124 protein-coding genes, 3 tRNA genes and 1 riboswitch (1 of these 128 cut by a window edge) are annotated in these 107,296 nt (G+C 48.2%); of the genes, 79 read left to right on the top strand and 48 right to left on the bottom strand.

The features are described 5' to 3' along the window. The first annotated feature begins 569 nt into the window (after nt 1-569). Complete coding sequence (locus NWE93_10300; protein MCW4000619.1) at nt 570-917, top strand: hypothetical protein; 348 nt, start codon at nt 570-572, stop codon at nt 915-917. A gap of 67 nt (nt 918-984) precedes the next feature. On the opposite strand, the gene NWE93_10295 is transcribed toward NWE93_10300, so the two are convergent. From NWE93_10295 to NWE93_10285, 3 genes are all read right to left on the bottom strand, one after another. Then, nucleotides 985-1,920, bottom strand: coding sequence for a PTO1314 family radical SAM protein (locus tag NWE93_10295; protein ID MCW4000618.1), 936 nt, complete (start codon nt 1,918-1,920; stop codon nt 985-987). Between the two features lie 308 nt (nt 1,921-2,228). Then, complete coding sequence (locus NWE93_10290; protein MCW4000617.1) at nt 2,229-2,600, bottom strand: GNAT family N-acetyltransferase; 372 nt, start codon at nt 2,598-2,600, stop codon at nt 2,229-2,231. Nucleotides 2,601-2,605: 5 nt separating this feature from the next. Then, complete coding sequence (locus NWE93_10285; protein ID MCW4000616.1) at nt 2,606-3,163, bottom strand: hypothetical protein; 558 nt, start codon at nt 3,161-3,163, stop codon at nt 2,606-2,608. Nucleotides 3,164-4,577: 1,414 nt separating this feature from the next. Between NWE93_10285 and NWE93_10280 the strand changes: the two genes are divergently transcribed. Continuing rightward, nucleotides 4,578-5,105 carry a hypothetical protein gene (locus NWE93_10280; GenBank protein MCW4000615.1) on the top strand — a complete coding sequence of 176 codons (528 nt, stop codon included), beginning with the start codon at nt 4,578-4,580 and terminating at the stop codon, nt 5,103-5,105. 27 nt (nt 5,106-5,132) lie between these two features. Here the strand turns inward: NWE93_10280 and NWE93_10275 are convergent, their stop codons facing one another. From NWE93_10275 to NWE93_10255, 5 genes are all read right to left on the bottom strand, one after another. After that, on the bottom strand, nt 5,133-5,372 hold the full coding sequence (locus NWE93_10275) for a DUF4177 domain-containing protein (GenBank protein ID MCW4000614.1): 240 nt from the start codon (nt 5,370-5,372) through the stop codon (nt 5,133-5,135). A gap of 110 nt (nt 5,373-5,482) precedes the next feature. After that, the gene (locus tag NWE93_10270; protein ID MCW4000613.1) at nt 5,483-5,725 is read right to left on the bottom strand and encodes a hypothetical protein; all 243 of its coding nucleotides are present in this window, start codon (nt 5,723-5,725) and stop codon (nt 5,483-5,485) included. A 45-nt stretch (nt 5,726-5,770) separates the two neighbouring features. Continuing rightward, the gene (locus tag NWE93_10265; GenBank protein ID MCW4000612.1) at nt 5,771-6,220 is read right to left on the bottom strand and encodes a 50S ribosomal protein L35ae; all 450 of its coding nucleotides are present in this window, start codon (nt 6,218-6,220) and stop codon (nt 5,771-5,773) included. Between the two features lie 239 nt (nt 6,221-6,459). Further along, nucleotides 6,460-8,880: a DEAD/DEAH box helicase gene (locus NWE93_10260; GenBank protein MCW4000611.1), complete on the bottom strand. Its 2,421-nt coding sequence runs from the start codon at nt 8,878-8,880 to the stop codon at nt 6,460-6,462. Between the two features lie 91 nt (nt 8,881-8,971). Next, the gene (locus NWE93_10255; GenBank protein ID MCW4000610.1) at nt 8,972-9,613 is read right to left on the bottom strand and encodes a hypothetical protein; all 642 of its coding nucleotides are present in this window, start codon (nt 9,611-9,613) and stop codon (nt 8,972-8,974) included. 393 nt (nt 9,614-10,006) lie between these two features. Between NWE93_10255 and NWE93_10250 the strand changes: the two genes are divergently transcribed. From NWE93_10250 to NWE93_10135, 24 genes are all read left to right on the top strand, one after another. Continuing rightward, entirely contained in the window at nt 10,007-10,957 is a 951-nt protein-coding gene (locus NWE93_10250; GenBank protein MCW4000609.1) for a hypothetical protein, read from the top strand. Nucleotides 10,958-11,106: 149 nt separating this feature from the next. Continuing rightward, nucleotides 11,107-11,664 (top strand): hypothetical protein, encoded by a 558-nt coding sequence (locus NWE93_10245; GenBank protein ID MCW4000608.1) that lies wholly within the window; start codon nt 11,107-11,109, stop codon nt 11,662-11,664. 2 nt (nt 11,665-11,666) lie between these two features. Next, a complete protein-coding gene (locus tag NWE93_10240; GenBank protein ID MCW4000607.1) occupies nt 11,667-11,870 on the top strand; it encodes a LuxR C-terminal-related transcriptional regulator in 204 nt (67 codons plus the stop codon). Nucleotides 11,871-11,919: 49 nt separating this feature from the next. Further along, nucleotides 11,920-13,029 (top strand): CHAT domain-containing protein, encoded by a 1,110-nt coding sequence (locus NWE93_10235; GenBank protein MCW4000606.1) that lies wholly within the window; start codon nt 11,920-11,922, stop codon nt 13,027-13,029. 258 nt (nt 13,030-13,287) lie between these two features. Then, nucleotides 13,288-13,881, top strand: coding sequence for a hypothetical protein (locus NWE93_10230; protein ID MCW4000605.1), 594 nt, complete (start codon nt 13,288-13,290; stop codon nt 13,879-13,881). 82 nt (nt 13,882-13,963) lie between these two features. Next, nucleotides 13,964-14,392 carry a DUF2190 family protein gene (locus NWE93_10225; GenBank protein MCW4000604.1) on the top strand — a complete coding sequence of 143 codons (429 nt, stop codon included), beginning with the start codon at nt 13,964-13,966 and terminating at the stop codon, nt 14,390-14,392. A 5-nt stretch (nt 14,393-14,397) separates the two neighbouring features. Next, on the top strand, nt 14,398-15,351 hold the full coding sequence (locus NWE93_10220; GenBank protein ID MCW4000603.1) for a hypothetical protein: 954 nt from the start codon (nt 14,398-14,400) through the stop codon (nt 15,349-15,351). A gap of 65 nt (nt 15,352-15,416) precedes the next feature. Continuing rightward, on the top strand, nt 15,417-16,646 hold the full coding sequence (locus NWE93_10215) for a hypothetical protein (protein ID MCW4000602.1): 1,230 nt from the start codon (nt 15,417-15,419) through the stop codon (nt 16,644-16,646). A gap of 63 nt (nt 16,647-16,709) precedes the next feature. Continuing rightward, nucleotides 16,710-17,288, top strand: coding sequence for a hypothetical protein (locus tag NWE93_10210; GenBank protein MCW4000601.1), 579 nt, complete (start codon nt 16,710-16,712; stop codon nt 17,286-17,288). Continuing rightward, nucleotides 17,254-18,819 carry a hypothetical protein gene (locus NWE93_10205; protein MCW4000600.1) on the top strand — a complete coding sequence of 522 codons (1,566 nt, stop codon included), beginning with the start codon at nt 17,254-17,256 and terminating at the stop codon, nt 18,817-18,819. Before NWE93_10210 ends, NWE93_10205 begins: the two co-directional genes overlap by 35 nt. Nucleotides 18,820-19,110: 291 nt before the next feature. Further along, nucleotides 19,111-19,380, top strand: a complete 270-nt coding sequence (locus NWE93_10200; protein MCW4000599.1) for a hypothetical protein — start codon at nt 19,111-19,113, stop codon at nt 19,378-19,380. 2 nt (nt 19,381-19,382) lie between these two features. Then, on the top strand, nt 19,383-20,774 hold the full coding sequence (locus NWE93_10195; GenBank protein ID MCW4000598.1) for a hypothetical protein: 1,392 nt from the start codon (nt 19,383-19,385) through the stop codon (nt 20,772-20,774). Next, nucleotides 20,771-21,784 (top strand): hypothetical protein, encoded by a 1,014-nt coding sequence (locus NWE93_10190; protein ID MCW4000597.1) that lies wholly within the window; start codon nt 20,771-20,773, stop codon nt 21,782-21,784. The genes NWE93_10195 and NWE93_10190 overlap by 4 nt, the downstream gene beginning before the upstream one ends. Before the next feature lie 15 nt (nt 21,785-21,799). Next, nucleotides 21,800-22,663: a phage tail tube protein gene (locus NWE93_10185; protein ID MCW4000596.1), complete on the top strand. Its 864-nt coding sequence runs from the start codon at nt 21,800-21,802 to the stop codon at nt 22,661-22,663. Between the two features lie 11 nt (nt 22,664-22,674). Then, nucleotides 22,675-22,839 carry a hypothetical protein gene (locus NWE93_10180; protein MCW4000595.1) on the top strand — a complete coding sequence of 55 codons (165 nt, stop codon included), beginning with the start codon at nt 22,675-22,677 and terminating at the stop codon, nt 22,837-22,839. Further along, the gene (locus NWE93_10175) at nt 22,836-23,300 is read left to right on the top strand and encodes a hypothetical protein (GenBank protein MCW4000594.1); all 465 of its coding nucleotides are present in this window, start codon (nt 22,836-22,838) and stop codon (nt 23,298-23,300) included. The genes NWE93_10180 and NWE93_10175 overlap by 4 nt, the downstream gene beginning before the upstream one ends. A gap of 79 nt (nt 23,301-23,379) precedes the next feature. Continuing rightward, entirely contained in the window at nt 23,380-23,724 is a 345-nt protein-coding gene (locus tag NWE93_10170; GenBank protein ID MCW4000593.1) for an HK97 gp10 family phage protein, read from the top strand. Continuing rightward, complete coding sequence (locus tag NWE93_10165; GenBank protein MCW4000592.1) at nt 23,721-24,269, top strand: hypothetical protein; 549 nt, start codon at nt 23,721-23,723, stop codon at nt 24,267-24,269. The genes NWE93_10170 and NWE93_10165 overlap by 4 nt, the downstream gene beginning before the upstream one ends. Continuing rightward, a complete protein-coding gene (locus NWE93_10160) occupies nt 24,266-25,876 on the top strand; it encodes a hypothetical protein (GenBank protein ID MCW4000591.1) in 1,611 nt (536 codons plus the stop codon). Before NWE93_10165 ends, NWE93_10160 begins: the two co-directional genes overlap by 4 nt. Nucleotides 25,877-25,884: 8 nt before the next feature. Then, nucleotides 25,885-26,298 carry a hypothetical protein gene (locus NWE93_10155; GenBank protein ID MCW4000590.1) on the top strand — a complete coding sequence of 138 codons (414 nt, stop codon included), beginning with the start codon at nt 25,885-25,887 and terminating at the stop codon, nt 26,296-26,298. Continuing rightward, nucleotides 26,282-26,524, top strand: coding sequence for a hypothetical protein (locus tag NWE93_10150; GenBank protein ID MCW4000589.1), 243 nt, complete (start codon nt 26,282-26,284; stop codon nt 26,522-26,524). The genes NWE93_10155 and NWE93_10150 overlap by 17 nt, the downstream gene beginning before the upstream one ends. Then, nucleotides 26,521-26,973, top strand: a complete 453-nt coding sequence (locus NWE93_10145; protein MCW4000588.1) for a hypothetical protein — start codon at nt 26,521-26,523, stop codon at nt 26,971-26,973. The genes NWE93_10150 and NWE93_10145 overlap by 4 nt, the downstream gene beginning before the upstream one ends. Next, on the top strand, nt 26,966-28,384 hold the full coding sequence (locus NWE93_10140; protein ID MCW4000587.1) for a terminase family protein: 1,419 nt from the start codon (nt 26,966-26,968) through the stop codon (nt 28,382-28,384). The genes NWE93_10145 and NWE93_10140 overlap by 8 nt, the downstream gene beginning before the upstream one ends. 7 nt (nt 28,385-28,391) lie before the next feature. Then, nucleotides 28,392-29,831, top strand: a complete 1,440-nt coding sequence (locus NWE93_10135; protein ID MCW4000586.1) for a hypothetical protein — start codon at nt 28,392-28,394, stop codon at nt 29,829-29,831. Here NWE93_10135 and NWE93_10130 read toward each other — a convergent pair. The 5 genes from NWE93_10130 to NWE93_10110 form a co-directional block, all read right to left on the bottom strand. Next, nucleotides 29,828-30,592: a hypothetical protein gene (locus NWE93_10130; GenBank protein ID MCW4000585.1), complete on the bottom strand. Its 765-nt coding sequence runs from the start codon at nt 30,590-30,592 to the stop codon at nt 29,828-29,830. The two genes, NWE93_10135 and NWE93_10130, sit on opposite strands and share 4 nt — an antisense overlap. A 177-nt stretch (nt 30,593-30,769) precedes the next feature. Next, a complete protein-coding gene (locus NWE93_10125; protein ID MCW4000584.1) occupies nt 30,770-31,159 on the bottom strand; it encodes a hypothetical protein in 390 nt (129 codons plus the stop codon). A 137-nt stretch (nt 31,160-31,296) separates the two neighbouring features. Then, complete coding sequence (locus NWE93_10120; GenBank protein MCW4000583.1) at nt 31,297-34,281, bottom strand: DEAD/DEAH box helicase family protein; 2,985 nt, start codon at nt 34,279-34,281, stop codon at nt 31,297-31,299. Further along, nucleotides 34,278-35,600 carry a restriction endonuclease subunit S gene (locus tag NWE93_10115; protein MCW4000582.1) on the bottom strand — a complete coding sequence of 441 codons (1,323 nt, stop codon included), beginning with the start codon at nt 35,598-35,600 and terminating at the stop codon, nt 34,278-34,280. The genes NWE93_10120 and NWE93_10115 overlap by 4 nt, the downstream gene beginning before the upstream one ends. Before the next feature lie 14 nt (nt 35,601-35,614). Continuing rightward, entirely contained in the window at nt 35,615-37,615 is a 2,001-nt protein-coding gene (locus tag NWE93_10110; protein MCW4000581.1) for a type I restriction-modification system subunit M, read from the bottom strand. Between the two features lie 185 nt (nt 37,616-37,800). On the opposite strand from NWE93_10110, the gene NWE93_10105 reads away from it, so the two are divergent. Together NWE93_10105 and NWE93_10100 are read left to right on the top strand one after the other, a co-directional pair. Continuing rightward, nucleotides 37,801-38,784 carry a hypothetical protein gene (locus tag NWE93_10105; protein ID MCW4000580.1) on the top strand — a complete coding sequence of 328 codons (984 nt, stop codon included), beginning with the start codon at nt 37,801-37,803 and terminating at the stop codon, nt 38,782-38,784. Between the two features lie 4 nt (nt 38,785-38,788). Further along, nucleotides 38,789-39,415, top strand: coding sequence for a hypothetical protein (locus tag NWE93_10100; protein MCW4000579.1), 627 nt, complete (start codon nt 38,789-38,791; stop codon nt 39,413-39,415). Between the two features lie 46 nt (nt 39,416-39,461). On the opposite strand, the gene NWE93_10095 is transcribed toward NWE93_10100, so the two are convergent. Further along, on the bottom strand, nt 39,462-39,779 hold the full coding sequence (locus tag NWE93_10095; GenBank protein MCW4000578.1) for a hypothetical protein: 318 nt from the start codon (nt 39,777-39,779) through the stop codon (nt 39,462-39,464). A gap of 20 nt (nt 39,780-39,799) precedes the next feature. Next, nucleotides 39,800-41,119 (bottom strand): DUF2130 domain-containing protein, encoded by a 1,320-nt coding sequence (locus tag NWE93_10090; protein MCW4000577.1) that lies wholly within the window; start codon nt 41,117-41,119, stop codon nt 39,800-39,802. 198 nt (nt 41,120-41,317) lie between these two features. Here NWE93_10090 and NWE93_10085 point away from each other — a divergent pair, with 198 nt between their 5' ends. The 3 genes from NWE93_10085 to NWE93_10075 all read left to right on the top strand — a co-directional run bounded on the left by NWE93_10085 (nt 41,318) and on the right by NWE93_10075 (nt 42,528). Beyond that, complete coding sequence (locus NWE93_10085; protein ID MCW4000576.1) at nt 41,318-41,641, top strand: ribbon-helix-helix domain-containing protein; 324 nt, start codon at nt 41,318-41,320, stop codon at nt 41,639-41,641. After that, complete coding sequence (locus NWE93_10080) at nt 41,634-41,828, top strand: hypothetical protein (protein ID MCW4000575.1); 195 nt, start codon at nt 41,634-41,636, stop codon at nt 41,826-41,828. The genes NWE93_10085 and NWE93_10080 overlap by 8 nt, the downstream gene beginning before the upstream one ends. 322 nt (nt 41,829-42,150) lie before the next feature. Beyond that, complete coding sequence (locus tag NWE93_10075) at nt 42,151-42,528, top strand: hypothetical protein (GenBank protein MCW4000574.1); 378 nt, start codon at nt 42,151-42,153, stop codon at nt 42,526-42,528. Between the two features lie 2 nt (nt 42,529-42,530). On the opposite strand, the gene NWE93_10070 is transcribed toward NWE93_10075, so the two are convergent. After that, nucleotides 42,531-42,656, bottom strand: coding sequence for a hypothetical protein (locus NWE93_10070; protein ID MCW4000573.1), 126 nt, complete (start codon nt 42,654-42,656; stop codon nt 42,531-42,533). Nucleotides 42,657-43,131: 475 nt separating this feature from the next. On the opposite strand from NWE93_10070, the gene NWE93_10065 reads away from it, so the two are divergent. The 3 genes from NWE93_10065 to NWE93_10055 all read left to right on the top strand — a co-directional run bounded on the left by NWE93_10065 (nt 43,132) and on the right by NWE93_10055 (nt 44,977). Beyond that, nucleotides 43,132-43,374 carry a hypothetical protein gene (locus NWE93_10065; protein ID MCW4000572.1) on the top strand — a complete coding sequence of 81 codons (243 nt, stop codon included), beginning with the start codon at nt 43,132-43,134 and terminating at the stop codon, nt 43,372-43,374. 12 nt (nt 43,375-43,386) lie between these two features. After that, the gene (locus tag NWE93_10060) at nt 43,387-43,662 is read left to right on the top strand and encodes a hypothetical protein (protein ID MCW4000571.1); all 276 of its coding nucleotides are present in this window, start codon (nt 43,387-43,389) and stop codon (nt 43,660-43,662) included. Between the two features lie 373 nt (nt 43,663-44,035). After that, the gene (locus tag NWE93_10055; protein ID MCW4000570.1) at nt 44,036-44,977 is read left to right on the top strand and encodes a site-specific integrase; all 942 of its coding nucleotides are present in this window, start codon (nt 44,036-44,038) and stop codon (nt 44,975-44,977) included. Between the two features lie 219 nt (nt 44,978-45,196). Here the strand turns inward: NWE93_10055 and NWE93_10050 are convergent. Then, a tRNA-Leu gene (locus NWE93_10050) sits at nt 45,197-45,284 on the bottom strand. 166 nt (nt 45,285-45,450) lie between these two features. Here NWE93_10050 and NWE93_10045 point away from each other — a divergent pair. Further along, nucleotides 45,451-45,527: transfer RNA gene (locus tag NWE93_10045), tRNA-Thr, on the top strand. 151 nt (nt 45,528-45,678) lie between these two features. Here the strand turns inward: NWE93_10045 and NWE93_10040 are convergent. The 4 genes from NWE93_10040 to NWE93_10025 form a co-directional block, all read right to left on the bottom strand. Continuing rightward, nucleotides 45,679-45,909: a hypothetical protein gene (locus tag NWE93_10040; protein MCW4000569.1), complete on the bottom strand. Its 231-nt coding sequence runs from the start codon at nt 45,907-45,909 to the stop codon at nt 45,679-45,681. 16 nt (nt 45,910-45,925) lie between these two features. Beyond that, nucleotides 45,926-48,130, bottom strand: coding sequence for a CDC48 family AAA ATPase (locus NWE93_10035; GenBank protein MCW4000568.1), 2,205 nt, complete (start codon nt 48,128-48,130; stop codon nt 45,926-45,928). A gap of 144 nt (nt 48,131-48,274) precedes the next feature. Next, a complete protein-coding gene (locus tag NWE93_10030; GenBank protein ID MCW4000567.1) occupies nt 48,275-48,553 on the bottom strand; it encodes an elongation factor 1-beta in 279 nt (92 codons plus the stop codon). A gap of 12 nt (nt 48,554-48,565) precedes the next feature. Further along, nucleotides 48,566-48,745 carry a zinc finger domain-containing protein gene (locus NWE93_10025; GenBank protein ID MCW4000566.1) on the bottom strand — a complete coding sequence of 60 codons (180 nt, stop codon included), beginning with the start codon at nt 48,743-48,745 and terminating at the stop codon, nt 48,566-48,568. Between the two features lie 242 nt (nt 48,746-48,987). On the opposite strand from NWE93_10025, the gene NWE93_10020 reads away from it, so the two are divergent. Beyond that, entirely contained in the window at nt 48,988-49,581 is a 594-nt protein-coding gene (locus NWE93_10020) for a hypothetical protein (GenBank protein ID MCW4000565.1), read from the top strand. A gap of 273 nt (nt 49,582-49,854) precedes the next feature. Further along, entirely contained in the window at nt 49,855-50,646 is a 792-nt protein-coding gene (locus NWE93_10015) for a molybdopterin-guanine dinucleotide biosynthesis protein MobB (GenBank protein MCW4000564.1), read from the top strand. A 25-nt stretch (nt 50,647-50,671) separates the two neighbouring features. On the opposite strand, the gene NWE93_10010 is transcribed toward NWE93_10015, so the two are convergent. Together NWE93_10010 and NWE93_10005 are read right to left on the bottom strand one after the other, a co-directional pair. Then, nucleotides 50,672-51,163: an arsenate reductase ArsC gene (locus NWE93_10010; protein ID MCW4000563.1), complete on the bottom strand. Its 492-nt coding sequence runs from the start codon at nt 51,161-51,163 to the stop codon at nt 50,672-50,674. After that, complete coding sequence (locus tag NWE93_10005; GenBank protein ID MCW4000562.1) at nt 51,160-51,447, bottom strand: ferredoxin family protein; 288 nt, start codon at nt 51,445-51,447, stop codon at nt 51,160-51,162. Before NWE93_10005 ends, NWE93_10010 begins: the two co-directional genes overlap by 4 nt. A 76-nt stretch (nt 51,448-51,523) precedes the next feature. Here NWE93_10005 and NWE93_10000 point away from each other — a divergent pair, with 76 nt between their 5' ends. From NWE93_10000 to NWE93_09970, 7 genes are all read left to right on the top strand, one after another. After that, nucleotides 51,524-51,847 (top strand): metalloregulator ArsR/SmtB family transcription factor, encoded by a 324-nt coding sequence (locus tag NWE93_10000; protein MCW4000561.1) that lies wholly within the window; start codon nt 51,524-51,526, stop codon nt 51,845-51,847. A gap of 13 nt (nt 51,848-51,860) precedes the next feature. Further along, nucleotides 51,861-52,919, top strand: coding sequence for a bile acid:sodium symporter (locus NWE93_09995; protein ID MCW4000560.1), 1,059 nt, complete (start codon nt 51,861-51,863; stop codon nt 52,917-52,919). After that, nucleotides 52,916-53,680 carry an arsenite methyltransferase gene (arsM, locus tag NWE93_09990; protein ID MCW4000559.1) on the top strand — a complete coding sequence of 255 codons (765 nt, stop codon included), beginning with the start codon at nt 52,916-52,918 and terminating at the stop codon, nt 53,678-53,680. The genes NWE93_09995 and arsM overlap by 4 nt, the downstream gene beginning before the upstream one ends. A 315-nt stretch (nt 53,681-53,995) precedes the next feature. Further along, a complete protein-coding gene (locus tag NWE93_09985) occupies nt 53,996-54,715 on the top strand; it encodes a zinc ribbon domain-containing protein (GenBank protein ID MCW4000558.1) in 720 nt (239 codons plus the stop codon). 124 nt (nt 54,716-54,839) lie between these two features. Beyond that, entirely contained in the window at nt 54,840-56,282 is a 1,443-nt protein-coding gene (gene proS / locus NWE93_09980) for a proline--tRNA ligase (GenBank protein ID MCW4000557.1), read from the top strand. Nucleotides 56,283-56,435: 153 nt separating this feature from the next. After that, nucleotides 56,436-57,665 (top strand): hypothetical protein, encoded by a 1,230-nt coding sequence (locus NWE93_09975; protein ID MCW4000556.1) that lies wholly within the window; start codon nt 56,436-56,438, stop codon nt 57,663-57,665. Continuing rightward, nucleotides 57,662-58,132 (top strand): hypothetical protein, encoded by a 471-nt coding sequence (locus tag NWE93_09970; protein MCW4000555.1) that lies wholly within the window; start codon nt 57,662-57,664, stop codon nt 58,130-58,132. Before NWE93_09975 ends, NWE93_09970 begins: the two co-directional genes overlap by 4 nt. A 101-nt stretch (nt 58,133-58,233) precedes the next feature. Here the strand turns inward: NWE93_09970 and NWE93_09965 are convergent, their stop codons facing one another. Continuing rightward, nucleotides 58,234-60,870 (bottom strand): PQQ-binding-like beta-propeller repeat protein, encoded by a 2,637-nt coding sequence (locus tag NWE93_09965; protein ID MCW4000554.1) that lies wholly within the window; start codon nt 60,868-60,870, stop codon nt 58,234-58,236. Between the two features lie 277 nt (nt 60,871-61,147). Between NWE93_09965 and NWE93_09960 the strand changes: the two genes are divergently transcribed. Then, nucleotides 61,148-62,350 (top strand): aminotransferase class I/II-fold pyridoxal phosphate-dependent enzyme, encoded by a 1,203-nt coding sequence (locus NWE93_09960; GenBank protein ID MCW4000553.1) that lies wholly within the window; start codon nt 61,148-61,150, stop codon nt 62,348-62,350. A gap of 31 nt (nt 62,351-62,381) precedes the next feature. Here NWE93_09960 and ilvE read toward each other — a convergent pair whose 3' ends face one another. The 4 genes from ilvE to NWE93_09940 all read right to left on the bottom strand — a co-directional run bounded on the left by ilvE (nt 62,382) and on the right by NWE93_09940 (nt 66,452). After that, nucleotides 62,382-63,269: a branched-chain-amino-acid transaminase gene (ilvE, locus tag NWE93_09955; protein MCW4000552.1), complete on the bottom strand. Its 888-nt coding sequence runs from the start codon at nt 63,267-63,269 to the stop codon at nt 62,382-62,384. A 94-nt stretch (nt 63,270-63,363) separates the two neighbouring features. Then, complete coding sequence (locus NWE93_09950) at nt 63,364-65,265, bottom strand: threonine--tRNA ligase (protein ID MCW4000551.1); 1,902 nt, start codon at nt 65,263-65,265, stop codon at nt 63,364-63,366. A 15-nt stretch (nt 65,266-65,280) separates the two neighbouring features. Further along, nucleotides 65,281-65,478 (bottom strand): hypothetical protein, encoded by a 198-nt coding sequence (locus NWE93_09945; protein MCW4000550.1) that lies wholly within the window; start codon nt 65,476-65,478, stop codon nt 65,281-65,283. Between the two features lie 47 nt (nt 65,479-65,525). Next, nucleotides 65,526-66,452 carry a carbohydrate kinase family protein gene (locus NWE93_09940; GenBank protein ID MCW4000549.1) on the bottom strand — a complete coding sequence of 309 codons (927 nt, stop codon included), beginning with the start codon at nt 66,450-66,452 and terminating at the stop codon, nt 65,526-65,528. A 133-nt stretch (nt 66,453-66,585) separates the two neighbouring features. Beyond that, a riboswitch (Fluoride riboswitch) is annotated at nt 66,586-66,663 on the top strand. A gap of 15 nt (nt 66,664-66,678) precedes the next feature. On the opposite strand from NWE93_09940, the gene crcB reads away from it, so the two are divergent. Further along, nucleotides 66,679-67,068, top strand: a complete 390-nt coding sequence (gene crcB / locus NWE93_09935) for a fluoride efflux transporter CrcB (GenBank protein ID MCW4000548.1) — start codon at nt 66,679-66,681, stop codon at nt 67,066-67,068. Beyond that, complete coding sequence (locus NWE93_09930) at nt 67,065-67,376, top strand: DUF190 domain-containing protein (protein ID MCW4000547.1); 312 nt, start codon at nt 67,065-67,067, stop codon at nt 67,374-67,376. The genes crcB and NWE93_09930 overlap by 4 nt, the downstream gene beginning before the upstream one ends. 152 nt (nt 67,377-67,528) lie before the next feature. Here NWE93_09930 and NWE93_09925 read toward each other — a convergent pair whose 3' ends face one another. From NWE93_09925 to NWE93_09910, 4 genes are all read right to left on the bottom strand, one after another. Then, complete coding sequence (locus tag NWE93_09925) at nt 67,529-68,341, bottom strand: hypothetical protein (GenBank protein MCW4000546.1); 813 nt, start codon at nt 68,339-68,341, stop codon at nt 67,529-67,531. A gap of 262 nt (nt 68,342-68,603) precedes the next feature. Beyond that, entirely contained in the window at nt 68,604-70,592 is a 1,989-nt protein-coding gene (locus tag NWE93_09920) for a right-handed parallel beta-helix repeat-containing protein (protein MCW4000545.1), read from the bottom strand. Nucleotides 70,593-70,684: 92 nt separating this feature from the next. Next, nucleotides 70,685-71,047 (bottom strand): nascent polypeptide-associated complex protein, encoded by a 363-nt coding sequence (locus tag NWE93_09915; protein ID MCW4000544.1) that lies wholly within the window; start codon nt 71,045-71,047, stop codon nt 70,685-70,687. A 45-nt stretch (nt 71,048-71,092) separates the two neighbouring features. After that, complete coding sequence (locus tag NWE93_09910) at nt 71,093-71,560, bottom strand: pseudouridine synthase (protein MCW4000543.1); 468 nt, start codon at nt 71,558-71,560, stop codon at nt 71,093-71,095. Nucleotides 71,561-71,645: 85 nt separating this feature from the next. Between NWE93_09910 and NWE93_09905 the strand changes: the two genes are divergently transcribed. From NWE93_09905 to NWE93_09875, 7 genes are all read left to right on the top strand, one after another. Then, complete coding sequence (locus NWE93_09905; GenBank protein ID MCW4000542.1) at nt 71,646-72,179, top strand: multiprotein bridging factor aMBF1; 534 nt, start codon at nt 71,646-71,648, stop codon at nt 72,177-72,179. 11 nt (nt 72,180-72,190) lie between these two features. Beyond that, nucleotides 72,191-73,435 carry a GTPase HflX gene (gene hflX, locus NWE93_09900; protein MCW4000541.1) on the top strand — a complete coding sequence of 415 codons (1,245 nt, stop codon included), beginning with the start codon at nt 72,191-72,193 and terminating at the stop codon, nt 73,433-73,435. Beyond that, nucleotides 73,401-73,979, top strand: coding sequence for a tRNA (cytidine(56)-2'-O)-methyltransferase (locus NWE93_09895; GenBank protein MCW4000540.1), 579 nt, complete (start codon nt 73,401-73,403; stop codon nt 73,977-73,979). The genes hflX and NWE93_09895 overlap by 35 nt, the downstream gene beginning before the upstream one ends. A gap of 80 nt (nt 73,980-74,059) precedes the next feature. Next, on the top strand, nt 74,060-74,572 hold the full coding sequence (locus NWE93_09890) for a transcription factor (GenBank protein MCW4000539.1): 513 nt from the start codon (nt 74,060-74,062) through the stop codon (nt 74,570-74,572). Then, nucleotides 74,565-75,095: an HDIG domain-containing protein gene (locus tag NWE93_09885; protein MCW4000538.1), complete on the top strand. Its 531-nt coding sequence runs from the start codon at nt 74,565-74,567 to the stop codon at nt 75,093-75,095. Before NWE93_09890 ends, NWE93_09885 begins: the two co-directional genes overlap by 8 nt. Next, complete coding sequence (locus tag NWE93_09880; protein ID MCW4000537.1) at nt 75,092-75,859, top strand: DUF2110 family protein; 768 nt, start codon at nt 75,092-75,094, stop codon at nt 75,857-75,859. Before NWE93_09885 ends, NWE93_09880 begins: the two co-directional genes overlap by 4 nt. A gap of 67 nt (nt 75,860-75,926) precedes the next feature. Next, nucleotides 75,927-76,085: a hypothetical protein gene (locus NWE93_09875; protein ID MCW4000536.1), complete on the top strand. Its 159-nt coding sequence runs from the start codon at nt 75,927-75,929 to the stop codon at nt 76,083-76,085. Nucleotides 76,086-76,147: 62 nt separating this feature from the next. On the opposite strand, the gene NWE93_09870 is transcribed toward NWE93_09875, so the two are convergent. From NWE93_09870 to rpl7ae, 6 genes are all read right to left on the bottom strand, one after another. Then, nucleotides 76,148-76,303, bottom strand: a complete 156-nt coding sequence (locus NWE93_09870; protein ID MCW4000535.1) for a hypothetical protein — start codon at nt 76,301-76,303, stop codon at nt 76,148-76,150. Nucleotides 76,304-76,455: 152 nt separating this feature from the next. After that, nucleotides 76,456-76,872 carry a hypothetical protein gene (locus NWE93_09865; GenBank protein ID MCW4000534.1) on the bottom strand — a complete coding sequence of 139 codons (417 nt, stop codon included), beginning with the start codon at nt 76,870-76,872 and terminating at the stop codon, nt 76,456-76,458. Between the two features lie 140 nt (nt 76,873-77,012). Beyond that, the gene (locus NWE93_09860; protein MCW4000533.1) at nt 77,013-77,984 is read right to left on the bottom strand and encodes a CAP domain-containing protein; all 972 of its coding nucleotides are present in this window, start codon (nt 77,982-77,984) and stop codon (nt 77,013-77,015) included. 292 nt (nt 77,985-78,276) lie between these two features. Beyond that, nucleotides 78,277-78,474: a 50S ribosomal protein L24e gene (locus tag NWE93_09855; GenBank protein ID MCW4000532.1), complete on the bottom strand. Its 198-nt coding sequence runs from the start codon at nt 78,472-78,474 to the stop codon at nt 78,277-78,279. A gap of 21 nt (nt 78,475-78,495) precedes the next feature. Continuing rightward, nucleotides 78,496-78,717, bottom strand: coding sequence for a 30S ribosomal protein S28e (locus tag NWE93_09850; GenBank protein MCW4000531.1), 222 nt, complete (start codon nt 78,715-78,717; stop codon nt 78,496-78,498). A 1-nt stretch (nt 78,718) separates the two neighbouring features. Continuing rightward, the gene (gene rpl7ae / locus NWE93_09845; protein MCW4000530.1) at nt 78,719-79,099 is read right to left on the bottom strand and encodes a 50S ribosomal protein L7Ae; all 381 of its coding nucleotides are present in this window, start codon (nt 79,097-79,099) and stop codon (nt 78,719-78,721) included. Between the two features lie 160 nt (nt 79,100-79,259). Here rpl7ae and NWE93_09840 point away from each other — a divergent pair, with 160 nt between their 5' ends. The 5 genes from NWE93_09840 (at nt 79,260) to NWE93_09820 (ending at nt 81,823) form a co-directional block, all read left to right on the top strand. Beyond that, nucleotides 79,260-79,538: a Gar1/Naf1 family protein gene (locus NWE93_09840; protein ID MCW4000529.1), complete on the top strand. Its 279-nt coding sequence runs from the start codon at nt 79,260-79,262 to the stop codon at nt 79,536-79,538. Continuing rightward, complete coding sequence (locus NWE93_09835; GenBank protein ID MCW4000528.1) at nt 79,510-80,484, top strand: transcription initiation factor IIB; 975 nt, start codon at nt 79,510-79,512, stop codon at nt 80,482-80,484. Before NWE93_09840 ends, NWE93_09835 begins: the two co-directional genes overlap by 29 nt. 37 nt (nt 80,485-80,521) lie before the next feature. After that, nucleotides 80,522-80,824, top strand: a complete 303-nt coding sequence (locus NWE93_09830; GenBank protein ID MCW4000527.1) for a hypothetical protein — start codon at nt 80,522-80,524, stop codon at nt 80,822-80,824. 36 nt (nt 80,825-80,860) lie between these two features. After that, the gene (locus NWE93_09825) at nt 80,861-81,475 is read left to right on the top strand and encodes a DUF116 domain-containing protein (GenBank protein MCW4000526.1); all 615 of its coding nucleotides are present in this window, start codon (nt 80,861-80,863) and stop codon (nt 81,473-81,475) included. A gap of 72 nt (nt 81,476-81,547) precedes the next feature. After that, nucleotides 81,548-81,823: a YjzC family protein gene (locus NWE93_09820; GenBank protein ID MCW4000525.1), complete on the top strand. Its 276-nt coding sequence runs from the start codon at nt 81,548-81,550 to the stop codon at nt 81,821-81,823. 89 nt (nt 81,824-81,912) lie between these two features. Here NWE93_09820 and NWE93_09815 read toward each other — a convergent pair whose 3' ends face one another. Next, nucleotides 81,913-82,158 (bottom strand): hypothetical protein, encoded by a 246-nt coding sequence (locus NWE93_09815; protein ID MCW4000524.1) that lies wholly within the window; start codon nt 82,156-82,158, stop codon nt 81,913-81,915. 98 nt (nt 82,159-82,256) lie between these two features. On the opposite strand from NWE93_09815, the gene NWE93_09810 reads away from it, so the two are divergent. The 3 genes from NWE93_09810 (at nt 82,257) to NWE93_09800 (ending at nt 85,370) form a co-directional block, all read left to right on the top strand. Further along, complete coding sequence (locus tag NWE93_09810; GenBank protein ID MCW4000523.1) at nt 82,257-82,532, top strand: peptidylprolyl isomerase; 276 nt, start codon at nt 82,257-82,259, stop codon at nt 82,530-82,532. 141 nt (nt 82,533-82,673) lie between these two features. Continuing rightward, a complete protein-coding gene (locus NWE93_09805; GenBank protein MCW4000522.1) occupies nt 82,674-85,094 on the top strand; it encodes a heavy metal translocating P-type ATPase in 2,421 nt (806 codons plus the stop codon). 36 nt (nt 85,095-85,130) lie between these two features. After that, a complete protein-coding gene (locus NWE93_09800; protein MCW4000521.1) occupies nt 85,131-85,370 on the top strand; it encodes a YHS domain-containing protein in 240 nt (79 codons plus the stop codon). Nucleotides 85,371-85,421: 51 nt separating this feature from the next. Here NWE93_09800 and NWE93_09795 read toward each other — a convergent pair whose 3' ends face one another. Beyond that, nucleotides 85,422-86,069, bottom strand: a complete 648-nt coding sequence (locus NWE93_09795) for a thioredoxin family protein (protein MCW4000520.1) — start codon at nt 86,067-86,069, stop codon at nt 85,422-85,424. 155 nt (nt 86,070-86,224) lie between these two features. Here NWE93_09795 and NWE93_09790 point away from each other — a divergent pair, with 155 nt between their 5' ends. Then, nucleotides 86,225-87,412, top strand: a complete 1,188-nt coding sequence (locus NWE93_09790; GenBank protein MCW4000519.1) for a flavodoxin domain-containing protein — start codon at nt 86,225-86,227, stop codon at nt 87,410-87,412. A gap of 67 nt (nt 87,413-87,479) precedes the next feature. Here the strand turns inward: NWE93_09790 and NWE93_09785 are convergent, their stop codons facing one another. Next, nucleotides 87,480-87,983, bottom strand: a complete 504-nt coding sequence (locus tag NWE93_09785) for a rubrerythrin family protein (GenBank protein ID MCW4000518.1) — start codon at nt 87,981-87,983, stop codon at nt 87,480-87,482. A gap of 300 nt (nt 87,984-88,283) precedes the next feature. Between NWE93_09785 and NWE93_09780 the strand changes: the two genes are divergently transcribed. Together NWE93_09780 and NWE93_09775 are read left to right on the top strand one after the other, a co-directional pair. Next, complete coding sequence (locus NWE93_09780) at nt 88,284-88,919, top strand: superoxide dismutase (protein MCW4000517.1); 636 nt, start codon at nt 88,284-88,286, stop codon at nt 88,917-88,919. 137 nt (nt 88,920-89,056) lie between these two features. Further along, entirely contained in the window at nt 89,057-89,329 is a 273-nt protein-coding gene (locus tag NWE93_09775) for a hypothetical protein (protein ID MCW4000516.1), read from the top strand. Between the two features lie 60 nt (nt 89,330-89,389). Here the strand turns inward: NWE93_09775 and NWE93_09770 are convergent, their stop codons facing one another. Beyond that, on the bottom strand, nt 89,390-90,058 hold the full coding sequence (locus tag NWE93_09770; protein ID MCW4000515.1) for a hypothetical protein: 669 nt from the start codon (nt 90,056-90,058) through the stop codon (nt 89,390-89,392). A 55-nt stretch (nt 90,059-90,113) separates the two neighbouring features. After that, nucleotides 90,114-90,431 carry a ferredoxin family protein gene (locus tag NWE93_09765; GenBank protein MCW4000514.1) on the bottom strand — a complete coding sequence of 106 codons (318 nt, stop codon included), beginning with the start codon at nt 90,429-90,431 and terminating at the stop codon, nt 90,114-90,116. A 92-nt stretch (nt 90,432-90,523) separates the two neighbouring features. Here NWE93_09765 and NWE93_09760 point away from each other — a divergent pair, with 92 nt between their 5' ends. Both NWE93_09760 and NWE93_09755 read left to right on the top strand, forming a co-directional pair. Then, nucleotides 90,524-91,297 carry a DNA primase gene (locus tag NWE93_09760; GenBank protein ID MCW4000513.1) on the top strand — a complete coding sequence of 258 codons (774 nt, stop codon included), beginning with the start codon at nt 90,524-90,526 and terminating at the stop codon, nt 91,295-91,297. Nucleotides 91,298-91,502: 205 nt separating this feature from the next. Beyond that, a complete protein-coding gene (locus NWE93_09755) occupies nt 91,503-92,897 on the top strand; it encodes a dihydrolipoyl dehydrogenase (protein ID MCW4000512.1) in 1,395 nt (464 codons plus the stop codon). A 128-nt stretch (nt 92,898-93,025) separates the two neighbouring features. Here NWE93_09755 and prf1 read toward each other — a convergent pair whose 3' ends face one another. The 3 genes from prf1 to NWE93_09740 form a co-directional block, all read right to left on the bottom strand. Further along, nucleotides 93,026-94,294, bottom strand: coding sequence for a peptide chain release factor aRF-1 (gene prf1 / locus NWE93_09750; GenBank protein MCW4000511.1), 1,269 nt, complete (start codon nt 94,292-94,294; stop codon nt 93,026-93,028). Between the two features lie 75 nt (nt 94,295-94,369). Next, a complete protein-coding gene (gene fhcD, locus NWE93_09745) occupies nt 94,370-95,326 on the bottom strand; it encodes a formylmethanofuran--tetrahydromethanopterin N-formyltransferase (protein MCW4000510.1) in 957 nt (318 codons plus the stop codon). Between the two features lie 189 nt (nt 95,327-95,515). After that, on the bottom strand, nt 95,516-95,890 hold the full coding sequence (locus tag NWE93_09740; protein MCW4000509.1) for an NADH-quinone oxidoreductase subunit I: 375 nt from the start codon (nt 95,888-95,890) through the stop codon (nt 95,516-95,518). A gap of 138 nt (nt 95,891-96,028) precedes the next feature. On the opposite strand from NWE93_09740, the gene NWE93_09735 reads away from it, so the two are divergent. The 3 genes from NWE93_09735 to NWE93_09725 all read left to right on the top strand — a co-directional run bounded on the left by NWE93_09735 (nt 96,029) and on the right by NWE93_09725 (nt 97,732). Beyond that, nucleotides 96,029-96,583: a flavodoxin domain-containing protein gene (locus NWE93_09735; protein ID MCW4000508.1), complete on the top strand. Its 555-nt coding sequence runs from the start codon at nt 96,029-96,031 to the stop codon at nt 96,581-96,583. Between the two features lie 81 nt (nt 96,584-96,664). Further along, nucleotides 96,665-97,228, top strand: a complete 564-nt coding sequence (locus NWE93_09730) for a hypothetical protein (GenBank protein MCW4000507.1) — start codon at nt 96,665-96,667, stop codon at nt 97,226-97,228. Between the two features lie 75 nt (nt 97,229-97,303). Beyond that, nucleotides 97,304-97,732 carry a VOC family protein gene (locus tag NWE93_09725; protein ID MCW4000506.1) on the top strand — a complete coding sequence of 143 codons (429 nt, stop codon included), beginning with the start codon at nt 97,304-97,306 and terminating at the stop codon, nt 97,730-97,732. On the opposite strand, the gene NWE93_09720 is transcribed toward NWE93_09725, so the two are convergent. After that, nucleotides 97,729-98,439: a hypothetical protein gene (locus NWE93_09720; protein MCW4000505.1), complete on the bottom strand. Its 711-nt coding sequence runs from the start codon at nt 98,437-98,439 to the stop codon at nt 97,729-97,731. The genes NWE93_09725 and NWE93_09720 overlap by 4 nt on opposite strands. Nucleotides 98,440-98,560: 121 nt before the next feature. Between NWE93_09720 and NWE93_09715 the strand changes: the two genes are divergently transcribed. Continuing rightward, the gene (locus NWE93_09715) at nt 98,561-99,835 is read left to right on the top strand and encodes an MFS transporter (GenBank protein MCW4000504.1); all 1,275 of its coding nucleotides are present in this window, start codon (nt 98,561-98,563) and stop codon (nt 99,833-99,835) included. Here NWE93_09715 and NWE93_09710 read toward each other — a convergent pair. Beyond that, the gene (locus tag NWE93_09710; protein MCW4000503.1) at nt 99,761-101,086 is read right to left on the bottom strand and encodes a glycosyltransferase family 39 protein; all 1,326 of its coding nucleotides are present in this window, start codon (nt 101,084-101,086) and stop codon (nt 99,761-99,763) included. The two genes, NWE93_09715 and NWE93_09710, sit on opposite strands and share 75 nt — an antisense overlap. 127 nt (nt 101,087-101,213) lie before the next feature. On the opposite strand from NWE93_09710, the gene NWE93_09705 reads away from it, so the two are divergent. The 8 genes from NWE93_09705 to dapF all read left to right on the top strand — a co-directional run. Further along, nucleotides 101,214-101,543 (top strand): hypothetical protein, encoded by a 330-nt coding sequence (locus NWE93_09705; GenBank protein ID MCW4000502.1) that lies wholly within the window; start codon nt 101,214-101,216, stop codon nt 101,541-101,543. Nucleotides 101,544-101,623: 80 nt separating this feature from the next. Next, a tRNA-Val gene (locus tag NWE93_09700) sits at nt 101,624-101,701 on the top strand. 232 nt (nt 101,702-101,933) lie between these two features. Further along, on the top strand, nt 101,934-102,233 hold the full coding sequence (locus NWE93_09695; protein MCW4000501.1) for a hypothetical protein: 300 nt from the start codon (nt 101,934-101,936) through the stop codon (nt 102,231-102,233). 149 nt (nt 102,234-102,382) lie between these two features. Next, on the top strand, nt 102,383-103,420 hold the full coding sequence (dapA, locus tag NWE93_09690) for a 4-hydroxy-tetrahydrodipicolinate synthase (GenBank protein ID MCW4000500.1): 1,038 nt from the start codon (nt 102,383-102,385) through the stop codon (nt 103,418-103,420). After that, nucleotides 103,413-104,201: a 4-hydroxy-tetrahydrodipicolinate reductase gene (gene dapB / locus NWE93_09685; protein ID MCW4000499.1), complete on the top strand. Its 789-nt coding sequence runs from the start codon at nt 103,413-103,415 to the stop codon at nt 104,199-104,201. Before dapA ends, dapB begins: the two co-directional genes overlap by 8 nt. A gap of 68 nt (nt 104,202-104,269) precedes the next feature. After that, the gene (gene asd, locus NWE93_09680) at nt 104,270-105,328 is read left to right on the top strand and encodes an aspartate-semialdehyde dehydrogenase (GenBank protein ID MCW4000498.1); all 1,059 of its coding nucleotides are present in this window, start codon (nt 104,270-104,272) and stop codon (nt 105,326-105,328) included. Between the two features lie 29 nt (nt 105,329-105,357). After that, entirely contained in the window at nt 105,358-106,647 is a 1,290-nt protein-coding gene (gene lysA / locus NWE93_09675) for a diaminopimelate decarboxylase (GenBank protein ID MCW4000497.1), read from the top strand. After that, nucleotides 106,647-107,296 carry the 5' portion of a diaminopimelate epimerase gene (gene dapF, locus NWE93_09670; GenBank protein MCW4000496.1) on the top strand. It continues 187 nt past the right edge of the window, so only the first 650 of its 837 coding nucleotides appear in the window; the start codon lies at nt 106,647-106,649; the stop codon falls past the right edge of the window. Before lysA ends, dapF begins: the two co-directional genes overlap by 1 nt.

The following is a 107,296-nucleotide window of genomic DNA, read 5'->3' as shown; positions in this document are numbered from 1 at the left end:
CCCAGAGTGGTTTTAAGCACTTCACCGATGACTTGGGCGGCCATAATGTTGTTTCTTTGGGCTTCTTTGCCTCTGCTTCGGGTGGTTCCTTCCTTCAAGATGAGTACAGGTTGACCACTTTGGGTTTGCGTTAAATATGCCATATTATTCCTCAATGTTAGGTTTAGTATTCTTTAGCAGAGTCAGCGTTTTAGTAATTTACGGGGCTCCACTCACAGCTATGAGTCATGCCGAATAAGGCAGATTTGACCAGTAAGAGACTGAAGACTTGACAATTTCAACTGTTAAAGAACCGCTGACTTTGCAACCTATATATTGCCCTACAGGGATTTAAACACGTTTAGGGAACAAGTGAGTTCTAAGCATTCACTGTTGGCGCTCACTGTTAATTTCGCAGGTATAATTATTACTCGAAAAGACCTTGCAGAAAGACGGAAGTGCTTCAGTAACATTAAGTAATAGTGTGTGCTGTTTATCGTAAGCATAGGCACTTGGGAAATAAGGGAAGCCGCCATAGAAGGTTTAATGTTAATGGCAGAACCAATTTTTCAGAGTTGAAGTGGATTAACTTGACAAAAACAGACGATAATTTATTGGAGCTGAATAGAACAGCCGCAAAGTACATTAGCAAAGTTTGCCCGTTCCAATATAAGAACAAAACTTATCGCTTAATCGACAATTACTTTGCAGTACCTTACAGGCAATGTGATGTGTGTGGGAATTATCCGATATACGAGGTTTCTGTTATTGAAAGCCAAGATGGCAAGACACTCCGCATAGGAAACGATTGTATTGACCGTTTGACAGGACAAAGCGTATCAGAATGGTTTAGAAGTTTCAGAAAAAAACGCGAAAGCGCTATGGCAAACAGGGAAAACATTGACCAACATTCACCAATACTTAACGCTCCTGAATAGAGCGACCCTTATTCACGTATCAGGCAAGCTGTGTCTGTTCCGTTTCGATATATTTGTTTTCAAGACCTCAGATACTTACATGAAAAGCCCAATGCATGTAAGCGCTAATGTCTCTTGAAAGCACCAGTGAAGGCTCGACGTAACAGTGAAGGCTGCATTTTCGGCAGTTTTCTATTTTTTTCCAGTCATACCCTGAAACAGCGGCTTTAATGCCCCCCTCAAAGATAGAAGTGCTGCTTGCGTAGTTGTTGTGGACATAGCAAGGCAAAACAACCTTCCCGTTTGGGTCAATGTTTATCATAGTCCAAGGTTTGCATTGCCAGTTTTTCTCATTAGCGATCACTTTGAGGTAACCGATTGAATTAACAATTGGGTAACCTTCCCGTTTCATTTCGATGAGTCTATGTGCTATTTTCGGTACTCTACCGTTGGCGGGTGAAGATGCGTTGGTGTTGCAGTATTCGTGTGCCACGGCTATGGATATTTTTGTTCCCAACTTCTTGGCCAATTCTACCAAGCTTTCGATTTCGTCAACGTTCTCCGCCATTACTGTCATGTTGATGGTTACAGGAACTTTTTCCTTAGCTGCATTTATGCCTCCTAAGGCTTTTCTGAAGCTTCCATCGATGCCTCTTATGGCATCATGCGTTTTCTCTAATCCATCCAACGAAACATAGACGACACCGTTAATGTAGGGGGCTATCTCGTCTATTCTGGATTTAAGCAGAGTACCGTTTGTTATTAGACTGGTATGCAAAGGCAGAGACCGGGAAAAAGCAAGAATATCCACCAAATCACGCCTAAGCAACGGTTCCCCACCTTCAAATGCTACCCCAACGGCGCCTGAATTGTATATCTGTTTCAGAACGGCTTTCGTTTGCGGTAAGCTTGGATCGGGGCTGGGTCTTTTCCAGAAAGGGCACATTTTGCAGCGAAGGTTGCAATTGTAAGTCAACTTGTGCCCACAAAAGAGTGGAACCTTTGCACCAAGCATGTTTGAGATTAAGCCTCGGTAAACTCGAATTCCTAGCCAGATGGGTTCTAAATATTGGCGAATGGTTTTTTCTTCTACAAAATAATTAGAAACCTGCCTACAACTCCCCGTGTTCTTCGTATTAACCCTTCAAAAATTCTTCCCATTTCTCAGGTAAGTTAATGAGAAATAGGCATAAAAATCAAATCTATGTCCTTATTAGTGCTAACCTATATTTTAAGTTTCAAAGGGGTACTTGAATCCTTCAATTGCCACTTATGGTAAGCGAATAAAGTCACCATAGAATAGTGCCGAGTATGGAGCCGTTTTAGCGCCCTTCATTCATCACTAATCCATCGCTTACTGAAGAATTTGGTTGCTTTTACAGAAGTGCTCAACCCAGAGATGGATGGATTAATCGCATAGCCTCCATTCGTAAAGAATTTTGTCGCTTCATCGTTGCAAGCGTCGAAATTGCTGGTTCTCATCGAAGTTGCACAATGGTCCCGGGCAGTCTTTTCGATAAAAGCAAGCAGCAGTCGACCATAGCCTTTACGTTTTTCCAGGCAAGCAGTATGTATATCTTCTAAATTACTGTACAGCGTGGTCTTAGCCCAAGATGCAATTTGTCCGTCAATAAAAAGTGTGAATAGTGTTTCATCGTCTAATTCGCTTTCCTGTTGAGTTTCGAGAATTTCTATTTTGGTCAATTCTATCAATCCTTGAGGAACGGTCTATCTCTGATTCGCAAATCTTTCTTTCTTTCGAGTAGATCAGTTACTTCATTGAATTCACAGCTGTATTCTTTGTGTTCTTTAACCAATCTTTTGAGTCTACATTGGCTAAAGTAACCTTCGTATAATCCGAATAATAGTAACCCAAGGAAAGCTATGATAAGGTAGTTTGAGAACGCTGCCAATCCGCTTTCATTAACTCCAAGTATTATGGGCAGTAGAATTCCAATCGAGCTAATGTAGGATGAAATCGCGCCTATGAGGGCGCCCATAACATCTATTTTGTTATCGTTGATGCTCTTAGCAAGACTGGCTTTTCTTTCCCAAAGTGTTGAGGTGTCATTTGATTCCACTGCACTGAAAAGGTTGTCAAAGGCTTCGACGGACATATTGCCTGTTCTACTGAGAAACGCGAGGTTCATTTTCTGGTGATAGGACTCTCGATTTTTGATGTATTTCTCTTTAAGGGCGGTGTTATCGATGTAGGGCGTTTTTCGAACGACTGCTAATGCATACTTCGTGTTTTCAAGAAAACTCATTCCCAATACTTGGTCATTGAGCTTCAGGTTGAAGCTTGTTTGTTTTTGGCTATTGATTATTTGCTTAAAGTCTTCGATTCTTTTTAACATAAATAATTAATCTACCTTTGTTTCTTCTGCAGTCGGAGCCTTGTTTGAAATTCTTTCAAGTCCTCGGCTAACTCTGCCGTCAACCTCATCCATGGGAGAGAGTTTGCCGTCTTGATATATTGTACAAGCGCTAATTTTTTGTTAGCCTTGTCTTTCAACTTTTAGCGATTGCACGCTGCACATTTTCTAAACCGGGGGGACCACGACTACTTGGTTCCTTACGCAATCTTAAACCACACGTTGAGGCTAGTCGGCTTCCCCTAATACCTTTCTTCGTTAGAAAGGGCACTAAAACGCAGTTAGTGTAAGCTTTTGGCGCTTATTCTTTTTTGATGACCCATGTTTTTATTGCGTCTTCTACGGCGCGGGATAGGTCGCCTTTTTTTCCACCAAACTTCTGAACTGTCTTAATTCTGAGTTGCTTTTCTAGCTCATCCGGTAAATCTACACTTATTCGACCCATGATTACGTATCACTATTTTGTTTAGTCACTTATGTACATATCATATTATGTGCACAATAACTTATAAACATATGCTATTATGAAAACCCTTTTGTGAGCGAGCAGGTTGGTGAATGCCCCTGCGAATTTTCATTAATACAAAAATATTTGAAATGGAGAGGTGGCGGATCGCTTTATGAGGGCGCTGTTTTTTCGTAATCATAAGGTGCCTGTGCGCTTCCTCAGTTCAGACGAGGTACTTATCCTGTTTTGGAGGTACTTTTTTGTGTGTGAAGAAAACTACTAAGCCCGAAAGCGGGCTATTGCCGATGAAATCGCCCTCTTTGTGAGTAAAAACTCACTAAAGCGTACCACCACTCAAACGATATCAACAACATCAAGCGTTTCCGAAAACATCTTCAAGATTCAGTTGTTTATAAGCTTGGTAGTGCATATTATACACTGAAAAGTCTTCCTGCTTAGAATTTAGCTAAACACTTTACTTTTCTTAATTTCGCTAGAAGAGAGAGAAATGAAACAAAATATTGACATATTAAATATCATAGTTGCCGCATTTAGGTCGTCTGTAGAAATCACTTTTGGTTTCAGCGCAGAAGCAATCTGCAAAGATGACAATAGCAACAAAAAAGGTGATTCAAAATGCTGCAAATAGGGGATTTTGCGCAATGCCCCGAATGCACTAGACCGGGACGAATTGTTTGGATCTCACAAAATAAACAGGTTGTAGGAATCCAATGTTCTGCAAGTCATAGCCCAGAAAGTAGACCTAACGCATATGGATTCTCGCGTAAGGCGGCTAAGGCAAGCAAAAACAGCGTTTTTCTCGTTAAAACCAATCAATTATAAACTAACAGATGTAAAATGTTAAAACAAAGTAATGTACTCGCCAGCAAAATATCAATAGCTAATACCGAAGATAACGACTGCTATTTGTCTGTTAATAGTGGTTTCTATCTTAAATATTCCCGCTTTACCCTCAAAGCGCTAAACAAAAATATCTTTCAAGAATTTCTATCCGATATGTTGAATATCGAAAGGATTCCTCAAAAAAATATTGATAGCATTAGTATCGAAATTTTGCCTGCGCCAAGAAAAAATGGGTTAACTATTGCTGGAAAATGTAACACCATTAACGGAAAAATTCGTATTTACCCAAAACCGTTGAAGTTTTGCGATGCATTCAGGAAGGAATATGGACAATATCTACTGGTTGAGTATGCGGGAAATAGAGCTAGAGCTGCGCTGATTCATGAGTTGCTTCACTTAAAATATGGAAGCGACGAAGTCAGGGTACGGAAATTAACTAAGCAATATTATTCTCAATTGATTAAAGAATATGTGAAGAGCTCAAAGGCGTTACATATGTATAAGCTAATTTTCGCTCATTAATGACTGAAAAGGCCAAGGGGCTATGACCTATTTTTTAGAGCGTTCTCTAAAGGGGGCGGGAATTTTTTCTCTCTCAAGCATGGCGTAGACGCTAATTCTTCTTTTTTCAGCATTCGTAGGGGGTAATGCGGCTAGGTTAGAGAATTTTACAACCCAGCCCTCTTGTGACAATTCATTTATTTCCTGTTGGAACTTCGATTTTACGGATGTTCCAATAAAAAAGTCCCCTGTTTCATCCTCCCAATAAACCACTTTGTATTCGTACATAGTAAAATCCACAGTTCTCTTCACGTTCCAGGGCATTTAATACTTTGCTTTTAGTGTTTGCTGCAATTAAGCAATAGGCTGCTTTCTGTCCCCAATAAAATAAGAAACCGTTACGCTATACCGTTTGGATGTTTCTCCATCAAATTAAAGGCGTAGGCTTGGGCTTTGGAGGTTGTTGCGAACTCGGGTGAGATGCGTTTGCTATCAGCTTCATCGGTTTTTTTCCCGACAAAAAGTGACACATGGTAGGTTTGGCCGAATTGCTTTTTGCTAATAGTCAAAGTCTGCCCTGTGTTTTCGTTAAGGTAGCCGCCTTCTTTGCTGATCGTTCTCCAACCTTTAATTGTCTTCATCTTACGCTTACCAAATTGCTAATTAATTTAATCCCCAGTGTTTAACTAACTTATAATTTCAACAGCTGTTCCTATTGCTTGACCGGGAACGCCATGTTTGAATGTTACTTTAACCACTCCGTTTCTGCCATGCAGACCCGTAACTCTCCCTAAAAGCGATGTTGATTCGTTTCTCCACTTAACCTTTTGCCCTATCAGTTTACCAGCTGACCCGGCAGAGTCAACGCCTTCGAATTCGATTAGGCATACTTTTGAAGCCTGCGATTTAGGTCCGATCCGATAATTTGTTATTGTTCCATAAACTTTCTGAGACAAAATATACACCAGTATAAACGGCATCTTAAGGAACCTTCTATCTCTTAAAGGTACTTCTTGCTTATTCTTCGATAGAAAAAACCTGTAGTTAGTTAGGGGCATGAACTTTTGGTTGAAAATCTTTCTTCTAAGACTTGTGTTTCTTGAGGCTGTACTCCAGTAGTTCACTGAGATTTGCACACTCAGCCCTGCAAATTGGGCAAATGTACCCTTCGTAAGTCATACGGTTATCTTTCCGCGGGAATAGTCATCGTTATAGCTGTTGGCTTTTTATTCTGAAGTCGCTGCTTTGGGTTGGTAGATACCTACCGCGTCTTTGAGCAATTAAGCCTTCACTCCATAATCACAGGCTTTCTCGGCAAAGTTAATCTCCTAAGTTACAAAATGATTTCCTTAGCTTTTGAAAGACGTCTCGGGATTCATTTTATTAAACGTTGCAGGATAATGTGTGCTGCCTTCTTATCTAATGGTTCATTCCCGTTTCCACATTTAGGCGAATAAATGCATGATGGGCACCCTTCCTTGCATTCACAGGTCCCAATCAACTCTAACGTTTTCTCCAGAAGCGGCTTAATGTTTGAGTAAAGGTTTTCCGAAATCCCGATTCCCCCCTCAAAGCCATCGTAAACAAAGACCGTTGGTTCGGCCGTGTCCGCATGGTCGGCTGTTGACAACCCGCCTATATCCCAGCGGTCGCACATAGCAAACATCGGCGCCATCGCAATAATCGCGTGTTCAAGAGCATGCAAGCCGCCATCAAAATCCAAGCCCGCCGCCTCGATTTCTTCTCTTATCTGTTGGGGAACAGTAAACCACAATCCTACCGTTTGGAAAGACGAAGAAGGCAAATCAAGCGTATGTTTCTTGATGACTACATCGTTGGATTTCACTACGTACGACGGGTAACTCTCAGTGATTGTCAATTCGCCTAACGCAGTTTTGAGGCCTTGATGTTTTTGCGCCAGTGTGTTCTTGATTGCTACTTCAACGGTTTTCTGGGTTTCAGTATAATAGTTGGTGTTTTCCTTGCGAACCGTCGCAGTGCAATTGGTGAGGTTTAGTTCTTCTGAGCGGTAGGTTTCTCCTTGATGCAGCAGAATTGCGCCCGGATGGGTTTCTTCATAAGCCTTGTTTAAGGGCAACGTTTCAAGAATGCGCCCGCTGCAGAGTACTGTTACGGTTTTTCCGCTGATGCTGTCAAGGTTAACAAGTCTGGTTGCCCGCTCTTGTCCACTGTAAGTCCAGCCTTGCGGGGTTTTTTTGAGGAGGTTTTTTTCTGCAAGGATTTGGATGCTTTCTTTGTAGACTTCTGGGAAAAATTTTTGGTCCTCGTCGGTTAGGGGTAGCTCTTCGGCTGCACACATGATGTGGCCTGAAGTGATTTGCCGATTGTGCAAGTCAATGATTGCCTGCTCATGGGGTCGGTCAAAGAAGTCTTTTGGGTGCTTCATGAAGTACTGGTCAAGGGGGTTTTGGAAGGCAACCAAAGTTACGGTTGAATCGTTTCTGCTTCTACCCGCACGTCCCGCCTGCTGCCACGTCGAAATGACGGTTCCCGGGTAACCCGAAATAATCACTGCATCCAATGAGCCAATATCGATGCCGAGCTCTAACGCGTTTGTTGAAACCAAACCTATTAAGCTCTTGTTCTTCAGCCGATTCTCTATGTCACGCCGCTCTTGCGGAAGGTATCCTGCCCGGTAGGCAGTTACTGCGCTGTACAGCTTGGGGTTTCTTCGCTTCAGGTCTTCTTTGGTCCATCTTGTTATAAGCTCAGCCATCTGCCGCGAGGTCGTAAAGCAGAGCGTTTGCAAGTTTTTCATGACGCTTGCGGTTAGAAGGCCTTTGGTTTCTTGATGCGTTGAGTAGCGAATTGTTTTCTGCGGGTTAATGAAGGGCGGATTCCAGAAGATGAATGATTTTTTGCCTCTTGGGGAGCCATCGTTTGAAACTATCTCGAAATCTTTTCCGGTTAGTTTCTTCGCGTGTTCCTGCGGGTTAGCTATGGTTGCTGATGAAAGTATGATTTGGGGGTCAGCGTGGTAGAAACTGCAGATTCTCAGCAGTCTTCGCAGAAGCATGGCTACGTTTGAGCCGAAAACGCCCCGATAAACATGCGCTTCATCAAGCACTATGTACTTTAGGTTCTGGAAAAAACGCCGCCAGAGGTTATGCCAGGGCAGGTACAGATGCAAACCGTAAGGGTTAGTCAAAATAATTCTCGAGTTTTCCCTTATGAATGAGCGTTGTTCTTTTGGTGTGTCGCCGTCGTAAACGTTAGAGTCTGCTTTGATGCCGGTGCCTGCCTCGATTTCCTGTAAAACTTTAAGCTGGTCGTTTGTCAGGGCTTTTGAGGGGTAAAGGTAGAGTGCCGTTGCTTTCTCATCGTTTGCGAGGGCGTCAAAAACGGGGATGTTAAACGCCAAGGTTTTTCCTGAAGCCGTTTGGGTGCCGATGATTACGTTTTTTCCTTGCCTTGCTTTGTTTATGGCTTCCGCCTGATGCGAATAAAACTTGATTCCCTTGCTTTGCAGGTAGGCGCTTATGTTTTCCGGAAGGGGCTTTTCCAGTTCTCCGTAGCAGGCGTCTTGTGCAGGAATTTCTTGAATGTGTGCAATAGGGGTTTGTTGGGTTTGCGCTTTCGGCGGGAGGGCTTCTCTTTGGGGAAGGTTTGCTGGTTTGGGTTGGGACGGCTTTTTGATTTGGGACGGAGGCATGAAATTACTTGGTTTGTTGCCCTGTGTTAGAAAGGTGCCGCATTCCTTGCAGAATAAGCTCTGGGCGTATTCTCGGTAAGTGTGGGTTTTGCCACATTTTTTGCAGTAGTAAGAAGACGGCAACTTTTCTCTAACTACAACCGCTTATGTCATTATAAAAGCTCTATCATTTAAAATTGTACTCCTCCATGGAGCATTTTTTGCAGTATCCATGTTAGCGTAATGTCGGTATTGGGTCGAGTTCTTCTGGTAGCAGTATTATGCCTCTGCTTGAGTCGTAGGGTGCATAGTATAGGTATTCGCCGCCATATTGATATACGCCGTCTGGTGGATCCGCCCAGAAGACGAGCTGCAGTCCGTCTCCCATGAAGAATAGGAAACTGGTCGGGGTTCCACAGCGAACCTGAATCCTACTGCAGTTTATGGCTTTGGCGGTTGGGGTAACGTCGGAGTAGTTTTCGATGCGTGTAGCTCCTCCGCCATGGCGATAATGGTTTGAACCCGCATCAACAATGTTTAAGCCTTGCGATTTTAGGTCGTCGATGTACCATTGTGCTCGGGCTCTTCGTTCGACTGAGGCCATAGCATGAGGGGTGAGGACAGTTACCATTATGAGCGTGCTTGCCAGAAGAGCGAAGAAGAGTTTGCGACTGGGTGTTTTTTTCCATAGATATAGCATTATTGGGATGCCTGTTGCTAAGACAAGAAGTAGGGCGAGCAGTTGTGTGATTGGCTGCCAAGGTCCAGGGTAGTAGTCGCTATGTGGGTAGCCCCACTCTAAGAGTGCATCCACCACGACAATGATCAGGGCGAGATACCAGATGCCAGCCATTATCTTCTTAATGTTGAGTGACATAGACCTTGATGCTATATTTTGGGCTTATGTAGTTTGCGGAATTCAGAATAGTTGATGGTTTCTGGTAGTCGGCTCCGCTGCTGTAAGAAAAAACAAAACAATGGTGCAGGGGGTGGGATTCGGACTCCCAACCTTATGGCGATATCGCCATACCAACAAGGTTTCTTTTCGCTAAATCTTCCTTTTTTTCTTCTTTCTTTTTAAGGCAATCTGACGTTTTTAGTGCAAACATTAAATCGCCTGAAGCTTTCTCTCAAGGCTCCTTCTGTATGGACTGCGTTTTTTGGTGTGGGCGCTGCTCGGAACCGACGATGCAGGGCAGAAGATCAGTAGGCCGTGTGGCTTCCTCTGACGCCTGCGACAACTTTAAACAATCCAGGAGGCGCTAAGTTTTTGGCAGAGCAACCAGATAGAAGTCAAAATTTTGGCGTTTCAAAGTCCAAAGTCAAATTTGACTTCTCTACTGTACGCTCCCGAGTCATCCCCATCCTCAAGGGCATAGAGGTCAAAATGTACCCTGCCAAGATAGGGCGTGCCCGTGGATGGAGCAAACAGCACGTAGCTTACTATGTAGCAAAGATGGAAAAGGCTGGTTTAATTCGCCGCTTGAAGCGCAGCAATTTTGTCGATTACGAGTTAACCGAGAAAGGTCAAAACTTTCTCATATCATGTGAGGGCGTTCTCTTCAGCAGCGGCGTCTTCCGACTGCATAGGTGCTTTTTCAAGTATCCAGTCTTGCGTGAGGGGGTTTATCCATTGGGCGATTTTAAGCGGATTGAGATGCAGAATTGGACGGCTCTTTTGGGTTTAGAACAAGGCGTTAAGGTCAGGCATACGACGACGTCTTGGATTGTGCATGTTGAGACACTGTATGGTCGCAGCCCAGGAGAGCTAGTGACTTTGGCTAAGAACTTAGCTGATCGAGTCGCTAAGGGCTTGTCGAATAAGTATGGTTGTGTCTTGGGTGAGGGGCAGATTAACAAGCGCCATGAGCTGGGAATCGACGACCCAGTCGCCAATTTGCTGAATCGCTATTTTACCGTGAGCTCTCCTAAACGGGTTATTGATGATAGCCCGGGAGAAGACGAGGGCGAGCTTGACCATCTTGGCCGTGACGCAGCCGTCGAGTATTTGCTGATGCCTGAGCGAGTCAAAAAGCTGGAGGGACAAATGGGTAATGTTCTGTACGATTTGGAGAAAATCGCAGGCAGCCTAACCAAGCTTGACAGGATGGGCTACGATATAGCGAAGGTTGCTGAGGTTCTAAGCAAGCTTGCTGATCCTGAGGGCAGTCAAGGCGTGGCTAAAGCTTCTGCTGATGGAGGTAACGGCTATGTCTCTTAGGCTTCTTGGGGCGTTTTTGGATGCGGAAACCTGTTCAAAAGCACTTTTAGCGGTATGCCAAGGGCATGGAAAAAGTCCATGCTTTTTGGAAGTTGCTTTTCTACGGTTGCTTGGTGTAGATTGCCGAGTGCTAAAAGTCGTGAGCGTTTATGGAACGAAAACCTTGGAGTGTGCATTTTGAGATGGAAGCAAGCGATGAACCTGTTCAAAACATGCCAATTTCAGCCCAGAAAGTGCCAAAAGCTAAGCGTAGCCAAGCCGACAAGGTTGGAAAACTCAAGTACCTACTTGCCAAAGACAAGAAACTCGACCAAGACGTCGCCGAAATCAAGTTGCTGCTCAGAGTAATCTTTGCAGGCCTGAAGGATTCACTGCACTTTGAGAAGTCACTTATCGAAGAGGCAGCCTGTGAAGATGAAGTTGACAAAGCCATTCTTCAGGTGCTGTTTGAAGCAGGCGCTCCCGGGCTGTTGCCTAAAGACATAGCCGCCAAATTGGTTGAGTTCAAGATTGCCCGTCATCAGGTTACTCGACGGATTGTACGCATGAACAAGCGGCTGGATAAGGAACTGGATTCGGCGGTTGTTGAGCGGCGGGGCTGGTGCTGGGCTATGACGAGCTTTGGTGTAGACGCCTACAAAGCATCAGAGAAAGACTTGCTAGCCGAAGGCGTGACTCTGCATAGCGCTTCTGAAGAGGAGACATAGTTATGGCATTGACAGAGCGTGAGCGGAAGATTTTGCGGTTAAATTCAGAGGGCTTAAGTGATTATCAAATTGCCAAGAAGTTGAAAATAGAGACACCAAACGTTTACCGTGCCCGAAAGACGGCTCTCAAGAAACTTGAGACTGCAAAGGCTGATTTACAATTTATCGACAGCCTGAAATCCAAACATATTATCCCTAAAAGCTAAAGGGTAAAATTCGTAAATCTTAAATTCAGTAAGCTTCAATCACAACGTTATGACCAAGGACTACCCAATTTTACGAATTAGGGCAAAGACAGATAACAAACTTGAATGCGAGCTTACCGATCCATCCTCAATGCAAGTTATGGAAATAGTTGAAAAAATCGATACTCAAACCCAAAAGAAAATACAAATTCACTATCAAACGATAGTCGAAATGATGGGTAATACTAATCAAAGGCCGAAACTAACCGACTTTAATTATAGTCTTAATATCTTGCAGAGTAAGATTGGCAGTATCCTTTCACGGATATTACGAAATCTGGCTTTCGAGGCAGATGGGAACAGCAGTATAGCCCTTGCACTTGATAAAGAGACTGTTAAAATACCCTGGGAATTAGGTCGTATTTCTAAGATCAAAGGCTTACCTGAGCCTATGATGTTTTGTCAAGCAGTCTGCTTAGGGCATCTTAGAATCGTACCCGCCTTATCATGGTCTCCTTCGCCTGTGAAAAGCAGACGTAGAAAAGCTTTGGTTGTTGGGTTAAACTACGATTGCAGACCAGAAGTCGGCGTATTAGCGAACGCAGAAGATGAAGCAGATAGGGTTAGAATGACTCTAGAGAGTAATGACATACCCGTAAAGTACCTTGTAGGAAAAAAGGCGACATGGCAAGCTGTAGTTGATGAACTTAAAGAAGGGGTAGACCTTTTCCACTTCACGGGTCATGGTGGAACTAGTTGGAATAAAGCCAAGATTTTCCTTGCTGACAAGGATTTATGGGCAAGCGAGCTTTCGGCTATACTAAAGAAATCATCAGCGCCGAGTCTTTCATTCTTTAACGCATGCGAATCCTGCATTGATGCCCCGAAAAATGGAAAGGTGACTTGGAAACCGTATAGTTGGGCTTATGCACTGGCGAACGAAGGAGGCAATGCGTTTATTGGAACCATGTGGAGCGTTCTTGAACCAGAGGCGTTAACTTTTGCAGATGTCTTTTATCGAAAGTTTCTAGGATATAAAAATCATAGTCTTGGTGAAGCAATGCAACTAGCACGGAATGAGGCAAAGAAGGGTGCGTCAGATACAATCTTCAGCTGGCCAGCCTATATTTTGTATGGTCCACCCACGCTTGACAGAAACGATATGTTAACGATGGGGTAAACTACAGACAGTAAATCGCTAAAGTGCTTTGTATTCCGCATACATTATCCTTTTTTTGATATTATCATTTTTAGGCTCTCAAGCCATTAATCTATTGTTACGGCTTGTTTTTGCGATTTAGTTATGTCTCAGGATGGCGTTGGTTGTAAAGAATGCAAGCGGCTTAGAGAGCATGTAGCTTCACTTTTACCTTTCACTGTTCTTGAAGCTCTGTCAGGTAAACCCTTGAGTATTCGTGGCGTTGCCATGTGCAGTGGCATGAGTCGAAACCACAACATCTACACTTCTGAGGAGTTGCAAGCCTTCACGAGCAAACTGGCCAATTCTCCAGTCTATATCGAGCATGTTGCCGTTCCCAACGCAATAGGCAAAGTCACAAAGACCGATTGGGATGGCCACAACCTCTGGTATGAAGCAGAAATTTACGACGAGGCAACAGCTGAGAAAATCCGCAAAGGCCTAATTCAGCATGTCAGCGTCGGCGCAGACTATGAAGCCGTCGATCTTGTCGATGGCAAGGTTCCGCATGGATTGCATAATGCCGAGTTAAGCCTTGTAGCTGTTCCCGGTATTCCCGAGACTAACGTGCAAGTTTTAGAAAAACTTACTCAAACAGAGGGCAAGTTAACTGAGGCGCAAAAAACCATCGAGGACCTGCGCAAACAAGTCCCGGGTGACGGCTTGCTGAAGAATCCGCCCAAGATGATAGCTATTTATGAAGCTGCTAAAATGGTTGAAGCCGTTTTGCCCTCGACTATGGTTCAGCGAAGCTGGAGTTTAGGACCACAGCGCATGTGTCAGGAACTGCGCCGAGTAGTTATGCAGCTAGAGCAGAAAGCTGGAGGCAGCTAGCTGTGTTTATGCTCATTTCTATGAGGGAGAGTACCAAAGGACGAACTTTGGGAAATTCAAAACAGAGAATCGAATTGATTAGATGACTGATAGAACAGGCAAAGCTTGGATGGCTGTTGGAGAAACCGACGACCCAAACGCCATCATCGAATCTTATGAAGCTGTTGCTGGTATCACCAAAGGCTCACCCGTCTACTTAAGCGCCGATGATAAAGTTTCGGCTAGCCCAGGCGGAGATGATGCTATAGGCGTTGCCACAAAAACGGTTTTGGCAGCGGAAATGTGTCCGGTGCTTAAACGTGGCAGAGTAAAAGTTACAGCAAACGGAGCCATAACACGCGGAAAAGCAGTCTGCGCAGCCGGAAGCAACAAAGTAGCCCCACTGGTTGACCAAGCAGTCAACGAAGGCGGCGCCGCAACCTACACCATATTCTACAACCGCAAACTCGGCACAGCCCTTGAATCAACCACAACCGACGGCGATCTACTATTCATCGATGTCGAAAAGTGATAACGATGAAACCTCGACTTTTTGAAGCCCTAATGGCAAAACAAAACGACCAGCGAGAAGTCTATGAGAAACTCAAGCAGAAAGCCGACCACCCATTCCTCAAACGCTACTCGCAGATGGGCGTGAAAGAAGGCTTCTTCAGCGATATGGCAAGCGCTCTTGGCAGAATGCACGATACCATGGTGGATGCTGCATGGCCTGAGTTGATTGGCAGAAACATCATTACAGTCATGCCGACCACTGAAGCGATGGAGCGTTTCCCACTTGACGCAGGCGCAGTTGGCTACCGCTATGCAGAAGGCGCAGTAACAAGGCTAAGCTCAAAGAAACCCTCCACAGTAGACATCTACACTAACCAGCTAGCCGAATCCTCTGATGAATGGTCCCGCGAATACCTCGAAGATGCCACTTGGAACGTTATGAGCAAAGCCGTTGACAACGTAGGTAGAGCACTTGGACAAAACGAAACCGAAGTAATCTTGGCATTGTACGCTGCAGTTCAAGCCGCTGACTTAGCAACAGGCGCTGAGTTAGCTGGCGGCGGTCTTGTCGCTAGCTGGGCGTCACTTCTGAGTTTGCATGAGGCTGTCCGAAGAGAACACTGGCGCCCCAACGTGTTAGCCGTCAACGAGATGCAACTACACCAATTGCTAAACGATGACAAATTCGTAAAATCTGTCTACCTGCCAAGCAGTGAAACCGACATCGCACAAGGCACCATCGGAAGCGTACTTGGCATGACCGTGCAATCAAGCACTCTGGTACCAAACGGAACAATGTATGCAATTGACACCCGAGTGGCATCAGTTATGCTTCTGAGGCGAGACGTCACCGTTGAAGACTGGGAAGACGTCAAAACTGGCAAGTACGGCGTCCGTGGAACCACAAGGTTTGGCGCTGGTATCCTTCGCTCTAAAGCTATTGCCCGAATGACCAACGTAAAGCAGACCATGACCTAAGCTGCTCTAACAACAATTTTTCCTCCCTCTTTTTTGGGAAACAAGAATCCTTGAGGTTAACCTGCATGAGTAGTGTCCTAAGAAAAATCCGTGAAGTACTCTCCTATGCACCCGCTTCAGGCGTGGCATCCCCAAAGGATAGAGTGTTCTTTGACACCTCATGCATCCCACTGGCAGACGTCATGAAGCTTTACGACAGAGACCCAACCTGCAAGAGCAGCGTTGATCTGTTGGCGGCTTCAACGGTTGGCATGGGTTTCTACACCACGGTTGACGAGAAATACGACAAAGCAGCCGAAGCTAAAGCAGCAGTGGACCGGTTCTGTGAAGACATTAACCTTGACGGCTTACTAAACGATATGGCCAAGCCTCTGATTGCTTGCGGTAACGATTTCTGGCTCAAACTCACACCTGAACGGCTAGCCGATATGCTGCGAATGCCGATTGATTCAGTCCAACGCATTGGGCTAAGCTCTGTACCTAACCTAAAAATTCCCTACAAAGTCACAGGCTACCAGCTCCAAGCCACCTACAGCGGCAACGCTGGAAACGAGCTAAAGCCCGAAGCTGTTATCCACTGGCGCCTAAACGGCGATGTTCCATCTGGGTTCGGCGTGGGCTTGCTGCAGGTTCTACTTCACACTTTGACCGTTGACACGGATAAGCGGCCCTCATATGCTTGGATGAAAGCCAAGATTGAGAAGATTCTGCCAAACATCTTTGTCAAATACGCTGGTCCGGACGTAGTAGTGCAATTGGAAGGCCAGAAAGAGGACACTATCAAAAAGTATGAATCTGCTATCAAGAACCGTCCGGAAGAGGGGCAGTGGCTTTTCAGCGGCGCCAAATCCGTCGGTGTCTACCCAGTTTCCATCGACCCCAGGGCACGTTTTGAGTATTACATCGACCATATGGTAAACCAGTTCTATCTTGGATGCGAAACGCCTCTGCCAAGATTGTTTAGTACTCCTGGTTTCACTGAAGCGTCGGCTAGGGCAGCCTTAGACCTTCAAGACATGCTAATAAAACCCGTTCAGCGATACATCAAGCGGCAAGTTGAGAAAGAAATCTTCGCTGTCACGGTATCGCAGTCTGGTTTAAATGCTGCTAAAGCGAAAGTTAGGCTGAATTTTGGTAGTCCCGAAACGCCTGAACTTGTGCCCTCTGACCTCATCAAAGCCGCTGAATTGGGGCTGGTTCGAGCTGAAGAGTTCCGCAAGAACGCTGTCAAATTCGGTTGGGAACTCTGGGATGAGAAAAGCGAATCAGCAATTAAGCGCCAAAATGACATGTGAATGAATTTAGACACCTATGCAGCATTAATTTTTAATTATCAGTTAATTATATAACCAATCAATATGTTGCCTGACTATCCCATTCTCAAACGCAAGCTTAACAGAAAACTAGAAGTCATCATAAGAAATGAAGTAAATAAAGACCCTCTACAGGCCAGTATTCCAAAAAAGATAGTTCATGAAGGCGATAGAATAGCCATTAAGAGCATAGACGGATATTCTAGTGAAACAAGCTATGGCACCTTTGTTTCCGATTTTCAGATCACTACTGAAGAAATCATACAAAAAGGTCCTAATGCGGTGTTTTCAAGAACAAAAGAAATTGCTAAAGATATGACTGAAAAAATGAATAAGCACTTTATCGGGGTTTTTGAAAAAGTAACTGAGACAACGGGTAATGTAGTAACATCTAAAACAGGGATCACTGCCGAATCTATTTTGGAAACATTCGAAAAAATAGAAATGAGTTTTGATGATTCTGGTAACCCAATAATGCCTCTTATCATTATTACACCACAAGATTATGACAAGATAAAACAGGACTTGGATAGCAAAGAATTTAGAGAAAAGCAAAAAGCGATAATTGAAAAGAAAAGGAAGGGTTGGCTTGATCGAGAGAGTAATAGAAAACTGGTTGATTAATACAAACGAGATAGGCTATCAGGTACCATTTTGTCAGTATCTACTTTCGGAAAATTATTCTGTTCTTCATTTGTCAACCCATGGACAAATGGAACAAGGCAAAGACATTATTTCTCTCGATGAAAAGGGCGTACCTTGTGCATTTCAATTAAAATGTGGTCAGCTTGGACTACCCGAATGGCGAGCCATCAAGGGTGAAATTACTGAATTGATTGAAGTTCCCATTAATTTTCCCGGAATTGATAAAAACATCGGCCATAGCGCTTTTTTGGTAACTAACGGTGAATTGACAGACCCTGTACGGGTACTAATTGATGACCTAAATTTTAGCAATAAAAAAAGAGGCTACTCTGAACTAAAAGTTATCACAAAATATGATTTATTGAAGAGGTTTTTGAAAGTTTCTGAATCGCTTCTTCCTGTGGAGCCGGCTGACTTCAAATTATTTTTAGAATTAACTCTAAGAGATGGAAAAGCGCTTATTAATAAAGAAATAACTTCAGAATTTATTGAGCTTCTGCTCTTCAAGGGAAAGGAAACAAAGCCTGAATTGAAAAGGAAGATTGAAAGTGGACTGCTTTTATATCAGTATACAATGCAAAATTTCGAAAAATGTCAAAATCATATTGCTGTAATTGATGGATGGACCCTATTCGGTACTTATTTGCTAGCAGTTGCGGAAAAATACGACTTGGAGCCTGAGCTCTGGGAAACTTCTTTCAATTTAGTCGCCCATAAAATCAAAACACAATTCATTTCATTAAAGAAAGAATTTTTCAGTCGTAAAAATTTCTTGGAAAGTACATGGGATGGCGATTTGTTTTACAAATCAAGACTAACAATGGTCCTTGGTTGGTTGTCCGCCTTTGAACTTTTTAGTAAAAAGGCTGATTCTTCTTATTCGTTGGATCAACAGGTTATTGATTATATTAAGAAGCATTATACCGATTTATGGTATTGGGGCGAGTCTGCAACGCCTTTTTTTATTGAAATGAGTCTGTTGCTATCTCTGCATAATGACTCTCTTTCAGAAAAAATCCTAATCGATTTGCTGGCAAATATAGTTGTTGAAAACCAATTGAAGGATAGCAAAGGGCTTCCAGACCCTTATTACACAGCTGAACAAGTTATCAGCGAAGAGTATAATCGCTTATATAGCCTCGGAGAAGAAAGTGAACCTTATTCTTTTCACGGTTCTTCCTATCATATGAGTACTATAGTAAATCTTATTGCTAAACGAAAAAAGCGAGCGTCTATTACGCCGCTCTGGAAAGACCTTACTAAAATTTTGAAATGTGAATTTAAGCCGCAACCTGTATGGAAACTTCTTACATGGCACTGCGAGGAAGGCGTGCAAAATGAAACGTTTTATGAACAGCCTCAAAGCTGGGCTAAATTAATAACAGAAGCAACAACGGTTAACAATTCTGAATTTCCTAAAAGATTAGTGAATAATCCATTCGCGCATTATCACTTGATGTGCTACCCGCATAGATTGAGCGCCACTACAATAAAATTAATTGACAAATAAAAACGCTCAAAGTTCATCGTTGCTTTGAAGAATTAACTCAATTAGCAACTAACGTGTTTGGGCTAATAATGTATAGTGTTTTTTGCTTGAAAGGGCTTCTTTGAGGTTTTAGCTTGCCGTGTTTTATACATTGTCACGTTTACGATATTATCGTATTTTGGCTCTCAAGCTATTTGAACTCTCAACTGCAAGGGTTCATGGGATTGTAGCTTGGTCGTTACCTCTATTGAGGACATTAGAGATGTTCTCCATCTAAGCGATTCGGATATTTCTGATACTAAAGTTCTAAAAATGATTAAGAGAGCAGAGGTCACTTTAGAGCTTGAATTATCCACTGACATAGACTACCAAAACTGCACCGACGCCCAAAAAGAAGCCATAACGCTCTTGGCAGCCATTTATGCGGTCTGCTATTTGACTGGCGGTTCAGCAATCGGCTTAAACTTTAGCGTTGGCGATTTGAACAGTTCCAACTCTTCTCTGCCAAGCTTAACGGTGCTGCAATCTGAGTTTGAGCGGCTTCTTGCCAGCCTAAAAACGCCTTATGTGGGGAGCGCTTAGCCATGGGAACCGTACCTGAAGCATACTACAAATTCGTTATGGACTATGCGCCCAACGTTTACGTTATCCCGCCTGATACGCCCGACCCCGCGTTTGGCAAAGGTGTTTTAGCGGCTAGCTTCGCAATCGACTTTCTCTATAACGCCTACTCTGCTCCGCAATTTGAGAACAAAAAAGCCGACATCTACTCCAAAATTGCAAGTTTAGCCGATTGGATTCTAACCCAGCAATGCCTCGACCCAGCAAGAAAGGCTTATGGCGGATTCCAAAGCAACGAAACAAGCACCTACTATTACAGTGTCGATGCTTGCCGAGTCATTCTATCACTTCTTAGAGCCCATGAACTTACTGCCAACTCAAACTATTTGGATGCTGCAAAGCTAGCAGGCGGGACTTTTCTCAAAACGATGCAGGACCAGCAGGCCTACGGCGGCTTCGCCAGAGCAGTGACGATTGGCGATGCTTGGCTTTTGCAGCTAGATGTGGAATGTCTTTATGGGCTTATTGGTTTGAAAGCGCTTGCTGAAAAGTACGACATACCCAACTTTGCAGTCTACAACGGCATCATAAGCAAAGCGGTTGGCTTTCTGAGAGCGGGCTTTGAGAACCTCTGGTTGGATTTCGACCCTTCGGACGGCAAATGGCACCGAGTGGGCCTAAGTGAGAACGAGGTTTACGATGACCCATTCGCCTATGCGTTAGTGGGTTTGTATGAGGTTGAGGGCTGGAGCGTCAGCTGCCAGAAAGTCTACAATGCCCTAAACAACATTCGAGCTAGCGCAAAGTACCCAGCTTATAACCCTGCAGTCTGCTGGGCTGGCTACATAGACGTCATTGGCCGATTCTCCGCATGCGACTACTACGATGCCGTCACAAGTGGGATCCTTTGGAAAATCCGCAGCAACCATGACAAACCAAGCCTAAAACTCAGCGTAGAAGTCATCAGCAAACACGCAGCGGAATTCATGTTCTGGGGCGCCAAACACACAAACTACAGCTATGTTGAAAACAAGCAGGCAATGGTCACTGTTTGTTGGCTAGCCGAGCTTTTCCTCCATTACGAGGAACCAGTAACCCAGTTCACCAAGATTCTGAAGACTAAGGGCGAAACAGTGACGCTTTATCCTGTGCGAGAAGCCGCCGCCATAGTCACTTATGGCGAATCTTTGGATTTGCTAGCCGTTGTTTCCTCACTAAAAGCCGAGCAAGTCATGTTAGAAGCAGGTTACTACCTAAACGACTACTTGGCATTGTACACTTTCCTTCCCGTCCGAGTGCACGACAAGATTAGGCGCCAAGGCGAAGACTACGAAATCCAGACAGTGACGCCCTTCATGTTTGCGAATCAGCGGTTCTACTTCAAGAGCATCGCAAGGAGGCTAATCGCAAGTTGAGCGAAGTAGAAAACCCCGTCATAACAGTTCTGCGTCTCATCGAATCTCGAATAAGAGTTGTCAAGGATGACGGCGGCTTAGCCCGTATCCTTTGCTCTCAAGCTAACTATGACCGGGAACTGCTCAAAGACTACGACGCCCAAATCACCATCTCAAAGACCTCGGAGCCCTGCCAAGCGCAGAAACACACCTTAGACGGCAAACTAAGAAGGCGCATTTACTCCCTCCGAGCAACCGTAACTACCGTTGATAAGCCATCAAGCTCAGATGTCGGCAGAGTCCTGCGTGACAAAGTTCTTGAGCAGCTTCTGGTGATTGTTCCCGAAAACCGCAACCTACCCGGCAGAACAGTCTACAACTTTTACCCAATCGACTCGACGTCTACAACTCACAAGGTCTATGATGCGGCAGCCACAACCGAACCTGTGCCGTCTAATACAGTCTGGGCAGAATTGACTAATCCCGAGTATGCGAACCTTTGGGGAAGCGACGACCATAGGCACTCCAAAAGCGCAACTGGCAGTGGCGATTTTGCGTTTATGCTTTTCCGCTTCAAAATAGGTGTTAAAGCTGGAGAGAGCCGAAATGAAGCCAGACAGCAGTGTTTAAAGCGTGTAGTTTTGGCGTTTGAAGGTTTTGGGCTTGCTCCAGTGGGAAACGGCGTTACTCTAAAAGTTTGGGATAACTTGGCTGGCGCTTGGAGCCAATCACAAACTGGCGTTTCAGGCACAGATGAAACGCTGGCTATCACTCTAACGCCTAACCTCACTAGCTACGTCAACGATGATGGCTTCCTATACCTTATGGCAAGGACAACCAACCCATCAAATGGGGTCTCGCCTGCCACACTGTACTGCGATTTTGTGCAAGTAACCGTTGACGTGCGAGGCGTCACGTTCTGCGATGTTCATAGTTACCGAGACGTCGATGTAACCGAGGTTAAGCCGTTTCTCTACACTGAAGAAATCGTAATCGTGGCTTGGCTGTTCGAGTTAGTTGCCATTTCATAGTTACAGGTGAAAAACATGGTTGACACCTATCACTCAGATCAAGAAAAGTTCTACTATGTGCCGGAGGGCACCTTTGGAGTAGTTCCAGCTAGCCCAGCGCTGCTTGGGCACTCCTGCAGCAGTCTAGACGCAGACATAAACCCAAACAACATCAAAGTCTCAGGCACCGGTTCAATCGATCTGGTCGCATTAAAGCGGGGCTTAAGACAGCCGCTTCTGAAAATTAAGTATCCGATCCCATCGGATGCACCCATCAACTTTCTCCAGTACGTCAAGCAAGAACTCAACATCAGCTTATCCTTGCAAGTGCTCTACTACAAAGACATTTTCGCCACAGCAACCGACATCATAAGCCTAATCTACAAGGGCGCCAGATTCAACAAAGCCACTCTAACATGCGACATAGACGGCATCTTAGAATGCGAAGCCGAATTTCCAGCCCAAGACGTCGAAGTCACCACCGCAAAAATTACGGGAGCTTCATACACCGATTATGCCGGTGCCGTCTCTGGTAGTGAAAGCTATGTCAAAATCGGCGGTGTAACCTGCGAGCGCGTCACTTCTTGGAAACTGCAGATTGACAACTCTTGCAAACCTGTCCCAGTCATCCGTTCAGTTAACGGGCATTTGGCAAAGTACCTAACTTGGGGTAAACGGCTGCTGACAGGGGAACTCAATTTTGAGTTTGAAAGCAAACAGGAAGCCGACGACGTCTTAGCCGACACCGAGCAAACCAGTTTAGAATTCGGGTTAGGCGGAACCAACAAAGTGAGCGTAGAGCACACAAAATGGGAAGATTTCTCTTTGAGCGGCAAATCCGAGGACCTGATCTACGCTAAGGTGCCCTTCACGGCTAGAGGACCGTTAACAATTTCATAGGAGCAAAAACCATGCCAAAAAATGAAATCAGAATTTATGTGCAGACGATTGCTCTGATGAACCGTTTTACCAAACGGATTAGCCAGCTTCCTTTGGATTTACAGGAGGCTTTTTTGGCTGATTTGGAGACGGCGATAGAGGCACGTCTAAAAGTTTTAGAGATGGCACAAGCATGAAGCAAGAAACCTTAGAAATTGACAACCGATTCGGCGAAGAATACCAGGGCAAGTACGTTTTCAAAGAGATAACTTGGGCAAAACGCAACCGCATCATCCAAAAACACACCAAATACAACAAGCTGTCCGGTGACGTGGAGAGTAGCGATTTCATCTCCATACAAGCTGAAACCATCATGGCAAGCATGCATGGACAACCCCAAACCCACCCCATAACCATTGAAAAGCTGCTGGGCGAAGAAGACGGCATCCCCATCGAGCTTGGGGAACTCTTCTCTAAAGTAGCCAACAAGCTAAACGGCATGTCGCGGGAGGACCTGCGTTTTTTACTAGAGCAATTAGACGAGGAAAGCCGCACAGCACTCTTGTCGAGTTTAGGCTATGCCAAACCTTCGGATGGACACCAACCGAACTTGCCAAGCAGCCAGCCCGAACAATTCAGGAGTTCTGCCACATCTTGAACATAATGGACGAAATCGCTGAAGAAGAGAAACGGAAAGCGGAGCGCGAAGCAAAACGGCACTAGAAGTAACCTGCGACATACAAGGCGTAGAAGAATTCAAGGCAGCTATGCAAAGGCTAGATTCGGGCATGCAGCGTGAGGTCCACAGCTTTTTGGCTAGCTGGGCTGCCGACGTCAAAGCCGAAGCAATGCGCCTTGTTCCCGTCCGGACAGGTTATCTTCGAAGCACCATCTATGCGAAAATTCAGGAATGGGTAGCTGAAATTGGCGCAGTCGCCACCTACGCCCTAGCTGTCGAGCTAGGCACCAAATACATGCAGGCACAACCCTATCTTTACCCAGCAATCCAGCAGTACCTGCCACAACTCGAAGCAGTCATAACCTCAGCCATTGAGCAAGCTAAAGCGGAGGCGGGGCTATGAGTTTCCGCGAAATTGCCGTAACTATTCGGGCGGTTAATCGTGCAAGTAACGAGTTTGGCAGAATTAAAACTGACGCTGAAGCCTTGAGCGCTCGGATTAAGAGTTTGGGCGCTGCAATCGCTGGCATCGGCGCTTCGGGCATGGCTATTGGCTACATCGCTAACCAATTCGGATTACTTGATGACGCGCAAGCTAAGGTGTTCAACAGCGCCATGATGGTTGTCTCAGTCATGGGCACCTTCATGACTACCAGTGTGGGCGTGGCTGTTGCTCAGAAAGTGTATTCTGCCGCTTGTTGGGTCGCCACAGCTGCACAGAACGCCCTAAACATCAGTTACGGAACCTTCTTGGCTCTCACTGGTGTGGGTATCGCTGTTATAGCGGCTGCTGCGGTTGCAATGTACAGCTTTGCCAACAGCATGAACACGGCAACTTCAAGCATGCAGAACTTCAACTCCACAGCCAGCCAAACCACCACTGTTACACGGGGCATCGTGCGGTCTGGTGACATGGCAATCTATCGCCAAGGAGTCGAGGACACATGAGCGAACCAGCAGCGCCCTCCATAACTCTCTACTCAGGGGTAACAGGCGGCTCAATTAATCAGGCTGACATTCAGGAGCTAGCCGTGCACTTAGGCGGAACCGAGGAAGTCAGCAGTTTCGCCTATCGTCTCCAAAACTGGAACGGCAAATACAGCCCAAGCGGCTCTCCAATCGCGCTTGGCGAAGACGGCTATATCATGATGGGTCGAGGCGGCAACTGTCCCCAGCTCATCACCACACGAAACGAGAACATGAAGTTCCAATCAAACGCTACCGAACATTATGTTACTGTTTCGGGTCGTGACTGGGGCGAGCGGTTATTCCGCGAATACGTCACCGAAGGCTACGCCCTCATGAAAGGCGAGGAAATCGTCAAGCATCTGCTGGATTATCATTCGGGTCTGCCTCATGTAAGAGGCGCGGTTGAGCTGGTTGAAAACACCGACACAACCTTTACCCGCTTGGACTATGAGAATAAGCAGGCTTGGGAAATCCTAAAACAAATCGCACAGGACAGTGACAAAGCAGGCGCTATCGGATATGATTTCAGGGTTGCACCGGATGGTCGCTTTGAATTTTTCCACAGAGGCGCCAAAACAAGCTCCGTCAGCCTAACTGAACGGATTGAAGAGGCAGAAACGGAATCAGATATCCTCTCTGTAAGAAACAAAGTCACTATTTATGGCGCTGCCACAAAAAGCACACCTATAGACGTTGATGAAACGGTCGAAAGCCTCAACCCAGCCAGTGGTTACTGGACAGGATACGGCGGCTCCCTTTCCTTAGACGGAACTCGGAGATATGGTTCGGCTGCCTCAAGCATCAAGAACACCACGGGCGCTGCCTACAATGCCGTGAGCGTCTTCTATTTCACCGTAACCGTAAACGGCAATATGTACCCCAAACTGTTTTTGGCACTATTGCGAGATGACCTTGTTAAGTCTGATGGCTTCTTGGTAATCCTGCATGATTCCTCGTCACGGGTCTGTGGGCGTAACCTCTCAACCGTTAACAGCATAGCTGCAAGTAACGATTGGTCAACATTTCAACTTGATGTCGGCGTCGACCACGCAATAGATTGGGCGGCTCCGAGTGACTTTGATTGGGAGAACATCCGCACTGTTACCGTCACGGCCTATCTGGTTACTGCCGGCGTGAGTGGTCAAGTGTGGCATGGCCAACTCTACTTCACCGGTGCACGGTATAGCAATGTGCAAACCGATGCCGCAAGCATTGCCAGTTATGGCGAACGCCAATATGTTGACATCGTTGAGGACCTATACAGCGACAACGAATGCATGCTCAGAGCCAAATCAATACTGGCCTACAAAAAACAAGCCAAAACTTCGCTGGTCGTAAAAAGTACCCTAATCGATTATGGAACCTCGCCCATTCTGCCCGGTGATATGATTGCGGTAACTCTGCCAAACGAAAGCATCTCCGCTGTTAGCTTTCTTGTCAAAAGCGTAGACTATCACTTGTTGGCAGAAAACAACACGCTGGATGTTACTTTGAATCTTGGATATCAGAAGCAGCTGATGGCGGACTGGATTTATGCCTTGAGAGCCAGAACGGACGCCCTAAGCAATTACAAGGCAAGACGGTGACCTCAAAAATGAGTAAGCAAATCCTAAAACTCTTTGAAAACATTAAACCCGGCGACTTAATCGCCGTTGACTGGTGCGATGCATCGGTCGGTAAAAGCAGCGGCTCAGGTATGACTATTGATGTCCCAGTGAAAAGCTGGGGCATATTTGTCGGTTTAATCGGCGATAAAATTAAGCATATTGTGATTGCACAGAACAGTTTCCGCTATGCCGATGGCCTGTTCGATTTAGACTACACCGCAATCCCTATCGGTTGGGCACTTGGCGTAACGGTTTTGGTTAAAGAGCATATTCCAACCGATTCGGCTAGTAGGCTTGTTAACAGTTTCATGATGGGCGGGCATCGCTCCATGAATCGCCCAAGAACTTTTCGCAGAGCACTTGCGCAGCGGAGGTTGAGCATCGATGGCAGACCCTATTAAACGTGCCTTAACTCGCAGACGCTTTGAGCGAGGTCGCTTCATCGCAGAAGAGCCGCCCGCTAAGCTTGTGTTGGGCGTCAAATTCGCCATAGGCATGACGGCGTTTATGTCGGCTCTTGAGTTAGCGCATCTACTCATTTTGCATACTTGGAACGCTGAGATTTTTGCTTCAATTACCGGGCTAAGCGGCACGGTCATTGGGTTGTTTGTGGGGCAGAAGACATGACGAAGGGTAAACCTTGGCCTGCAGAAGATGAGAGTAAACTCCGAGATTGGTACCAGTCGGGGACTACTGAGCTTAGAGTCTTAGTGTTCAGTTTTGATGGTCGCTATACTGAAGAAGCCATACGGCAAAAGCTCCTAAAATTCGGTTTACTGAAAGAACAACAACAGCCGAAAAATTCCAATTGTTGTTGTTCTACCGAACTGACGCTTCCCCAAGAGTTGCCCAGCATCGAGGAGACACTCAAGATTCTTGCAGCCGCACTGGAGGCGCTAAAGACGCCGGGGCTGGATAAGGCTGAGGTTTTGCGCTTACGCGGCATAATCGCAGGTGTTAAGGTGTACCAGGAGCGGTTTGCGGAGTACGTTCACTATCGGGAAATGGAAGAGGAATTAATGGAGGCTAGACGGAAGTATGCGGAACTTCTCAAAAAGTCCCAGAGCAATGCATAAAGACCGACTCCTTGAGGAAAGGGCAGGGCTCCGTTCTGACATAGCGGCTGCTGAAGAGTTAGGTGAACGCAAGGTCGAAAGTCTAAGGAGCGACGTTAAGAGCTTCTTTGAACAAGTCTTCGGGTTCACTCCCTACCGCTACCAAATGGAACTTGCGGAGATGTTTGAGAAGAACCAGTTCACCGCGGTACGTTGGGCACGCCAAACAGGTAAGAGCTTTTCAGTTTCAGCATTGCTTCTCAAGTATGCCTGGGAGCATCCCGACAGCTACATAGCGATTGTTGGTCCAAGCTGGCGCCAAACCAAACTCAACATACGCCGCATGGGCGGTTTCTGTCGAAAACTTCCACAGCAGCCCGGCTTACACATCCAAAAAACAAGGATCACTCTGCCAAATGGCAGCATGATTGAAGCCTTCCCAAACAACCCCGATACAATCAGAGGCCCAACCTTCAAAGTAATCTGGATCGAAGAAGCAAATTTCGTTCCTAACGACGAAGAGCTCTATGATGCAATCCTGTTTACGCTTGGAACAACCAACGGCAAGTTAATCGCGACGTCAACGCCTTGGAATACGGATTCGCTTTTCTGGAAGATGTGCAACCACAAAGACTATTCTGATTTTGCACGGTCGCATGTTCGGTGGAGTGATGCCCTTGAACCTAATGGTCCGCTTAAGCCTGCTATTGTTGAGAAGATTAAGCGTCAGTTCGGGGATGATCCGCAACGTTGGCGTCGAGAAATGGAAGCCGAATGGGCGGAAGACGAAGACGTTTGGCTGGCTCAAAGCTTAATCGTTGCCTGCGTAGGTACGGTGAAGAATTGCGGCGAAGACCTCCAAGAGTTCAACCCTGAAGCTAGCTCTGAAGGCGACTTCTTTGCTGGACTCGACTTGGCACAAACCCGAGATTACTGCGTGCTCTCGGTGGTTGAGCGTCTAAACGATAAGCTCTTCCTTCGGCACCTAAAGATTTTCCAGCAACCCACACTCTACGCCCAAGTTCTCGGCTACCTTAAAGCGCTACAGGACCGATGGGGCGGCTTCCAAAAAATCAGAGTGGACTTCACCCGCGAAGGCCCAAGCATAATAGCAGACATGCAAACTGCAGGCATAGAGAACGCTGAGGGCGTCAACTTTAGTGTACCCAGAAAAAGCGAAATGGCAAGCCTATTGAAACAGCGCATGATGAACAAACAATTCTACTATCCACTACTCAACTGGGAACGACCGTATAGAGGCGACCTCTGCACCGAGCTAAACGTTGAACGCTATGACCTACGCAAGGACGGCGCCATAGGCTACTCGCACCCAAACGGCACCCACGACGACGTGTTTTGGAGTATCGCGCTAGCCGTGTTTGCTACCGTACAGATGGAACCCGAACCATTCCTAACGGTTATTCCAAGGTGACCAAGAAATGAGACGCCAAAGAGACTTTCGCATAAGGCAATTCCGCCGAATCTACGACCGGACGGAAGGTAAATTCACGTTTAACATTAGCTATGAAACTCACACTAAACCGACCCCTAGAAGCTTGGTTGTAGCAGAAGCCTTTGGATTGGGCATTGACGACGCTCAGCGGTTCAAGGTTCTGGATGCTGAGCTGAAGATTGGGCCACGAGACATCGTCTATATTACTGGAGATAGCGGCAGCGGAAAAAGTGTATTGCTACGTGCAATCAAGGCAGACTTGGGCGAGGAGGCTGTTGACCTATCAGATGTGGTTGTAGAGGCTGAAAAACCATTGATCGAAACTGTCGGAGGCACAGTCGAAGAAGGTTTAGAGCTGCTAAGCAAAGTCGGCTTAAACGATGCTTTTCTGTTCCTGCGCACATACAGCCAACTCAGCGACGGCCAACGGTACCGTTACCGAATTGCCAAACTAATCGAGAGCGGCAAGCAGTGGTGGCTCATGGATGAATTCGCCGCATGTCTGGACAGAGACACCGCTAAAATCATCGCCTACAACCTGCAAAAAATCGCCCGTCAACAAGGCAAAGCAGTCATAGCAGCGACAACCCATAGCGATCTCCAAGAGGACCTAAAACCTAGCGTTTTAGTCCGCAAACGGTTTGGGGAAGAAATCAAAATAGACTACTACCCAAACACTCCAGCGATCGAATGCAGCCTAATCCGAGAAATGCGGGTTGAAGAAGGTACTAGAGAAGACTGGCAAAAACTCAGCATCTTCCATTATCGCGGACATAAAGTTGCGGTTCCAAGAAAAATCTTTCGCCTAGTAAGATGCAATGAGCTATGCGGCGTCATAGTCTATAGTTACCCTCCACCAGCCTGTTATGGAAGACGAATGGTGCTGCCGAGAATGACTATTCAGGAAATGAATAAACAACTAAGCATAATCAACCGAGTGGTTATTCACCCAAAATACCGCACTGTAGGCTTAGGCGCCAAACTCATTCGTGAGACGATGCCGCTGGTCGGTCTCAGATATGTCGAGTTGATTGCCGTTATGGCGAAGTATAGTCCATTCGCTGAAAAGGCGGGCATGCAGAAAATAGCCCAACAGCAAACGGTAAAGGGCATTTCCAGTGTTTCTAAAGCGCTCTTAGAGTTAGGGTTTGATTCGCAACTTTTAGCCAGCGAACGGTATGTCATGGCAAAGCTTGAGAGCTTGCAACCGGCGCAGATCGATAAACTAAAAGAAGCTTTCATTAAAAACAGCCATACACGCTTTAGGAGGGAATTTGCGGCTAGCCGTCATCAGCCCTTTGGAAAAGTCGTCGATTATGTTAACTCTGTGCATAGAGCCGAATTGCCTGAATTGGGTAAACTAATAAAACTCGTGGGAATGCTAAATCAAACAAAAGTTTACCTTTTTTGGAGACGTCCTGATTAAGCTATAGTATTTGTGTTTTTCGATATATCTACATATCCTAATTGGCATAAAGCTTCATGAGCAATCTTTAGTGACTTAAAGGCCAATTCTTCAGAGAATTTGTATGTAGCTAGCAAATACTTAGGCGCTGACTCTGGTCGTTTTGTTAACCCTATTACTTTTCCTTTGTTCACCAAGTCATTTGCGAGGGGTTGGGAAAGGCTTTTAATCTCATCAAATTGAAAGTCCAAAGTATCTTTTCTTGCCGCCCATGAAAGATCAGGCAAATCGCCTAATTTACCATCGGCTACCGTTTTAAGTGCTTTAACAGTTTCCTTTCCCTTTACAGTATTTAGCTTATTACTAAACCTCTTTTCGATTTGCTGAGGTGCCAGCTTGGTTACTTTGCAAACCCATTTTTTAGCCTTGTCAGGATTTTCATAATAGCACTTCAACTGGCTATAGAGACTAAGCCAGTTGCCAGGATGCGCTGACATATTTCTCAAGTTGTTTAGGATACACAAGTTATCAGCAAGTGCCTTGTTAATCCATCGTTCTTCTGCTAATGCTATCGCTTCAAAAAGACCTAAACCACTTTTCCTTTTCGCGATTAACCGTTTCTTCTCTATTTCTAACTCTTGATCAAGCTTAATCAAAAGGGCATACTCAACAGCAAAAGAAGAATTCAAAATGCTATCTTCAAAAAAACCAGCTAAAAATTGCTGTTTTGCCCGTAGTAATTGTCCAACAGGTAAGTCTTTCCTGCTTAGTTGTGAATCCAATCTTTCTATACCGCTGGGTAATTCTGCTATGAATGAAACTCTTTTCAATCGCCTTTTTCTATTGCGTGCAAAATACTTTATTCTTTTAACTTCTGCCCTCGTGGACATAGCGCTTAGTATGTTTTCAAGAGTTTTTAAGACCTATCATCGACAAGATAAAAATAAAAAAATAAAGGATTAGTAGTCTTCTGGGAGCATTGCGGTGTATCTGCCAGTTTCGTTTTCGGCGATGAAGATACGTTGTTTTTGGCCATCAGGAAGTTCGATTCTGCCGCTGGCGAAGTAGTCGTCGGCAGGTTTTTTGCGGAAGATTATGGCTGCTTGGTTGAGTATGTCTTTGAGGTTTGGGATGTTGAGGGTGATTTCGACGTCGGGTTCTTTTGGGGGATTGAGGTAGCCTTTTTTGAGCAGGTTGGTGGTGACGTATTTGAGAAAGAAGGGTTTGGCGGGGTTTTTGGTTAAGATTCGATCTAGGTCGAATAGGATGCCGTCTTCTACTGCTTCTTGGCTAGTGTAGACGAAAACTAGGTCATTTAGTTTGGAGAAAGGTTCTTCGTGTTGGTTCATTGTTCATCGAAGAATTGTATCGTTTTTTGCATCTATTTTAAGACTGATTTAACCTATTTGGGGCATATTAGCCACCAAATACGTTTTTTGGACCTAAGAAATTATCTCTGCGATTTATCTTAAAAATTCTCAACTATTCAACCATTATCAGGAGGCTTTTTTGATGCTTTCACTTTATCAGTCTTCTTTTTTTGCCTAACATACTGATAATACACCAGGTCGAAAAGAGCTGACTTGAGCTTCTCTCTTAGTTTTTCGTTATCTACAATTCGTTTATAGAATTTCATATTGCTATTCAATAGCTTGGTCATTTCATCATCGAAATATCTGTTAAAAATGACCTTTACGTTTTCCTTGGAATTATGCTCAAGCTTCTTTTGTAAGTCCTTGTTTTTAAGCAGGTTTTCTTGGATGGTTCCCAGAAATACTCTGTCGTCTTCGTTGAAGTCTGTACCAAACGCATCATTAAGGGCACTGATTATTTTTGATAGTTTTTCTTTTATCTCAGGAGCGAATTTTCCAACGGTGGCAGAGATAGGCTTTAGTTCGCCATCAGAACTTAGCTTTATCTCTTTTTGCCCCTTGTTGACTATTTTATAGGATTCTATGTCAACGTCTTCTAGAACAGAGAAAGAGAGCGGATTGTTAATCGTGGGTAGCTTCTTCTGAAGGAACTTATTAAAGAGATACAGTTTCTCAAGGGCCAAGTCTGAGAAAGGAATAAGTTGCGACAAGAACCCGTACATGCTTTGATACCTGTTAAGGGTCTTCTTGAAGTCAACCTGATCCTTACCCCTCTTCTGTTTGAAAGATTCGACTATTGGATTTAGAATCGCATGTAGTTTAGGCTGGGAAACATTCCGTCTCCAGTTTGAAAAGAAGTTTTCGACATCCTTCATTTCAAATATTTGGTAATCAAGCAACTTATCCTGCAGTTCATAGAGCTTATGAGGGTCTGTAGCTTCCGAAAGATAAGTTACTTCATAGTATGGCTCGAACGACTTTTGAATTACCTCAGGTTTGTTAGCAAAATCTAAGACGAAGGTGTCACTTTTTCCCGGGTTGATTCGGTTTGCTCTACTCAGCGTCTGTACAGCAGTGATTCCATTAAGCATTTTATCAACATATAATGTATGAAGAAGAGGCTGGTCAAACCCTGTTTGGAACTTGTTCGCCACAATTAGGAGTTTATACTCGTCTGCCGAGAAAGCACTTTCTATAGTGGTCCTTGACGGCAGGTTGTTCATGGAGTCCTCTGTATACTCTTGCTCGTCATGCTTCACAACGCCAGTAAAAGCTACCAGCGCTTTTATTGGACAATTCTCCTCTTGTATGAGCTTGTCAAATGCTTTCTTGTAAAGAACCGCATGCAGTCTTGATCTGGTTACAATCATTGCCTTTGCTTTACCGTCTATCTTGTGAGCGCTTGAGTTCATGAAATGGTGTAGCATTATTTCGGTTTTTTTGGCGACTGCAACTGGGTTCTTTTCTACAAAATCTCTGAGAAGCTTCTTTGTTTTCTTCTCATCAAACTCCGGGTCATCTTTAATTTTCTTGAAGAGCTTGAAATAGGTCTCATAAGAGATGTAGTTTTGCAGAACATCCAGTATGAAGCCCTCCTCTATAGCTTGCTTCATAGTATAAAGGTGAAAAGGGAAAAGCTCCGGCTCTCCGTTTTCATTCAAGATTAGTTTGCCGTTCTTGTCAGCTTTGGGGCAACCGAACATCTCAAGTGTTTTGTTCTTTGGGGTAGCAGTGAATGCGAAAAAGCTAATGTTCTTCCTTGATTTTACCGCTTCTATTTCCTTTAGTAAATCCTCGTCTGACTTTTCCAAGTCGCCACTGTCCAATTTCTCAGCTTCATCCAAGCTGTTGGTCGTCAGAACACGCTTTAACGCCCTTGCATTAGCTCCTGCCTGCGAGGAATGGGCTTCATCGATTATAACGGCATACTTGCGATTTGGCAGTTCCTTAATTCCCTCAAGTATATGAGGAAATTTTTGGATAGTGGTAACAACTATATTATGTCCCATTTTTAGAGCTTCAAACAAGTCAGAGGAATGCTTCTTTTCGTCGATAACCTCAACCATTCCCTTAACTTTCTCAATCCCCTGCACTTGGTCTCTAAGTTGCTTATCTATGACCTTTCTGTCGGAAACAACAATGACCATATCATAGAGTCGGTTGTCTTCCTTGTCAAATTTGTTCACTAACCCGTGGGATAGCCAAGCGATGGTATTTGTCTTCCCGCTTCCCGCACTATGCTGAATTAGAAAATTCTGACCTATCTTTGGATCTTCTAAAAGCATGTTGACGCATTCAAACTGGTGATACCGGGGAAAAATGGGTTTTTCCTCACCCGTTTTAGCGTCTTTTTTCATGTAGATGAAATTAGAAATTAGTTTGGAGAGCTTGTTTATTTGAAGAATGTCGTTGTATAAATAGGCAGTCTTGTAATTGTCTGGCACCTCAGGGTTCTCCAAACCCTTGTTAAAGGGCAAGAACTCGGTCTTTGGCCCTGCAAGCTTTGTAGAGTAATATATTTTTTCGTCACTCATCGCAAAATGGACAAGCATTCTTTGAAATACTGTCTCCCTATGGTCTCTCGTTTCTTTATACTGTTTGATCGCTCTCTCCACACCTTGGGAGAATGTGTCCTTTAATTCTACAGAAAGAATAGGCAATCCATTAATGAAAAGTACTAGATCAATTCTGTTTCCCTTTTCTTTCTCTTGGTATTCAAGCTCATCAATAACCGAAAAGATGTTCTTATCGAACTTTTCAAACAGGTCGAGATTCTTGTTATTGTATGGCTTGGGGTAAAATAGTTTGAAGTCGCAGCCTGAGTCTTTGAATCCGCTCCTAAGAATATGAATCGTGCCCTTGCTGTCAAGCTCTTTAATAAGCCTAAAAAGGAATTTTTCTTCAGATTTACCGCCATATATTCTCTCGAATTTCATCCATTCTTTTTCTTGAGTGTCGTGAATAAATTTCAGAGTTAACTCTGGGTCGAGGCAAGAGTCCTTGTTAAAATTTAACGTAATTCTTTTCTGATAACCGGTTGAAACTAGGTGAGCAATAATGTCGTTTTGAAATCCTTTCTCGGAAGTATTGGGTGTCATGCTGTTGCCCCTTGAACGTTAACCTTTCCTGTAACCACATCATCGAGCAGAGATTCTCTATACTCATTCAACAATGCTATTGCTTTATTTAATTTATCAACTATTAGATTATAATGGTCGCTAATTTGACGTATTTTTTTAGCGATTTCTACTTGCTCTTCTCTTGGTGGTATGGGAAGATATATCTCGAAAAAATACTCGGGGTATAATCTCAGTCGTGAATCCCATATCCCTTTTGAGTTCGCTTTTACAATTGATATGAACTTTGGTGTTCTCACCAGCAGATCGCAGTAGGCAGGTAAAAGACTGTCATTTTTCATTCGATAAACGTTGTACGCTGGACTTACTATTCCCTTTTCTTTGGCGATTCCCATGGCACCCATCCATGCCCACATAGTGTTTATAACTAAATCATCTTTTTTGCATTTCTTGTAATTCTCAAAACTCTCTGCCAGAAACATAGTGACCTTCTTTTCTGACCTTCGAGTTACCCCAGTTATGTGAGAAACCGTTAACAATTCCTCATGACCATCGATAGACCTACTGTTAATCTCCGAAAACAGTAATTTTGCTTTAACTACTTTCCAATTTTCAGGTATACTTCCAATCCATACCACTCCTGAATCGATTAGCCTTGCTTGGGGGTCAAGCCCACTTGTTACTATGTGGTTTATTACAGCGATCCTTTTCTCATTTAGAAGCGAGATAAGCCGAGCATCTCTAGCGATGTTGTCGTCAATTTTTGTTGTTTGTAAATCAAGAAACCTCATGATATTGCGCTGCTCATCCTTAGAGGGTACCAGAAAAAAGGCGTTTAGAATCGGATAAGTGCTTATTCCGAAACGTGTTACCCCGTTGGCCTCAATTGTAAACTGATCGTTAATTTTTTTACTCTGAAACGACCTAAACAAGTAATCCCCTGTGATTTGCTTTTGGTCAGGCCTAACCAGCGCCAAATGGTACCCGCATACAACTTCTCGTAAATCTTCTGTAACCAATGCTGGGACTGCAATATCATCAGGCTCTTCGGAATCTTTTGTGATTATAACGTCATCTTTTCGCAGTCGAAGCTTGTTAATCTGTCCCAGAGATGCCGTTGCTTTCATGAATTTCAGTTTTGAGGTAATATGTTCATGCTTATACACGTCGTTATAATTGCACAGTAGTACCTCAGGCTCATTATCTCTAATTTTTTTGTCAACATTGCTAATCCTGACGTTTGAAATATGCTTCAGCCTTTTCACATGCCATTCTTGAGGTATCACATCAAACCATTCTATACCAGATTTCTTGTAGTTGGGATAAGGATTTAGTTTCATCGCCAGCCCCTGTCCTAAAACTCTTCATTCAAATGCTCTTGTATATCAGCAATAATTTGCTTGATTTCTTTATCTATTTCGTCCAGTGCTCTCGGGGCATTGTATTTATAGAAATATTTAGCAAAATTAATCTCATAGCCGATCTCATTTCTCGCTGTATCCATCCAAGCATCAGGATAGTAAGGTTTGACTTCTTTTTCGAAATATGCTTCTATGCTTTGCTTTAACGGAACCTTTTCTTGGTCGCGTAAGTTAGAGTCAGGCTGTCTTTTACCTTTGACAAGCACATATTCAGCGGTATCATCGTGCTCTGATAGGGCAATTATAATTGCAGTAATTAAATGAGAGTTTAAGTCAAATTCCTTGAGAACTGCTTTCACTTTTTCCTCAAACAGTCCCCAGGTTTTGTAAGTATTTGTACCTATTTTTCTCAGTGCAGCAATTATCGCTTTCTGGTGTTCCTTACCGCTCGTTTCCTCTTCAAGTTTTTGCTGAGCACTTTTACTGTTACTTTCAGCAAGCTTTGAAAAAGTTTGGATTGAATAAAGGTTTTCTAATCGTTCTTCTGATATACAGTAGTTAAGTCGCATAGGTCTCTCAACTACGACCCGTGTATAGCCAAATTCTTGATTATCCAGTATTTTGCTATTTTTACCATCAATAAAATCGGTGTAAAGAGAAATTATTCTATTGATATCATCTTCACCCACTTCATTTCTTTTATTGCCAAGGTTTCGTCTCATTCTTTTGAAAAATGAGGTAGCGTCGATAAGTTGAATTTTTCCAGTTCGCTCGACAGATTTTTGATTTGTTAAAATCCAAATATACGTGTTAATTCCGGTATTGTAAAACAATTGACTTGGAAGAGCAATTATTGCTTCAAGCCAATCGTTTTCTATTATCCATCTCCGGATGTTGCTCTCCCCGGAACCCACATCACCAGTGAACAATGGTGACCCGTTAGTAATCGCGGCGATACGTGATTTCTCCCCATTGATCTTCATTTTTGATATCATATGTTGAAGGAAAAGTAATTGACCGTCGTTGATTCTTGGTGTCCCAGCTCCGAATCTTCCTTCAAATCCTCTTTCCGTTTCTTTTAGGACGGGTTGCTCGTCCATCTCCCATTTCTTCCCGTATGGGGGGTTAGATATGATGTAGTCAAACTTCATTGTTGGAAATTGGTCTTTCGATAATGTACTTTTAGGGCCTTTAATGTTGTCGGAGTTCTCTCCCTTCATTAACATATCTGCCTTACAAATGGCGTAAATTTCGTCAAGAAGCTCCTGCCCAAATAGCGCAACATCCACGCTCTTATTCAACGAAAGAATATAGTTTTTAGCGCCAGTCAGCATTCCACCTGTACCGCATGCTGGGTCATAGACCGTTTTTACTAAGTTTTCACTTGTAAACTCGTCCTTATGCGGCTCGAACATCAGGTGGGTCATTAAATCTACAACTTCTCTTGGTGTGAAGTGGTCGCCTGCTTCTTCGTTTGATTGTTCTGAGAATTTTCTGACTAGTTCTTCAAATATCAGACCCATCTCTTGATTGGAAACCACATCTGGGTGCAAATCAACCTTTGTCTCGGAAAATTTCTTCACGAGTAAATACAAAAGGTCATTTTTAGATAATTGTGCGATGTGCCCTCTTATTTTAAATCCTGAATCGTCAAAAATATCTTGGACATTTTTACTAAAGCTGTCCAGATAATGAATGAGGTTTTGTTCGATATGCTCTGGGTCTTCAAGCAGTGTCTTAAAGTCATACTTTGAGTAGTTATAGAACGGGTGCTTAGATGTGGTTGTAAGCAGGTGTTCTAAGTTCTCAAACTCGTCCTTGTATTTATTGTAGGCTTGCAGGACATCGCTTTTAGTGTCAGCTAAGACACAGTCAAACCTCTTCAGCACAGTAAATGGGAGAATGACTTTTTGATACTCATTCCTCTTGTAAACGTGCCTGAGGAGGTCTGCAAGGTCCCAAATGAAGGTGACTTTCTCTTGGAAATTAGCCATATTAGCCCTATGGTATATACCGATGTAGATTTAACTATTTGCTGTCCGTTTTTTCGGAGATTAACCAATCTTGATAGTCTATTAGTCTGGAAGTTATCGATGATTCACAAGCTTTAAGTTACTGCAAAAATACATTAAAAGAAAAAATTAATAAGTGTTAGCTTTTAATTAAGGATAGACTTCTAATGTTAAAGACGATTGAAGACGAAGATGAGGTCGTCCGTTGGGCTTTTGCTGAAATAATAAATTATATGAAAACCAAGCATAGCAACTATTGGTTCAAGAAGAATTTTAAGCACTGGCATGTTCATAAAATTCTCTACAAGGTTTTTACCGAAACTGATATTCCGGTAACTATGAGTTGGTTTAGATATGGTTGCTTTGTTCACTCAACCCAATTAGCGGGGTTCCAAGACTTTAACGCTTTAAAAAACCGTTATTTAGCTAGTCCTAATCCGGAACGAATGCGTTCAAAAGTAGCAAAAATAGGTGTTGATATTAAACCAGCCATATCAACGATTAAGGAAGTAATTGATGAATTACCTCCGACAATGGATATCTACTTAGATTCTCTGTATGAAGATGCACCAAATAACTTAAGCGAAGTATACATATCCAAATTAGAGCTTTATAGAAAGCTCTCCAAGCCAAACCGCTACCCCTTTTCGGCATATGATAAATATCATAGCTGGTTGCAAGAAACAAGGAACCAAATATCGGTTTTTCAAATGGCGGCCTTTTCTCGGGAAGAATTTGAGGACTTAAACGATTTAGTAATCGATTACTTTTCAAGCTTGGAAGAAGCCCTCTTGAAAATCGATGCTATAAGTGGTCGTCAAGACAAAGTAATGAAAAAATGGTCCAATTGGATTTTTGAATCGGGCAATTTCTTTGATTGCTACATTTGGTTTCCATTTGCGATAGAAATTTCGGCTGAAACAGTAACTGGCCTTAGGAGAGTAGAAGAGAAAGCGAAACGCTTACGTAAAAAACCCTATCAAATTGTTGAATCCAAAGGTAAAGTCAATGAATACAAGAAAGCCATCCATGATGACAATTTAGATTTACCCTACAGTACATACTTCGCCAAAACTCATTCTACGACAAACAAGCGGATTATCGATTCAGTTTCTGAGATTGAAAGAATTTACGAAAAGAACCCACAGTGAACCGATGACTCGCTTCTTTATCGATAGTTGCATCTTTTTTGCGTTTGCCTACCCGGGGAAATGGACAGAACAAAGCAAGAGATTCTTTGGAAACGGGTATCATAAATATACAGGTCATCGTGTCAATGGGGAAATTGAAAGACGTCTTGCTAGGCGTAGGGAGCTTTATGTCAAAATGGCAAAGTTCCTGAAAGCTGGTGGTAAGCCTACAGACTTTGATACTGGTAGTACTAACAAGAATGACAGAAAACATTTTCAGGATTTGCTCTTAGACTTAGCGAAGCTAAAACCAACAGAAGTTTTAACTTATATGCGAGATAAAGATGCCCTGACTAGGAAGGGCCTTGCTGTTGCGTTTGGCTACGTTCAAAAACCCCTAATACCAATGTCAACAGATGTGATGTGTGAAGATATTGTTCAAGTCTCAGTAGACAATCGAGATGACGCCAAAATATTTGTTGACGCATATAATTGGGCTGAAACAAATGGGAAAGCAACCTTTGCAACATTAGATTTCCACGATTTCATAAGAAATCGTTCCCAGATTCACAAATCAGTTTGCCGCTATAAATCGCTAGCTTGCGTTGATGACTTACCGATAAAAATTTCACACCTCGGTGAAGTAGTTTAGCGTATTTTTAGTTTTTTGAGCTTCAAGCATAAGAGCATCTAGCATATTAGCAGTTAGTCGTTTTAGAGGCGCTCCAATTTTTTGCCGCTTCTTCTATGTACTCTTTGATTTCTTGAAGGAGACTTGATGAATATATTTGAAGATTAATTTTCATGGTTTTATCCTGAAATTGCACGATTAATGCTGAACCCTTGATTTGCGCTTTCTTAAAATTCTTTAAATGGTACAAAGCAGGGGGGCTGCCTTCAAGGTGGCCTGTTGGGTGAAAGCATAAAATGAGCCGATGGCTCGTTAGCCATCCAGAACCATTAGATAGTTTGAAAGTCAGAAATAGTGTCTCATTGGGTAAAAACAAGATTTCCATTGCTTAACACTGTTCAGAGCTTAAACCATCTGGTCTTCGTTTTCCAGTTTCTTTTTCTTCCTTTTCACTAATAGTTGCTGGGACAGCTGCTCGCTGTCAGTTTTTTGCTCCTTTTCATTGTCCTCAATCGCTAAGTCCTGCATAGGTAGCTTTTCTTGAATTATACAATCAACGCCCGTGCAAATTCCGCTATAGACATCGTTTATTTGCGATTGCAGCTTCTTTCTTTCCTTCCACAGTCTTGCATGCGCTCTTTCCTCGTTATCCTGTAAGTCAGCTGACTTCTGATAGACATCATGCAATTTTTCTACAGTTGAAGCAAACTCTGTGCTCCTAATGTAATCGTATAATTTTGACTCTTTGCTTTCCCGGTCTTTTTTGCTCTCTGACTGCTTTGAGATTTCTATGATAGCCCTGCGTATTTGCTTAACCACATCGACCAGTATGCATGGATGGCACAGCAGAACGCCGTCCTTCTCGCCGAACAAGCCGTTCTTTACATCTTTTTTAGGCAAGTTGCTGGAAACTATTATAACGTATTCAGTGCCGTGAACTTCCTTGTATTTTTTGGCCTTCTCGATATCTTTAGCAGTTACGCTTTCAGCCTGTTTATTGTCATAGACGATTGGCATCTCCAATGAAGCCGATTGTGTTCTTATTTTTTGTACAATATCGCCCATTGAGGTACCTCTTTTTTGTCGAGTGAAGAAATCTTGATCAAAAGCCTGTGTCAAATTGATGTAAAGGTCTATTTCTCCAACTTCACCCTTGAGTTCTGATTGGCTCTGCTGTAATTGCTTTCTTAGTTCATCAGTCTCTTGTTTAGCCCGCTTGAGGAGTAGGTCCCTTTCATTGACATCGTTCTGAAGTTTTTTGCGGTCGATATCAGCATCTGCTTTGCCTTTCTCGAATGCTATTTTTTCGAGTCTTGTTTGCTCTCGCTTAAGACTGCTAAGAAGCTTTTCTTTTTCTTGAATTTCTTTTTTACAGTCAGCTCTAATTTTCTTCTCTAATTCCACAAAGTTCTTCTGATTTTGCTTCCCTAGGCTATCGTAGGTCTTTTTCAATTCGTCTAGCTGTCGTTTGTAGCTACCTTCCATTTCAATTTTTAGGGTTTTTGATTGCTCCGAAAATGCAGTTTTCAAGTTATCGATTTCTTGCCTGTGAGATTTGTTAATCTGTTCTACTCTTTGGTCAAATTCTTGTTTAGCCTTCTTGTTCTCTTCACCATAAGTTTCTGAGACCTTCTTTCTTAACTCGGCGATTGCTTTATTGTATTCGTCACTTTCAAGAGAAGAATGACAAAGAGGACAAGTATACTCGGGAGGATTACTATTCAAAGCATATATCTCCAATAGACTGCAAATTGATTAGCGATAAGCTGGAATTGTATTGAACTTAACTTAAGCTTTATGAACGATTGCTAACTTTATTCAACCGTTATTTTCACTCGCCTCTCCCCTGTCTTGGAAGTACGAATTGACATATTGTTTTAAAAGCTAATCTTTTCCAAGATTACTAACCTGGAGAGCTGACAAGTGAAGACTCTGAAAATATCAGATCAATTTCATTCGGAATTAACAGCTATTGTTGGGCAATTAACTGCTAAATCAGGTGAAATCAAAACCTATGAAGATGCAATAGAAGCACTGCTACATCAGTCAGTGGTTATGCCGTTTGAACTGGTCCAAGAAATTGAGGTGTTCATAGCTAATAACAAGCAGTTAGGTTATTCTACTAAAGAAGAATTTCTAAGAGAAGCAGCCCGCTGGCTGATGAACCAGTTATCAAAAGAACAGTTTAAGGCCGCTGCTCAAACTACTGGTAAGCAAACGCAAACGGGAGCTGAGACGTATGGTTAAGCTCGGATTCTACATTGTTAAGAAGCATGGAAAGAAGGGGGCTCGTGAATATGAAGAAGTATGTATGCGTTTTCCTAAAGAGCTCCATGAGTTTTTGCGGTGTCTGCGTCATCGGCAACTTGAGATTAAAGCAACTAGAGAAGGAAACATAACCCACATCATGTTAATCGATAAGCAGCCTCAATGAGGCGCCCCGCCACACTTACCCTTTTGACCTGATATCCCGTTTCCTAGTATAGAAAAGTACCCGTCAAAACGTTTCTAGTCTAGAAATGCACCAATTAGACTTCGGCAAAATTCATTCTAAAGCTATCGGTGTCTTGTTATTTTTTACATAGACCTAGCAAAGTTGCTATTTAAAGGCGCCTTCTTGAATTTTACCTCAGGGCATTTCTAGACTAGAATTATTTTGCCTCAGACAAAACGACTTAAAATGCATGGGTTAATGTGATAGCCTAGTTCCGACGCCATCTATATTCCTTCCAAAGCTTTAGGGGGAGTAGTGAACTTTGGCGCGGAAGAAAAGTAAGGGTACACCGCTTAAGGTGTTTAGTGGAAAAGAGGCAACCCTAAACCGCGTCATACTGCTGATTCTTTTCTCGGGGCAGCTTTTAGCAAAATATGACTTGTTTCTGATAGTTAAGAGTGCGAAGGGTTTTAGGAATAAAGACGTTAAGACGATCTACAGACGGGTAGATGTGCTCGAAAGGGGTGGATGGATCGCCAAAGAGGGCGAAAAAGTCACTAAGCCCGGGTGGCCTTCAGAACTATACAAAATTACCCTTAAAGGAAAAGCCGCTTTGAAACTTGACCAGAAGAACATTGAAGAGTTTCTTGAGAACGCCACGGATGAGCAGCTTGCAGAGTTAATCGATTTGCTTTCCTGATTTTAGAGTGCTTTTTCGTAGATGAAGACGTAATATGTTTGGTTGTTTTGTGTGTGTTTGATAAATGCTGAGAATCCGTTTCTGTTCATGCCGTCTATGAATATTAGGCGTCGTTTGTTTGGTTCCATGCCGGTGACTTCGATGCATTCGGTTATTGGTTTCTCTTTTTTTTCGCTAATCTTAATCGCCTCGCCCGCTTTTTAGCGGTTTGTTAATACTTTCATTATTTTCATTATTTATATTATTTCCATTTCATTAACAATTAATATTGATTTTCATAAGTACAACGTGTGGTCTATTTGAAAATTCTAGCCGTGACCAATTTAACAAGCAGGTTCCAAACAACAGTTCCTAGCGAAGTAAGGGATAAACTTCAATTAACAGAAACAGACAGAGTTGTTTGGGTTTTAGACGGGGACAAAATCACTCTACAGAAGGCCTAATGGCTCACTTTTCGGAACCAATCCAAGGTAGCCTCCTTAACTGCTGTTTATATGTACGTTTTTTGACACTTGGCTTTGCGGCGCTTACAAAGCCATCATGGCTTTGCAGTGATAGATGCTTTTTATGCCTAGCCTGCAAGACGGTTTAGGTGACAATAAGTTGGTAAATTTAATTGAGGACTGGGATGTCCTTGAGGAATATGCTGGGGAAAAATTGGGTTTCTACCAGCTGCTTAGCAACGATGGAATCATTGAGATAAGAGTTCAAACCGGACGGATCGGCTTCAAAAAAGAGTTCACGGCTGGCAATGACCCGTTGCTAACTAAAATTTTGGATTTCTGCAAAAAACGCCGCTATATCCAAATCAGCGAAAACATGCGAGACGACCAATTCTTCAAGTAGGAAGCGGAGACCTTGAGGAGAAGGCTGAATCGCAAACGTTGCATTGTCTGCGGAAACCCAACTGCGGGTTTCTGTGGCTATGTTTTCTATGAGAGCGGCAGAACACAGCTCTCTGCTCCATTTTGCCAAGAACACTTAGAGAAGGCGCCGCAGTATGCAGTACCAGTCTTTGAGAACCAGGCAGCCCTCGACATATTCCAAAAAATGTTCCCAGTAACCTATCTGCAGGACGTCAAAGGCAAACCTATCCTCTTTTTTGGCAACCACAAAACTGTAAGTCTAAACTAGGCGGTGGGAGGGAATGGCTGAACTTACATCTAAGCCTTCTCCAGACGGCATATTTGGCACTAAAGCCGGTTCCAAATCTCGTAAGTCAGAGTCAGCAGACGGCTCTGCCGGCAGCAGCCCCCTAAACCCAACTTGCCCCAAATGTGGACCTAAAACTACGACTGTTTGGCGCGATGGAACCTACTCGCCGATGTTTGGAGAGCCTATCCAGCGTTGGCTTTGTCGTCGATGTGGTTTGCGTTTTAGTGATCCTGTAGGCGTTGAAACGGCAAAAAACCTGTTGAAAGATGACCTATCTATTGAAACGAAGAAATTAAAAAGCGATCTGGACATACTACCTTCTCGCCAAATATGCGCAGAGGAAGCGAAAAACTTGGTTGCAGAAATACAGCAAACTGTAATTCTGCGGAAAGAAACCTTTGACATCAACACAACACTTGCCAAATACGAGTGGTATCTACAGAAGGAAGGCTATCGACCATCAACAATACATGGACGCACAAGACTGCTAAAGATTCTTTGGCGACGCGAAGCAGACTTTTACGACCCAGAATCGGTGAAGACAATTATTTCAAAACAGAAATGGTGCGAAGGCAGAAAAGGCAATGCAGTCGACGCTTACAGCAATTATTTAACAATGGTTGGCGGAACATGGACAAGACCAATCTATACTGGCATTGCAAAGATACCGTTTGTTCCCAAAGAAACCGAAATCGATCAACTGATAGCAGGTTGCAGCCTTAAAGTCGGCGTATTCTTGCAGCTACTAAAAGAGACACGTGCTCGACCCGGGGAAATCTGGCATTGCGATGAGGACTATTTCGACTTTGAAACCAACACCGTAAACATTACGCCTGAAAAAAACAGTAACCCAAGAATCTTTAACATGAGCCAAAAGCTAGTTGGAATGCTACATAACCTACCACGATCATACGGAAAATACTATTTTGCCCCGCCAGAGATGGACCTTGATAGTTTCAGAATTAACTTTGAACGACAACGCACAAGCTTAGCCGCTAAACTCAATAATCCACGGCTAAAAAGAATCATGTTTAAGACGTTGCGAACTTGGGGTGGCACAATGGATTATCACCGCACCAAAGACGTAATCTACGTGATGAAACGGCTTGGCCACAAAAACATCAAAAATACGCTGATTTACATTCAACTCGAAGAGGCACTTTTCAAAGACGAAATAGACTACATCTCTAAGGTGGCAAAGACTGAGGCTGAAGCATGCGTTCTAATCGAGGCTGGCTTTGATTTCGTATGCGATTTTGACGGGCATAAACTGTTTAGGAAAAGGAAGTGCTAAAGAAATGACTACAAAAACTCAAAGACAAGACGCCCTACGAGAATACGGTAAAACACGAAATATAGTTCTGCTGCAGAAACGGCTCAGACACAAGAACATTAAATCAACGCTTAATTTACTGGTGCGGTCTGGTGCTCTTGAAAATGCTGGAGGACTTGTTTAGTGTTGTTTTCTAGGGTTATCGCCATTTGGACAAACCCCCTTCTATTTTCAACATTATGGTGCAGGGGGTGGGATTCGAACCCACGAACGCCTACGCGATAGGGTCCTAAGCCCTACTCCGTTGACCTGGCTTGGAGACCCCTGCACTTGTATGCGCGTATGGAGATAGTTCTGCCTCCTTTAATATTTATTTGCCGCCCCAACCCGCGGTTTAAAGCCTATATCTGATTGTTTTGCCGTTGAGATGAGGCATGTTGACCGCAAGCATTTTATTTATTATCGCATTTGTGTTGGGGGCAGAGACATAATTCGCCTTCGTAGCCTAGCCCGGTGGGGCGTTACCTTGGTAAGGTAATGGTCGCGGGTCCAAATCCCGCCGAAGGCTCCAACTCACCTCCGCCTGCTTTTCAAACCTCAACTGAAGCAGTATCTTCTATGCACATCTTCATATCTGGGTCATGGCCACCAAAAGAAAGAAAAATAGCCCCCAAAGAAAAGGCAATCAGTTGGAGCCGCAAAAACAGGAAGGGGTTTGCCCTTTACTGGACCAGTTCTACTCTGCGTTTGCCCCGCGCCATCGAGGAAGTGCGGACTTTACCGCTGACTTCCAAGTCCATAAGTAACTCGTTGAAGTCCTTAAAGCCCAGGTCCTCGTATTCGTCTTTGATTTGCTCGTAGAGGTCGTCGTCGGTCATGTCTCCTTTTTTCTGGAGAACCTCCAGTATATAGGAGAATGCTGGGCGGGTTTTCCATGTTTTCATCTGTGGCATCAAGCGGTCACTTCTGTTATGCAACTGGGGTTGCTGGCTTTTGTACTTGTCGGATTTGCTGCATGAAGCTCTTATACCACTTCTCCATATCCGGCGTAATCGAGGGGCCCATCTCCTTCATGGCATCTTGGAAATCCTTCATGTGGACTTCTCGGGCGTTCACGTCGTGGCGAAGACTATGCATGGCGGCTTCGCGGCACAGCGATTCGATGTCTGCGCCACTGTAGTACTTTGTCATCATTGCAAGCTGGTTTACGTCCACGTCGGGATTGATAGGCATGCCTTTGGTGTAGATTTTAAAGATCTGCAGTCGGCTTTTATCGTCTGGTTCAGGCACATATATGAGGCGGTCGAAGCGTCCGGGGCGGATAACCGCGGAGTCAACCATGTCGGGGCGATTGGTAGCTGCGATAACCACGATGTCTTGAAGGGTCGTTATCCCGTCCATCTCGGTGAGAAGTTGGCTGATGACGCGTTCAGAGACGCCACTGTCACTCATACCCATGCCGCGTCGAGGAGTCAGCGAATCGATTTCATCGAGGAATATCACTGCGGGCGCTGCCATGCGGGCTTTACGGAAGACTTCGCGGATTGCTTTTTCGGATTCACCGACCCATTTACTGAACACTTCAGGGCCTTTAATGGAGATAAAGTTGGCTTCGCTTTCCGTTGCAACTGCCCTTGCCAGCAGCGTTTTGCCGCAGCCCGGCGGACCATACATCAAGATGCCTTTTGGCGGACGGATGCCTAGGCGAGTGAACATCTCGGGGTTTTTAAGTGGCCACTCCACGGCTTCTTTGAGGTGCTGCTTAACATCATCTAATCCGCCTGCATCATCCCAGTGCACGGTGGAGACTTCAATGTAGACTTCACGCATAGCCGTCGGAGTTACTTCCTTGTAGGCGCCCACGAAATCATCCATGGTGACCTCCATCTTTTCAAGCACCGCGGGGGGTATACGTTCTTCCTCAAGGTTAATCTGGGGCAGATATCTGCGCAGCGCCTTCATGGCGGTTTCTCTGCTCAGCGCGGAGAGGTCGGCGCCAGTGTAGCCATGCGTCATGCCTGCAAGTTTCTTTAGGTCAACGTCTTGTCCTGTTTTTTGTTCTTCAGGGACGTCAACGCCGTGAAGCGGCATGCCGCGGGTGTGTATTTGCAGGACTTCATATCGCCCTTTTTTGTCAGGTACACTGATTTCTATTTCGCGGTCAAAGCGGCCTGGTCTACGTAGCGCGGGGTCAAGTGCTCCGGGGCGGTTAGTTGCGCCTATAACGATAACGTTGCCTCTGCCTGAAAGTCCATCCATCAAGGCTAAAAGCTGCGCGACGACGCGTCTTTCAACTTCACCGGTGACTTCCTCCCGTTTCGGAGCAATTGCATCGAGTTCATCCACGAAGATTATGCTGGGCGCGTTCTGCTGGGCCTGCTGGAATATCTCGCGTAGCCTCGCTTCGGATTCGCCGTAGAATTTGCTCATGATTTCCGGGCCGTTGATGCTGTAGAAGTTGGCTTCGGATTCGTTAGCCACTGCCCTTGCCAGCAACGTTTTGCCGCAGCCCGGCGGACCATGCAGCAGCACACCCTTTGGTGGCTCAATCCCGAGTCGCTGGAAAAGTTCGGGGTGGCGAAGCGGTAGCTCAACCATTTCTCGGACCCGCTGGATTTCCTCGTGGAGTCCACCGATGTCCTCGTAGGTTGTGCGGGGTAACCCTTTACCTTCGGGGGCGGGTTCGTTGAGGATGGTGAGGCGGGTTTCAGTTGTGACTTTGATGATGCCATGCGGCCGCGTTTTGGAAACCGTGAAGGGGATGGCATGTCCCAGCATCATAACCAATGTGGTGTCGCCCTCTACTAGGGTGCGTTCCATTAGGCGGTTCTTGACGAAGTTGGTGAAGTCCTCATCCACGTTAAGGCGCATATCCACCGGCGCAAGCGTCAACGACATGGCAGTTTTCACTTTAGCGGGGCGAACCACCACGTACTCGTTAATGGCTACGCCGCTGTTCTTACGGGTGAACCCGTCGATGCGGATGATGTCCCGGTTCTGGTCTTCGCTGTATGCTGGCCAAGCAATAGCGCTTGTGGTGCGTTTGTTTATGATTTCAATTACGTCTCCAGCGCTGATGCCTAATTTCTGCATGGTGCGTTGGTCGATGCGGGCGATTCCTCTGCCGACATCTCTTTGCCGTGCGTCTCCGACGCGCAGTTGAACTTCACTCATAGAATTTTTCTCCAGATAATTGTGTTACTCGAGGGTATGTGTTTGAGAATGGCGATTTATTGTATATAAACTTTAAAGCGTAGCACCAGAAACCTTCAGATGCTTGCTTAAGAAGAAAATGGTGGTTTTTGTATAAAAACCTGTTTAGTCTCGGCTTGTCCTGCGGATGTTGAAGCTCTGAGCTTGGCTGACCCCGGGGATTTTGCTTAGGGCAGTTTCGAATTCATCGACTAAGCCCATTTTGTCTTCGGGAAAACGAAGCTGAACCAGGAGCGCTTTAAGGCCGAATGCAACGTCTTCTGTTCCCCAGCCTTCAACTGAGCTATGCTCAGGGATTATGGCTTTGATTTTTTCTTTAAGGGGCTCAAAGTCCTCAACTATGTCTTCGGGGAAAACCTTGTAGACTACCAGAATTGCGCCCATGTTTTTTGCCTCTTATGGTCCTTGGAACCCGCATTTGGGGCATCGGTAGAGCCGACCGAACTTTCGGCATTTGCCGTCGCGTTTAATCTGGATTTCGCCGCAGTTGGGGCACAGGAACTTTGTGGATTCGCTGCCCGGTGGAATCGGTTTTCCGCAGCTTGTACATGTGACTAATGACAACTTCTCTGACATGACTGACACTTCTTTGCCGAAATATTGGTGGACTTCCTTATATCTGCTGTGCTTAAAAAAGAGGTTTAACCCCGCTTTGCCTGAATTCTGTCGCCCTGCGGCTCAGTTTGTTTTTTAAAAACCGAAACTTTGCATTGTTTTCTTCTTGCCAGGTCTTGAGTTCAGTTGTTTGACACGGTAGAGACTATATAACAAAATTTATATATATTTATGGAATGATAGATATCTTGCAGGTGCCCCATGTGAGCCTTAACTGGAAAAAATGGACAAAAAACGACCTCATCTTCGGAGTAATCCTACCCGTCGTCGCCGTATTCGTTATCGTATTGATTTCAAAACTCCAATCCCTAATCGGCGGAGAACCCGGCATAGTCCTCGGCCTCACAATGGAGATAACTGAACTTACCGTAATTGTAGGGGTGCCCTTAGCGCTTGGGTTGCTTTGGAATCAATGGGCAGGCGGCGCCTCAGGGTTTCTGATGGGCACCTTCTATGCGCTTTATTGGTCCGGCAGCTTCCATGGCGCGGCTGGCTCCGGCACAGTCCTGATAGCCTACATCCTAAGCCCAATGCTAATCGGTTACATGGCAGGCGCCCTCAACAAGCGCTCGGATGACTTCAAAAGAATCCTCATCGCAGGCACCATTGCAGCAGCAGTCGGCGGCATAGTGCTCTTCACCATATTCCAGATGTCACCAGCCAACGTCGTCACCGGAATCACTGGCTTTGCATTGACAGTTCTCGCTAGAATCCTCGCCGCAGTCTTAACGGCTATAGTGGTGAAGGTTTTCTTCTGGTACGGCATGGGCACACAGAAACAACCAAAAATCCCCTAATCCCCCTTTGAGGTGGGCGCCCCTTAACTCCGATTTTCTGCGACAAGAAAACATGTATCAACTACAGGGATGGGCGATGCTCTCTTTCAAATCCTGAAAAGGCTGGCGATAGCTGCCTTGATTATGAAGACGCCCTGGATTTTCTAAGGTTAAAAGCAGACGCGATCCGTGGCTCTCTTGGGTAGTTACAAACAGCCTCAACGTTTTCCCGAATTGACCTATTTTTGAAATTTAAATACCCTACCGCCTCTTTGTTTGCCAAGGGAGATAATAATGCCCAAATTTGTAGCGGTAGTTGGCGGCGATCATTCCGAAAATAAAGCTGTAATCCAAAAGTTAGTTTCGGTTCTCAAGAGCAGAGGCCATCATGTGGCTATGATCAAAGAAATGAAGAGCATAGAAGCATTAGGGATTCCTGAAGGTTCTGGGGAAACTATGGAATTTAGGGCGGCGAGTGAAGAAATCGTTGTTGCCTCACCGCTTGCTCAGACGGCCATGTTCATTAAAAAGAAACTATGCTTGAATGAGTTGGTTCCTTTCTTAGATGAAATGGATTATGTTCTCTTAGAGGGCTTTGATAAGGAGAAAGTCTTTGCAAAAATTATTGTTGCCAAAACCGCTTTGGAAGCCGCTTCTTTTTCAGATGGACTTGCCATTGCCATTTCCGGTTCAGTGGCAGAAACAAAAGATCAAACACAGGTATCTGCCTTTGAGATTCCTCTTTTTAATATCGAATGTCAAGCAGAAGAACTCGCCAACGTAGTTGAAGAAAAGGCATTTGTGATGTTGCCTAATCTTAAGAATTGTGCATTTTGTCACCCCGTCGGAGAATGTGGATACGTTACATGCTACGAGAACGCCAAAGCCATAGTTTCCGGTAAATCTAAAACAAAAGGCTGCCCGCTCACTGTAAAAGAGAAGTTCATCATAGAAGTAAACGGTGTTAAGGTCCCCTTGAAGGATTTCCCCCAGATGATCCTTCAAAACATGATACTGGGCATGCTCTCATCCCTGCATGGAACTGATGACGTAAAGACCGTAAAGATCGAAATAGAAAAGGAATAGGCCGCTTAGGATGGGTGTATTTCTATCACCGAACAGGTTGGTTGACGTTTAGATTAGCAAAAAACGCGATTATCCACCCCTTGATTTCGTCTCGTACCTGTCGAAATGCTGAAAGCCGCTCTTCTTCTGACCCTTCCGCTTCAGAGGGATCTTGAAAACCCTTCACAAAATAATCTTTGGTTTTGTGTAATTTCGCATTAATTATCAGTGGCCTACCCAGGGCTGTTACGGGCGATGAGCAGAGTGTACAGAGGACTTTGGCGCTGCTTTGGCAAACGGAGACTGCTAAATCGATTTCTGTTTCGCTGAATTCTTCTAAGCCTTTGGAGTGCTGCTTTGAGATGTCGATTCCTATTTCAGCTAGGGCTTTAATCGCTAAAGGATTAATTTTTGTTGGGTTTGTGCCTGCACTGAAAACCTCATATTTTTCTCCATAGATGTGTCTTAGGAGTCCTTCAGCCATCTGTGACCGAGCAGAATTGTGGGTGCAGATGAAAAGAATTTTTTGTTTCTTCATGGTTTCTGCTCGCCTCGTAAACTATCTATTACTTTGCGAGTTACCTCTTCGTTAGGATGAGATATGGCGCCTGCTGGACAAATATCTTCGCATCCTCGGCAGAAAACGACGCAGTGGTTTGGGTTAACGACTGTTCTTTTGTTGCCGTTGACTTCTTTTAGTTTGAAGGCGTGCGTGTGGCAGAACTCTATGCATTTGCCGCAGGTGGTGCATTTGGTGTAGTCTATTTTGGGGTCCCAGGGGATTTTGTTGCGGGGGATTCCTTGGTATGTGTTTTCTGGCATGTTTTTTCTCCTTGCAAAGATTATGTTCATAACAACTTTTAAATATTGTTATGAAGTTAATTTGTGTTGATAACTCATGTCAACCATCGATAACCAAAACCGCTTCAAATCCACAGTCTTCCACGCCCTCTCAGACCCAATCAGGCTAGAAATAATCGCCTACCTACGCGACGGCGAAAAATGCGTCTGCGAAATCGTCCCACACCTAAACCTCATCCAGCCCCTCGTCTCCCGCCACCTAAAAATTCTCAAGGACGCTGGCATAATTCGCTGCCGCAAAGATGGGACAAAACGAATGTACTCCATCGTGGACCAACGCATATTTGAAGTGGTCGATGCATTATCAGGCGAGTTAGTAAACACTTTAACAAAAGAAGCCTTTGAAAACGCTTTCTGCTGATAAGGTGACCCAAATGGCTTGCGAAGAAAAACCAGAGACGCTAAACTGGGTTAGCAAACTACTTGCGCTTTGGATCGCAATAGCCATCGTAATTGGGCTTGCACTAGGCAAATACTTCCCTGAATTCAGTGCAACCCTTCAAATCGGCATTCCTATTGGTCTTTTCTTTATGATTTATCCAGCCATGACTAAAATCGAGATCGGCGAGCTCAAGCAGGCCGTCAAGAGTCCAAAGCAAACCTCCATTATCGTTTTTTTCAATTACCTGATAAATCCCTTTCTACTCTTTGCCTTGGGCTATCTCTTCTTTGAGGTCATCTTTCCCTCTTTGGGTTTAATTGATCTTCAAACGGCAAGGTACCTGTGGACTGGACTGATTTTGCTGGGTGTGGCCCCCTGTATTGCCATGGTGCTTGTTTGGACTGACCTCTGCAAGGGAAATGGGCCGTTGGGAATTGTTCTTATGGCGTGGAACTCCATTATCCAGATAATCGCCACGCCGCTGTTCATCGCCGTATTGGTGGGCACTTACATAAGCATCGACATAGTCACGATTGGCGAAAGCATACTCCTCTATCTGGGGTTGCCTCTGCTGCTGGGTGCCATAACAAGAAGGGAAGTTATCAAGCACAAATCCCAGCAGTGGCTCAACAAAAAACTCATACCCTACTTTGACACGCTACAGCTCTTGGCGCTGCTGGCAACGATGGTGGTCATGTTTGCTTTAAGAGGTGGTGTAATCATCGATAACCCCTCCATTGTCTGGCAGATGGCTATCCCCGTCACTTTGTTCTTCTTTCTGCTCTTTAACGTCGTATACTTTACCACCCGCCGCATGGGCTACAATTACCAGGACTCCTCAACCATGGCATTCCACAGCACGGGGCGCAACTTCGAGTTAGCCATTGCGATAGCGCTGACAGCTTTTGCATCAATGCCCATGGTTGCCGTGTCAACGGTGGTTGGACCACTTATCGAAATTCCTGTTATGCTCACCTTGGTATCTATCGCATTAAGACGGCGCAAAAAGCTGTCAGGTACCAATGGTCAAAGCGATAACCAAAAGAGATGAATCATATGGAAAAAGATGTGAAGAAAATCGTTAAAAATGCCTACGGAAAAATCGCCGTGAACACAGGCAACTCCTGTTGCCAATGCGGCTGCGGCGCGCTTGACGAGGCAACCAAGAAGAAAATCTCAGGCAGCATCGGCTACAGCGATGAAGAAATGAACGCTGTTCCCGAGGCGAATCTTGGCTTAGGCTGCGGCAACCCAACTGCCTTTGGCAGCCTCCGAGAGGGCGATGTGGTGCTTGATTTGGGCAGCGGCGCAGGCTTTGACTGCTTCTTGGCTTCCAGAAAAGTCGGGGAAGCAGGCAGGGTCATCGGGTTAGATATGACTGAAGCGATGGTTGTTAAGGCAAGGCGGCTTGCCAAGCAGCATGGCTACGGAAACGTCGAGTTTCGGCTTGGCGACATAGAAAACATGCCCCTTGAAGATGGCTCAATCGATGTTATAATCAGCAACTGCGTCATTAACCTTGCACCCGACAAAGCCAAAGTCTTCAGCGAAGCCCATCGTGTGCTGCGCAGCGGCGGCAGAATGTATGTTTCCGACATTGTTTTGCTGGGGCAGCTAAGCGATGAGCAGCTTGAAGATGAGGGGCTGCTCTGCGGCTGTGTCTCTGGCGCGATGCATAGGGATGATTACTTGGCTAAGATTAAGGCGGCAGGTTTCAAGGTTAACATCCTCGGGGAAGACAGGGAAATCAGCGAGTTGCAGTATAATGGTTTGCCCCTTGAAAGCATAAAGATAGAGGCAACAAAACAGTAACGGTTAGACGCTTGTCTCTGTTGCTTGCACCTATCTACCCCCCCTCTATTTATAGAGACATAGCTGCGGGCGTCTGCTGCTCCACCACTACCTCCCTCCCCTTATATAAAGGCGGAACCGTGCAGAAAGCCAAGTCTTAGCAGCCAACAGATAAACCTCTCCAATGATTGGTGAATATTTTCCGTGTCAATCAGAACATAGGGTACACTGGACTCTGACTAGGCAAGCAGGCAATCTGCCCCCCAAAGCCACATTGATTGGCGATTCACTAAAGATTTAAAGCGCTAACACGCCCCTTAATCATAGGTGCCATCGTTGTCTGAAGTCGAAGTCATATTAAGACAGGAATCAGGCGTTAAGGATCATGAATCTCGTTCTCCTCCATCTTTCGGGTTGAAAGCAGGTGCATTCGCCGAGTTGGGAACGCTGATTTTAACCAATAAGCGGCTTGTATACATCTCAAAAGGCAGCGCTTCACATGCGCTTGCATGGGGAGTCGGCGGCGTCTTTGCAGCTCAAGCGGTAAAGAGCTCAGTGTCCAAGGCAGAACTCGACGAGTTCGCAACCCGTGAAGGCAGCTACTATATTCCCCTTGAAAACTTAACTTTCGTTGAAGCAGGTAAAAAGATGGGTGAATCATACATCCATGTTGACTGCACTGGAACCAGCAAACCCGTACACGCCTATGTCGTAGGCGGCGGCAACAGCAACCAAGAATGGGTCGCAGCTATTAATCAAGCAAAGGCAAACATGCAAAACGCGCCCTCTTTAGCAAAAGCAGCTCCCCCTACGCAATCAGCTTCCGCAGCTTTCTCTCAGGGGAATTGCCCACAGTGCAGAGCAGCAAACGATCAGACCTCAAAATTCTGTACCTCATGCGGAGCCCCACTAACACAAACCGCAGAGACGCCGCTGCCTCCTCCGCCTCCACCGCCGCCAACCTCAACGCCGACGTGCCCCTCCTGCAGAAGCCCAATCCGCTATATCCAGCAGTATCAACGTTGGTACTGTGACAACGAAAAAAAGTATGTTTAGCGGTGGTCTCCTAAAGGCAAAACCGGCCTGCAGCCATCCTTCTCTTCCATAGCATTACCTGAGCTTATCCGTTAGGGTTTTATATGCAGCACATAGCATAACACTGGAAAAGAAGAGATTGGCTATGTCTGATACTGGTGTTACCGTTAAGAAGAATGTTGATTTCAGCGAATGGTACGTTGAAGTTGTCCTTAAAGCCGAGTTAGCTGATTACGCGCCTGTAAAGGGCTGCATGATTATCCGCCCCGACGCCTACGCGGTCTGGGAAAAAATCCAAGCCGTCGTCAACGAAAAAATCAAGGCAACAGGGCACCGAAACACCTACTTCCCCATGTTCATCCCCGAAGCCTTCCTTAAAAAGGAAGCCGAGCACTTTGAGGGGTTCACTCCAGAAGTCGCGTGGATAACCGTTGGCGGCGAGACGCCTCTGGATGAGCGGTTGGCGGTGCGTCCCACCAGCGAAACCATCATGTACGCGATGTTTAGCAAGTGGATACGCAGCTGGCGCGACCTGCCGCTGAAGATCAACCAGTGGTGCAACATCGTAAGATGGGAAACCAAAGCCACCAAACTGTTTCTGCGCACACGCGAGTTCCTCTGGCAGGAAGGCCACACCGCACACGCCACCGCCGAGGAAGCCGAAGCCGAAGTCATGTGGGCACTGAACATGTACCGCGACATGATAGAGAATTACCTCGCCATACCCGTGCTCATCGGCACCAAGAGCGAGAGCGAAAAATTCGCAGGCGCCCTCTACACCACAGCGCTGGAATCCATTATGCCTGACGGCAAGGCACTGCAGATGGGCACCAGCCACAACTTGGGCCAGCACTTCGCCAAGGTCTTCGACGTGAAATACATCGGCGAAGACAAAGCTGACCATTATGTGTGGCAGACCAGCTGGGGCATCACCACGCGCTTGATTGGCGCCATGATTATGATCCACGGCGACGACAAAGGCCTCATTATGCCGCCTAAAGTGGCGCCTGTTCAGGTGGTCATCGTGCCCATCCCATTCAAGGGGCTGGAGGCAGAAGCCATCGCCGCCAAAACCAAACAAATCCAAGCAGACCTCACCGCAAGCGGCATCAGCGTTTTCCTCGACGACCGCGGCGAATACACGCCGGGCTGGAAATTTAACCAGTGGGAACTCAAAGGCGTCCCGCTTCGTGTCGAGGTGGGCCCCCGAGACGTCAAAAACGGGCAGGTGGTTATGGTTCGCCGCGACACCGGACAGAAAGCCTTCGTGAAGGACGCCGATATACTCGCAACCGCCCAAAGCCTGCTCCAGCAAATACAGGATAACCTGCTATTGAAAGCCCGCGCTGTTTTAGCTGACAAAACCAGCGTTGCCTCAAACTATGAGGAATTCAAGGCGGTGGTTGAAGGCAAAGGCGGCTTTGTCAAGGCAGCATGGTGCGGCAGCCCAGAGTGCGAAGCAAAAATTAAAGACGAGACCTGCGCAACCATCCGCATTCGGCCCTTCCAGAAAGAGGTTCCAACATCTGGCTGTGTGCATTGCGGGAAGGAAGCCAAAGAAGTCGTGTACTTCGCAAGGTCCTATTAGGCGGCTTGTGTCCGCTTTTTTCTTTTTTACGAAGCTGTATATGCTTCCTCTGCGTTGTTTTGCCTTGATTAAAAGGGTGTTCGGGTGCTCGAACGGAAGTGTTCGGCGAATAGAGCTAAGAGCGGTTTAGACGATACAGCGTGTGGTGAAAAAATGAAAAAATCACTCTCAATGATCCTAATCGCGGTTTTAGCCTTCGGCATCGGCATCGCATACGCAGCGCCAATGCTGATTGTACCCAACATCCAGCCTTACCCCACTGTTGCAGAGGGAACCAAAGCTGGCTTCAGCGTCGACGTCGTCTACGCAAACTTTGACCTTAACGCTTCAAACGCAGAATACCCAGACCCGGTAACCTACAATGTCGTCCTTAACGTTACGAATTTATCCGATGAAGCAGCAACCATCTACGAGCTTGGCTTTGCAGCCGCACAAGACATCTCCGTGCAGGACTCCATCTTAGGCGGCACCATCTATGATAACGGCTTACGCTCCAGCAATCCTTTCGGTTCACACAGACAATTCGGCGGAATAATCGACGGAGTCTACCTTGACGGCGAATGGGTGAACATCACCTGGATTCCCAACACCTACTATGAAGATGCGAACGGAACACTAATTGAAGTGGGCTACCCCGAGTGCTTATTTGGCATCACCTCGGCTTCCTGGAACAACGTTACTTTCCAAGGACCCCTAAACCCACATGAAATTGAATCCTTCAGCGGCGACCACACAATCAACGCCACAATCCCCGACCTCCCAGACAACGCAAGCGACACAGGCATCTGGTTTGAGGGCGTACCCATCACAGAATATTACGACCAAAGCGGCAACCACATCCTCACAATGATGTACATCAACGGAGCCTGGGTTGACGTAACCGGCAGAGTAACAGTTGAAAAGACCCAACCAATGACTGCAGCATCCAACCTACTCGTAGATTTGGCATTAACCATCCAGCAGCTTCCATACAGAAACATGAACGCAACCGTTGGTCCCATAACAGCGTTACCCACATGGGGCGACTGGGGCTGCGGTAGAGCACTCAAATGGATACCTGGCGCTTGGGGCAGCCAAGTGTTTGGTCCGCATGAGTCAAGACTCATCATGTTTAACAGCACCCAATCCGCATACAGCAATGGCCTCACAGCGCTCGCATCGGGAAAGCTTGCATTGTACGCTTCAGTCTCAAACTACATCACTAACTGGCCAGTCAACGGCACCTTCTACGACACGCTCTCAACCGCCACCCAAGTCAAAGAGCTAACCTTCGACAAGACAGCAACCGGCTACCTATACAATTCCATCCTAGGCGACGGCGAAACCTTCCAGCAGGGAAACTCACCCATAGAAGTAACCATTGCACCGAGGATAGAGCCGTGACCAACATAGCCGCAGAAGACCTCGAAGGCACCACGCTTAACGTATACACCTACATCGTCAAAGAAGGCAAATCCGTAGGGCCCCGCGAAGTAATGCGCGCCACCAACCTCACCAGCCCCAGCATCGCACACTGGCACCTGCAGAAACTCGAAGGCTTAGGCTTACTGACAAAAACCCAATACGGGGAATACGCAGTCAAGGAGAAAGTCAACGTCAGCGGACACCTCTGGGTCGGCAGAACATTGGTGCCGCGGCTTATCTTCTACTCCTTCTTTTTTATGGGCATCCTCATCATCGAAATGGGGCTCCTAGCGTACCCGCTAATCGTGGAGGGACAGGCACCCAGCATCTACCTCTATTACCTCATCTCCCCCACCGCAATCGCAACCGTGCTGTTTATGGCAGAGGGCATGTGGCTATCCAAGAAAATCCATAACGAAAAGAAAAGGGCAACGGCAACCAAGTAACCCTCCTAAATTTTTTTTTCTTGGAAAAATAATTCGGTTGCGAGAATGTTAAAAAATTTTAACAAACAAAAAAAGGGAAAAATGGGGTTTGACAGCTGATTTTAGTGTCTTCTGCTCACTAGGACTGCCAGTATTACGCCAACTATCACGATGGCGGCGATTATTCCGATGACTGCGGCTAGGAAGTAGGTGTCGGCTATGCCTTCCTGTGGCGGCGCGGTCGGGGAAGCTGTGGTTGATGGCGAGGCAATGTTGAATGCGGTGACGGCATGTGACGGCCAATATGAGTCTGAGCCGGCGAAGCTTGCGTATGCGGTGTAGGCGCCTTCGATGTCAGGAGTCCAGACGTAGCTATAGAATCCGTCGAGGTCAGTGGTGACGTTGCCGATTTCGCGGTAGTTACCGTTTGCATCCACAACGCTTAAGACAACTGGGACGCCGGTTGCGTTGGTTGGCCGAGGCTTCTGCATGTAAATGTATTCCATCCAGATGTTTTGGCTTATGTCGTTGACTGCGGCGACGCCTTCGGGGAATCGGGTGGCAACCTCGTTTTCTCGTGTTCCAGGGGAGGTGTCGATTACTTTGCCTTCCAGGAGCACGGCGTTGCCCATAGCGGAGGATTTAGGTCCAGCTGAAATGGTGGTTGCACTCGAGCCCTTGCCGACCACGTACATGTTGTTGTCATAGTAGTTGTAGTAGGATAGGTAGCCGTCAGCAAGAACCGCTGTGGAGCCGCCTTGCCCGCCTGTTTGGCCTGACCAGCCCATCAGAGTCCAGATTTCCGCTCCGGTGGTTGCGTTTAAGCAGTAGACTTTGTTGCCTCTGTAGAGGGGCGCGTTGGGTGAGTGCTCGTTGTTGAAAGCGTAGACTTTGCCCTCAGCGATTGCAGATATGAAGATGGGACGTAGACCCCAAGCTGTTTCAAGACCGCTGTTGGTGTTGTTGTAGCGCCAAAGAAGGCTGCCGTCTGCGGTGCTGTAGCAGAAGAGTTCGCCACCAAAGCCCTGCACGTAGATGTTGCCGTATGCTGTTACGCCTCTGGGTCCACCGCCTTCGCCGCTGCCGAAGAACTGCAGACTGCGGAAGTTAGTGTCGGTTGGTCCCCATGCCTCGGCGCCTGTATCTAAGTTGAAGCCTCTCCACTGCATGTATTCGACATCGTTCATTGTCCAGACACGGTTCACTGGGTCGGTGGGTCCTAATCTGAGAGTCAAGTTGCCGCCTTCGGGTGCCGCGTAGCTCTTCACCCACTTCAGCGCCGCCACCGCTCCATTGGAGGAGTTAAGGTTTAGCGCCCACATGGTGAAGGGATTGTCGGTGAATCTTGCGCCAACTCCGGGAGCCAAGTTGCTGCTTCTGCCAAGCAAAATATCGCCAGGTAACACTGAGAAGATGGCGGGTGCAGTTGAACCAGTTATGTCTCCAGTGAAAGTATAGTTCCACGAGTAAGCGGTGCTTCCGTTGATGACGTTGCCTACGGGTCGCCAGCTGTTGATGTTGTATCCTGTGCCGATGGCTAGAAGCGCCTGAGTGCTGTTCCAAAGCGCCAGCCAGCCTACCTTGGAGGTGGTGTTGTAGCCGAGTACATAGCGGACAAGTTCGCCTTGGGTAGTGTACACGTCTGTGCCTGTGGGAATGTTGGTTAGGTTGTACATCCATTTTCCAGTGAATCCATCAATGGCTTGCCAAACAGTGTATGCAGCGGCGCCGGTGCCGACGGTTGAGCTCTGCCAGAGTACGCCTCCGACGACTCCATGCTGGTTAGGCGATTCGAAGTCCAGCAGCTGAGCAAAGGAGGGGGCTGCAATCAAAGTTGAGGTGGTTGCTGAGTTGTTGACGTATGCGTTAAGGTCACTTCGGTACCAGATCTGTTCGCCTGTGAGTAGGTTGTAGCATGCGTATCCTCCACCGTTGCCAGAGTGGCCCAGTGGCAACTGAACAAAGATCATGCCGTTCATTATGATGGTGTTTTGGAATCTGCCCTCGTATGATCCGCCGGAGTATTCTGTTACGTCTGGGATAGCTGATGTGCCCCCTACGACGCCGCCATATTCGAGTGGTTTGGTCCACAGGACATGTGCGCTGTTTGGTGCGGCGCCGTCTCTTTGCCAAAGGTTATAGTTTATCGACATCTGGAAGGTGCCAAAGTAGTTGCCTCGCAGCCATTGAGATGCAATAGTGGCCCAATTTAGGTTCTGTCCCTCTATGGGGCGTGACCAGTACTCGGTTGGCAGCGGATACACTGTGATTGGCTGTATTGGTTCCTCTTGTACAGTCAAGGTTATGGTTTTTGATGCTGGCCCGTAAGTGTCGTTTTCATAGATGGCGTTGGTTCCTAGACCACTAACATAGTAGGGGGAAGTTGGTTTGTCATTCCATCGGTAGACTTGCCCGCCGTAGGTGAATGTGATTGTGTAGTTGCCGACTTGATCGGGCACATAAGAGATGGATTGAACGTTTGTCGTGTCGTCCACAACGTCCCAATGCATTGTCTCCACGGTTCCGTCGGGTGCAGTGATGGTTAAGGTGTAGTTTTCTCGTCTGATGTTATTTGTTACCATAGAGCCGGGCAAAGAAACATCGATCCACATAGAGATGTAGACATTTTGGTTCACACCGACAGGGTCAGGTGCAGCGAAAAGGTAAGCGTAACTGTTGATGCGCCAGGGGGGAGTGTGAGCTTCAACGGGAGGTAGAAGCACTATTGAAGATGCAATTATCGTTGTTAAAAAAGCCATGGAAAAAGCTGATTTTAAAATCTTTTGCATTTGAATTCTTCCTAAAAATTTCTCTAATAAAAGAGAGTGACCCTTTGTATTTATCCATTTCTGCTCAACGATTAACGGTATCGTCTACGAGCCTATGCAGCATTATCGGTGGCTAAAACAAGCAAGCGGCAGAATAAGAAGCCAAATACCACTCGGGGGTCAATGTTGATGGTCTGTAATTAAGCGGTTAGGTTAGGAACCTTTATTTTTTGGGGTATGCACCTGTTTTGGTTACAGGTAACGCACTTTGGCTCCCATTAAAGTCACGAACCGCGCAGCAAACATCGAGTATGCCATACGCGATGTCATTGTGCATACGCAGGAACTCATCAAGAAAGGCAGAAAAATCTATTACCTAAACATCGGCGACCCGGCAGCCTTCGACTTTAAAACGCCGCCGAGCCTCAAGGAGGCATTGTGCCACGCCATCGCCAAAGAAGACAACTACTACAGCCCCAGCGAAGGGTTGCCTGAACTGCGACAGGCTGTGGCGAACAAAGAAAAGAAAGTTAACAACGTCGACATCACAGCCGACGACGTACTGGTCACCGAGGGCATCTCAGAGGGCATCGAGATGCTGCTTGGCGCCATCGTCGAGCGGGGAGACGAAATCCTCTTTCCGGGCCCCACCTATCCCCCGTATAGCAGCTACACCAAGTTCTTCGACGGCACCCCCGTCAGCTACCAAACCATCGAAGAGGAAGGCTGGCAGCCTAACATCGATGACCTCCGAAGCAAAATCACGCCGCGCACCCGAGCCATCGTCATAATAAACCCCAACAACCCCACGGGCGCCGTTTATGGCCGCAAAACCGTCAAGGAAATCCTTGACGTCGCAGGCGAATATGACCTGCCAGTGCTCAGCGACGAAATCTATGATCAACTTACCTACGAGAAGGATTTTGTCAGCGCCGCAGAAGTAACCAAGGATGTGCCCGTGGTGGGTCTCAATGGCTTCTCGAAGGTTTACCAGATGACTGGGTGGCGGCTGGGCTACATGTACTTTAAAGGCGAGGGTAAAGCGTTCCGGGCGCTCAAAGACGGCGTGGAGAAGCAATGCCGCATCCGCATCTGCGCCAACACCCCCGTGCAGATCGCCGCGACCGCCGCGCTTAATGGACCCCAGGATTTTGTCAAAGACATCGTTGACCGTTTGCGCCAGAGACGCGACTTCAGCTATAAGCGCCTAAACGAAATCGAGGGCATAAGCACCACCCGACCTGAAGGCGCATTCTACATCTTCCCCAAAATTGCAGATGTTGGCGCCAGATGGAAAACCGACAAGGACTTCGTGGTGGAGCTGCTTAAAGCCACAGGCGTGCTTATCGTGAATGGCTCAGGCTTCGATGCGGTCTACGGTAAGGGACACGCACGCATCGTGTTTCTGCCGCCCATTGATGTGCTAACCGAAGCCTATGATGCACTGGAAAATTTCATGAAAAAGAAGTAGAAACCGCAGCGGCAAGCTACGGCTTACTTTTTTAGATTTTTGTTCCGTTAGCTGGATCTTCGATTATTTTGTGGAACTCAGCCATCAGCCGCTTGGTGACTGAGCCGGGTTTGCCGTCGCCGATTACGCGTTTGTTGACTTCTCGGATTGGCACCACTTCCATGGCGGTTCCCGTGAAGAAGGCTTCGTCGGCGGTGAATATCATAAAGGGCGTAAGGTTGGTGGCCGTGACTTTGATTTTGAGTTTCTCGCAGAGTGCAATTATGGCGTCTGAGGTGATGCCTTCCAAGGCGCCGGTGCTGCTGGGCGGGGTGAGGACTTGATCGCCTTTGACGATGAAGACGTTTTCGCCGACTCCCTCCGCGACTAAGCCGCTGCCGGGTTCAAGACAGATGGCTTCGTCGGCTCCGTATGCGTTGGCTTCGATTTTGCCAAGCACGCTGTTAAGGTAGTTGAGGGATTTAACTTCGTGGGTCGTCGCGTCAACGGGGTTTCTGCGGACCCAAGTGAACACGGCTGTGACGCCGACTTCTTTGGCGTTGCCTGCTTTGATGTTTATTGAGTCAGCGATAATGATTACGCTGGATTTGGGGCATTTACGGGGATCCAGCCCGAGGTCGCCGACGCCGCGTGAAACGACGAGGCGGATGTAGCTGTCTTTCATGCCGTTTCTGCGCAGGGTCTCAACGACTGCTTCTACCATCTGCTCTTTGGACAGGGGGATGTTTAGCATTATGGCGTGGGCGCTTCGGTATAGGCGGTCTATGTGTTCTTTAAGTTTGAACACGTAGCCGTTGTAGGCGCGGATTCCCTCGAACACGCCGTCGCCGTAGAGGAACCCGTGGTCATAGACGCTGATTTTGGCTTCTGATTTTGGGAAGTATTTGCCGTCTATGTAGATTTGCAATTCGTTGCTCATTTGTTTATTCCTTCTTGGATTGCTTTTTCATATTGTCCAATCGTACATATACATTATCTCTGCGATACATACGATTCATTTAGGCAGGTTTTATTTAGCCGTGGAACTGCGGACGCTTAGAGAGGTACATGGGCAGCGGCAGCGGCTTAAAGGGTTTGCCAAAGGTTTTCTCTGACACCTTCTCAACCAGCTGATGCACCGAGAGCGCTTCCTGTTTACCACGCACTTCGCGGTCACGCACCGAAAGCAACCCCGACTCAACTTCTTTCTCCCCCACCACCACGGTGTAGGGCACCCATTCCTGCTCTGCTTCACGGATTTTCTTCTGAAGCGTCGAGGCTGAGTCATCGATGTCCACGCGGATGCAGTGCTGGGCGATTTCTTTTGCGATTTCCCCTACTTTGTCGAGGAACTTGTCGGATATTGGAATCAGCCGCACCTGAGTTGGCGATAGCCAAAGCGGCAGCATAGGCGCTTTCCCCGTCATCTGCTCGCGGTAAGCCTTCTCAAGGAGCGCGTATATGTCTCGTTCGATGGCGCCGCTTGGGCTGCAATGAAGAATCAGCGGGTACTGCTTTTCGCCTTTCTCGTCCACGTAGGTTATGCCGTAGCGTTTAGCGTTTTCCACGTCGATTTGGTCAGTGCTGAGCGCAGCGGCTTTGTCCTGGTTGTCCACGAAGTTTAGGTCCCATTTCAGGGCGAAGTAGAAGAAGCGTTCATTCCACACTTCAGCGAGAATGGGTTTGCCGAATTTCGCCACCAAGCCAGTGATGAAGTCTTTGTTTTCAGCGTAGAAGTCCTTGGTGAAGCGCATCGCGATTTCATAGTCGTCTTTTACCAAGCCAATGCTGTCTAGCACGCTCAGGCACAGGTCAAAGCGCACCATGAACTCCTTCTTTGCCTGCTCAAGGTCCGTGCAGAAGGCATGGCAATCCGGCATCGTGAAGGCGCGGAGCCGCTTAAGCCCCACGACTTCGCCGCTTTTTTCCCGGCGGAAACTGTAGCGGGTAAGCTCGTAGAGTTTAACAGGCATCTGCTTGTAGCTGAACTGGGCGTCATGAGCCATCAAGAACTGCCCAAAGCAGGCGGCGAACCGCAGAAACAGCTCTTTATCCTCAGATTTAAGCACGTATTGGCGGGCGGGGAAGCGGTTAAGGTAGCTGGAGAGGCTGGGGTGGTTGAAGTCATACATGATGGGGGTTTCGACTTCCATTCCGCCGTATTCTGCCACGCGTGCGCTCACGTACTGCTCAAGCAGCGATTTCATCATGCGTCCTTTGGGGTACCAGCGGATGTTGCCGGGGTCGCTTCCGGGTTCATAATCAGCGATTTCGAGGCGCTTCATGAGTGGAACATGCGGTGGCATCGCTGTGACTGCGCGGGTTTTCTTTATTTCGTAGTTGCTGAATTTCTGGAGGTTGCCATGTCCCTTGAACTTGAATTCCTCAACGGGCACAAGTGAGCCGTCGGTTTGCAGGACATGCCAGTAGGATTTCATGGTGTCCTCGGCTTTAAGCGCCGCAGAAACGGGTTCCTCCTCTTTTTTGCCTTCGCAGGGCACCTGAGCCTGCGCTGATGCGGCTGCTTGGGGAGCGTAGCTGCGTGCCATCTCAGCCAGCGGATGACCTTTAATGGAGATGGTGAATTGCTTGTTCCAGCCGAAGGGTGCGCGGTATGTTTCTATGCCCTTCTGCTTGGCGTAGGCTTCCATGTCTTTGATTATGGCGAGAGCCTGTGAGGGCTGGGAGAGGTTGCTGCTGAGGTGCGCGAAGGGGTAAATGAGGATGCGGTTAACTTTGAGTTTGCCTAGAAAAGCGCGTGCGTCATCGATGGCTTTCTGCGCCAGCGAGGCGTTGTCTCCTTCCTCGACGGCGATGAAGAGCACCACGACTTCTTCAACTCGGGTTTCCTCTTTGGAGGCTTCCTCAGCGATGTTGATTTCTTTCTCTATGGGTTTGAAGTTGATGTAGTTAGAGTGAAGTTGCAAAATCCGCATAGAATAATCTGCCTCTTAACCATAGCGCCATTTGTCAAGGGTCTTTTCTTTCTTGCTTTTCTTCTTGTATTCCTTGTAGTGTTCCTTGCAGAGATACGCACGTTTATCGTTGCCAGCCTTCATGCCGGCTGCTTTCACTTTATCCGCGGATAAGGAGCGGAGTGCTTCTGCGCCGCAGACGCTGCATTTTTCGCCTTTCTCTATGCGACCCAAACAAATCACGTCTCAAACTATCAGTGTTTAACTACGCTGTTATATGGCTATTGCTTAAGTTCCTTTTCGTAGAGTAGATTGGCTCTGCGGTAAACCTCCTCTTTGCTGCCAAAGTAGGTTGAGCCAATGCCTTCCACCACCAATGAAGCAGCTGCGGAGCCCACTGATGCGCACCAGAGCGTCTCTTTCTGGCGCAGATACTCAGCAAGGAAGGCGCCGATGAAAACATCTCCTGCCCCAGTGGGATCCACCACTACCTGCGAGGGGCATGCCGCGACGTTGTATTGTGCGCCACCCAACGAGAGCACCGATCCCTTCGCGCCCATGGTGACGATGACTGTTTCTACCCCGATGTCATGGAGGACGCGGATGGCGGGTTTGAGTTCGCTTTCGCCTGTGAGGGTGAAGATTTCGTTTTGGGAGGACTTGAAGATGTTGATTAAACCAAAAATTTCGTTATCCACCATTGCGCCGTCATGGACGTTTCCTTGCTCGTCGAAACATCGGGTCATTCCCTGCGGATCTAAGCAGAGTGTGTCTGCGCAGGCTTTGAGTTGCATGGCGACTTCGAGGCTGATTTCGTTGGCTATGGGAGCCAGGTGGATTGCTTTGGCGCGGAAGCCCCTTGGGATGTCCTCTGCGTTTAGGGGTGCGCCTTTGCTTTTGAGTTTAAGGGTGCGTTCGGCAAAATCCACGCCGTAGGTTAGTTCATAGGCTGTTGTGGCTTCCTCGGGGTGGAAGGTGACGGCGGATACGTCGATGCCTTCCTGCTGTAGCCACCACAGGTACGCTTGGGGGAAGCCTGAGCCGACTCTGCTGATGACGCTTGCGGATGCGTCGAGATGTTTGGCGGCGAAGGCAGTGTATGCTGCTGCTCCACCTAAAACTGTGAAGGGGGCTTTGCGGGTTGGCAGCACCAGGGTGTCAACTGAGAAATGCCCCACCACTGCCAGATCCGATGGTTGCGCTGCCATGTTTGCTCCTCTGGCTCAATATTTTGGTTTAGCCTATTAAGGATTAGCCCACACCAGAAGCTGCCGTATCTGCCCAGGTTGCATATTTGGCGCTGAATGCTGGCTGGGAAGGTTTTAATACATTTACTGCGGCTTTTGTTTTGGCTATGGCATTAGCCGTGGCAGACGCCAGAACCGCAGCCAAAGGGATGCTGATAATGCCTACCGCAAAAATGGATGGTAAAGCATGAAGTGGATTGAGTTTGCTCTCTTGGCGGCGGGTGCGGTGGTAGGCGCGTTTCTGCGGTACCGCATGGTGGAGTCTCCTGTGGCGTTCTATGGGTTACCCCTGAATGTTTTGGTGGTTAACGTTTTGGGCAGCTTTATTTTGGGGGTGTTCTCGGTGCTGTCGGTGGCGTTTAATTTGGATGCGAAATACACGTTGTTTGCAGCGGTGGGTTTCTGCGGCTCCTTCACCACGATGTCCTCGTTTGCGCTGGAAACCACCAATCTGCTGGAGAGCAACCGTTTAATGCTGATGGCACTCAATATCCTAGCAAACGTCGGCTTGTCGCTTGGCGCCTTGGTCGGCGGCAGATTGCTGGGCGACGCCGTGATGGAGAGGCTGATTCGTTGAGGCAGAAAATGTGGGATTTAACGATTCGCATCAAACGCAACGATGAAGTAGGCGGCAAACGGCTTCAGGACCTGATTATGGATTTTCTGCGCAAGGCAGGCGTAGAGGGCGCGACGGTTTGGACGGGTGTGAATGGCTTTGGCAAACGGGGCAAATCCACTTTGCGTCTTGAAGGAGTCACGGTGAATATGCCTCTGATCATCGAGGTTGTGGACCAAGAGGAGAAGCTGGAGCCGCTGCTATCTGAGCTTAAGCAAATCGTGGGCGACGACGGCTTAGTCACCATACAGGAAACCTACGTCATCTAACTGTTGCTCTGCCACCTCTACCCCCCCTCTATATATAGGGTAGACGAATGCGGGCTTGTTGACCCATCCTCTGATTGCATGCACAGCAGAGGCAGCTTTTCCCCTGCACCTGCAGGCTGCTATTGGCTGCTGGCATGCATCTGCCGCGCGAGTTAGCCGCTGCCGCCTCTACTGTTTGCCTTCTTGCTCTGCAACAAAATAAACACAACTGCAACCAGCACAGCCACGGCGGCAACCGACACCACCGTGCAAACCATCCACAAATCGGTCCCCTCTAAACCGTTCGTTTGAAAATGGGGCGCCATGGAAGTCGAGGGGTCTGCAAAGTCAGCTAGCACGTTTGGTAACGGGTAGTTTATCGTCTCTCCAAGGGCTACGGTTTGGGGGCTGCTCCAGCCGCTTTCTGTTCCATTAAACACCCATCCGCTAAAGGGAATCAGGGGATTATGGCTGGCGGTGCCTATTAGGGCTTGAACCTGGAAATCCACTGTGCCGCCCGCGGTAACCTCGATTTGGTAGTTGGGTTTTTGGTCATAGGGCAATAGGAAATCTGCCCTTGAATCCATGTTTATGCCCACTGAAATCACGGTTTGGGCTTCATCTTGGCTTGGGAAACGGTAGCTTCCAGCATAGTTTAGGGGAATCCAGTTTTGGTCAGAGAAGTGCCCTCTGTACCGAAGGGCATACTGGAGCCCGCTGACCAGATTGTAGCCGCCTTCTTGCTGGACATCATAGTGCTGATTTATGATGGTGAAGTCCGCGGTTACCCATTCTATGTGACTGCCCGGGTTGGTTACGGGTTGACCAGTGTAGGGGTCGGTGGAGGTTGTAGCGGCGGTGTCGTAGGTGTGGTTGACCAGTTTAAGGGTGAAGGCTGGAACTGAAGGCGTCACCGTTGCCTCCGCGGGGAGCATGGAGAAAGTGGAGGCTGCTAAGAAGGTTAGGAGAATGCTGGACAGGAGCAAAGAGGAACTCTTCTTAGCAGCGTTCATAGTTAAAGGTGGATTTAGATGGGGATTTATGGGTTCTTGTATAGGTTTCTTGACAAAGCTTAGTCTACATTTCTTGACAAACCCGCCTAGCTGTTAAATACATGGGTACCGTTGAATCTTGCCAGCTAACCTTGCCACTATAGCTATCTGCAGCGCCAAATAGACACGCAAAAGAGGGTAGAACCCCGCGATAGTATTCAAGTTCCTTACGACCAAAAAAGGATTTAGCGGCTGTTTAGTTGGTTATTTTTGACGGCTGGGCTGTTTCCTTTTTTCTTTTTTGCAAAAGTCCAACTATGACTAAGACGACACCTAAAACCAAAACTGCCCCGATAACAATCAACTGTGAAAAATAGGAAAATGCCCTCCATAGTGAGGCGTAATTTTCATCATACAAAGGAGTAGATACTTGACGTAGGGCATCCATTACTCGCCCCGAATCAGCCCAAACCCTCACTGTTATGGCATTAGTGTAGTCAGGGTAGGTTTTATCAAGAGGAACCTGCACGACCCAGCAGGGAAAAAGCGTTTTGGGGTCCCGCAGAGCTGTCGCTAAACTTGCTGTGGAACCATTACTAATTTCTAAGCCGCTTACAACGGCAGATTCAGTTGCACCCAGGGGCGCCTTGTAGCTATAACCTTTAACATAATTTTCTGCAATGTCGATTGCCTGCTCCTCTGAAATACTTATTGAAGAATCTCCTATTTGGTAGAGTGATCGGGTGTCTGAAAAAAAGATTTCATGCATGTTTTCTCTTCCTTCTTCAAAAAATAAGTCAACTCCTGTATAGTCAGCCCCATTAACGTGATGGTACCAGTCAAATGACTGCCGAGTATAGGAATTGAGAAAATGCTGCCATGTTCCATTTCTTCCAACAAACAACAAGTTACTCGAAATCACAATTGAACTGTTCGCGGATCCAACATTAAGTGACATTTGCTCGACTTCTGGGTCATCAGTCCAAACGTAGTAGTTATGAAGGATGCTTTGTGCCTTTTCCGAGTTGTTGCTTAAGCTGCTGTTGGCAAATAAAATTTTTCCATAACAGAACAAATCGCAGTAAACGAGGTTGCCATCGACCACTATGACCCTTGCTTCAACAGGTCCTTGCTCATTACTTTGAAGCTCATACTCTAGGTATTCAGTAGACTGACCGGCTAAAGGTGTCGACATCTTGTCTGGAGCAATAGAGGTTTGATCGTAAAATGAGGAAAGTACTGGAGTATACGTTTTCAGGTCAAGCCCAATTGTGTCATTAAAGAAAGATACTGCCTTTGCTTGACTGCTTAAGTTGGGAGCCACAGCAGCCTGCTTGGTCATGTAGTATGGCACAGCTGGAATTGGCTTGTCAATATTAACTTGTGAGGTAAGGGGGTAACGGTCAAAAAAACTAAAATCCGGAGCGATAACATCATAATTTGTAAATATTATCTTTGGCACTGTTCCAATGCCCAAGTTGTCTTTTTCTTCTGTGTAGTCGCTCCAGTAGTTGCCACTTACACCGTTGTCCCAAGGCAAAATTTGGCTCTGCGCAGGTCTTCCGCGATTACTGATTGTTCCATCGTCAAGCTCTTCTGTGTTGTTAATGAAGTTGTTGCTGTAAATCATTTGGTTCCACGCTTGAGCAATAAGAACAACGGCGCTTTTGGTGCAGTTTTCGATAATGTTTTGAACAACTAGATTACCGGAGTCGTAGAAACAAAGGCCGTGTTGGTTATTGACTATTTTGTTTCCTGCAATATAGTTTAGTCCGCCCGGTCCAATCAAGATTGCGCCAGCATTGTTTTCGATGTCGTTTCCAATTATAATGTAATATTGAGCGTAGATTTTTAGGGCGTAATCGCTACATCCCTTAATAACGCAGTTTTCCACCGTGTTATTATCATAAACGCCCAAAACGCCACATTTCCAATCAACCAACCTAAAATTTTGAACAGTAACATTTTCGCATTCTAACTCTACTGCAACAGCGCTTCCATCACCGATTATAGTGTACCCTTTGCCGTCGAGGATTATGTTGCTTGATTTTACATCTATTGGGCTGCTCAGGTCGGAGGTTAAGGTATAGAGGCTGCCGTTTCGATTTAGCGGTGCCGATGGGGGGTTAATGCTTCCGTCTGGGTTAATGGTTATTGGTTGTGCGGTAGCTGGGGAAGCGATCGGGAAAGCGGCTAGAGTAAACAAAATTGTTATTGCCAGCAGGATCGATGAGGTTTTTCTCAACTTACTCCCTACTATGAGTAGATTTTTATTTAAATATAAGATTTTGGGAAACTTAATGTTTAAAAAAGATTCTGATAAAAGGAAGAAAAGAATTATTGGAGCAGCAGGATCGCTTTGGCTAAGTCGCCGTCGGCTTCTATGAGTGCCTCTTTGGCTTTCTCGAGGCTCTTGCCGGTTTGGTCCGCGACGAGCTGCACGTCCTCCTCGCTGAAGCTGGGCTTGGCTGCTGCACCAGATGTCCGCGCCGAGGGCGCCTGCTCGCTGACTTGTCCGCCGATAACCTGATACATCTTTTGTCCCTGAACCGCCAGAATCGCCACTTCGGGCTCGTCGATGACGATGTCTTTGCTGGAGGTTCGGATGATGACTTGCTGCACGTCGGGCACGCTATCCATGTTCATGCCCATCCGCTGCATCATGCGTTTCTGCTCACGGGGATTCATGCGTTTATGCAATCGAGTTCACCATACCACCTTATTCTACGCTACGGCTTGATATACTTAACTTTCGGTGCTGCCATGCCGTGTTTTGACGGCGACGCCGGTTTTGAAGGCGCGGATTTCCTCGGCGGAGAGCAAGGCGCGTCCAACCGCCAGCACCTGCCTGTTCTCGTCTACTGAGATGACTTCGTCTTTGGCGCGGACCTCCTCGTCCACCGCCACCACATGCACCGCGAACACGTCGCCTCCCCTTGCAATGTAGGGGGCTACGTCGTTTTTTACCGTGACAAAGCATTTAGCTTCCGAAACCTCTGCGGCCAGGGTCTTTGCGGCTTTGACACTAAGGGAGAGCCGCCCATCGGTGGGGCGCAACGTAGCCAGCCGCTCGCCAGCGAGGTTAATGTAGCGGATTCTGCCGGTCCGAGGCGACAGCACAATCTCTATGTCCTCGGGGAACAGTTTAGCGCCTACGCCCTTGCCGAATTGGTAGTCTGCGATGCAGCGGACCCGTTGTTTTTCGTTCTCCATCCATTCACCATGGCTACAGTTGAGGTTAATTCGACAAGTATAAACAGTACAACATTATAAACTCACTGAAAGGTGAACATTCCCCATGCGATGCGAAGTCTGCGGACGAAAAATCCACTCTGAACCCGTACGGGCAGTTATCGAAGGCGCCGCCCTAACAGTTTGTGTTGAATGCAGCAAACACGGCAGAGTCCTCTACCCCGGCGAAGAAGCACCAGCCACCGTTGCTAGCCCCACCAAATCCTACGCGCATATCCCCCTAATCATGAAGAAGCCCCCGGTTGCCCAGGTACAAATCAGCCAGGAAGTCGTTGAGGACTACGCCCAAAAAATCCGTCAAGCCAGAGAAAAACTGGGGCTATCCCATGAGGATTTAGGCAAAAAAATCAACGAGAAAGCCTCGCTGCTTCGCCACATCGAAACCGGCAAGGTCGCCCCCAACAATTCCCTTGCGGCGCGGCTGGAGCATGTTTTGAAAATCAAGTTGATGGTTCCGATTGCCGACGAGAAAGTCACAACTGCACCCTCTAAATCTGGTGGCGGTGGCTTAACTTTGGGAGACCTCATTGAGATGGGCAAGAATAATGAGGAGGCCTCCGGTAAACGAAAGCCATCTTAGTGCAGCGGCGTTTGAATCGTGAAGAATCCACCTTAGAGGAGCTTAAGAGCCTCGCGTTGTCCGCGGGCTACGAAATCGTCGGAGTCATGGAGCAGACAAGGCGCCCCGATGCACGCTACCAAATCGGCGCGGGCAAAGTCGAGGAACTCGCAGCGATGGTTGAGCAAGCAGGCGCGGACAAAGTCATCTTTGACAATGCCCTGCGGACAAGGCAGACCTACAACCTCGCCAAAGCCACCCACGTCGAAGTCATCGACCGCTTCCAACTTATCCTTGAACTCTTCAACAGACGCGCCACCACCACAGAGGCGCAGATGCAGATTCAGCTTGCCACGCTTAAAAACGAACTTAAACATGCCCGAGAGAAAGTGCGGCTCTCCCGGGGCAGCGAGCAGCCGGGTTTCATGGGCCTTGGCGTTTACGAAGCAGACGTGTACAGGGACGCCATAAAACGGCAGGTTCAAACAATCCTCAAAAAACTTGTTCATATCCGAGAGAAACGGGTGCTGCAGCGGGAACGCCGCACGGAACTGGGTTTTCTAACGATTTCGCTGGCGGGCTACACTAGCTCGGGTAAAAGCACCCTTTTCAACTCCTTAGCGATGGAGACAGCGCAGGTTGATAAGAGCCTCTTCACCACGCTTTCCACCCAGACCCGCATGATAGAGTTCAGTAACCGCCGCTTCCTCTTAACTGACACCGTGGGATTCATCGACCGCCTCCCCATTGGCCTCATCGAAGCCTTCCACTCTACGCTGGAGGAAACCATCTTCTCCGACTTGATTGTGCTGGTGGTTGACCTAAGCGAGCCCCTTGACGTCATAGAAAAGAAAAACAACGTGTGCCTAGACACCATCACGCGCCTCGACGCCTCAGGCATACCTATAGTGACGGCGCTAAACAAAATCGACCTCATCAAACCCGAGGAGCAACAGGAAAAACTCTTAGCGCTCAAAGACAAAGTAAAAAACCCCATATTGCTGTCCGCCAAATGCCAAACCAACCTCGAGGAGCTAAAACGCCATATCCTGCGGGTGCTGGAGAATTATGTGCAGGCAGAATTCACGGTTCCCCTCAGCGGCAACGTTATGCCGTTTCTCTCGTGGGTGCATCAGAAAACCGACCTCCACAATGAAGAGTACACTGGCGACTCGGTGCATGTCGTCTTTGAGGCGAACCCGGCGGTGACAGAGCAAGTTAAAAGGAAAGTGCAGGATCTAAATGGAAAATTCCAACTCCACCCAACCAGCCCATAGCAGCCCAAAACTGGTTGTGCTACGCTGGGGCCACCGCATCCAACGAGACGTAAGGTTAACCACGCATGTGGCGTTGACGGCGCGGGCGCTTTCTGCTTCAGGCTTCATCCTAGCTGACACCGTTGACCCCCATATCGAGCAAACCGTCTCCAAAATCACCTCAAGTTGGGGAGGCAGCTTCCACTTTGAAATGGGCACATCCTGGCGGCGCGCCGTGCAGGACTGGAAAGCAGCGGGCGGCGTGGTTGTGCATTTGACGGTTTACGGCGAGAATATCCAGAGCAGTGATGTCCTCTCCCGCATCAAGGCAACAGGCAAAGACGTGATGCTGCTGGTGGGCAGCCAAAAGGTCCCCGGCGAATTCTACTCCGAGGAGGTTTCGGACTTTAACGTCGCCGTGGGGAATCAGCCGCATTCTGAGTGTTCGGCGCTGGCAATTTTCCTTGACCGCTTCTTCGAGGGCAGAGAACTCGCGGAATCTTTTGAATGCGCCAAAATCAGCGTTGTCCCTAAGGCTCGCGGCAAGGAAATCAAGCATATATAGAGTTTTGGTGGTTGCTGTAAGAAGAGTTTTATTTGGGCATGACGCATTATTTAAGGTGCAAAACAGGATAATCAGAGATTATGTTATCAACTATTGATGATGCAACTCTCACCAAGGTCGCTTTGGCTTTAGGTGAAGAAGACGCGGTTAAGCTTATCGAGCACCTCAAGAGCGTTGAGGAAATCACCGACGACGAAATCGCCAACAAAACCGGCATACGCCTCAACTCGGTGCGCAAAATCCTCTACAAACTCTACGACCACTCACTGGTCAGCCTCCGCCGCACACGCGACCCCAAAACCGGCTGGTTCATTTTCCACTGGAAACTCCAGCCTGACCAGCTTGAAGGCTTCATATTGAGCCAGAAGCGGCGGGTTCTGGAGAAACTTAACGTGCGATTGGAGTACGAGCGAACCCATGACTTCTACTACTGCGGAAGCAACGAATGCAAACGCATCCCCTTCGAGGAAGCCGTGGAGCTGGTTTTCCACTGTAGCGGCTGCGGTAAACCACTGGTGCATTTTTCAAACGAGGCCATGATTGAGAAGCTCTCGGTGAAAGTGGAGATTCTAAGGAAGGAACTCGGTGAATAAGCGGCTTCCCACAAGGGAGCAAGCTACCACGCTTCTACTGGAAAGCGGTGTACCATCCCAGGTAGTCAACCACTGCCTAGCCGTTGCTGACTACGCTAAACAACTCGCGCAGAAGCTGCAGAAGCGACATTTCAGGGTTAATGTGGAGTTGGTGGAGGCAGGTGCAGTTCTCCATGACCTCGGCCGCGCAAAAACCAACACGGTGAATCATTCTTTAGTGGGCGCCCAGCTTGCCCAATCCCTGCAGTTGCCCCAGCCCATAGTGGACATCATTAAGCGGCACGTCGGTGCAGGCATCACCCAGAAGGAGGCAGAGGCGCTGGGTTGGCCCCAAGACGTATATGTGCCCCAGACATTGGAGGAAAAAATCGTGTGCTACGCCGACAAACGCATCGACGACGGAGCCGTAGTGCCCATAGAAGCCGAAATTGCTAAGCTCCAATGCAAAGGCAAAATGCAAGCTGCAGAAAGAGTTAGAAACCTCCACGAGGAAATAACAGGTATGCTAGGCGAGGCGCCATGACAACATTCACTTTGATGGTTAAAACATATCACGGGTCACAACTCAAAGCAGTAGACGAGTTGCTGCAGAGCCAATTTGAGGATTTAGAGGTTGAATTCAAAGTTTTAGGCAACACCCCAGGCCACTGGGTGCAGATTTCCGTTGCCGGCGAAGACGAGGTGGTGGCCACCAGTTTTATCCGAAAAGAAATCGGGATTTGCCCCGTATCCGCGGAGGATGTTGAAGCCGGCTCGGTGCTTAAAGGCTACGTTGCCAAAGTGGAAGCTGAGCGGTTGCTGGTGGACGTGGGCGTTTTGGAGCCAAAGCCACTCTACGCCACGGTTTCGCTGGCGGCTCTGCAGAGGCAGCTTTTAGGCGGCAAAGGCGTTGCGCTTAAAAAATTCGCTGAAGCCTACGCAATCGTGGAGGGGTTGCCGTTAAGTGTTAGGGTGACTTCTAAGGATGCAGAGGGTTTGCAGGCTGAGTTGGCGGAGGCGCAGGTGGGGAGGTTTTTAGCCTGGCAGCAGTCGCTTCTGGATCGTTTGGTGGTGTTGCGTGCATCCAAGGAGCTGGTTAATGGGACGTTGGAGCGTACTCGTCTTGATCGCGATGTTTTTGATGTGGAGGCGCTGGGGTTGTTTGAGTTTGCTTTGACGTGCAAGTTGGGAACGGATGCGGCGGGGTTGATTCCTAAGGTGGGGCGTTATATGCGGTATGCAGTGTTTGTGGTGTTTAATTCTAAGAGGCTGGCGTCTTTTCTTGGTGAACAGGGATTAACCTTATAATAGAGTACATAAATAGTTAAACAATCTATACTCCAAAAGTGAGTAATAATTGAAGGGAGAGGGGTAAATGAGCCAAATCGAAGGCGAAAGAAAAAAATACAGAATAGACATAGGCGCCTACGGCAGCATAGCCGTCGAAGCACCAACTAAAGAGGAATGTATAGAACTTTTCCAGGAAGTCACCCGGACAAAACGCAACTCCAAACTAGACGAAGCCATCCGATAAAAAAAACCAGTTATCCGCAAACAGATTCACCAAAGCATAAGGCAAAATCTAGTTTGCGGTTTTTATAACACATCATGCTCCTCCTTGCAGTGCGCCTCATAATCCTCCTTATTATCGTAGACCTGCTGGTCAAGGGGGCACCTGAACTTTTTGTTTTCCGTCATTTCAGGCTCAGGAACCGTCACGCGAGGCGCAGTACGCTTTAAATCCTCTGACATTCTTTCACTTCACCTCCAGAAAACGCTGCAATATTACTTTTCGGCTTGGATGATTAATTAAAATATGTGACTGCACGCAGCCAACAACCAACCGTTAAAAATGCACCAATAAAAAAGGGAGAAACAAAAAGAGCGGTTATGGAGCTTTCAGTTTAATTTTGGGCTTTGGCGTGTTTGCGGTAGTAAACTGCGCCGATGGCGCCGCCAACAGCGATTGCTGCAACTGCGCCGACAATGGTGATGTAGAGACCAGTGTTGTCTTTGGCTGTGTCGTCTTCTGCGAGGCCATTGGCGTATATTTCGCCGCCGTATAGGATGGGTTCTTGACCCGTGGTGTCAGTTGTGTTGTCGTCGGTGCTTGTGCCGTCTTGGGTAGTGTTATCGCTGCTGCTTGTTTGGTTATCCATTGTACGTGCGCCGTCAGGGTTAATGGTTTCGTCTGGGTTGACGGTTGCGTCTGGGTTGGGGGTTGCGGGCGGTATTTCTTCTTGTGCAGCAGCAAATGAGAATGCACTGCAGACCAGAAGCGCCGCCAAGAGGGTTATTGTGAACAGTTTGGTTTTTTGCATAGAGTTTACCTTTTTGTGTTTGCAGAAGGGTATGATACGGCGTTATTTAGCACCAAGCCCGCGAACAAGCCGTCCATAAACTGGAACCCCTGCTCTAAAGCATAGCTCAGTACCAAACAGGTCTTTTGTACGCGGCATTCTCACTGATGGCTACCTGATTCCCTGTTTTTTGTCTTTATTGAGACCGCGACTATAAGCGCCAGAAGCGTCATCGCTACTAGGGCGAGGCCGGGCAACTCGGGAATAGCGGGGGTTGATGTCGGGGGCGCTGAGGTGAGGTTTGTGGGCGATGGGGTTGGAGTGGCGCTGGGTGTTGGAAGATGGTTTGTCGAGGTTTCAGTCGGAGCCGACGTTGGCGTCGGTGACGCTGTGAAGGTTGGTGCTGTTGAGCTAAGTGTTGGTTTGGGGGTGGGCGGAGGCGGGGTGGGGGTTGGTGTATGTGTCGGCGTGGGGTTTGCGGTGGGGTCTGGGGTGGATGTTGTTGGGGTAGGCGTCGGGGTCGGCGGCTTTGGTGTAGGCGAGGGCGGAGTGGGCGTTGGCGTTTGCGTAGGGGTTGGCGCTGCCGTCGGCTGCGGGGTCGGCGTGGGAGAAGATGATGGTTTAGGCGTCTGCGTGGGCGAGGGGGGTTGGCTGCGTCCCAAATCCAGCGTGTAGTAGGTGTAGCCGTTTATGCTGTAAACGCCTAAGCCCGCGTCAAGGTAGTTGCCTATCATGTTAGCATAGTGGCCCGGGGAGTTTTTCCACATATCATAAACTTTAGCGGCGGATGGCACGCCATAAGCCATAGCGATGTTCTCGGCGGCGGCAACCCACTTGTAGCCTGCATTGGTGATTCTCTGGCTAAACTGGGTTCCATCCATCGAGGTATGGGAGAAGTAGTTGTTGTCACCCATATCTTTGGAGTGCAGGTACGCGGCGGCTTCCAGTTGTGGGTTAGCGGTGAGAGGGGATAAGCCGAGGCTGACGCGTTCCACATTGACAAGGCCCAGGAAATCGGTTTGTATGGTTTCCGGGGATTGGGCTGAAGCTGTGGCGAGCAGGAATAGGTTCGCCGCTAAAGCCAACGCAACCAGCGCTATGGCGGCCGCATGCTTTCTTGAAGCCGTTTTCATGCTTCGATGTCTGGGATTGCATGTGAGATAACCTTTTTTGGGAAGCCTAATTTGCCTGATTTGCAAAGAACCGTTTGCTAACCTGGATACAAAAGGGCAGCTATGCGAAGGGCGCTTCCTAAAATGCCGCATAAGCAGTTTACGGTTAACTTAAGCAGTCAAGTTCCTGCTGCAGCAAAATCGCCACGAATTAGTAACATCAACTTCTTCCACAGCGACTTTAAACGAAAAAATCTTCCGATAACTGAAAAAATAAGAAAAGTTTGGGAATCGTAGAAAACGGGGGGTTAGTTTACCCTTTGCCTTTTTCTTCTTTACCGAAGTACTGAGTCCACTTTAGCTTGCGTGCGTCGCGTTTGAATTCTAAGCTGCTTTTCTTGCATTTGCTAGAATCAAACCAGAGGATTGAGCCGTCGTTTTTAACGTACATCATGCCTGTGCCAGCTGGGAATTCAGCACCACAGAACGAACATTTTCTCGGTTTTGGCATGACACATATCTCCTATCAGGTTTATCTGGTGATTTTCTTTGCTTCCCGCTCAGTTTCTCGTAGCATCAGGATGTCTTGAACGCGGACTGGTCCTTTAACGTTGCGTGTGATGATTCTGCCCTTGTCTTTGCCTTCCATGATACGGACGCGGACCTGAGTGATTTCGCCCGTTACACCTGTGCGACCGATGATCTGAATGACTTCCGCGGGAACTTGATCTTCCGCACCATCTTTGCTACTCATATCACTGAGTGCCTCGTTTAACCTGGTCGATCCGTGTTACGATTTCTTTGATTAAGCCGGCTGCTTCGCCTTCTCTCATGACGCAAGCTGCTGCACATGGAACATCGATGCCGATGGATTTGCCGAGTTGCTCTTTGCTTGGAACAAAGACGTATGGGATTTTGCGTTCGTCACAGAGGAGTGGGAGGTGCGCGATGACTTCTGGGGGGTCGACGTCTTCGGCGATGACGATGAGTTTTGCTTGGCTGCGTTCCACGGCTTTGGTGGCTTCGTTGGTTCCTTTCCTAACTGATCCTGATTTTGAAGCAATCGTTAGGGCTTCATAGGCTGCATCTACGAGTTCTTTTGGGACTTCATATTTTACATAGAATGGTTTTGACATATTCTTAGCCTCACCCTTTTAAGGCACAGTCATACTCGCACTTCACATTTAATAAGCTTTCGACTGGAAAAACATCGACTTGTACCATGGAGTCTATGGATGCCAGAAAGTTTAAATGCGCTGATACGGTCTCGTACATGTTTCGAGAGGGGAATTGCGTTTGCAAAAATTGGGCAGGATAACAAATGTATCTCCTTCAGGAAACGCTATTGTAAAAACAGAAAATCCCCCGAAAATCGGCCTCCAAGTCGTCGATGAGAACCTCAACGTTGTTGGTAGAGTTTTTGATATTATTGGTCCAGTCTCAGCTCCGTATGCAGTGATTAAACCCACCGTTAAAGACCCCGCTAGGTTAGTCAATAAACCGACATACTTGCTTCTCTCGAAATCAAACCGGAGTAAAAGAGAGAATGATCAGAGACAGCAAGTTACAAGATGAAGTAGATCAAGAGCAAACTCCAAACCGAACCGAGCCTCCTAAAGCTCGAGCATGCCCTGAATGCGGAAGCGTCCGCCTTATGCATGATTCTGAAGCCGCCGAAATCGTCTGTATGGACTGCGGCGTGGTTGTGCAGCAAAAACTCACGGATCGAGGCCCCGAGTGGCGTGCCTTCGACGATGAGCAACGCTCCAAACGCACCCGCGTCGGCGCCCCCTTAACCTACACCATACATGATAAAGGCTTATCCACAACCATCGATTGGCATGACCGCGACATCTATGGCAAAAGCCTCTCGCCGGGGCAGAAAGCGCAGGTTTACCGCCTCCGCAAATGGCAGCGCCGCATCCGCGTTTCAGATGCAACTGAACGTAACCTCGCGTTTGCTCTCTCAGAAATCACCAAGATATCCAATAACCTCAATTTGCCTAAAAACATCCTGGAAACCGCCTCGGTCATTTACCGCAAAGCCGTCAAGGAACGGCTTATCCGCGGAAGATCCATCCAGGGCGTCACGTCAGCGGCGCTTTACTTGGCTTGCAGGCAATGCGGGTTACCCCGCACACTTGATGAGATTTCGCAGGCATCCACAGTTAACAAGAAAGAGGTGGGGCGAAGCTACCGCTTCCTCATCCGCGAACTCAACTACGCCATCCCGCCGCTACGGCCCAGTCAATACATCACCAAATTCTCCAACCAACTTACCATGCAGGGAAAAGTTGAGGAGATTGCCCATAAAATTTTGGCTTCAGCTAAAGAACTCAAGTTGACGTCGGGTAGAGGACCAACAGGCATTGCTGCTGCGGCAAGTTATGTGGCGTCGGTTTTGACGGGGGAGCGCAAGACACAGCGGGAAATCGCGGAGATCGCGCAGGTTACTGAGGTGACTATTCGGAATCGCTACAAGGAACTTGTGGAGCGCTTGATGTTCCAGATAAGCATTTAGCTCCCTTTCCACCATTTACTTTTTGGGCTGTCCACTAATGGATAAATCCAACGTTGAACGTAAAGGTGCGCCCCCGATCAAGGAGACCGTTGCTAAACTCAAACAGGTAGAGGTGAATCTGCGGCAGGTAACCGCAAAGCTTCATCAGAACCTGCAGCGGCTTGAATCCGGATCTGAACTTAACGGTGGCCTTGAACAGTTAAAGCAGGATGTTGAGTCACGGGCCAGCGACCTTGAAGCTGAGGTGGAGCGGCTCCGCGGGGACCTCAAAGACATCCGGGACCTTTTGGGTTCGGATGCAGATAAGAAAAAACCTTCCGATCCACATGTGCCCCCATAGGTATTCTTTTAAGTCTCAAAAAACTCTATCTACCTTATGCCCTATAAGTTCACTTTCGATTTATCGAAGGTTCCGCGTTTTTTCTTCACCGAGTTAACGTTGATTAGCTACCAAAGGGGCATGCATAAAACCTTCTTTAAAACCGCTCATGACCTTATCGAGAAATTCCGAATCCAAGAAGCCACGGGTCTTAACCTATCTGACGCTGTGCTTCTACTTGAGGACCTGCTTGATCTGCAGGCAATCAACATGATGGAGCGGGAACGGTTTGTTCAAACCAAGAAAAGAGCGCTTTTTCTGCCGCATTGCAGCCGCAAATACATGGATAGCCGATGTAAAGCTAACTTTGACGCCAACATTCCCTCCTATACGTGCGCGCATTGCTCCGAGGACTGCTTAGTGAACAAAGCCGACCAGTATGCCCGCAGCAGAGGATATGACGTCTACCTTTTGCCCGGCGGCTCCTGTATCCCAAAAATCCTCAAAAGCAGCTGCTATGAGGGCATTGTGGGCGTGGCATGCGGGGAAGAAATGAAGCTGATGAGCCACCTGCTTGAAAGCATGGAGATGCCCGGCCAAGGTATTCCGCTGATCAAAAACGGCTGCGCAAACACCATATTCAACATGGAAACCCTCATGAAAGTCCTCTAGCTGCCTCTTTACTGAAACCGAGCCCTTAGCAAAGCTTATAATCAAATACCGCCCAACAATAAACGATTGCAGATGCCACAGAAAAAAACTAAACCAGCCAAACCAAAACCAGCAGCAAAAACCCCCAAAACCGCAAAACCAAAAGCAACCCCGACCAAAAAAGCAGCCAAGGAACCGAAAAAACAAAAGTTTTTCCGAACAGGCGAAAAGAACCCGCAGTCAGGCCTATACGCTCACTTCTGTAAGGCAAAAGGCGAGAAATCCACCATACCCCTCTCTAAATCTGAGACGTTCCCGCCGTGCCGAAACTGCGGCTCCGTGAAGTGGGTGCTGGTTATGGCAGCCTAATTCTCTACCCTGTTTATCCTATAGTTTCTAGACTGAATTCATATATTGTGGCATTAAAGCAATTTTTAGGTGCCTGGCTAAAAGGGAGGTTAATCTTCTAGGTTGCGCAGGAACTCGATTATTCTTGCCAGTTGCTCGGCTGTGATGCGGTCGAGTTGTTGTTCCTCGTCGATGTTTTCGATTGTGTTCTTGCTTTGCATGGCTAACCTATGGGTTGCTTTTGTATTAACGGTATCTGCCTTGGTTACTTCGAACTTCGAAGTAGCGCCTGCACGCATACCCGACGATTTAACAGCTAAATGTAAATTTGCAGCAGTCCACCCCAAATGATCCATGTAAAGGTTTAACTAAACCTACACATTACGCTCAAATCCATGGAAAAGCCCCCGTGTTCAGGGAAGAGTTATATGCCCATTTACCCAAAGAAAAAGCCATGTCAACCAAAGCACATTGCTGCCACATACTCGTCAAAACCCTCACAGAAGCCAACGCAGTTAAAGCACGCCTTGACAAGGGAGAAAAATTCGGCGAAGTCGCCAAGCAGGTTTCTCTTTGCTCTTCAGGCAAGAAGGGCGGAGACCTGGGAACTTTTACCCGCGGCAAGATGGTTAAGGAGTTTGAGAAGGCTGCGTTTGCGCTTGAGAAGGGGCAGGTTTCTGGGCCTGTGAAGACGCAGTTTGGGTATCATATTATTAAGCGGATTGATTGAGGGCTTGTTTGGTTTGTTGGGGTGTGGGTAGTGTTGGCTTTGCCCCTAGTTTATTATTGAGAAGATATATCTTATTTAGAAATACTTATATCGGTTGCTAAACCACATTAAACATACACCAACCAGAGGGGGCACCATTTTTTGAGCACACAAAAAACCAGAAAAATCGTCCTAAGCATCGGCGGCATGAGCTGCGTAAACTGCGCACGCGCCATAGAGAAAGCCCTCAGCAAACAAAGCGGCGTCGTCCAAGCCACCGTTAACTTAGCCGCGGAGAAAGCCATCATCGACTACAACCCCGACCTCATCAGCCAGAAAACCATCGAAGACACCATCAACCAAATCGGCTACCGAGTAATCCACGAAAAAGTGGCGTTGCAAATCGCAGGCATGACCTGCATTAACTGCGCTAAAACCATCGAGAAAGCCCTCCAGCCCAAAGAAGGCATCTACAGCGCCATCGTGAACTTCGCCCTGGAAAACGTGCTTGTCGAATATAACCCCCAGCAGATAAGCCTACCCGCCATCAAAAAAGCCATCCGCGACGTGGGCTACGACGTGGTTGAGCCGCAGCAGAAGACCGCGTTGGATGCAGAAGCTAAGGCGCGCCAAAGCCACATCCGCCACCTCAAACTGCTCTTAGTCGCCAGCATCTCGTTAACTGTTCCCATTATGGTTTTGATGTGGTTTTCGCCTCTGCCGATGGAGCAAAACAACATCTTAATGTTCATCCTGGCTACGCCCGTGCAGTTCGTGGTAGGTTGGACCTTCTATGTCGGCGCCTACAAGGGATTACGCAACAAAACCGCCAACATGGATACCCTCATCGCGATGGGCACCTCCACCGCATACATATACAGTGCCGTCGTCACTTTTGCCCCCAGTATTTTCCCCAGCGGAGCCGTATTCTTCGACACCTCCACGATGATTATGACCTTCATCTTAATCGGCAAACTACTAGACGCCGTCGCCAAGGGCCGAACCTCGGAGGCTATTCGGAAAATCATGGGGCTGCAGGCGAAAACCGCCCGTGTGATCCATGGCGGCGTCGAGGTGGAGTTGCCTGTGGAGGAGGTGGTTGTCGGCGATGTGGTGGTTGTGCGTCCCGGCGAGAAAATCCCTGTTGACGGCGTCGTTGTGGAGGGTTACTCGGGGGTGGATGAGAAGGTTATCACGGGCGAGAGCCTCCCAGTTGAGAAGCGCAAGGGCGACCAGGTGATTGGCGCCACCTTCAACAAGACCGGTGTGCTCAAGTTCGAGGCAACGAAGGTCGGAAAAGACACCGCATTAGCCCAAATCATCAGCCTCGTTGAGGATGCGTTGACGTCTAAGGCGCCTGTGCAGCGGATAGCCGACATAGCGGCAGGCTACTTTGTTCCCGCCATCATCTCGATTGCGACGTTGTCGGCGTTTGTCTGGTACTTTTTGGTAGGGGAAACCTACATTTTCTCGCTTACAGTGTTCATCGCCGTGTTGATTGTCGCTTGCCCCTGCGCTTTGGGGCTGGCTACTCCGACAGCTATAATGGTCGGTGTCGGAAAAGGCGCTGAAAACGGGATCTTGATCAAAAGCGGTGAGGCGCTGGAGACGGCGCATAAGCTTCGAGCCGTCGTATTCGATAAAACAGGCACCCTCACCAAGGGTGAACCGGAAGTAACCGACATCGTAGCTGACAGAGCCTTCACCCAAACCCAGATTCTCGAGTACGCTGCCGTCGCCGAGAAGAACTCTGAGCATCCGCTGGGCGAAGCCATCGTTAAACTAGCCGCCAAAAAAGGCCTCAGCCTCGAGGACCCTGACGACTTCAATGCCATCCCCGGGCAGGGCGTCGAAGTCCAATACCGATCCGCAAGGGTGCTTTTGGGCAACCGCAAACTCATGGAGGCCAACAGCGTTCCCATCAGCGAATTTGAGGCCAAGATGGCGGCGTTTGAGGCAGAGGGTAAAACCGCGATGCTGTTATCCGTCGACGGCAAAGCTGCCGGGCTAATAGCGGTTGCGGACACGTTAAAGGAGCATTCCGCCGAAGCCGTACATGCGCTTCGAGAGATGGGGTTGGAAGTCATCATGCTCACAGGCGATAACCAGCGCACCGCCCAAGCCATCGCTGCCCAAGTCGGGGTTGACCGCGTGGTGGCGGAGGTGCTGCCCGGCGATAAAGCCAGCGAAATCAAGCGGCTTCAAGCAGAGGGCAAGGTGGTGGCTATGGTGGGCGACGGCATCAACGATGCACCCGCGTTGGCGCAGGCAAACATCGGCATCGCCGTGGGCACCGGCACAGATGTGGCGGTGGAGACAGGCGACATTGTGCTTATCAAAAATGACCTGCGGGATGTGGTGGTGGCCATACAGCTTAGCCAAGCTACGATGCGTAAGATTCGCCAGAACCTCTTCTGGGCGTTCTTCTACAACATCCTGCTTGTACCGTTGGCGGCGGGCGCGTTCTATCCGATTCTGCATGTTCTCTTTGACCCCATATGGGCTGCGGCGGCTATGGCAAGCAGCTCCGTTACCGTGGTGACGAATGCGTCGCTTCTGCGGAGGTTTAAACCAAAACTCTAAGTAACCCAAAACCAATGTTTTGGAGGTGAATTATGTATGGCAATAGACTTAGTTTGCAAAATGGATGTTGACCCCAAGACTGCAAAGTGGAAAACCGTTTACAAAGGCAAAACCTACTACTTCTGTGCACCCGGATGCAAAGCTGCTTTCGAGGAGGAACCCGAACTCTACATTAACGCTGAAGTCTCAGCTGACCAGCACCACACCCATCACCATCATCATGAAGGCGAAGACACCGAAAGCTGCGGTAGCTGCTGCGGCTGCGGCGGTCACTAAAACCGCCTTTCCTTTTCCTTTTTTAGATTACCATTTTTTGGTTTACGCTTGTTATTTTAGTGTTCCCAGCAGCACATGCTCGGCGAAGAGGTCCTCGTTGAATGCCCCCACGAAGTCGGTTGTTTCGTTGATTATTACTTTGGGGACGCCTATAACGTTGTATTTGAGGGCAAGGTCGGGGAATTCTGTGCTGTCGATTACGTCGGCTTTGATGAGGTCACATTCCACGGCGAGTTTATGAGCCACCGCGGCGGCGAAGGGGCAATGTGGGCAGGTGAGGCTTACGAAGACCTTGATGTTCACGGGCACCATGATGTCTTTGAGTACTGTTTTGGTTTTCTCGGAGAGGTCCGTGGTGCCTTTTGATACGGTGGTTATGGCTTCGATTAGGGTCTGCAGTTCGTAGCCGTAGGGGATGCCGTAGATGCGTACGCCATAGTCCTTTTTGCCGATCACCGCCAACGCTGGAATCCGCTCGATGCCCAGTGCTTTGGCTTTGTCGGCGTCTTTTACGAAGTCATAGATTTCCGCAGATAACTTGTCGCTGAGGCCGACGATGTCTTCGGTGAGTCTGCGGGTGTCATTGCAGTAGCGGCACTCGGTCTCCTGCGTAAACATAACTAGCTTAACGGGGTCCACGAGTTTCTCTTGGAAATCCTTTTTCAGGAGCTCTTTTTTGTCGTCAGGTAGTAAACTCAAAATTTTTTCCTCCACAAAACCTGCCTTGCGGCTTCACAGAATACTTGGTTTCTGTAGCATATAACTTTAAGCTGCTGCCTAAACGAAAGTGTTATAAGAGGTTGGCGCTGAGTTCTTTTTGATAGACTTCTACCTGTTTTGGAGCGAATAAAATTATGGTTAAAGTCACCCTTAAAGAAGGCGTAAGCTGGGTCGGCGTCGTCGACTGGGACATACGGGACTTCCATGGTTACGTAACCAACCGCGGCACCACCTACAACGCTTACCTCATAGAGGACGATAAAACAGTCCTTGTTGACACCGTCAAATACCCCTTTGCCAGTGAGCTTGTTAGTAAAATCAAGGAGCATACTCCGCTTGAGAAAATCGACTACATCATCGTTAACCATGTGGAGATGGATCATTCCAGCAGTTTGCCCGTGATTGCCAAGTTGGCGCCTAACGCGAAGATCCTTTCGACGCAGCGGGGCAAAGAAGAGATCATAAAGCATTTCGGCAGCGAGTTTGTCCGCATAGAAACCGTGAAGTCAGGTGATGAACTCAAATTGGGCCGCAAGACCCTGCGGTTTGTGGAGGCTCCGATGCTGCATTGGCCCGACAGCATGTTCACTTATCTGGTTGAGGATAAGGTTTTGTTGTGTAACGACGCGTTTGGTCAGCACCTCGCCACCTCTGAGCGGTTCGATGACCAAGTTGACGAGCATGTGCTGATGGAGGAAGCCACCACCTACTACGCGAACATCCTGATGCCGCTGGGTTCGCTTGTCACCCGCAAAATCCATGAGGTCGTCGCCATGAAAATCCCCATCGACATCATCGCGCCAAGCCACGGCGTCATCTGGCGCAAGGACCCCATGAAAATCATCAATGCCTATCTGCAGTGGAGCAGCGGCGCAGCCAAAAACAAAGCCGTCATAGTCTACGATACGATGTGGCATAGCACCGATAAGATGGCGCGTTCCATCGCGGAGGGAATCGCAAGTGAAGGCGTGGATGTGAAGATGGTTAAGCTGCGGTCATGCCCCAATTCTGAGGGAGTCACCGAAATCCTTGAAGCCAAAGCGGTCCTTGTGGGGTCGCCTACACTTAACAACGGCATGTTCCCCACCGTCGGCGGATTCCTCACCTACATCACGGGGCTTAAGCCTAAAGGCAAAATCTGGAGCTTTTTTGGCTCGTTTGGCTGGGGCGGCGGCGCAGTGAAGGATATGGTGAAGATGGCAAAGGAAGTGGGTTTTGAGGTTGCTGAGCCGTCTTTGGAGCTGAAGTGGGTGCCCAGCGAGGAAGAACTCAAGGGCTGCTTTGACTGGGGCGTACAGATAGCCCGCAAAATCAAAACCTAACCCTTTCTCTTTTTTGTAGCTGCCGCTAAACCTTTTTTAGATAAAATAAAAAATTGAAAAAGAGTGTTTACTCGATTTTTGTGAATCGGGCTTTAGGTAAACCGCAGACGGGGCATTTGTCGGGGGCATCGCCCACGAATGTGTCGCCGCAGACTGGGCACACGTAGATGGGGGCTGAGGGCATGTCCTTTTTGGCTTTAGCGGATTCGATTGCTTTCTGGTAGAGTTCCGCGTGGACCTGCTCGACTTTGTTGGCGTAGTCAAAGCTTACAAGCGCGGCTTTGTTTGCATCGGCTTTAGCTTGCTCGATGAATTGGGGGTACATTTGCTTGAACTCGTAGGTTTCGCCTGTAACGGCGGTGCTCAGGTTCTCCGCTGTGGATTTAACGTTGCCCATCACGCGGAGGTGAGCGTGGGCATGGATGGTTTCGGCTTCCGCCGCGGCTTTGAAGAGCTTGGCAATCTGGGGGAAACCCTCTTTCTCTGCGGCTTTGGCAAACGCAAGGTAGAGGCGGTTTGCTTGGGATTCGCCTGCGAAGGCGGCTTTTAGGTTCTCGTCAGTTTTAGACAATTAAAATCACCATAAAATGTAAAGGCAGGCATGGTAATAAGCACTAGCTTGCCAGAGCGTGGTGCGCTGTTGCTTTGCCAAATGATAGGCCCCTTATTTATACTGAGGCGTTTGCTGAGGTTTTTTTGGCTGCTCTGGGCATTTATGGGCGGGGCATCGGTTTTGCTGGGCAGATGCAGCGGCTTTGTTGGCGGCTCCTTGCAGTTGCCGCGGATAGGCTGGCATGTTGGCTTCATTCCCTGAAGGCAAGGTATATTAGGGGTTTTCTGCTTTGGAAAAGGTTGATTTCTGGTGAGTTTTATGGAGAAAGTTAAACAGTTTACCCTACCCAAACTACCCTACGACTACAACGCGTTGGCTCCCTACATCTCTGAGGAGCAACTGAAAATCCACCACAGCAAGCACCATCAAGCCTACGTGAATGGCGCCAACAACCTCTTCAAAATGATGGACGAAGCCAAAGAAAACAAAGATACCCTCAACTACTGGGTCAGCTTCGGATACCTAAAAGCCCTCGCTAAAGAACTCAGCTTCAACATCGGCGGCCACATGCTCCACACCACATTCTGGGAGAACATGGCGCCGGCAGGCAAAGGAGGCGGAGGCGCACCCGGCGGAGCCATCGCAGACATCATCGACAAGCAATTCGGCGGTTTCGACAACTTCAAAAAGATGTTTTCGGCAACTGCGGCGGGCACGGAGGGCTCTGGCTGGGCGGCGCTGGCGGTTCATCCATGCGTGGACCGAGCCTTAATCATGCAGATCGAGAAGCACAACGTCAACGTTTTCCCCGACTTCCAAATAGTGATGGCACTCGACGTCTGGGAACACGCCTACTACCTTGACTACAAAAACGAGCGCCCCAAATTCATCGAAGCCTTCTGGAACCTCGTCAACTGGGACAAAGTCAACCAAAACCTTGCCCTAATAAAATAACCCTTTTTTGGGTTACCCCTTTTTTAGCTGATCAACCTTCCCTTTCTTAAGTATACCCCCTGCGGCTTTGTTTTCAGTGCTTCTTAGCATAGTAATAAATAGGCATCAATTCGATAGTGAATCAGGGAGACATTGTGGTGTCTGAAAAATCAAGTACTCAAAATTTGCAAGAACAAATAGAAATAGTCGAAAAAATAGTCCGAAAGACACCTTTAAGAATGTTTGTGACAGGTGTCGTTGGTACTGCTTTTCTTGCGGTTTTCATGATATTTGGACAACCCTTAGCAATGGTGGGTGGAGGAATATTCGGTGGTTGCGTTGGTCTTTTAGTTTTTTATGAACGTAAGGCAAGGGAAGAATTTGAAAAGCTGCTCAAGCAATTACATTACCGTGAAACTCTCGAAAAGTAAAACTCGACATGCTTAACGCTACCACCGTTGATAAAAAATCTAGTCCATCTGGGTTTTATCTTAGCTGCTCAACTGCCCCATTTCCAGCTTCTTAAGCAGCTCGCTTTGCCGCTTCGTGTAGCGTGCGGTGACGCCTTTCTGCAGATAAATTGAGACTGCCGCGATGCTTTTGGTGGGGTCGTTGCGCATGATGATGCTGTGAAGATGGAACAGTTTGATGCCTACCTCATCCCTGGAGATTGCCCCGCCCGTGAGCTTAAGCGCTAATGCGATGGCGTCGTTTATGGAGCCGCCTGCCGCCACGATTTTAACTTCCTCAAAACGCGCAAGCCGCAGCAGACAGATGGTTATGAGGCGCTCAAGGGTGGATGCTCGGCTGACGCTGATGGTTTGCTCGGTTACGTCGGCGAGTTTTTTGTCTTCGGCCTCAGCAAGTGCAGTGTAATCCCCCGCGGTTTTCTGGGAAAGATGCGCCGAAACCGCCGGCACCCTCCCCAAAGAGGGAAACTCGAGTGCGGCTATGTCGATGTCGTCCACGTAGACTTTGGCGATTTCGCTGGCCATGTTGATTGCGCTGCAGGCCAGAAACATCGAGTCGCCCAAGCCGACGACGTTGACTTCGCCGGCGTCCATGATGCCGCAGATTATGCCTTCGACGACATCGGTTATTTTGGCGTTTGCATCCTGGGACTGCAGGATTATGGTTTTGGCTTTTGATGGCTCACTCATAGCTGGCGCCTAGCAGTTAATCAAGCGCCTGCCCATATAACATTTACCACAATGGCTAGGGCGGAGGAGTGATTTTTATGGCTGCGGCGGGGCACTGTAGCTCGCAGGCTAGGCACTGGATGCAGGTGTCTTCTCGGGCGGGGTCGGCTTTGCGGCTGGACAGCGGATGCCCAGGCGTATCCACCATGTCATAGAGGGAAACGGGGCAGACATCCGCGCAGACGCCGTCGCCCACGCAGACATCCCAATCCACCGCCACGTTGGTTCCGTGGATACCCAGCTTGGTCGGAGGCTCCACTGGCCCCCAGACTTTGTGTCCACTGTGTTCACTTACAACTTTGCGTTTAGTTTGAAAATCAGGATCAAAAGGCAAAACAATTCACCAACATAAACTGCGGGGAAGCGGACATATTAGTGTTTCCGCAAAGGATTTCGGCGAGAAAGCTTTCCTCATAGGTGAAGCTTATGGCGCGGTATTATTTGCCTAGCGGTATGCGTTACGCCACCTTGGAGGAGCGCCGAGAATTCTACACCGAAGAGTTTGATTTGGGAAGCGTGGCGGAGTGGTTTGGGCAAAACCTCCCGGGCACCAAATTCGCAGTCATCATCGGGCGGCATACACAAATTTTTCCAGAAAAATACCGCGAGGACGCCCAAACAACCATCATAATCGACGAGTACCAAGGCCTTGCCGACGTGCAGGCGCAGGTGTTGGAGTTTCTGCCTGAAGCCGTCTACTACGACCGCAACCGCTACACCCCAGAAGGTAAAGCCGACGGTCAGGAACTCGCGTTTGACTTGGACCCCGAAAACATCACCTGCCCAATCCACGGCAGCCTCGCGGAGAAGATGAAGCGGGGGCAGGGCCTGAGCTTCTGCGAAGTGGAACTGGACATGGTGAAGCATGAAGCCATCGGGCTCTACGAGCATCTTGAGCGGCGCTTTTCCAAGCTGAGGGTGGTTTATTCGGGCAGGGGCTTTCACCTCCACGTCCTCGACGAGGACGCCTATGGCTTAAGCACTGAAGCGCGGCTGGCGCTGGCAAAAGAAGCCATGGCGGCGGGTTTCAACATTGACGAGTGGGTGACTTCGGGCGAGTACCGCCTCATCCGCCTGCCCCACAGCCTCAACGGTTTAGTGTCGCGTGTAGTGTTGCCGCTGCAGAAGCAGGAACTGGAAGCCTTCGACGCCCTCCATGATAGGCGCTGCCTACCCAAGTTTTTGGCGGCTACTTCTTGACTTCTTTAGCTTTCTTCTCGCCCTTGCCGTAGTAGGCTTGCTTTTTCTTCTGCTCTTGGGCTGTTAAATCATTTTTGGCCATATTACATCATCAAGACAGTTTAGGCATCTGGGCTTAAAGGCTTTTTTTGCGGCAAGCGCCTGCAATTGAAAGGTTTATTTGCCGTTGATTAGTCATTTACCTGTATATACCGAGGTTTTCTCAATGGAAGAATTCGATATACTAGTAGTTGGGTCAGGGTCAGGCATGCTGATTGCCTCCGCCGCCGTCGAACAGGGCTTTAAAGTGGCACTGGTTGAGCATGGCAGGATGGGGGGCACCTGCATAAACGTGGGCTGCGTCCCCAGCAAGATGCTCATTTACCCCGCTGACCTCCTCTCCAGTATCCAAAGCGCAGATAAACTGGGCATAAACGCCACCGTCAACAACGTGAACTTCCAAAACATCATGAACCGCATGCATGCCCTCGTCACCCACGACACGGGCCAGCAAGCCGCCGCCGTCGAAGCCACATCCGAAATGAAGTGGTATAAGCAAACCGGCGAATTCATCTCAGACTACACCATGCAGGTGGGAAACGAAACCCTCAAAGCCAAAACCATCTTTATCTGCTCGGGCGCCCGCACCGCAATTCCCCCCATCAGGGGCATCGAAACGGTGGATTACCTTACCAGCGACACTGTGCTGCAGCTGCAGAGTCAGCCCCGAAGCATCATCATTGTGGGCGGAGGCTACATCGGCATGGAATACGGCCACTTCTTCTCAGCCATCGGCACCAAAGTCACCGTGGTACACCGGGGCGACCGCGTGCTGCCCGAGGAGGAACCAGAAATCTCCAGTTTACTGCAAAACGAAGCCTCAAAACGCATGGACCTCTACCTTGGCCACGACACCATCGAAGCCAAACAGGACGCAGCCGGCAAAACGCTGGTTGCCAGAAGCCGCCTTGACGGCTCAGAGAAAACCTTCACCGCCGACGCATTGATGGTTGCCACGGGCAGAGTCTCCAACGCCGACTTGCTCCACCCCGAGAAAACCGGCGTGAAACTTGACAGCCGAGGATTCATAGAAGTCAACGAGTACCTAGAAACCAGCAAGAAGCACATTTTTGCCTTCGGAGACGCCATCGGCAAGCAGATGTTTAAGCACGCCGCCAACTATGAGGCAGGCATCGTGTGGCATAACTCCACAAATGAGCATAAGGTGCAGATGGATTTCTCAGCGACGCCCCATGGAGTATTCACTTATCCCCAGGTTGCTGCGGTGGGCTTAAAGGAAGCGGAAGCCAGGCAGAAGCATAAAATCCTCGTCGGAACGGCGTTTTACCGGGACACGGCGATGGGAGCCGCGATGGGTGACCCCGAGGGCTTCGTGAAAGTGATCGTGGAGCAGCAAACCGGCAAAATCCTTGGCGCCCACATCATCGGACCCGAAGCCGCGGTGCTGCTGCAGGAAATCACCAATGCCATGGCAAGCGGCAACGGCGACTACGGACCCATCGCAAGGGGCATGCATATTCATCCGGCGCTAAACGAGGTGGTACAGAACGCGTTTGGCGCGTTGCAGGATCCTGAGCATCACCATGAACACGAGCACTAAGGCGGGATTTATGGTTCTGTCTGCCGCCTATTAGAGGTTAGATGCATAGACCAGAGAGGGGTCTAGCAGACAACCATGGAACCGGCAGGGTTTCCAAAAGGTAGAAGATAAGAAAACAAAGAATAGGGTTAGTTCTGCTTGAACCGCAGAATCGCCGCTATGCCGCCGAAAGCGTTCTTAAGCATCTGACCCTCTTCAGTCTCAGTAGAGATAACCTCAACGTCAGTGTTAGAGAGCGCCGCTAGATCAGCGATGTCGTCCACCACGTCTTTTTTATCCACAATCGCATATGAAGGCGCCTGGCAGCCTTTGCAGGCTTTCCCAACCAGTCCCTGCTCAAACTCCGAGAGCATCTTGCCCTTAACGGTGTGTTCCTCCTGGTAGCCGCAGGCGCTGCATTTCACGGTTACCCGCTGCATATCCAGCTCCTCCGACATCAACACCGTCCGCACGGCGCCCGCGTTTAGGAGCCGCCGCACCTCTGCTTCACCGTAGGTGATAAGGCCGCTGTCATGTCCGACTTCGTAGAGGAATTTCTGCATGATTTCTTTCTCTTCGATGTAGCGGACCTTCTTCATGATTTCGGGAGCTTTCTCCACCACTTCCTTAACGCCCTGTTCCTCCACGTAGGCTGTGTCGACTACCTCAAGGATTTTGCCCTGCAACTGATAGTTCAGGTAGCTGCCCTTCTCGAAGTCATACTTGGTTGGCCCCGGACCCCCCAATATGATGCCTTTAAGGTTCTCCATCGGCAAAAAGACTTCGTCAGCATGCCGGGCGACGCGCTGGTAGTACTCGTTTAGCTGCATGTCCCGCAGCCGCTCATAACGCCTCGCGGATTGGCCGCCAGCACGGGTTTTGCCCGTGACGCCGCTGTACATCTGCATAACGATGTTGAGGTGCTTGCCCTGCAGGGTAGCTATGGTGGCATTGTTGGCGTCCACCAGCAAGATGCCGTAGGATTCTTTTTCCCGCAGCATCTCCTGCAGATGCTCGGTGTGGAAGCGGTTATCGCAGCGGTAAAGGAAAATTCGAATCGGCTCGGGGGGAACAATCACGTAGCTCTCCATCCGCTCAGTGCCGGGTCCACCGCCCCCCTCCTGCGGAAGCGCCCCCGTGAAAACCACGATGCCCTTCTCGCCGGGGTCCTTGAAGAGCTTAAGCTTCTGCTGCGCCTTCACGATGGCGTCCAGCACGTTTTTGCGGGTAACGTTGGATTTGATGTTGCTGGCGGTGCCGTATTCGTTGCGGAGCAGGTTGAGGGCGTCGCTGATTTGTTTATCAGGCGGCACATAGATGGTGATGAGTTCAGTGTGGCTGCCCTCTTTGCCGGCTAGGTTATTGATGGTTTTTCTTAGCCTGAATAGTTCAAGGGAGCTTTTTTTGGAGGCACTCAAAGTAATTCACTTAGCGAATTCAATAACTATCCTTGGGGACAGCCAGATAAAAGTTGCGACTCAAAAAAGAGCCGGTTAGGCTTTAGCTGCTTTAGGCGCCTTCTCCGCGGGCGCTTCCGGCACGCCAATAGCGTCTTTGAGGTACGCCTTAAACGGACCCAGCTTGCCACCATAGTTGCCCGCGCTGATTTTGATGATGCCCGGACACGCCAAAGAAGCCTGCACACCAACCGCCATCGCCTTCTTAACTGCATCCAACGTTAAACCGTTAATGACGATTTCCAAAACGCTTGTGCATCCCTCCGGAACCACGGTGTCTGGCACGATGGTGCGGAGCGTGGGACAGTAAGTTTGGTTAGTTGAGGCTTTAAGCTTGTATTTCAACGAGCCAGCTTTGCTACCGGAACGGCATAGACCGCCTGGGAAGGGCATGATGACATCGGGGACCTGAGCTCGAATGGCGTCTGCTGCTGCCTCCGCCGCGGCTAGGCATTCAGCGTCTGTTTTTGCAAATATCATAAAGTTGCCGCCTGCAACAGCCTCCATGGCGCCAAAGCCGTCCTCGACAAGGAAGACGCCTTCCATAACGGGTATTTTCCAGCATTTGCGTCCGCCAACCAGCGCTTTCTTCTGGAAGCCGTCGCCGAAGTAGCGTAGGCTGCTTCCGATAAGCAGGACACGTTTGCCCACTAGCCCATTGAAGGCTGCGGTGGTGGGGCAGGTCATGGTGCATTGTCCAATGCGTCCCATGAGGGAATGCTTGAGTTCAAAGCGGTCTTTGTTGTAAATTTGAATAAGGATGCCGGGTCGGTTATCAGGGGTCTCGCTGGCGGGTACGGTGCGTTCGACGGCTGCCTCAGCTGAGGCGGCGATGACGCTTGTGGCGTATCCAGTAGTTATGGAGGCAGCGATTTCTGCCCACTTCGGGTTGGCAGCGGTTATGAGGACTCTGGCTGCCCAAAGCGGAAACATCTCCGCAAATGTATCTTGAACCTTAACTATTTCGCCGGAGGGTGACTTGACAAGATACATCTTTTCTTTTTCATCGTAGCCTTGGATTTCAAGCTGCTTAGTGTGTGAGGCCATTGACGAGACAACCTTGCTTTTCAGTTGCAGTTTGTATAATTTAAGAGTTTTCATGGTTTTAGGGGTTTCAACTCGACGAATTTTCAGGATAACCCCAAGCAGCCGCTCCAGCCCCAGAAGGCTAAACTCAAGACATTAGGTTTCTGAGGGGGCTTTAGGCTTCATAACCAGGTTGGACTTGTCAGTTGTGGCTAGCTCGTAGAGGCAAGAGTTGCTTATCGCCTTTTTGGGGCATGTCTCAGCGCATTGGTAGCAGAAGATGCATTTTGAGAGGTTAAGCTGTGGACGACGCTTCTTGCCCTCGACCGTCACCATCTCGATGGCTTGGGAGGGGCAATCTCTGCTGCATAAGCCGCAGCCGATGCAGGCGGAGTAGTCAAAGATGGGTTCTCCCCGAAACTTCTCCGGTAACTCTGGCTTCACCTTAGGATATTTTTCCGTCGCAGGCTTAGAGAACGTTGACTTGAATGCCTGTTTAAGCATGAAGGATGCATGAGGTCGTTTAACCACACTTACCACCAAGGATGAATGTAGATGAGTAGCCTGAGGGATTTACACTTTCCTGACGCTCATTGACTTTTTCAGGCATAAACCTTCTGAATAAAAACTTATTAAACTTGATTAACTAAAGGAAAAGCAGGGATTGACATGGAAGTTCTGATTGTTTATGGCACCCGATACGGCGCCTCCGCGTTGACCGCCCAAGAAATCGCATCTGTTCTAAGCAGCGAAGGCTTCTCAGTTAAGGTGGCGGACGCGAAAAAAGAGAAAATCAAAGACCTATCACCCTATGGGCTAGTTGTGGTAGGCAGCGGCATGCAGATGGGCAAATGGACCGGCGAAGCCGAGGACTTTCTGAAAAAACACCAAAAAGAGCTCACTGCCAAAAAACATGCAGTCTTCGCCTGCACCATGAAGATGGTTCCCCAACGCGAAGGCAAACCTGAGGAAGTCGAGAAAATCCGAAAAGCATCCCTCGACGACAAAATCGCAAAGTACAGCCTACAGCCGATTGCAGTGGGCTTTTTCGGCGGCATCCTTGACTATGGCAAGATGAATGTGCTGTTCCGCCGCACCTTAGGGATGATTCGGCCCCAGCTGGAAAGCGACGGCTTCAAAGAAACGGAGCCAGGCGTTTATGACCTGCGTGATAGAGAGGAAATCCGCAGTTGGGCAAGGGAGCTGGCGCAGAAGGCTCGTTAGGCTGGGTTCCTTGGGGAAATTTTGGATTTAGAGCAGAGGCTTTTTATTTATTCCCTGCGAAGGGGGGATGGAGAGGAGATTATGCATAAAATCTTAAAGGTTATACTAGCCGTTATCGGCATTCTGGTAATCGTTGGTTTCGCAGCGTTTAGCTTAGTTATCTTTGACGCCGCCGGCAACTTCGCCACCGGCACCCACCCCTTGCCCAATGACAGCGCAAAGGGCAAAGCACTGGTGGTCTACGACCCAGGTTTAAGCGGCCGCGCTAAAGATGTCGCCTCATACATTGGCTTTAACATACAGGATTCAGGCTACTACGTTACATTGGCAGGCGTTAAAAGCGACGTTGCCGCTAACCCCGTAGGCTACGACATCATCGTCGTTGGAGGCCCCATCTACGCAGGTAAACCCGCCACCACCATACAGGCATATCTAGACAGCCTCAACCCGCCGCAAGGCACAGTAATCGGGGCATTCGGCTACGGCGACATAGCAATCGACAACAGCGACCAAGCCGCGGTCCTAAAGGATGTGGCGCCTCTGCCAGGCGACAGCAGCTACACTATACATGCAGCGGCTAAGGTGAACTCGGGCAGCGACTTAAACACGCAGTGCCAAGAATTCGTTATGCGCTTACTCAGGTAAGCCCCCATTTTTTACATTGACCAGTTAACACCATTTATATGCTGAGCCCTCAGCCTATTTGATGAGGCATATTTGATGCGGCAGAAGTTAACGTTGATAACCCTAGGAGTCGCCGATCTAGAGCGGGCAGTTAGGTTTTACGAAAAAGGGCTCGGCTGGAAAAAGTCGACGGCAAGCAGTGGAGACCTAGCGGTTTTTTCTTTAGGCAGCTTTGCTTTGGCGTTGTATCCCCGAAGTCTCCTTGCAGCAGACGCGTCGGTGCCTGCAGAGGGCAGCGGCTTTTCAGGAATCACGCTTTCACTAAACGCCAAGAACCCACAGGAAGTTGATGAGGTGCTGGCAGAGGCACAGCGGTCCGGCGCAGTTGTGGTAAAGCCTGCGCAGAAGGTTTTCTGGGGCGGATATAGCGGTTACTTCAAAGACCTCGACGGGCACCTCATCGAGGTTGCTTACAACCCCTATTGGAGCCTAGACAGCGACGGCAACCTTGCGCTGCCGCCTTAAACAGAGAAGCTGTCAGATGCGGGGACAGGCGGTTTTGTTTGGTCATCCTCGCCGCTGTTCTGTGCCTGCTCAGGTTTCTTGCTTTTCAGAATAGGCAACACGAACTCAACGATTAACAGAATAACTATCAAAGCAATAATCAGCGGCAACCCCCAGGCGTTGCCCCGTAGAAACAACGTGACATGCCCAAACCATGGAATCCGCATAACGACTTTGCCGATAACCAGATCCGCTGGGACCCCTTGCCCCGTATTCCAAAGCGTGTTGGAGTCATATTCGCTTTCAGTGGGCTCCGCGGGCCACTTATCAAAGCTGTTTCCATCACCCTTAGTTTGGAAATACAGTGTGCCGTTAACCTCGTAGCTTGAAACTATGCGGTGCACGATGGGAGTGGAGTTGGGGTCGGTGGGGTTCTGGTACACGATGACGTCGCTGTTGGGGTAATCGGTGTTTAACGTCTCGGGGTCTACGCCTTGAATAACGATGATGTCGCCGATGTGGAGAGTTTGCTCGAAAGGGTGGCTCCAGCCGTTGCAGAAGCCATCATAGGGCACGCACATGCTGCCGCTTTCAACCACCCGCACGGGAACCTCGGTGTTGAGGGCAAAACGCATGCCGACAAAGAAGCCGAAGACAACTATCACGATGACAGCTATGACAACTACCGATTTTATGTATTCTCTGCGGGTGGCTTTGGGGTTACTCAAGGTTCTGCCTTCGGAAGTTAACCTGTATAGGAATGTTCCCTGTCCTAATAAATCGCATTCTCAGTTTTGATACAACAAACAACAAATACGCGAACCAAAGCATTTGTGTCAGGGTTAGCGTATGCGTATGCTCGCAGCCACCAAGACACGGAAAGCATTCTTCATCATAATATGTTTGATAGGCTTCTTTGCCATCCTCAGCTCCACCATGTCCAAAAACCCCGTGCTTAAACCCTTCGCCACCAGCCTAGGCACCCCCGTCGACTTACTCGGCATCGTCGCCTCCGCCTCAACCATACCCGGTATACTCGTCAGCTTACCCGCCGCCTCCCTCTCCGACATTTTTGGCAGACGCAAAATCCTCTTGCTTGCCGCCTTCTTCTTTGCCTCAGCACCCTTCCTGTACCTGTTTGTGGATACATGGTGGACGCTGGCGCTTGTGCGGTTCTACCATGGCTTCGCAACCGCCATGTTCATCCCCGTCGCCGAAGCCTCCATCGCCGAGATGTTTCCCACTAAACGGGGCGAACGCATATCACTTTTTAACTCCGCCACGGCAGTGGGCAGGGCATTGGCGCCGTTTTTAGGCGGCTATATACTGTTTGTGACTAACCAGAGCTACTTCAGCTTGTACTTGGCCGTTGGGGTGGCAGGCGTCACTGCCCTGGTGATTTCGCTGCTGTTTTTGGCAGAAAACCGAAGCGGACCCCAACAGCAGTTGCCTGCGGCGAAGTCAACCCGGAAGATGTTTGGCGGCTGGTTATCCCTCATACGCAACCGCGGAGTCTTAGGCGTTAGCTTCGTTCAAGCCGCCCAGTACTACGTTTTTGGCGCCGTAGAGTTTTTCTTGGTCGGCTACTTATCCGACGTAGCAAATCTTAACATCTTCTCCATCGGCGTCATCACAGGCAGCCAAATCGCGGCGTTAGTCATCGCCCGCCCCCTCATCGGACGCGTCTCAGACCGCATCGGCCGCACAAAACCCATCCTGGCAGGCATCACGGCAAGCTGCATATTAGTCGGCGCCTTTCCCTTCACAACCCAGTTTCCCATCCTGCTCTTACTTGCAATCGGCTACGGCGTTTCCTTCGCCACTGTACTCTCATCCACGTCGCCGCTTGCCAGCGAAGTGGTGCCTGCCACGTTGGTGGGGGCTTCACTGGGGTTCCTCTCCACCATGATGGATGTGGGGCAGACGCTGGGCCCGATAATCAGCGGCGTCATCTTAGCGACCGCCCTTGGCTATCTGGGCTTGTTTACTTCGCTTAGTGTTCTGCTGGTTTCTTCAGCAGCCATTTTTGTGTTGCTTAAGCGCAAGCGGTTAGCTGGAGGTGAAACGAAGCCGCAGCTTGAGGGCGCCAAGAACAATGGGGGAAGCCAGCGCCAGCACGATTAGGGCCAGGGCAAAGTAGTGCCACTGGGCGAAGTAGCTGCTTACAGACGTGTACACGTTGAAGGGGAAGTAGTGCCCGACGTAGTCGACCTTAAAATCAATCAGGGGGTAGGGTTCAGAGTGGTTAAGAAAAGCGGTGCTCTCAAACAGCGAGGCAAACACCAGCAGCAACCCCCCGGCGGCAAGCAGACCCTTTAGCCATCGCTGCCCCCCTGAACCAAACAGAACCGCGGCTTTATCCGCTAGGGACGCCGCGAGCAGGCATAGAAACGGCAGTGCAGCATAGGTATACTTGAAGGCGCTAACGTAGGGCACCAGCAATCCCCGACCAAACACCAAAACCAAATCCACGGCGGCAACCGCCAAGATGGTGAAGACACAGAGCAGGTCCATCCGAAGCGCCTTTGGCATCATATGCCTAAAATAAATCGCCAGGAGAAGAGAAAACGTGGCGGCGACAGGCAAAACCCATCCTGCGCTCTCGACAAAGAGCCGTGGCAGATACACCAAGGAGGGGTCAGGGATGGTTACTGGATGTATGAAGTCGGTTGGGAAGTAAACGCCGAAGAAATGCTGGTTAGCAAAGCCGCCGTACCAGATTGCCTGAAGAATAAACGAGGGCGCCAGAAAAATCAGTGCCTTCTTGGGGGTTAGCTTGAAGCCCTCTTTTCGCTGCAGCATAACCGCAAGCAAGAGGGGTACCGCCAAGAAAACCGCGAAGAGCTTAGTGAGGAAAGCTAACGCGAAGAAGAAGCCTGAGGCAGCAATCAGCCTCTGAGAGTTCTGTTTCACCGCTAACACCCCAAACACCAAAAAGAGCAAGCTAAAAAACAGGCAGGGCGCATCGATAAGGTAGACTCGGGACATAAACACGTGCCAGGGAACCAGCCCGAAGAGCGCCGCTGCAACCAGCCCCGTCTTTTTTCCATACAGCAAAGTGCCTAAAACGTAAACGAGCACAACGCAGCCTAATCCAAATGCAGTTACAAAGCCGACTGCGTTGGGATACGATATGCCCGATATCAGCAGCACGGGGGCGATGAGGTAGAAGCCTAAGGGGGCTTGATTGATGATTAAGCCGCTGGAAAGATAGGGGAACCCCATCTTAACCACGCTTGTAGCGGCTTCGAACTCTGTTTTGGCGTCCCAGTTAATGTAGGTTCCCATGGATAAGTAAACGATAAGGACAGCGGCGAGGACCACGATAAGCTGGATGTGTTCCCGGATGGCAGCCTCAAAGTAATGTATGCCCAATTATGGTTCCCGCTATACCGTGTCAGGCTACGGCATTATTAAATTTCCCCAAAACCCCCTCAAACCATTTCATCCGCGGGGCAAGGGTTATATGGAAACCTGCGCAAATAGGCGTTGAGGATAAGCTTTGGCAAATGCAATTAAAAAATCAGCGGTGCTCTACGCGTTAGCGGCATGGATGGTTATAAACATCGTTTTGATGGCAACGCTGATTTTAAGCGGCGACTGGCAGGACCTCAATAACTGGATAGAAATCGGGCTCTGGGTGATTTCGATTCCTGCTTTGCTGTCCACCAAGAAGTGGGGGGTAGCATTCGCCCTGTTTGTACTCATTTATACGCTGAGCACGAGTGTAGGCATTATTATTTACTATGAGGTCTGGCTTAATGTGGTGCGGGTAGCCATAAACGCAGTCGGCATCGTTTACCTGTTTCATGCGCTCTTCAAAACCAGATAGGCACGCCCGGAAACATAATTCTAATATTAACCCTTGCCATCTGTTTATGGCACCTAAAAACCAAGCGTCCAAACCCGCGTGGGCCGGTCGTCTAGCCTGGTTAGGACGTTGGCTTTACGAGCCAAAGGTCGCCGGTTCAAGTCCGGCTCGGCCCACCACACCTCTATTATTCTGGCGCCGCAAAATAATTGCCTGCAGTGCCTGTACATTAAATGATGGTCGTCACTTAACCCCCTTAAGTACTTAACCCCGTTAAGTGAAACGCATTACTACTGCTTCCGAAACATCAAAGCTTTGCCCTGCTTGCCAATCGAAGGCCCTGCGCAGCCATTCGTTTTTTGACCGAATGTTTATTTTCTAGCCTAAACCAAGATGGTCAGGAGGATTGCTGTGCCGACGTTTCTGGCGAAGAAGGAAGTTTACCTGTGGCTTAAGGAGGGTAAAAAAACGGTGGATGTGCGGAGGGGTAATCCGCAGCGGGGTGATGTGGCGGTTTTTCTGTGTGGTCGGTTTCGGCTTGAGTTGAGGGTTGTGGCGACGCAGTCGGGGAGGCTGGGGGATGTGATTCGGGAGGATAATTTTCGGTCGGTGGTTCCTTCGGCGGTTAGTCTTGAGGATGCGCTGGGGTATTTGCGTCGGATTTATGGGTGCTATGATGGGGTTTTCACGGCTTATTCTGTTGCGCCTTAGGCGTTTTGGCGGTGCGGAAAACTTTTGTTTGGTTGCTGTTTTTCATGTTTCAGCCGCTTTTTTTCCGTTTTTCGTAAAAAATATCTGTAAAACGTAATACTTAAATATGTATTCCCCAATAGTTCCCCACCTAACAGAAGGAAACAAAATTGGCAACATTCAGTGGATGTTACACAGCCCTAATAACCCCCATGAAGAGTAATCGCCACGTCGATTACGAAGGACTAGCACAACTGGTAGAATTCCAAATAAAAAACGGTGCAGCAGGCATCCTAGCCGTCGGCACAACCGGCGAAAGCCCCACGCTGCAATGGGAAGAACACAGCAAAGTCATCGAAATGGTCAACGAAGACTCCGAAAAACGCTGCATAACCATCGCCGGAACAGGCAGCAACAGCACCCAGGAAGCCCTTGAAGGCACCGAGCACGCCCACGAAGCAGGCGTCGACGCCGTGTTGCTGGTTGACCCCTATTACAACGGACCCAGCAGCATAGAAATCCGGCGGGAATACATCGAACCCATCGCTAAGCGGTTCCCCGAAACCCAAGTTATCCCCTACATCATCCCCGGCAGAACCGGCACGCAGCTTTACCCCCAGGACCTCGCTATCCTGCACAGCCAGTATCCTAACGTAAGCTGCGTCAAGGAAGCAACAGGCGACCTCAAAAACATGGAGCTCACCCGTAAACTCTGCGGAGAAAACTTTACTATCCTTAGCGGAGACGACGACAAAACCTACACTATGATGGTTTCGCCTGATATAGCTGCAAGCGGCGTCATATCGGTGGTTTCCAATGTGGCTCCAAAGGCAGTTTCAGATATGGTGCATTACTGCCTAGACGGCAACGAGGAAGCCGCAGCCGTCATCGCGCAGGCGCTTCAGCCCCTCTTCAGCTTGGTCACTGTGAAGACCACGGAGGAAACCCCCTACGGCCCCGTTGCCTGCAAAGCACGCAATCCATTGCCCTTCAAGACCCTCATGAACGTCTTAGGCATGCCCTCGGGGCCCTGCAGGCAACCGCTGGGTAAAATGACTAAGGCGGGCCTTGAAATTGTATTGGCGAATGCACGCAAGGTCTACCAAGCCAACCCGCAGGTGCTTGACCCCATAGGCGAAAGCTTCGACGTAGACATCAATGATCGCCTCATCAATCCCCGTTTCACTGAGGGACTCACGTATGGTTAAGCTCTGCGTCGCAGGCGCAGCAGGCAGAATGGGGCAAGCCATCATAGCTGAAGCCCTTGCTAAGGGCCACCAAATCGTCGGCGCCACCGAAGCCCCCAGCAACCCCTGCGTCGGCAGATGCCTCAGCGACTTTGGATTTCACCTCGACACATATATTCAGAGCTGCGAGAACCTAACGCAGGCAGTGCAGGACGCCGACGTATATGTTAGCTTCACCGCGCCCGCCGCTGACATCGTGGGGATTCCCCTCGTTGCGGATTTGGGCAAACGCATCATCTTGGGCACCACAGGCTTCACGTCGGAACAGAACAGGCAAATTGTGGCGGCTTTAGGCAAGGTTCCCTCGGTGTTCTCGCCTAACTACAGCGTCGGCGTTAACATCTTCTTCAAACTTGCAGAGCAACTCGGCGCCTTCCCCGCTGGCTACGACTTCAGCATAAGCGAAATCCACCATACGGGCAAAAAGGATGCGCCAAGCGGCACCGCCAAGAAACTCGGCGAAATCATCGCAAACGTGCGTGGTTACAGCAGAACCGTATCGGGCAGGGAAGGAATTAGCCCGCGCCAACCTGAGGAGCTAGAAATCACTGCGATGCGCGCCGGCGGCGTTGCAGGCATCCATAACTTAGTTGTGGCTGGCCCCAATGAGATGCTGCGCATCGAGCACACATCGTTCTCGCGGAACGTGCTTGCTCAGGGCGCCGTGTATGCGGCGGAATGGGTCAGCAGGCAAACCGAGCCTAAAGTGTACACTATGGCTGATGTGCTGGGATTAACTTAACCCCGAAATACCATTAACTTTTTTATTGGAGAAGCAATAAAGAAAAACCGACAAAGGAAGAATGTGGAATGTCAAATAAGCGTAAAGTCGCCATCTTAGGCGCAACAGGCGCCGTTGGACAAAGGTATATCCAGCTCCTGCAGGGCCATCCCTGGTTTGAGATATCAGTGCTAGCCGCCTCTGAGCGGAGCGCAGGCAAAAAATACAAAGACGCCGCCACCTGGCTGATGGAAACCGAGTTACCTAAGGAAATCGCCGAGATGCCAGTGGCTAACATAGATGTTAAGTCCTGTGAGCAGATAGGCGACTTTGATTTGGTCTTCACCTCATTGCCGGGCGATTTAGCTGGCCCCACCGAGAACGAATTCGGGGCAAAGTACCCGGTTTTCAGTAAGGCAAGCGCACACCGCATGGACAAGGATGTGCCCTTGATTATCCCAGAAATTAACCCAGGCCACATTGAACTTATCAAGGTTCAGCAGAAGCAACGCGGCTGGAAGGGATTCATCACAACCGACCCCAACTGCAGCACCATCGGCCTTGCCCTCACCTTAGCGCCGCTTATGCAGTTCGGGATTAAGCAGGTGATGGTTACCACCATGCAGGCGCTCAGTGGTGCAGGTTACCCGGGCGTGGCTTCGCTTGACATCATCGACAATGTTGTTCCCTTCATCTCCGGTGAGGAGGACAAGATGGAAACTGAAGCTAACAAGATACTGGGCGAATTCGACGGCACGCAAATAAGGTCCGCTGATTTCAAGACAACCGCAAGCTGCAACCGCGTTAACGTCAAAGACGGACACCTCGAATCGGTATTCGCTAAACTCGACAGGGAACCCTCCATCGATCAGGTTGAAGCGGCATTCACCAGCTTCCAAGGTGAACCCCAGCGGCTCAAGTTGCCCTCTGCTCCTCAGCAGCCCATAATCGTGCGTCACGAAAAGAATCGTCCTCAGCCAAGGTTTGACCGCGATGCAGGATGCGGCCAAAGTGTGGTGGTGGGTAGAATTCGAAAGGACCCAATCATGACTATAAAGTACATGTGCCTTAGCCATAACACTGTCCGGGGCGCAGCCGGCGGAGGCATCCTTAGCGCGGAGTTGTATGTAGCTAAAGGCTTAGCTTAGTGGCCCCTTCTATTCATTGGTGATTGCGCATGGTAAAGAAAAAACTTCGTGAACCCCTCGAAGAGCGAAAAGGTATTCTCTACTTCGATGGCTGCTCCACTTTGGAGCTATCAGAAAAGTACGATACTCCACTCTATGTGCTTAGCGAGAAGCGTATCCGAGACAATTACGACCGACTCTACGGCGCCTTAGTTAACAACTACAAGTATGTGCGCATCTATTACGCAGCTAAGGCAAACACGAACCTGAACGTGCTGCGGATACTGCACAGTCAAGGCGCATACCTTGATACGGTGAGCCCCGGAGAAGTCTTTCTGGCACTCAGCGCCGGCTTCAGTCCCGACCGCATCCTCTACACGGGCACCAGCGTCCGAGACGACGAACTTAAGATGCTTGCAGACGCAAACGTAACCATAAACGTGGATTCCCAATCAGAGCTGGATCGCCTCCTCAAGATCTCGGTGCCCCCCATCATCTCGGTCCGCGTTAACCCCGAAATCGGTGCAGGACACCATAGCCACTGCATCACCGCAGGCGCCGAATCCAAGTTTGGCCTCTGGGAAGAAGAAGTCATCCAAGCCTACGCCATCGCTCAGCGTGCCCGCGTGGGACGCTTCGGTATGCATATGCATATTGGCTCAGGCATCCTTGAGGTTGAACCTTATGTTGCCGCAGTGGAGAAGCTGCTGAAAATCGCTAAGCGCGTCCATGAAGAAGTCGGCATTGACTTTGAGTTCATTGACATAGGCGGCGGCTTAGGCATCCCCTACAAGCCCGAGGATAAGGAGCTGGATTTAGCGGAGTTCTCAAGCAAGGTTGTTTCGATGTTTAAGGGCAAAGTCAAGGAGTACGGACTGGGCAAGCCCTTTCTGTTTGTGGAGCCCGGCCGCTACCTCGTCGGCGACGCAAGCATTCTGTTAACGACCGTGAACACCGTAAAGCAGACGCCTAACCGCATGTTCATAGGGGTAGACGCAGGCTTCAACACTCTTGCTCGCCCCATGATGTATGGCAGCTACCACCCCATCCTCGTCGCCAACAAGCTCGGCGCCGCAGAAAAGGTAACCTGCGACGTGGCGGGACCAATCTGCGAGTCAGGTGACTTGCTTGCCAAAGACCGTCAGTTACCCGAAATCCATGAGGGCGACGTTTTAGCGGTGCTTAACGCTGGAGCCTACGGCTACAGCATGAGTAGCCAATACAATTCGCGTCCACGCGTCGCAGAGTTGATGATTCGAGGCGGCAAGCCAGTTGTGGTTAGGGAACGTGAGCAACTTAAGGATTTAGTGGCTAATCAGCGGATGCAGAGTGAAGTCTAATGCAGTTCTGGAAGATGCATGGTTTAGGCAACGACTACATAGTCATCGATAACCGCAGCCAGCAAATCAGTGACGCACAGGTTGGCAGGTATGCTGAGAAGCTCTGTGAACGACGCTTTTCCGTGGGTGCAGATGGGCTTTTGCTGGTTTACCCCTCAGCTGTTGCGGATGTGAAGATGAGGATTTTCAACTCGGATGGCAGCGAAGCAGAGATGTGTGGCAACGGCATACGCTGCTTTAGCAAGTACTGCTACGAAAACGGCGTCGTCCAGAAAGAGGCGTTCTCGGTGGAAACGTTGGCAGGCATCAAGCAGGTTTGGCTAACCCTCAACGGCGACGTGGTTGTATCGGTTAAAGTTAACATGGGCGCCCCGAGCTGGCAGCGCTCGTCACTTCCCATGACCGGCGAAGGCACCTGCATAGACCAACCCCTCGAGGTTAACAGCGAAACCTACCATGTAACCTGCCTTTCGATGGGGAACCCCCACTGCGTAACCTTCGTCGAAAACCTCGACTTATTCCCCGTCTACTCCATTGGGCCCCTCATCGAAAACCACAAGGCATTCCCCAAAAGAGTTAACGTTGGCTTTGTCCAGGTGCAGAGCCGCAGTGAACTAAATGTCCGCGTTTGGGAACGGGGCTGCGGAGA

Source organism: Candidatus Bathyarchaeota archaeon, from assembly GCA_026014735.1.
Lineage (GTDB): Archaea > Thermoproteota > Bathyarchaeia > Bathyarchaeales > Bathycorpusculaceae > Bathycorpusculum.
Note: the sequence above shows the minus strand (reverse complement) of the source record. Positions and strands in the feature narration are given on the sequence as shown.

Coding starts and splice junctions, on each gene's coding strand:
- NWE93_10220 (MCW4000603.1), top strand. CDS start 14,398: ATGAAACCTCGACTTTTTGAAGCCCTAATGGCAAAACAAAACGACCAG.
- NWE93_10080 (MCW4000575.1), top strand. CDS start 41,634: ATGGTTAAGCTCGGATTCTACATTGTTAAGAAGCATGGAAAGAAGGGG.
- NWE93_10040 (MCW4000569.1), bottom strand. CDS start 45,909: ATGCCACAGATGAAAACATGGAAAACCCGCCCAGCATTCTCCTATATA.
- NWE93_09770 (MCW4000515.1), bottom strand. CDS start 90,058: ATGAGTGAGCCATCAAAAGCCAAAACCATAATCCTGCAGTCCCAGGAT.
- NWE93_10210 (MCW4000601.1), top strand. CDS start 16,710: ATGTTGCCTGACTATCCCATTCTCAAACGCAAGCTTAACAGAAAACTA.
- NWE93_09995 (MCW4000560.1), top strand. CDS start 51,861: ATGGCTTGCGAAGAAAAACCAGAGACGCTAAACTGGGTTAGCAAACTA.
- NWE93_09940 (MCW4000549.1), bottom strand. CDS start 66,452: ATGGCAGCGCAACCATCGGATCTGGCAGTGGTGGGGCATTTCTCAGTT.
- NWE93_10270 (MCW4000613.1), bottom strand. CDS start 5,725: ATGAAGACAATTAAAGGTTGGAGAACGATCAGCAAAGAAGGCGGCTAC.
- NWE93_09760 (MCW4000513.1), top strand. CDS start 90,524: ATGGCGCGGTATTATTTGCCTAGCGGTATGCGTTACGCCACCTTGGAG.
- NWE93_09895 (MCW4000540.1), top strand. CDS start 73,401: ATGGAAAATTCCAACTCCACCCAACCAGCCCATAGCAGCCCAAAACTG.
- NWE93_09870 (MCW4000535.1), bottom strand. CDS start 76,303: ATGTCAGAGGATTTAAAGCGTACTGCGCCTCGCGTGACGGTTCCTGAG.
- lysA (MCW4000497.1), top strand. CDS start 105,358: ATGGTAAAGAAAAAACTTCGTGAACCCCTCGAAGAGCGAAAAGGTATT.
- NWE93_10200 (MCW4000599.1), top strand. CDS start 19,111: ATGATTAAGAGAGCAGAGGTCACTTTAGAGCTTGAATTATCCACTGAC.
- NWE93_09820 (MCW4000525.1), top strand. CDS start 81,548: ATGCCACAGAAAAAAACTAAACCAGCCAAACCAAAACCAGCAGCAAAA.
- NWE93_10150 (MCW4000589.1), top strand. CDS start 26,282: ATGGCAGACCCTATTAAACGTGCCTTAACTCGCAGACGCTTTGAGCGA.
- rpl7ae (MCW4000530.1), bottom strand. CDS start 79,099: ATGTCAAAACCATTCTATGTAAAATATGAAGTCCCAAAAGAACTCGTA.
- NWE93_09850 (MCW4000531.1), bottom strand. CDS start 78,717: ATGAGTAGCAAAGATGGTGCGGAAGATCAAGTTCCCGCGGAAGTCATT.
- NWE93_10105 (MCW4000580.1), top strand. CDS start 37,801: ATGTTAAAGACGATTGAAGACGAAGATGAGGTCGTCCGTTGGGCTTTT.
- NWE93_09825 (MCW4000526.1), top strand. CDS start 80,861: ATGCCCTATAAGTTCACTTTCGATTTATCGAAGGTTCCGCGTTTTTTC.
- NWE93_09875 (MCW4000536.1), top strand. CDS start 75,927: ATGAGCCAAATCGAAGGCGAAAGAAAAAAATACAGAATAGACATAGGC.
- NWE93_09830 (MCW4000527.1), top strand. CDS start 80,522: ATGGATAAATCCAACGTTGAACGTAAAGGTGCGCCCCCGATCAAGGAG.
- NWE93_10115 (MCW4000582.1), bottom strand. CDS start 35,600: ATGAAACTAAATCCTTATCCCAACTACAAGAAATCTGGTATAGAATGG.
- NWE93_10005 (MCW4000562.1), bottom strand. CDS start 51,447: ATGCCAGAAAACACATACCAAGGAATCCCCCGCAACAAAATCCCCTGG.
- NWE93_10185 (MCW4000596.1), top strand. CDS start 21,800: ATGGTTGACACCTATCACTCAGATCAAGAAAAGTTCTACTATGTGCCG.
- NWE93_10000 (MCW4000561.1), top strand. CDS start 51,524: ATGTCAACCATCGATAACCAAAACCGCTTCAAATCCACAGTCTTCCAC.
- NWE93_09815 (MCW4000524.1), bottom strand. CDS start 82,158: ATGGATCATTTGGGGTGGACTGCTGCAAATTTACATTTAGCTGTTAAA.
- NWE93_09725 (MCW4000506.1), top strand. CDS start 97,304: ATGCGGCAGAAGTTAACGTTGATAACCCTAGGAGTCGCCGATCTAGAG.
- NWE93_09905 (MCW4000542.1), top strand. CDS start 71,646: ATGCGATGCGAAGTCTGCGGACGAAAAATCCACTCTGAACCCGTACGG.
- NWE93_09730 (MCW4000507.1), top strand. CDS start 96,665: ATGCATAAAATCTTAAAGGTTATACTAGCCGTTATCGGCATTCTGGTA.
- NWE93_09890 (MCW4000539.1), top strand. CDS start 74,060: ATGTTATCAACTATTGATGATGCAACTCTCACCAAGGTCGCTTTGGCT.
- NWE93_10095 (MCW4000578.1), bottom strand. CDS start 39,779: ATGGAAATCTTGTTTTTACCCAATGAGACACTATTTCTGACTTTCAAA.
- NWE93_10255 (MCW4000610.1), bottom strand. CDS start 9,613: ATGTCACTCAACATTAAGAAGATAATGGCTGGCATCTGGTATCTCGCC.
- NWE93_09755 (MCW4000512.1), top strand. CDS start 91,503: ATGGAAGAATTCGATATACTAGTAGTTGGGTCAGGGTCAGGCATGCTG.
- NWE93_10110 (MCW4000581.1), bottom strand. CDS start 37,615: ATGGCTAATTTCCAAGAGAAAGTCACCTTCATTTGGGACCTTGCAGAC.
- NWE93_10145 (MCW4000588.1), top strand. CDS start 26,521: ATGACGAAGGGTAAACCTTGGCCTGCAGAAGATGAGAGTAAACTCCGA.
- NWE93_09715 (MCW4000504.1), top strand. CDS start 98,561: ATGCGTATGCTCGCAGCCACCAAGACACGGAAAGCATTCTTCATCATA.
- arsM (MCW4000559.1), top strand. CDS start 52,916: ATGAATCATATGGAAAAAGATGTGAAGAAAATCGTTAAAAATGCCTAC.
- dapB (MCW4000499.1), top strand. CDS start 103,413: ATGGTTAAGCTCTGCGTCGCAGGCGCAGCAGGCAGAATGGGGCAAGCC.
- NWE93_09950 (MCW4000551.1), bottom strand. CDS start 65,265: ATGCGGATTTTGCAACTTCACTCTAACTACATCAACTTCAAACCCATA.
- NWE93_09790 (MCW4000519.1), top strand. CDS start 86,225: ATGGTTAAAGTCACCCTTAAAGAAGGCGTAAGCTGGGTCGGCGTCGTC.
- NWE93_09735 (MCW4000508.1), top strand. CDS start 96,029: ATGGAAGTTCTGATTGTTTATGGCACCCGATACGGCGCCTCCGCGTTG.
- NWE93_10230 (MCW4000605.1), top strand. CDS start 13,288: ATGAGTCGAAACCACAACATCTACACTTCTGAGGAGTTGCAAGCCTTC.
- proS (MCW4000557.1), top strand. CDS start 54,840: ATGTCTGATACTGGTGTTACCGTTAAGAAGAATGTTGATTTCAGCGAA.
- NWE93_10225 (MCW4000604.1), top strand. CDS start 13,964: ATGACTGATAGAACAGGCAAAGCTTGGATGGCTGTTGGAGAAACCGAC.
- NWE93_10180 (MCW4000595.1), top strand. CDS start 22,675: ATGCCAAAAAATGAAATCAGAATTTATGTGCAGACGATTGCTCTGATG.
- asd (MCW4000498.1), top strand. CDS start 104,270: ATGTCAAATAAGCGTAAAGTCGCCATCTTAGGCGCAACAGGCGCCGTT.
- NWE93_09800 (MCW4000521.1), top strand. CDS start 85,131: ATGGCAATAGACTTAGTTTGCAAAATGGATGTTGACCCCAAGACTGCA.
- NWE93_10035 (MCW4000568.1), bottom strand. CDS start 48,130: ATGAGTGAAGTTCAACTGCGCGTCGGAGACGCACGGCAAAGAGATGTC.
- NWE93_10120 (MCW4000583.1), bottom strand. CDS start 34,281: ATGACACCCAATACTTCCGAGAAAGGATTTCAAAACGACATTATTGCT.
- fhcD (MCW4000510.1), bottom strand. CDS start 95,326: ATGTATCTTGTCAAGTCACCCTCCGGCGAAATAGTTAAGGTTCAAGAT.
- NWE93_10175 (MCW4000594.1), top strand. CDS start 22,836: ATGAAGCAAGAAACCTTAGAAATTGACAACCGATTCGGCGAAGAATAC.
- NWE93_10125 (MCW4000584.1), bottom strand. CDS start 31,159: ATGAACCAACACGAAGAACCTTTCTCCAAACTAAATGACCTAGTTTTC.
- NWE93_10285 (MCW4000616.1), bottom strand. CDS start 3,163: ATGAGTTTTCTTGAAAACACGAAGTATGCATTAGCAGTCGTTCGAAAA.
- NWE93_09780 (MCW4000517.1), top strand. CDS start 88,284: ATGGAGAAAGTTAAACAGTTTACCCTACCCAAACTACCCTACGACTAC.
- NWE93_10165 (MCW4000592.1), top strand. CDS start 23,721: ATGAGTTTCCGCGAAATTGCCGTAACTATTCGGGCGGTTAATCGTGCA.
- ilvE (MCW4000552.1), bottom strand. CDS start 63,269: ATGAGCAACGAATTGCAAATCTACATAGACGGCAAATACTTCCCAAAA.
- NWE93_10100 (MCW4000579.1), top strand. CDS start 38,789: ATGACTCGCTTCTTTATCGATAGTTGCATCTTTTTTGCGTTTGCCTAC.
- NWE93_10010 (MCW4000563.1), bottom strand. CDS start 51,163: ATGAAGAAACAAAAAATTCTTTTCATCTGCACCCACAATTCTGCTCGG.
- NWE93_09880 (MCW4000537.1), top strand. CDS start 75,092: ATGACAACATTCACTTTGATGGTTAAAACATATCACGGGTCACAACTC.
- NWE93_09965 (MCW4000554.1), bottom strand. CDS start 60,870: ATGGCTTTTTTAACAACGATAATTGCATCTTCAATAGTGCTTCTACCT.
- NWE93_10155 (MCW4000590.1), top strand. CDS start 25,885: ATGAGTAAGCAAATCCTAAAACTCTTTGAAAACATTAAACCCGGCGAC.
- NWE93_10015 (MCW4000564.1), top strand. CDS start 49,855: ATGCCCAAATTTGTAGCGGTAGTTGGCGGCGATCATTCCGAAAATAAA.
- NWE93_10280 (MCW4000615.1), top strand. CDS start 4,578: ATGTTAAAACAAAGTAATGTACTCGCCAGCAAAATATCAATAGCTAAT.
- NWE93_10070 (MCW4000573.1), bottom strand. CDS start 42,656: ATGGAACCAAACAAACGACGCCTAATATTCATAGACGGCATGAACAGA.
- NWE93_10140 (MCW4000587.1), top strand. CDS start 26,966: ATGCATAAAGACCGACTCCTTGAGGAAAGGGCAGGGCTCCGTTCTGAC.
- NWE93_09860 (MCW4000533.1), bottom strand. CDS start 77,984: ATGAAAACGGCTTCAAGAAAGCATGCGGCCGCCATAGCGCTGGTTGCG.
- NWE93_10195 (MCW4000598.1), top strand. CDS start 19,383: ATGGGAACCGTACCTGAAGCATACTACAAATTCGTTATGGACTATGCG.
- NWE93_10245 (MCW4000608.1), top strand. CDS start 11,107: ATGGAACGAAAACCTTGGAGTGTGCATTTTGAGATGGAAGCAAGCGAT.
- crcB (MCW4000548.1), top strand. CDS start 66,679: ATGAAGTGGATTGAGTTTGCTCTCTTGGCGGCGGGTGCGGTGGTAGGC.
- NWE93_10025 (MCW4000566.1), bottom strand. CDS start 48,745: ATGTCAGAGAAGTTGTCATTAGTCACATGTACAAGCTGCGGAAAACCG.
- NWE93_10135 (MCW4000586.1), top strand. CDS start 28,392: ATGAGACGCCAAAGAGACTTTCGCATAAGGCAATTCCGCCGAATCTAC.
- NWE93_10235 (MCW4000606.1), top strand. CDS start 11,920: ATGACCAAGGACTACCCAATTTTACGAATTAGGGCAAAGACAGATAAC.
- NWE93_09855 (MCW4000532.1), bottom strand. CDS start 78,474: ATGCCAAAACCGAGAAAATGTTCGTTCTGTGGTGCTGAATTCCCAGCT.
- NWE93_09865 (MCW4000534.1), bottom strand. CDS start 76,872: ATGCAAAAAACCAAACTGTTCACAATAACCCTCTTGGCGGCGCTTCTG.
- NWE93_10275 (MCW4000614.1), bottom strand. CDS start 5,372: ATGTACGAATACAAAGTGGTTTATTGGGAGGATGAAACAGGGGACTTT.
- NWE93_09910 (MCW4000543.1), bottom strand. CDS start 71,560: ATGGAGAACGAAAAACAACGGGTCCGCTGCATCGCAGACTACCAATTC.
- NWE93_10240 (MCW4000607.1), top strand. CDS start 11,667: ATGGCATTGACAGAGCGTGAGCGGAAGATTTTGCGGTTAAATTCAGAG.
- NWE93_09975 (MCW4000556.1), top strand. CDS start 56,436: ATGAAAAAATCACTCTCAATGATCCTAATCGCGGTTTTAGCCTTCGGC.
- NWE93_10215 (MCW4000602.1), top strand. CDS start 15,417: ATGAGTAGTGTCCTAAGAAAAATCCGTGAAGTACTCTCCTATGCACCC.
- NWE93_10030 (MCW4000567.1), bottom strand. CDS start 48,553: ATGGGCGCAATTCTGGTAGTCTACAAGGTTTTCCCCGAAGACATAGTT.
- NWE93_09810 (MCW4000523.1), top strand. CDS start 82,257: ATGTCAACCAAAGCACATTGCTGCCACATACTCGTCAAAACCCTCACA.
- NWE93_10160 (MCW4000591.1), top strand. CDS start 24,266: ATGAGCGAACCAGCAGCGCCCTCCATAACTCTCTACTCAGGGGTAACA.
- NWE93_09835 (MCW4000528.1), top strand. CDS start 79,510: ATGATCAGAGACAGCAAGTTACAAGATGAAGTAGATCAAGAGCAAACT.